This is a genomic window from Marinobacter antarcticus (genome assembly GCF_900142385.1).
GTDB lineage: Bacteria > Pseudomonadota > Gammaproteobacteria > Pseudomonadales > Oleiphilaceae > Marinobacter > Marinobacter antarcticus.
In genome coordinates this window covers 2,003,757-2,119,099 of record NZ_FRAQ01000001.1, presented here as the reverse complement: position 1 = coordinate 2,119,099, position 115,343 = coordinate 2,003,757, and the positions used below count along the sequence as shown (strand labels likewise).

Below are 115,343 nucleotides of genomic sequence, written 5' to 3'. Positions count from 1 at the left end.
ACCAGTTCCGGTCTGGGCCTGGCCAATCAGGTCTTCACACGCCAGTGTCCAGGGCAGAGTTTCTGCCTGTATCGGGGTGCAGTATTCAAAACCAATGGCAGCAATGGCGTCCAAAAGGCGCTTGTCCAGATTCAGATCACTGAATCTCAGATCGCCGGTGTGCTTTGGGTCAGATGTCATGGAGTCTCAGTTTGCCTCATAATGTTCTTTTGCGGAATATAGCGGAACCACACGCCCGACATCATCTTGCCAGGCTGCTCTGAAGGTATCTCCGGTTCCATAAAACGATTTCAGCGTATCAAAAAAGGACTGTGCCCGCTGCGGTAGACCTCTGGCCAGGTAGTCTTCTGCCTGATCCAGCATCCTGCACCGGAAGCTACCGTCGTCAGACGCGCCTTCTCCGGACAGGTTATCCACGCTTACGTGAAAGCGCGAGCCGGCGGCTACTGAAAACAGCCATTCGATAGCCTGTGGCTTTACTTCAACCTGCTCAAACGCTCGCTGTTGAGCAGGTGTCCGGCCGTCCGGGCAGTACCAGTAACCATAATCGTGAAGTGTGCGCCTGTGCTCACCTGCAACGCACCAGTGACTTATTTCGTGCAAAGCACTGGCATAATAGCCATGGGCAAAAACAATCTGCGCCAGTTCTCTGGTGCTGCCTGCAGGCAGGTATTCAGGTTCTTCGCTGCCTCTGACCAGAGTCGTCCGGAAAGCTTCCCGGAAAAGGTCATTAAACAGCATGATAAGATCGTTTGTACTGTGATTCATTGGGAAGCTATTGTGCGACTTTAAGGCGCCCAATGCCAGAGGGAACTTTCGCTGGGCCACTGTGTCCACTGGTTCCCTGAACATTACCGGACAGGCTGCTCGTCCGACATCGCCGCCTGTCCTCTTTAACATGACATAAACCGGGAAACTACGCATTCCATGAGAGCTCTATCCACTACATCCGGCAGCACCCGCCGCCTCACGAGGCCATTCAGCCTTTTTTTCGTGTTGACATTGCTGCTGGCAGTAGCAAATGCATCCTGGGCGCTCGGCAGTAGCAACTCCCTTTTCGGGGGCCAAGGCAGTCAGTTTCTACCGGTGGATGAAGCACTTCCGTTCAGCCATAGCACTGAGGGCAATGCGGTTGTGCTCTTCTGGGACATAACACCCGGGCATTACCTGTATCGGGACCGTATCAGCGTAAAAGCTCTGGATGAGGGCGTAAGCGCTGGCGCCCCTGAGTTCTCAAGTTCAGGGACCGAAACCGAGGATGATTATTTTGGCAAGACCACGGTTTTCTTCGATCCTGTAGAGGCCAGAATCCCGGTAACTCTGCCCGACAATATTCGCGAAGCCCGGTTTGAAGTAACGTATCAGGGCTGCGCAAAAGCCGGTCTTTGCTACCCGCCCCAGACCCGCGAGGTGCTCTTTTACCAGAGCCAGGATTCTGGCTCTGGTTCACAGAAAAGCAGTCAGGGCGAAGCCGGCCAAAGCGGCAACCCCCCCCGGGCGGATACCAGCTCTGCAACCGGGCTTGCCGGCTTCCTCTCAGAACAGTCAACTCTGGTGATTGCCGGTGTTTTTCTCCTGCTCGGTCTGGGCCTGACCTTTACACCTTGCGTGCTGCCGATGATTCCAATCATTTCTTCCCTGGTGTCCGGGCAGAACACACGCACAACCGGGCACGCCCTGCTGCTTTCAGGCAGCTATGTATTGGGAATGGCACTTACGTATGCGGGAGCAGGCGTTCTTACGGGGCTTCTCGGGGCAAGTTTCAACCTGCAGGCACAGCTTCAGTCACCGTGGGTGCTCGGCGTTTTCGCACTGATGTTTGTCGTGTTTGCTCTTTCCATGTTTGACCTGTTCGAAATTCAGCTCCCCCGCTTCGTCAGCGAGCCGCTGAATGACGCAAGCCAGCGGCTCACCGGTGGACGGGTTGTCAGCATTTTTGGCATCGGCGCCCTCTCCGCTCTGATTGTATCGCCCTGTGTATCTGCCCCGCTTGCGGGCAGCCTGCTTTATATATCCACTACACAGGACGCGGTGATCGGCGGAATTGCCCTTTTCGCTCTTGGGTTGGGCATGGGCATCCCGCTTATTCTTGTGGCCGTTGGTGGGCGAACGCTTCTGCCAACGACCGGGCACTGGATGACCACCGTCAAACACTTTTATGGCGTTATGCTGATAGCGGTCGCCATCTGGCTGATTGAGCGCCTGGTTCCAGGTTGGCTTGGCCTGACGCTCTGGGGCATTCTGATTGCCATAACCGGCGTGCAATTGGGGGCGTTTGATACAGCCAAAGCTGGTTGGGAGCGCACCCGGAAAGGCCTGGGGCTGATCTTTTTCGCCTACGGCCTGGCACTGCTCGCAGGAGCAGTTGCCGGCGCCAACGACCCGCTCGCCCCACTGGACCCGTTCGTCGCCAAATCCATCCCTGCCGGGTCATCAGGCAACGTCGCCGCCTCTGACACACGCCATGCAGATTTCACGCGGGTGGAGAATCCGTCCGAAATTGAGTCCATGTTGCTGCAGGCCAGGCAACAGGGCCGACCGATTGTGCTGGATTTCTACGCAGACTGGTGCATTTCCTGCAAAGTCATGGAGCGCAACGTATTCAGTGATGCCGGAGTGGTTCGTGCACTCAGTCCCTTCACGCTGCTGCAGCTCGATCTGACAGACAACACGCCGGCCCAACAGGCGATGTTGGACAGCCTGGGATTGTTCGGACCACCCGCCATTCTGTTCTATGACACCAACGGTGAAGAGATGGTAAGCCAGCGGGTTCTGGGCGAGATGGACCGGGACCAGTTCATGAACCACATCAACGGTCTGAGCCCTGCTATCTGAACACCTGCAAAGCATTAAACCCAGGGGAAGACCGGTTCAGACGCCGCGGCGTATGAGGTAAATGTAACGGTCGCCCTGCTCTGTATGGCTGACCAGCTCATGCCCCAGAAACTGGCAGAACCTGGGCACATCGCGAGTTGTTGAGGGATCTGTTGCAGTAACCCTGAGGACTTTTCCCGGGTCTACATCCTTGATGCGGTTGTGAAGCAACATGACAGGCTCCGGACAGAACAGTCCGCATGCATCCAGCTCGGCATCGTATTCGACAGCGGTCATAAAGCGTCTCCTTCTATTCGATCTGATTTTTCAGAAATACGTGCTAAATTACTGTTTATACCATTAAAACATCTGGAGGTTTGCATGATCCGGGTTCTGATTGAACGCCATATAGCCGAAACACTTGAAACTGCTTATGAGGAACGCTCTCGCAGGGTTCTGCAACGGGCAGTGGCAGCTCCGGGATTTATTTCCGGGGAAACGCTGGTAGACAGTCACGACCCCAATCACCGGATTACCCTTGCCAATTGGCGCTCCGAAGCCGACTGGAACCGTTGGCACCAGTCCGACGACCGTCGCAGCCTGATGGCCGAACTGGTTCCGATGATGGACAAGGATGAAACCATAACAGTACTTGAACAGAGCGGTGTTTGACCGCAACACGTTCAACCTGTGACGACTCGCATAATTTCAAACTGTTTAACAGCACAGTTTGTATACCTTCGCTACACTCCCAGACTTTAATGTCTGTGGAAGCGTCTGATGTCATTTTTCGCACGGCTTTTTTTTCTCCTGGCCTGCTACTTTGTTGCCGCACCAACATTCGTGAACGCAGCAGTGCCTGGCACGGAATGCCCGGTGCTCGACGCGACCGACGCCTTGGCGCGCAAGTCAATCATGCACTATGTGTGTTTCCACCAGGCATCACCAGGCTACCCGGGCCACGACGCAGCCTACCCTGGTGAACTGCCGGAAGACTTCAAATGGACGCCATCCCTCGGGCACGAACTGGCCTTCAGCCAAACCCGCTCGGTTTACTGGATCCGCCTGAACCTCAGCAACAATGAACGTGAGCGCAGGCTCTGGTATCTGAGCCTCAATTACCCCCTCCTCGATGAAGTCACATTCTGGCAGGGCGACGACCCCGGCGACACGCTTGTAACTGGTGACAAACAACCATTTAGTTCGAGGGCGGTAGACTACCGGTATTTCCTGCTACCGCTGGCACTCGCCAGTGGCGAAACCCTTTCGGTCACAATACGCATACGCAGTAGCGGCGCCCTGAATATTCCACTGCGACTGGAAACACCCTCGGAGCTGATTGCCGGGAGCAATCACCTGACCCTTACACACGGCCTGTTCTACGGCACAGTACTGGTGCTTGCCATTTTTAACCTCTTTTTGTTCTTCAGCTCCAGAACAGCCTATTACCTGCACAACGCCTTTTATATGGGGGCCTTGGGGATTTTCCTGTTTGCCATGGGCGGCTTTGCAAACCAGTATTTATGGCCCTCCAGCCCCGAACTTGCAAACACCGCCATTCCGTTTTCGCTATTGCTGTGCACTCTCGCAATGATCCTGTTCGGGCGTTCATTTCTTGAGGTAACGAAGCACACCCTTGCGGACAAAACTCTGAGAGTCATGATCTGGCTCTGCGCCGGCGTTACCGGCTTGACTCTGATACTTCCATACAGTCAGGCGATCCTTTTCAATACAGCGCTTGGGCTAACCACAATATTCATCCTTTCGATCATCGCCATAAGCCGGTGGCGTCAAGGCTACCAACCGGCAAAATGGTATGTTCTGGCCTGGATGGTCATGGCTGCCGGAGCGCTGATTTATGCTTCAGCGGCGTTCGGGTATTTGAGTGACTTCCTGGCCCGGGAATCGCTCATGCAAGTGGTGGTCGGCGGCCAGGTCATCCTGCTCAACTACGCAATGGTTCAACGTTGGCGACTCCTGAACAACAAACTGCTTGAAGCAGAGCAAGCCGCCCGAAGCGAACTGGAGTACCGGGTGCACGAACGTACCGCTCAGTTACGCTCCACCATGCGGGAGCTGGAGAACGCCAATCGCAAGCTTGCGACCCTAAGCCTTAACGATCAGCTTACCGGACTGTACAACCGGCGCCATATGGATAACGTTCTGCCCGAGCTTTGCGCAGAAGCTCGCAGAACCGGCCAGCCCCTCACAATTGCCTTGGTAGACGCCGATCACTTCAAGATTATCAATGACACCTGGGGGCACAGTTTTGGCGATACCTGCCTGCAACTGATTGCAGACATTCTGACTCGTCATGTGAAACGCCCAAGGGATATCACGATACGTTTTGGCGGTGAAGAGTTTGCTTTGCTGCTTCCCGGCACAGACACTGCCGGCGCGCAAAAAGTATGCAAAGCTCTGTTAAAGGACTTGCACACCACGGCTGTGACCGCCCCGGACGGCGCGAGGGCGGGCATTACCTTGAGCGCGGGCATTGCCTCGCTGCTGCCCGGCGAAGATCAACAGGAGCTTTTCGAGCGTGCAGACAGCGCGCTCTACGAAGCAAAGGCCCGAGGGCGCAATCAAACCGTTATTGCCGGAACATAGTGCAATTACTTTCGACTCAACGCCGCGTTTTTTTTGTTCTGGATTAATTTTGCCAAGTTCAACTTGAACAACTCTGGGGCTATCATAGAAACTCAGCTTGCAAAGCGCTTCGAAAGGACGCCATGCTGCTGATTCGGGCGCATTTGATGGATATCAGGAATTGATCCGTGTCATTGCAAACCGCTAATGGTTTGTCCATACTTGCGCCCGCATAATTCCCCACTCTGAACCCATTGGTAAGGCTATGAGCACACAAAATCCGAACCTGACATATAACTACAAGGTGGTGAGACAGTTCGCCATCATGACAGTGGTATGGGGTATTGTTGGCATGGCACTGGGCGTGTTGATTGCAGCACAACTGGTTTGGCCATCCCTCAACCTCGATCTGCCGTTCACCCATTTTGGTCGCCTCCGACCATTGCATACCAACGCCGTTATATTCGGTTTTGGTGGTAGTGCCCTGTTTGCGACATCATATTATGTGGTTCAGCGAACCTGCCAGACACGCCTGATTTCTGACAAACTTGCGGCTTTTACCTTTTGGGGCTGGACAGCGATTATTGTTTCAGCAGCAATTACCCTGCCGATGGGTTTGACCAGCACCAAGGAATACGCAGAACTGGAGTGGCCAATTGATATCGCCATTGCTGTAGTCTGGGTTACTTACGCTCTGGTGTTCTTTGGCACCATTACCAAGCGCAGCACTCCACACATCTACGTTGCCAACTGGTTCTACGGCGCCTTCATTCTTACCATCGCCGTACTGCATATCGGGAATAACCTGGCACTGCCGGTCAGTGCTTTCAAGTCCTACTCGGCTTATGCCGGCGTTACTGACGCGATGATGCAGTGGTGGTACGGCCATAACGCCGTAGGCTTCTTCCTCACTGCCGGCTTCCTTGGCATGATGTACTACTTCGTTCCCAAACAAGCCGAGCGCCCGGTTTATTCCTATCGTCTGTCCATCGTGCACTTCTGGGCACTGATCGCTACCTACGTATGGGCCGGTGGCCACCACCTGCACTACTCGGCTCTGCCAGACTGGGCCCAGACTGCCAGTATGGTCATGTCTCTGATCCTTCTTGCTCCGTCCTGGGGTGGCATGATCAACGGTATGATGACCCTGTCCGGCGCATGGCACAAACTGCGCACCGACCCCATCCTCCGCTTTCTGGTGGTTTCCCTGTCGTTCTACGGCATGTCTACCTTTGAAGGCCCGATGATGTCTATCAAGACAGTGAACGCTCTGTCCCACAACACAGACTGGACCATAGGGCACGTGCACTCCGGCGCTCTGGGCTGGGTTGCGATGATCAGTATCGGTGCGATTTACCACCTGATTCCCAAACTCTGGGGTCTCAAGGACATGTACAGCACCAGCCTGATCAACGTGCACTTCTGGCTGGCGACAGTCGGTACCGTACTGTACATCGTTGCAATGTGGGTCAACGGCATCATGCAGGGCCTGATGTGGCGAGCCATTAACGAAGACGGCACCCTTACCTACAGCTTTGTGGAAGCTCTTGAGGCATCCTACCCGGGCTATTTTGTGCGCTTCCTCGGCGGCGTTATCTTCCTCACCGGCATGCTGATTATGGCCTATAACTTCTATATGACCGTGCGCCAGAAAGAAGCGGCTGCCCAAGACCACGCAGCAGTTCAGGCAGCTTAACGGAGAGACCAGATGAAACACGAAATAGTTGAAAAGAACATTGGTCTGATGATCGTGCTGATCATCCTGACCATCAGTGGTGGTTTTCTGGCCGAAGTGGTTCCACTGTTCTTCCTGAAGAGCGTCAACGAACCCATTGACGGTCTTGAGCCTCTGTCAGCGCTGGAACTGGAAGGCCGTGACATCTACATTCGCGAAGGCTGTCATGTCTGCCACACCCAGCAGATCCGTCCGTTCCGCGCAGAAACCGAGCGCTACGGCCACTATTCCGTCGCGGGCGAATTCGTATACGATCGCCCGTTCCTGTGGGGTTCCAAGCGCACGGGGCCGGACTTGGCCCGTGTTGGCGGCCGCTATTCAGATGCCTGGCAACGCCAGCACCTGTATAACCCGCGCAGCGTGGTTCCTGAGTCCAACATGCCTGCTTTCCCATGGCTGTTCGAAGATGTGGTAGATCATAACGGTACCGCAGCCAAGCTGTCCGCCATGCAGACGCTGGGTGTGCCCTACACTGACGAGCAGATCGCCGGTGCAGCTGATCAACTGGAAGGCAAGTTTGAAATCGAGGCCCTGCTCGCCTATCTGCAGCAGCTGGGTACCGTACTTTCAGACAAACGGTGATTTGATGGATATTAACGAGTTACGCGGCATTCATACCCTTTTAGTGATGGCGGTTTTTATCGGCATCATCTGGTGGGCTTTCAGCGCTCATCGTAAAAAGGCAAACGAAGAAGCTGCCCACCTTCCGTTCGACGATGACGAGGTGGATAAGCGTACTCTTGCACAGGAAAAAACGGAGAAAAAACAATGAGTACCTTCTGGAGCATCTGGATCAGTGTGATCGTGCTCGGTACCGTCTTCGGCTGCTGGTGGCTGCTGTTTGCCACTCGTAAAAGCCAGACCACCGATTCAGAAACCGACCGCACTATGGGTCATTCCTTCGATGGCATCGAAGAGTATGATAATCCATTGCCTAAGTGGTGGTTTTATCTGTTTGCAGCTACCTGCATCTTTGCCCTCGGCTACCTGGCACTCTACCCGGGCCTGGGCAACTACAAGGGGTTGCTTGGCTGGACATCGACCAATCAGTGGGAGGCAGAAATTGCCGCAGCTGACGAGAAGTACGGTCCAATCTTTGCGCAATACGGTCAGACACCGGTAATAGAGCTGTCAAAGAACGGAGATGCGCTCAAGATTGGCCAACGTCTGTTCGCCAACAACTGCTCTGTTTGTCACGGCTCTGCTGCTCGCGGCCAGGTTGGTTTCCCCAATCTGACCGATGACGACTGGCTGTGGGGTGGCAAACCCGAGGCTATCCTGGAAACCCTGCACAACGGTCGAATGGGCAATATGCCAGCGAAAGGTGTAATGCCGAACATGACCAACGAACAGGTCGACCAAGTGGTCAACTACGTTCTGAGTTTCAGTGGTCGAGAAAAAGACGCTGCTGCGGCCGAAGCCGGCCAAGCCGTATTCGCCCAGGCCTGCGTAGCCTGCCACGGCCCCGAAGGCAAGGGCATGCAAGCACTTGGCGCTCCCAACCTGACAGACAACATCTGGCTGTATGGCTCCAACTACGAGTGGATCAAACAGACGGTTCTGCACGGTCGCCAGAACCAGATGCCCGCTCAGGGTGGTCGCCTATCCGGCGATCAGATCCAGATCCTGGCTGCATACGTTTACAGCCTGTCTAACTGACTTTCCGGCCGGGCTTCAAGCCCGGCATGGTCTGCTCAACCCTGTGTCTGCGTGCGGGCACAGGCTTGAGAAGATCAGCACCACCAGCCTGCAACGGCGCCCGCACCCGCTTTAAGACTCCACCTGGAGGTACCCATGAGTAATGAGATTCCGGTCAAACAGGTCGACCCCTCCTCGGAGCCCTCGGGCAAAAAGAAGAAAGACGAATCCGTAGAGTTATACGCCAGCCGCAAGAAAATTTACGTCAAGGAAGTGAAAGGCCTGTTCCAGCGTATCCGGACGGTCAGCCTGCTGCTGCTCATGAGCATGTACTTCCTGTTTGTCTGGCTGACACTGGATGGGGATCCGCTGATACACTTCGATCTGCCTGCCCGGGAATTCCACCTTTATGGCGCCACTTTCTTTCCCAAGGATTTTTTCCTGCTCTCGGGCATGCTGATTATCTGCGCCTTCGGCCTGTTCTTCATCACCACACTGTTTGGTCGTGTCTGGTGTGGTTACACCTGCCCTCAGACAGTATGGACGTTCATCTTCATGTGGGTTGAAGAGCGTATTGAAGGCAGCCGCAACAAACGCATGAAACTGGACAAAACGCCCAATTCCAAAGAAAAAATGATCAAGAAATCAGCCAAGCATGCTATCTGGTTGTTTATTGCCTTTATGACCGGGCTTACGTTTGTCGGATATTTTTACCCTATTCGCGAACTGATTGCCGACATCTTCACTTTCCAGGCCAACGGCTGGGCTTACTTCTGGGTTGCGTTTTTCACCGTAGCCACGTATCTGAATGCTGGCTGGATGCGCGAGCAAGTGTGCTTGTACATGTGCCCGTACGCCCGCTTCCAGTCGGTCATGTTTGACCCGAATACACGTATAGTTTCCTACGACCCCAACCGTGGCGAGCCTCGCGGTGGCCGCAGAAAAGATGTGAAGCCGGAAGAAGCCGGCCTTGGCGACTGTATTGATTGCGGGCAGTGCGTGCACGTGTGCCCTACTGGCATTGATATTCGTGATGGCCTTCAGTATGAGTGCATCGGTTGTGCACTGTGCATCGACGCTTGTGACGACATCATGGACAAGATGGACTACCCTCGCGGGCTGATTCGTTACACCACTGAAAATGAGCTTGAAGGCAAACCGTCGAAATTGCTGCGGCCTCGTACCTTTGGTTATGGTGCGGTTCTGACAGCCATGGTCGGCGCGATTATTTTCGTGATCGCAACCCGTGTGCCGGCCCAAATGGACGTGCTGAGAGATCGTGGTACGCTGTTCAGCTTCAATGGTGAGGGGCGCATTGAAAACTCCTACACCCTGAAAATAGCCAACATGTCAGAAATCCCACAGACCTTCACCCTTTCCGTAAAAGGTCTGGATGGCATCCGTATTCTGACTCAGACTCAGGTAAGCGTAGACAGCGGCGAAAACCGTTCGCTGCCAACCGTTGTAGATGTACCGCCTGAGTCCATTCCACAATCGAACAATGAAATAATCTTCCATGCACAGTCTGAAACGGATGCTTCACTGAAGCTGGAAACCGAAAGCCGATTTGTCGGTCCAACGCAGTGATCCTTCGGGGTCACTGTTGGTAACCTGTAAAAGACGAGACTGAGCATTATGAATCAAGAAGTACCCGTAGCACCCTGGTATCGACAGCCCTGGTTCTGGTTTCTGACCATAGCGCCGCTGTCTGCAATTACCTTCTGCATGGTCATGCTGGTCGTAGCCTCGAACATGAAAGATACGATGGTTACCGACGATTATTCGAAAGAAGGCCGTGGCATCAACCTTGAGATAGCCCGAGACCAGGCTGCCAAAGAGATGGGCCTGAGCGCTGACATGGCGTTCGAGGACCGCAGCATTATGCTGAATGTTAACACTCAGCAGGGTCCGGCAGATTTCCCCTATCTGGTGCTTAACCTGTTTCACCCGACGCTGGCCCAGAGGGATCGAACCATTCAGTTCCGGAGTGACGGCAACGGCCATTATACTGGAACCATGATGCACGATATCGACGGGCGCTGGTATTACGACCTCCGTGGACCGGATAATCAATGGCGCCTTAAGGGTGAAGCCTTGTTGCCCGCAAAAGGCAAGCTTCATATGGGTCCGGACGGCTCCGCGCAAGGGTGACCCCCCTGGATTGCTTCCACTGCGGCGAACCGGCTGACGGTGAGCCGCCGATTACACTTCAGCTCGATGGGCAAACCCGATTTTTCTGCTGCCAGGGTTGCAAGGCCGTCTGTGAAACGATTCACAGCGAAGGTCTTACCGGCTTTTATCAGCTCCGCACAGAAACGGCCATCACACCCCGGCAGCTGACAGACTCCGAGCTCGACCGGCTCAGAGAGCTGGATCATCCTCTTGTACAGCAAGCTTTCGTTTCTCCTGTTAAGGGCGGCCAGGAAGCTCAGCTTTTGATTGGTGGTATTACCTGCGCTGCGTGTATCTGGTTGCTGGAAAACCACATGAAAAAGCAACCGGGCGTGCTCTCCTTCTCCGTTAACCACACAACCCAAAGGGCGCGGCTCGTCTGGGCTCAGGACAAAGCTGCCCTGAGTGATTTACTGATCGCTATTCATGAACTCGGATACACCGCCCGCCCCTATCAGTCAGACGCCGTTGAGGATCAACTGAAAGCGGAACACCGCTCCATGCTGATTCGTCTGGCCGTCGCCGGCATTGGCAGCTTCCAGAGCATGATGCTGGCTTTTCCGCTCTATTTTGAGTTCGTCAGTGGCCTTTCGCCGGAGTTTGTGTCGTTTTTCCGCTGGTTCAGCCTGCTGGTAGCCACTCCGGTTGTGCTATACAGCGCAGGGCCATTTTTCCGCAACGCACAGCGCGACATCAGAACCCGCCATCTGACCATGGATGTACCCGTTGCCATTGCGATCGGGCTTGCTTATCTGGCCAGCGCCTGGGTCACCGTCATGGGTGGTGAAGAGGTGTATTTTGAATCCGTTTGCATGTTCACGTTTTTCCTGTTGCTTGGCCGCTACATTGAAGTTCAGGCCAGATACCGTGCAGGGCTTACAGGCAACGCTCTGGCAGGCTTTCATCCAACAGTCGCAACCCGAGTACGCGGAGAGCTAACGGAAATCATACCGGCTCACGAGGTGAAATCCGGTGATGTAGTTCGGATCAGGCCCGGTGAAACCCTGCCCATTGACGGCGTGATTCTGCGGGGTCAGTCCACTCTCAACGAATCTGCACTTACCGGCGAGTACCTGCCGGAAACCCGGGTGCCTGGAGATACCGTCCATGCCGGAAGTATCAACGGCGAAAACCCGTTGGATGTTCAGGTGGAGAAATCCGGCGCCCAAACGCGCCTTTCCGGTATTCTGCGGATACTGGATCGCGTTCAGTCAGAAAAGCCACCGGTGGCTCGCATGGCAGATCGCATTGCCGGCAAGTTTGTCGGGCGAGTTCTCATTCTCGCACCCGTAGTCTGGGTAGGGTGGTGGCTGGCAGGCGCAGACAATGCCTTCGATATTACGCTTTCGGTTCTTGTAGTAACTTGCCCTTGCGCCCTGTCGCTTGCGACACCTACCGCTATTACCTCGGCCACCGTCAAACTGCGGCGCCACGGCTTTCTTCCCACCCGGGGCCATGCGCTAGAGTCCATGAACTCCATCGATACGGTAGTCTTCGATAAAACCGGCACCCTGACCCGGGGCGAACTGAGCCTGATCAATACCCATGTTGTCGGCAGTAAAGACGAAGACACGTGCCTGCGGCTTGCGGCTGGCCTGGAGCGATATTCGGAGCACCCGATCGCCCGGGTCTTCCATAATCGCCCCGCAGCAACCGTTGACCATGTGAACAACCATCTGGGCGGAGGACTTTCTGGGCAATTCGGTGATCAGGCCTTTTTTATTGGCCACAAAGCCTTTGTTGCGCAACACATTAGCGCATCAGAACCTGAGTCAGAACTGCACTCGGGCATGGAAATCTGGCTGGCGTCAGAAAATGAGTGGCTGGCCTGCTTCCGGCTTGATGATCAGCCCCGGGAAGATGCCGCACAAGCGGTCAAAGCTCTACAGGATGCGGGTATCCGTACACTGTTGCTGAGCGGCGACCGTTCCGGCCACGTCCGCCAGATTGCTGATATGCTGGGCATCGACGAAGCGATTGGCCAAGCCTCACCGGAGGAGAAACTGGACGTTCTGAATAAGCTGAAGTCGGAAGGACGCCAGGTAATGATGGTCGGAGACGGTCTCAACGACCTCCCGTCTATGGCAGGCGCCGGCATATCGGTGGCGATGGGCAGTGCGGCCGATCTCACTCAGCTCAAGGCAGATGCGGTATTGCTCAATGGGCAGTTGATGCAACTGGTAGAAGCGCTGGACACCAGCCGCCGTACGCGTAAAGTCATTCGCCAGAACATGGCATGGGCTCTTGTCTACAATGTCTGCGCCCTGCCCCTTGCAGCCGCCGGTCTGGTTCCACCTTGGCTTGCAGCAATCGGTATGTCACTAAGCTCGCTGATTGTTGTACTCAACGCCTTGCGCCTTGGCACCGAAACCCGCCCCGTAGATCGTGGCTAAGTGCCGGGGAAAGTACCGGAATTTGGCGCGCAAGCCACGCGCTGATACCGTAAACACTAGGCTTTAACTATGAGGTTTATTCCGTGCAAATCGTAATGTTCCTGGTGCCGGTCATGCTAATCCTGGTGGTGATGGGCCTTTTGCTATTTTCCTGGGCCGTTAAAAATGGCCAGTATGACGACCTGGAAGGGCCGGCACACCGCATTCTGTATGACGATGACAAAGATATGATCCCGGACGAGGCACGCACGGACAAACCGCAAAAGACCGAGGATCCGTCCGGTGGAACGGCCGATGATCAGGACGATAGTCCTGAGGACGAACCTGACCGCCCATGAATCCCGAACTGTATCTAAGCTATCCCAGTGCGTTCCTTATTGGCCTTCTCGGCAGCACCCATTGCCTTAGCATGTGCGGAGGGATAAGCGCGTCTCTTTCCATGGCGCTGCCGGTTGGAAAGGGATTTCGTCTACGCCAGTCACTGCTGCTGATTGCCTTCAATTCCGGGCGAATCGGAAGTTATGCATTAATAGCAACGCTGGTTGCGATATTAAGCACATCGGCTGCGAATCAATGGGCTGAACTGGGCATTATTCTACGCTCGATCGCGGGTATACTTCTGATTTTCATGGGTTTATCTATGGGGCAATGGTGGCAGGGCATCCGCTATGTGGAGCGTATCGGTGCGCCGCTCTGGAAACGGCTGTCGCCCTTTACGCGCCGGCTCCTTCCAGTCAATCACGCAGGCCAGGCGCTTGCACTTGGAGCCCTCTGGGGATGGTTGCCGTGCGGGCTCGTCTACAGCACGCTGGGCTGGGCGGCTTTGCAACCGACTGTTGGCTCAGCTGCACTCACCATGATGTTTTTTGGTCTTGGCACCCTGCCATCCATGCTTGCGACCGGTTACGCAGCCAGCTGGATCAGCGGATTAAAAAGCAATCAGATGTTCCGGAAATTCACTGGCGCCCTGCTGATTCTTTTCGGGCTGTGGACGCTGCCGCTTATGGCGGTGGTCGGCCATTGAGCCAGCTCTGATTCATAGCCGGACTCTCAGCCAAACTCTCAGATATTCAGAACATCCAAGCGGCCAAAGTTCTCCTCTGGCTCTTGCGCCGGCATGGAGGTCTGAACCGCCTGGCGCTTACCACCCATGCGCTTGCCCTCGCGAAAATCATAGAGATTGGTGTCAGCAAGATGGGATGGTTCAACATTGCACAAGGCCTTGAACATGCTTTCAAGCCGCCCAGGGTGCTGCTTGTCCCACTGCTGGAACATCTCTTTGATAACCTGACGTTGCAGGTTTTCCTGAGAGCCACATAGATTACACGGAATGATAGGGAACTGCCTCAGCGCGGCGTAACGCGCGATATCTTTCTCCCGGCTGTATGCCAGCGGGCGAATAACCGTATTACGACCATCATCACTGTGCAGCACTGGCGGCATGGTTTTAAGCTTGCCGCCGTAAAACATATTCAGAAACAGGGTTTCCAGCAGATCGTCACGATGGTGCCCCAGTGCAATTTTGGTAACGCCGTGCTCTTCGGCAAAGTTGTAGAGAATACCGCGACGCAGCCGCGAGCATAGCCCACAGGTGGTTTTGCCCTCCGGCACCTTGTCCATGACGATGCTGTAGGTATCTTTCTCGATGATATGATATTCGATGCCAAGATCAGCCAGATAGCGCGGCAGAATCTCTTCCGGGAAACCCGGCTGTTTCTGATCCAGATTGACAGCAATCAGCTCAAACGAAACAGGTGCGCTTTTCTGCAGATTGAGCAGAATGTCCAGCATGGCATAAGAGTCCTTTCCACCGGACAAACAACACATTACCTTGTCGCCTGCTTCAATCATCGAGAAATCTGCAATTGCCTGGCCGGTTTCCCGGCGCAGACGCTTCTGCAATTTATTCTGCTCGACTTTCTGGGAACGTGCGTATTCGGCACTAGAGGTTTTTTTTTCGCTGCCTGTTATCGCTTCGGACATATCAACTGTGTTCATTGGGAAAATGGTCATAGGATTATACGCATCCCATCATTTCAGGAACAGGACACCGACATGGATATGTTGAGTTCAAAAAAAAGATCATCGGCAAACTGAAGTTGAAATGGCGACCTGCTTTTCAACGGCTCAGTTTATTGGCGGACTTTCCCGGCTCGCAGCTCTTCCCTGTCGGCGACCACTGCCTTAACATTAAAGCTATGTCTAATTTTAGTACTGTGACCAAAATCTGTAATGGGAAGAGCAACCCTATCTCCCCGGATCACTCACGGCCAGCACGATCAATTGAGCCTGATACGATACTGGAACAGCAAGTCCAGCACCTGTTCGTGGCTGTAGAGCACGAACTTCGCAATTCGCCGGACGGCTTGGACGAGCTCAACCTGATCAAGAGACTGCAAAGACCGCCCTGGAAGCTGATTGGAGATCTTGAGTTTCACGACCCGCAAAAGCTCTACCCTGTGCACTTTCTGCTTTTTCATACACTGTATCGTCTGAGAGATGCACTGGCTGAGGCCGGTGAAAACCTGTTTATCTCGCCCTTGCGCATTGGTATTGAGCGCCAGAACACGATCGCCGGAAACGGCTTTCCTGGTGCCGTGGACAGTCTTCGCAGTTTCTATCTGGACCTGTCCCAGTACGAACTTCCGGAGGATGCCATTCAGCAGATGATGGACAGGTTCTGGGCAGGCCACCAAAACTCAGGGCCCACCAGGCCTGAAGCTCTCGCAGCTGCAAACATGCTCGGGTTCGATGCGATTCCAGAAAGTTTCCTCACAGCAAAACAGGCATTTCGTCGCGCCGTGATGCAAGCTCACCCGGATCGGGGTGGTAATACGGAGCAAATCCAGGCACTCAACGAGGCTTTTGACGTACTAAAAGCGCATTTCAGTCAGATGATGGAGCAGACATGAGAGCACAAAAACTCTGTATATCAGCGGCCTTGTTTTCAATCTTTCTGGTAAGCTTCTCTGCAAGAGCCGACCTCGTAGTTCTTCAGTACCATCACATCAGCGATGCCACGCCACCTTCCACCAGTACCTCTGTATCCCTGTTCCGGGCCCAGCTCGACATGATCAGGAAGCTGGGCATGGATGTTGTTGAACTGCCCGACGCAACGAAAAATGTGTTTTCCGGCGATCCATCAGCCGGCCAGCGCATCGCCATCACCTTCGATGATGCCTATGAATCGGTTTACAGTGAAGCAGCAGGCATTCTCCGTGAGCACTCCCTGCCCTATACCATTTTCGTGGATACTGCGGCTGTCGGCAGCGACGGCTATATGACCTGGCAACAGTTACGGGAACTGTCTGAGCGCGATGGCGTCACCATAGCCAACCACACAGCCGGGCATGAGCACCTCGCGAAAAAACCTGATGAGACAGAGACGGACTGGGAGCAGCGGGTAACACGTAGCCTGGATTCTGCGCAGGCTACGCTTAAAAAGCGCCTTGGAGCCAGCCTTCCTCTGTTCGCTTATCCGTATGGGGAGTTTGATGGCGCATTGGAGGCAGAGGTAGCTGAGCGCGGCTGGTTCGGCTTTGGACAGCAATCCGGGGCTATAGGTCCGCTTTCGGGAAAAACCCGCTTGCCCAGATTCCCCATGGCCAATGCCTATGGGCGGCTTAACGGCCTCGAAGACAAGCTCAACAGCAAGGCGTTTCCCATAGACACCAACCAGCTGCCCGATGGCATCATAACGGACAACCCTCCAACACTTACTTTTCCACCTTCGGAAGCGATTGATCCCGCAAGGTTGACCTGTTTCGCCTCTGGCATGGGTCGCATAGATCTTGAGGCCACTGAGGCGGGAACCTCCGTCAAGGCACCAAAACCTTTCAACAGTCGTCGGTTCCGCTACAACTGCACGCACCCGGCCGGTGATGGCAACTTTTACTGGTTCTCGCAGCAGTGGCTGGACCTGAGCAAAAAGGAAGACTAAACCGGTTACTGTGCCGCCATCATGATCAGCCCGAACTCGCCTGTGCTGACATGAGGTATCTTATGCGGGCCACGACGGGTTTTAATAACCGTCTGGCCTTCGAGGTCTTGGGCGCGAGTAAAGACCAGCATCCAGCGCTCTTCCTTAGCGGCGAAAACCGGAATCCGGGCTTCCAGATAGCCACGGCGATGCCAGTTCTCCGGCTCAAAAGCCGAAACCAGGTCCGTTACCAGGCGAATGGGGCTGAGCTCGCTGTCCAGAAACACGACTGAAGGTACAAAAACGCCTTTACTGGCACAGGAACGCAAGCATACAACCCATTCGCCTGGCCCGTCGTCATGGGGTAAGGCGATCACGAATGGTTCTGAGCATAACAAAGTGCTTGAAGCCCGCATGATGGATAGGAACGATGGCGGGGTGATCGAGATCAATCAGGTCGTCGATCGTCGCGCGGAAGCCTCCCGATGGGTAGCCCAACGCAGTAACGAGGCGCTTCATATCGAGCATGGGAAAAGCCCGGCGCGAAACGATGCGTTCACTTTCGCCGTAATGCAGCAGTGGGGAGCGCGAGCGTTGTTAATACACGAGTGCGGGCGCAGGGTATCATGCGCCCGCACGGTGATCAGATAGTGAAAATCAGGTCCAGAAACAGGTAACACAGCAGAGTAACCACAACAATACCGGCAATATTCAGCGCGAACCCGGCGCGGATCATGTCGCCTATCTTCATGTGCCCACTGGAGAACACAATGGCGTTGGGCGGTGTCGCAACGGGCATCATGAATGCACAACTGGCGGCAATAGCAGCCGGAACGGTCAGGAGCAGCGGCGACGCGCCCTGAGAAAGTGCCAGTGCCCCGAGGAGTGGCAGAAAAGCCGCTGCAGTTGCAGTGTTACTGGTCACTTCCGTGAGAAAAATAATCACCGCGACAACCAGCACGATCATAACGACAACAGGCAGTGCGCTCGCCACACCCATACTCGCTGCAATCCAGTCTGCCAATCCCGAACTGCTGATAACCCCGGCCATGGCAAGGCCACCACCAAACAACAACAGAACGCCCCAGGGAATCCCTTTCGCGGTATCCCAGTCAAGCAAAAAGATTTGCCGGCGTGTGTCTACGGGAATAATAAACATGGCAATAGCCGCCGATATAGCAATACCTGTATCGGTCAACCAGGGCGCAATGCTCGCCAAAATCAGGGGCCGGAACACCCAGGCGCTGGCCGTCAGTACGAACACCAAAGCTACCAGTTTTTCGCCACGACCCATTGGGCCCAGGGCCGAGAGTTCGTCACGTATGGCCTGGCCGGCGCCTTCTTGTGCGATGAGCCCAAAATCCTTGCGCGTTAGCCACCACCAGATCAGGCCCAGCATAACCAATGCTACCGGAACACCCAGGAGCATCCACTGAGCAAACCCGACCGAAATCCCCTGGGTCTCATTCAGATAGGCTGCCAGCAGCGCATTAGGCGGCGTCCCTATCAGCGTCGCAATGCCGCCAATACTGGCAGAGTATGCAATGGCTAGCAGAAGTGCCGTGGCATAACGCTGAACATTTTCCGACTGACCATTGCCCATCATTCCAATAACCGACAAGCCTATGGGCAGCATCATGATTGCCGTTGCGGTATTGCTGACCCACATACTCAAAAAAGCTGTCGCCAGCATAAAACCTGCAATCTGCCGTTTAGGCTCATTGCCAACCGCCTTGAGTGTCATCAGGGCAATACGCCGGTGGAGGTTCCAGCGCTGCATCGCCAGACCCAGAGTAAAACCACCTAAAAAAAGAAAGATGATCGGGTGCGCGTAAGGCGAGGAAGCCTGAGAAATGCTCCCAAGGCCAAGCCCAGGCACCAGCACAACCGGCAACAGAGCTGTGGCGGGAATCGGAATGGCCTCGGTTGACCACCAGGTTGCCATGAGCAACATAAGGCCCAGTGCCGACCAGGCCTCTAACGACATGGACGCCGGCGGCGACAAAAACACGGTCATCAGAAGAAACCCGGCGCCGAGAAACAAACCCATCAGCCGGCTTTTGGAATACCCTCCCGCGTTTTCCGTAACCTGTCGTTGTTCAGACATGCAAACACTCCCCTCCACTTCGGAACATTCGGGGCAGAATAATGCCTGAACTCAGCTACCAGAGCGATATCCTGCAGGCAAAAAACAGCCAAACCCGGTGCGTTTGCCCAGATCTGGCTCAAGATTACCGTCCGTCACTGCCGGGCGGCCATTAATAAGTACGTGCTTTACGCATCCAGGCACCCGATTAACCATTCTCTCAAGGCCAAAATTTTCCATTTCGGCCCATTCAACGCTCTCCAGATTCTGGCTCAGGCCTTTCGGATCCAGAACGGTAATGTCCGCCCGGTCACCCACCCGGATATGTCCCGCTTCTATACCGAACCAGTCGGCCTGCTCGCCAGTGAGACGATGCACCGCCCTTTCAAGGGACATCACCGGCTCGCCCTGTTCGTGACTTTCGAGAACCAACTTGAGAAAACGCAGGGGCAAGTTGTAGAAAGCCATATTGCGAATGTGGGCTCCGGCATCCGAAAACGTTATCAGAGCATCAGGATGGGCAACCATTTTTTTGAGCCGATCTTTGCGGTGATTGCCCACGACGGTGTACCAGCGCAGTTCACGGCCGTGGGCTACGACCATATCGAGGAAGAAGTCCACTACATGGATGCCGCGCTCTAAAGCCAGCTCAGCGAAGTTCTGCCCAATAACAGACTTATCGGGACAATCAAGAATGATGGCGTCACCAAAATCCCGCTGCCAGACCCTAGGCGAAAGTTTTTCCCGGTAGAACCGACGGAATTTGCGGCGGTATTCCTCATCTTTCAGCAGTTCGTTGCGCTCAAGCTGGTCACGAAGGTCCAGCGCCATCTCGCCGGCACCAAACTCTTCAAACAACACAATATCCATGCCATCGGCGTATACCGTGAAAGGCGTTGGCAGCAGCTGCCAACGAAAATCTCCGCCGAAGCCGTTTGCGATCCGGCTCACCAGACTGGCCATGGGCCTGACCGTAGGGTTGCCCTTAAGGTCAATCATGGCAATGAGGGTTGTTTTCAGCGGTTTGCGCAACCAACCCAGGGTTTCCCGAAGATACTGGGTCACCTGCAGAGGATTAGCGGCATTCGGCGCACCCTGGTGTACTCGATCATACCGGCGCAGCAGACGATTGAGCCGGCTGACTTCATGCCAGCGTGCGTAGGTGCTGGGCAGGCTCTTGGACCACTCCCGGTCACCATCCACCTTGTCCCACTTCAGACACATGGTCGATAAACCCAGAAAACCTTCCTGCAGGGCTTCTTCGAGCAGGTTTTCCATCTCCTGCTGTTCCCGGGCCGTGGGTTTTACCTTCCGGTCGGTTGCCCTGTGCAGGCCCATCACCGCCGTCCGGAGATCGCTGTGGCCGAGGAAGCTTATAACATTGGGCCCCAGGGGATGATCCCGAATAAAATCGACCCATTGCCTGGGAGTGCTCCAACTCTTGTGAGCCTGCAGGATTGGCAGCACCTTCTCCCGTGGCACCGTTTCTACCCGGGTAAAGATATCAGAGGCATCTTCCGCCTCCGAACACACCATGCTGAGAGAGCAACTGCCAATCAGCACCGTTGTTACTCCGTGCCGCACAGATTCCGATAGCGCGGGGGACACCAGTAACTCGGCGTCATAGTGGGTATGGGTATCCAGAAACCCCGGCGTTACCCAGCAGCCACTGGCATCAATTACCTTGCTTGCCAGAGCAAGGTCCGGCATCTCCTCAAATACCTGCGCGACCCTGCCCTCATGAACGGCGACGTGTGCGATACGGGACGCGGTGCCTGTGCCGTCGAAATAGCGGCCTCCGATAATCAGCGTGTCGAACTGGCTCACGGCACCAGACTCCTTTTTTGATTTTTATACTGGCAAATCAGTTTAGCCTTCGGCGCAGTCAACGCAAACCGTAGTGTATGGCAGCACCTGAAGCCTCCTGGGATCAATTGCTTCGCCACAGACTTCACATTCATCACCCACGCCGTGCTCAATGCGATCGAGAGCTGTCTTTATCTGGCCCAGCTCGACCCGGGTTTCTTCTTCCAGCGAATCAACGACTTCATCGTTCTGAGTCTGTTGAGCCTGTTCCTCAGAATCTTTGTCCAGAGCGCCGTCTTTACGCTGCTGATGTGCCTCAAAACGTTCCAGCCGCGCAGTAAGATCGGCTCTCAGGGCTTCAAGTTCAGTTTTGCGATTGCTCATATAACGTCTCCTGGTTTTTTCACACCGGTTATGGGTTCTCTATAGACCACATTAGCGCCTAAGCCCTAAGCCGAATTGATGTTCGTCACAATTGTGTCAATGTACATGAGGGAGAATAGTACCTTTACCCGCCATCTGAACAAAGGAGCTGCATATGCTGGGTCTGGACAAGTTTGGAAAAACCGCTAATCGGTTGGTCAGTACATTTGAAACGAAAGTACGCGAAGGTCAGCAACACTTGGAAAAGTTGCTTGGAGATACTGGCGTTATGGACCACGCCAAGATCTCCACAGTGTCAGAAATGTCAGATGCCTACCGCACCATGGCGAAAGATCTGCTACTGCACCCATGGCGTTTTATGGAAGCGGAGTTAGACCTGGCCCGCAAACACGCGGCTCTGGGTTCTTACACTCTTTTCCGGCTGACCGGGATCGACAAAGAGCCAGTTGCGCAGGCGGATAGCGATGATCGGCGTTTCAAGGCGGAAGAGTGGCATCGGCATCTGCCGTTTGATGTATTGCATCAGGCCTATCTGATCAACTCCCGCGCCTTTCTGGATTGGGTAGAAAGCATGGAAGGCATGCCCCCTGGAGGCCGTGAACAAATGCTGTTTTACGCTCGGCAGCTCACCAGTGCACTCGCCCCCTCCAACTTCCTGGCGACAAACCCCGAGGCTCTGAAAATAACCTGGGAACGCAAAGGCATGAATCTGGTCGATGGCGGGCGACAGTTTATTGATGATTTCCGCCAGAACCCGAAGTTATTCAACGTCGGCATGACCGATCGCTCCGCATTCGAGGTAGGCCGCAATCTGGCGACAACGCCCGGAAAAGTAGTGTTTCAGAATGAGTTAATGCAGCTCATTCAGTACACGCCTTCCACGGAGACCGTCTGCAAGCGGCCGCTGCTTATCGTGCCGCCCTGGATCAACAAGTATTACATTCTTGATCTGAGCACCAAGAATTCCTTTATCCAGTGGCTGGTAAACCAGGGCCAGACGGTTTTCATCATATCCTGGCGCAACCCGGGGCCTGCGTTGAGAGACAAAAGCTGGGACGACTACATGCTGGAAGGGCCATTAGCGGCCATGGACGCTGTAACCGCGGCTACCGGCGAAGAGCAGATGAATCTCATCGGTTATTGCATCGGCGGAACGCTTTTAGGCTCAGCCCTGGCCTGGATGAAGAAGAAAGGCAAAGACCCTGTTGTCAGCGCTACATACCTTGCCAGTCTGCTGGATTTCTCTGATCCCGGCGGCATTGGTGTGTTCATCAATGAGCACTCAATCCGTGGTATTGAACGCATGCTGGACAAAAAGGGCTATCTGGACGGCCGCGCCATGGCATTTACGTTCAATCTACTGAGAGAAAACGAGCTGTTCTGGTCGTTCTGGACCAACAGCTACCTCAAAGGCCAGAAGCCAGCGGCGTTTGATCTGCTGTACTGGAATACCGACGGCACCAACCTGCCCGCAAAAATGCACAGCTTTTACCTGCGGGAGATGTATCTCAATAATCGCCTGGTAGAGCCCGACTCTCTTACTGTCGCCGGAGAGACAATCAATCTGGGTGAAATAGAGGTGCCGTCGTTCTTTCTTTCAGCACGGCAAGATCACATCGCCAAATGGAAAGCCACTTACAAGGGTGCGTTGGTCCATGGGGGCAATGTTCATTTCGTGCTTTCCGGTTCTGGCCACATTGCGGGCGTCATAAACCCTCCTTACAAGGAAAAGTATTGCTACTGGACGAATGACCCCATGAAGCCCGATGCCGATGAATGGCTCGAAAGCGCAGAAGAGCATCCCGGTTCCTGGTGGCCACACTGGCTGGAGTGGATTCAGCAATATGCCGGTGAGCAGGTTGCCGCAAGATTGCCCGGAGACGGCAAGCTTGCCGTACTTGAGGACGCTCCGGGCAGTTATGTTCGGGTGAAGGCGGCAGAAGCCGCCAAATAAATTGCAGGTGAAAACAGGCGCTGTCCGGCGCCAGCGGTATCGAGAGCCATCAGCCGTGTAATGGGCTTCAGCCGGACAGCAGTTCAATCGGGTAGCGAATTGTCGTCTGGTCGACTCCCGGCCGAGGGCCAAAGTCCACGAGCAGCAGGCGATTACAGATCTTGTTCTCCAGACCAGGCTCGCCAAGTGTTGACTCAACTACAGAGCATCGGGACACAGCGCCATTCGGCTCGATCACCAATTCGGGCGTAATACTGCCCTGAAGCGACGGTTTTCGGCGAAGTTCACGGTTGTAGATGCTGTAAATGGCCGATTTATTGGCATCCATCGTACGACGCAATTCTTCCTTGCTGCGTGTCCGGGAAGCGGTTTCCTGCTTTTCGCGCCGGACAACTTCTTTAACTTCGGCAACGCGCTCAACTTCCGCCACTTCAGCCCTTTCACGCTCCGCCAGGGCAACCTGACGGCTTTCACGCTCAAGTGCTGCATCATTCACACCTGAACTGCGAACATTAGCCGTGGCACGGGCAGCCAGTGTGTCTCCCGCTTTGCGTGCAATCGGTTTGGCTGTGCGGGTCACCGGTGCATCAAGCTTGACAGAACTGGCCAGCGCACTGAGCTTTGAAAGCTCGTTACCCATCGCCAGAATGCCACTGCTCTTGGCTTTTTCTCGGGCCTTGGCTACTGCTTCGGGCTTGGGCTTTGCCTTCACCTCGGGCTTTGGTGGCTCAGGTTCTGGTTTCGGCTCCGGTTTAGGTTCTGGCTTCTGCTCTGGTTTAGGTTCGGGTTTAGCCTGCTCAACCGGTTTCTCTTCTGGCTTCTTCTCTGGTTCTGGTTCCGGCTCCGGCACAACCTGCTTCGGCGGCTCTTTCTTTTCGATAACCAGCTTAGCCAACTGCGGCGGCAACGCCTCACGTTCCTGTCGATCACGCTCCGGTAACTCAATCCAGCTTACATAACCGGCAAAAATCACGAACAGGGGCGCGATCACCAGCGCCACGGACAGCAAACGCCTGCGCTCACCCCGCTCCTGACTCCAGGGTAAGCCGTACCGGTACTCTGTCATGCCCCGGGTCATGCTCCGGCTCCCTCTTTTGCGCTTTGGTTAACCGCCAGAGATATGCTGGCGTATCCCGCATCCACACAGGTAGACATAATTTTTTTGAGCAAATCGTAGGGCAGCTCCCGGTCGGCCAGAATAGTGATCGCCCGCCCTGCCTCTGGTACAGGCTGCCCGGACCGGCTAGCCTGGTAATCCAGCTCCTGTTTCAAACCCGGCTCTATCTGTCCGTCCAGAGCCTGCAGCACCTCTCGTTTGATCACCACGCGCCCGTTTACGAGGATATCCTTCTCGGTTACGGTCAGCGCGAGCACATCACCGGGTGGCTGCACGGCTGACGAATCCGGCAGTTTGATGGTGCTGCTCTGGTTGAGTACCTGCACATCAGACGAAGAATTAACCATCAGGAAGAACACAAGAATCGTAAAGATGTCCATCAGCGACACCAGGTTCATCTTGCTCTGGCCCTTGTTTCGTCTGTGATGACGCTTCAGGCGGCGGGCTTTGGCAGACTCTTTCATGATTGCCCCCCTTCTTTCAACACTTCTTCCGCATCCACTAACGGCGCGTCACCCAAAGAAATTTCAGGAAAGAGTTCTGCCTCCACAAGGTTTCCAGCGACCACCGCATCATAGGACCGGACCGTATCCATGACCGTTACAAGCGCCTGATAGGAGGTGTCCCGGGAGGGCATGATAATCACGTCTTTCTTATCAGGAACGCGGCTTTTGATCTCTTTCATGACATCTTTAAGCACAGCGAAATCGTACTCGCCCTCGCTCTGGGCAATGGCCTTGATAACCCCGCCCTGGTTATCCGCAACCACCAGACGGTCTGCATGGATAACAACCTGTATCTGAAGTTCTTCAACCTGATCCGGGGTAAGGCTTTCGCCGGTCGGGAAGTTGAGTTCCAGAACGCTGGTGTGGGCAAACACCATATTTAAAAGCAGCACCGGCACAAGCACGATCATGAGATTCATGAACGGTGTAATGTCGAGATCCGGCTCGCTCTGTAATCGACGATGTTTCCGTCTCATAGCCTGAAATCCTTCAGCTTGTTATCAGGCCGGGGTGCGGGCGGGAGTGCTGGCAGGCGCTGCCGCCGACGCAGAAGATGATGCAGCTTGCCCTGTGGGCGCAGCACCGGAGCGGGAGCCGGAACCATCGCTGAGCAGATTGAGCACCTTAATGCCCGCCATTTCAAAACTGTCGACAATTTCATTGGTTTTGGTTTGCAGAACAGAATGAATCAAAAGGATGGGGATAGCCGACATAAGGCCGAACGCCGTGGTGTTCATGGCCACTGAAATACTCTGTGAAAGCAGGCTGGCTTTTTGCGCAGGATCGGCTGCAGCAACAGCGGTAAATGCTGCGATCAGGCCGATGATGGTGCCCAGCAAGCCCAACAGTGTTGCAATGTTCGCAAGCGTTGCGAGGTACTGAGTGCGCTTTTCTAGGCGCGGCATGACATCCAGCAGCCCTTCTTCCATGGCGTATTCGATGTCTTCACGGCCCTGGCGTCGAGCCAGTCGCTGCAGGCCAAAACCGATCATCTCGGACATGGCACTGCCAGATTCCTGAGCGTAATTGAGCGCTCCTTTGAAATCACGCTTCGCAATCATCGGGTGCAGGCGGTTGAAGTCTCTGCGATTGATGATTTTCTGAGCAGACAGGTATACGTATCGCTCAATGGCTACAATGAGTCCGACAATCAGCACAATGGCTATCGGAAACATAAAAAAGCCACCTTCCTGAAAGAAGCGAACGGCGGTATCAATCATTTTCTGGGCACTCCATGGTCCGGGTTTTGAATCAGTCTAAGCGTTGCTCTGCCCCAAAGGGGTTAAGTTAGCGGAAGTCTTTGTTGCGGTTTGTTGTAGTTTGCACTCGTGCACAGCAATACTGTGACACACGTCCCACTAATTACCCGGTTTCACTGTCGCCGGTTCGTTGCTGAACGCATCATGATAGCGGACAAGCCTTTGAAATTCGTAGCGCTCCAGAGGCGCAAACGTCTGCTCAACCATCAATTGCTCATCCGGCGCCCGAAGCTCATCTACTTCCGGCGGCTGCCAGGGCACCAGATACATCACCGTAGGCACCTCCTGATCACCCTGAATGCGTGTGCCCTCAATAGTTACCACTCCTGAATCCACTCGCGAATCCTGGGCATGAACGACCTGAAGGCCAACCAATGGAATAGCCACTAGCAGCCCCAATTTGCCCAACTGCCTCATAGCCAGCCCCTCATATCAGATTCTGTTTTTCGCATCGAATATCCAGTCTTCCAGTTTCGGGTCGGGCTCGGTGGCAAGCGCCTTGTACTGTTCGTACAATGGCAGAGCCTGCCCGGGCTCACCCAGATAAATATCCAGCAGGAACGCCAGATTGAGCAGTGCCGGCAAGTATTCCGGATTCGCAGCAAGGGCTTCACGGTAACGCTGCTCAGCGGTTGGAAAGTCGCCAGCATTGCGAGCGATAACACCAAGATGGTTAAGCGCAACCGGATGCTCCGGGTTCAGGGCAAGCACCTCCTTGAACCGGGCCTGGGCGAGCTCGGTTTCACCCGTCTGAAACGCCAGTACGCCCAGATTGACCAAGGGGCCTGTGCGTTGCGGATGCTGCAAGGCCATCTGTTCAAAGCGGCGCCTGGCCTCATCTGTGTCGCCGTTTTCCATTAACACAACCGCTTCGGCAAAGGCCTCCTGCAGAAGCACTTCCGATTCCCCGGTGGCTGTAGCCGTCTCATCGGGTGCAGCCGCGCGTTCAGGCCCCAGCGCGCAACCGGACAAAAGCAAAAGTCCCAGAACCACTGCATTGAGTTTTTTATCCCAGATCATGAACCGCTCCGGCTGTGACTTCGGGTTTGTTGTAGCGGCCGGGTAGCAAACGTCGCAACGACTCATAACTGCGCTTTACCCACTCATCGAAGATGCCTTCGCGGGCACGACGGATATTCTGTTCGTGGATATCAATGGCGCTGTCTTCGAATGGATAAGCCTGTTCTTCCAACAGCAACTCATACTGGGACAGTTCCAGTTGACTGAGCCCCTCCGGACGCTCGGAGTCCATCAGGTCGGCACCAAGGCGGCTGTAGATATGGGCAATCTGATAGCCTGCTTCTGTGGAAAACGACGATAGCCCGTATCCCGCCGTTGTCTGGTAGGCCTGCACAGCATCTTCAAGTGCGTTTGTTTTAGCGACCATGCTCTCATTCAGCGGCAACGTCAGGCGGATACTGTCGTAGTAAGCCAGCGCCTCGCGAGCAAGGGTGGCAGAGGCAGACGCAGCCAGATAGCGCATGCGTTCATCTGCAGCTTCCGGGTTCTGATCCACCTTCTCCATCTGCCTGTTAAGCCAGAAATCACGACGCTCACGGTCGCCACGGGATTCGTAAAGCTCCGCCAGCCGGTTAGCGGCTTCCATATAATTGGCGGCAGGCTCTGGATGGCTATTGGCGTATTGACGCCAGGCATCAATCGCCTTGTCATCGTTTCCGGCCTGGTCGTAGAGTTCAGCTGCAATCTGCAGGTTCTCCCGGCGCTCTTCTGGCGTGGTCGCCATAGCAACCATGAGGTTCAGCTCATCACCGGCTTTCTCCCACTGCCCGGTTTCCCGATAGGCGAATGCAAGCTTTGCCGGCACGGTATTAACCAGTTCATGCTCCGGGAAACGAGAGCGGTAGCCATTCAGCACATCAATGGCCTCGTCCCATCGCGCTGCGTTTACAAGCAGGGATGCTGCGTCATATTGCGCGTTAGCGTGCAGCGTGGATGCAGGCGCCACCGCCCCTACCCGCAAATACTCGCTGACTGCCGCATCAACATTGCCAGCCTCTGCCAGCTGCTCCGCCTGGCGGAATACAGACGCAGCCATGTTTTCCTGTATGCCGGGCCGTCGCTCGTCTTCCTGGGACATCATAGCAAGCGCATCACCATAGGATTGCTCGGCTTCGCCATAACGCGCAAGCTCGAACAGACTATGCCCTGCCATCAGCAGCGCCTCGGTAACCAGAGCGGGGTCTGCAGCCGGCTGCCAGGCGGCCAGGCGAGCGGCCATGGGAATGACTTCTTCAAGGTTCTGCTGATCAAATTCCCGCTGCAGAGCGATGTAATACACACCCGGAGCGCGGAAATCTTGCGGGAAGGCATTCACGAATCTCAGGCGATTGAGCTGTTGCATTTCCTGCAAGGCGAACAGATCGGTGTTTGTTTCATTCATCCAGGTTCGCGAGTACTCACGGAATGCCAGAACAGAGGCATACCCTGCTTCTGCCGCGCGTTCCTGTACCTTGCCGGCAGCCGGAAAGTCATAAGCAACGCGCTCAAATGCCTGAATGGCGTCCGGCCACTCCTGCAGCTCCAGATAGGTTTCCGCCAGCAGGAACAAGCGCTCTGGCGTGCGGGGATGATCCGGGAAGGTGGCTGCAAATTCGGCATAATAAGCGGCGGCCTGGCGATAGTGCTCGTCCGCTCCGGGACTTTGCACGCGGCTGTCAGGCTGTCGATCTGAGGCACGCTGTCTCTGCTTTTTGGCTTCGCCAGCCAGTAAATAATGACGGTCGGCCAGCTCTGGTAGCAGGATTTCGAGCTGGTTTTCGATGTACGCCAGAGTTTCGGGATCGGTCTCAGGCCAGTAGTCACTGTAGATGCCGTAACGTTTGATGAACTCGGCCTTGCGATCGGGAATGGCTTTATTAAAGCCAGCCAGTTCCAGCGTATCGATTATCCGCATGTGATAACGCGGCGCCCAGGGGCTTTCCGGATGCTCGTCAATATACGCCTCGAACACATCGACAGCGTCGCTGTAGCGTTCACGCTCAATCAGTAATTTACTGTAGCGATCGTAAACGAGAATTTCATAGGGCCGGCTGCCCGTCTGCCGGAACAGGGCTTGCAGGGTCTCAGCGCCATCAAGGTAGGACAGCGAAAGACCGACAACCCTGAACAGATCTTCAGTAAGCGTCTGATAACGCTGGTCCGGCGCTTCTGTAGCCTGCTCACCCGGCATAATCAGATCCAGCACTTCGACGTAGCTGAGCAGAGCCTGCTGGTAACTTCCCTGCTTGAACTGGCTCCAGCCCTTCATGTAGTGGGCGTTCATCAAGAAGGATGGATCGCCGCTTTGTTCGCTACTTGCAAGGGTAACCTCATCAAACGCCTGTTCCGCTTCAGAATAGCGGCCGTTGATGAACAGGATATCCGCGCGTCGGAACTGGGCTTCTACCCAGTAATCTGAATCGGGATAGGTTGTTACCAGTGTGTCCAGGGATTCCAGCTGCTTGCCGGTCATGCCGCGCAGGCCCCAGGCTCGGGCCAGCTGATAGTAAATCTGATCGTTGCCTGTACGCTCAGGATATTCTGCCAACAGGTTGGTATAAGCGGCAATTGCTCCGGACAGATCGTCTTCTGCGGTGTCTGTCATTATACGTTCGGCCCGCGCGAACTCGAGATCCGCGAGCCTGTGCCGGATGGTGACCTGCTTGACGGGGTCATCTACCAGCGGCAGTAAATCCCGATAACTGCGCATCACTGACTCAAGAGAAACGGTGTCCTCTGCGGTTTCAACACGCTTGTTCTCCACCACGGCAAGATCTGCCGCGCGTGACGTGCTTACAGGGCTTAAAGACGCCAGGGTTCCGGGACGGGCCGCCGGCATTTCGTCGTCGCCCGGCCCCCACCACAACGTCTGGCACCCAGTGACCAGCAACGCAGAAACCACCGGCACAAGTGCTCTCGCTATGCGCAAAGCAGAACGCCGCCCCTGAGGGAGTCTTTCAAGAGGCCATTTATTCATTGTCAGCCTCCGCATTCCGATCTGCCCGAAACAGCTGATCCGCCAGCCGCGCCTGGGCATGGCGGGATGCCAACAGGTACCGCCGTAGCTCTCTGTTTTGTTGTTGGAGGGCCTGATCCAGCCGGCCCATGAGAATGCGTCGTGCCTGGCCTAATGCACCTTGTACCTGAATTTTCAGCTCCTGAAGCTCCGCGGCGTTGCGGGCAAGCCGTCCGGCCAGCACGCTATGCTCACTGTCCCCTGCCATCAGGGTTTCCATGGCTGCTCTTTGACTCCGGAACTGTTCCATTTCCCTGTCCAACTCGCGCAACTGCTTCTGGGCGGCCCAGCGGTTAACGCCATAGTCGTTCGCCACTGTCCAGTCGAAGTAAGCTCTCATTCGCTGATAGTTTTCCCGCTGGCTGGCAGTACTCTTATCATCGGGGAGCTGTGCGAGCTTGGCCGCAATGTTATCTAGCCGCGTTTTCAGGGCTTTCTGCTCAGTCGTCATGAAGAATTCGGCATTTTCTCTGGCAAGGGCCGCTTCAATCTCCATACGAAACGATTTGTGTACTTCCGCCCACTCGTCCGCCTGCTGCTGTTCAAGCTCAAAGCGGGCCTCGCGGCTTCGTTGCTCCCGCTGTATGCGTCGTGTTTCCAGCATGGTTTCAAAAGTGCTGAGCTGTTCTTCCCTCTGCATCAGCAAAGCCTGCATCCGGTAGAGTTCGTGCAGTTCCCCCAGGGCTTGCTGGAAGGGTTCCGTTGCCAGCACGTCTGAAAGCCCGAAATCTGTGGGCGTCACCCGGAGGCGGCCGTAGGCATCGGTGACAATGTCATCGCTGTCGCGGAGAAAGTTCAACCGCGCCATCAAATTCTCTTCGGTGAGTGCCTGCCGTGCTGTGATCAGCTCCTCACCCCGGGTTTCGTAATGTTCGGCAGCCTGGGTAAACGCGTCTAGCGCCCTGCGGGGTTGATTCATCTGCTCGAGCACATAACCCCGGGCATAGGGAACCTGCTCTCTCCAGGCTAAAAACAGGGTACGCTGAGACAGGGCATCAAGCGCATCCAGAGCCCGTTGCATCTGGCCCTCGCCAGCCGCCGCGACAGCATAGTCAAATAGCGCTCGATCGGAAAACACACCGTCCAGGGGCATGGCACCCAGCAGTGTTAATGCATCATCAAACCGGGCGTCTCTCAGATATAACCGGGCGAGGGATAACCGGCTTTTATCCAGCAACGCACGGTGCTCGGAAATCCGGTTTTCCTTTGGCGTCTCGTCTTCCATATCGGCAATGAGCGCACGCAAGCTTTGCTGCGCGCCCGTGAAATCTCCTGCGGCGATCTCGGCCATGGCCATGTTGTAGCTCAGGTAATATGCCCACGGGCCAGATTGCCTCAGCCATTTACGCAGGCTTTCAGTCAGAGCTTCATCACCCGCTTTGCCACCAAAGGCGTCGGATGTCATGGCCAGCTGGGCCCTCAGATAAAGCCATTCCGCGTAAAGCCCTGAATCACTCTCTTCCAGCACATCTGCGTTAACCCGCTGAAGGTTTTCATAGGCCAGACCGTAATCACCCTCGAGATAAAACACCTTACCCAGATAAAACCAGGCTTGACTGCGTACTTCCGGCGACAGTTTTATGCGCGGGCTTTTGCTATCTGAGTCATCGCTATCGCTGGCGTTCGTCTCTTCGAGCAATCGCGTGAACAGATCACGGGCTTCGCGGGTCATGCCGTAGGAGAGCATAAGCCCGCCTTCGACCAGCTCCGGATAGGCACCGTGCCCGCTGATGCCGCCACGCTCACGGGCCACATCGAGCAATGTCAGTGCATCAAAGGACTCGCCCAGGTAGTAGTTGTATAGTACCCAGCCATACACGGGATCCTTGGCCCTCTCCGGTGCTTCGTCAGCGACCACTGCCGGCGAACCGAGCAAGAGCACAGCTACAGCTGCCAAACGCGCCGTCAACCCGGAATGAAATACCCTTGAGATGAATGCCACAGGTCGTGTCACTCCCACTCCACAATGGAGACCATGGGCTGATAATCCGAGGAGCGATCCTGAATGCGGATTTCCAGGGCAGCCGTCTCCGTGCCTTTCTCAAAAGCCAGGGTTGCTGCCTGCTTGTAGGCGCGGTTGTCCGGGCCGATACCTTCTACAAAAGCCGTTACCTCGTGAGTACCGGTTTTCAGATTGCCGATAAACAATCGCTGCATGCCGCCGCGCTCAAGGGCCGTGACCTGACGATCCGTATAAAGATGAGATGCAACAATATCGCCGTCAACCTTCAGCTTCACCGCATCCACCTTAAGGAATTCACCCGAATCGACGCTGAGGAAAACCGCAAATTGCGTGCTGGCAGGGAACAGCAAATCTTCTTCCAGAATGAAGAGATCCCGGTTAAGGCGGATGACTTTCTTCTTCAGATCCTCAACGCGCTCCGCAACGGCTTTACTGTCCTGTGCAGCTTCCTGCGCCGCGTCCGGCTCTGCGAGCACCGCAGCGCTCATAAACAGGATCAGTGCTGCAAGTGCCCCAGCCAACAGGGTTTTTAATGAATCCGTCATAGTCAGGTTTCCTGCAAACTCAGTATTCGAGAATCACTGATGCCCTGGTAACCAGCGCATCGAATGAATAAAGCGGCTCTTCGCCCGGCAGATAGCTGCCCGAAGCCGTAACATCCCGGAAGTTGTCATAATCAAAGTTCAGCCAGTCCAGCAAAAGGCTGAATTGCACTCGTTTGATGCCGGGCAAGGAGGTCTGCTTCCACTCATAGACTGCGCCAGTCCCGAGAGTCGTGCCCGAAAGGGAGCTCATTTCCTTGTCTCTTGCCAGATGCGTCTGTGAGTTTTCATAGGGGAAAAGGTCGCTGTAGAAATCCGCCTCACTCTGACGGTAATAGCGAACGGAGCCTTCGAGCGTCCAACGCTCATTCAGAGCGTGCACATAGCCCAGCTCTACGGTTTGTGCGTTAATGCCCCAGGTGTCACTGAAATGCCGGTATTCACCGCGAATGGAGGCGCGGTATGGCAGGTGATAAATAGCCCGGGCAGCCACTGACGTGCTGGTTCGGGTTTCCGGATAGCGCTCCGGCTGATAGAGAAACGAAGTCGCATCGTCAGGATCCAGATAACGGTTCTGGCGATATGGATTCTGCAGAAAGCCCTCATCCGTAACCACTTCCAGATCAAGCCCGACGAGCATATTGCGGGTAAGCACCTGACTAAGGCCCAACTGAAAGTTACGGCGGTCGGCGTCTTCACTGAAGTTGTCATTGCCAATCTTGCCGACCTCATCCCAACCACCCGCATAACCGAGGGTGACCGTGGACATACCACCAAAGAAATCCTGGCTGACGGTGAAGTACACGGTATTGGCTTCGTAGTCGTTTTCAGAGCTGTTGGTGAAACCCAGGCTCATAATCGCGCGCTCATAGAGATAATCGACACCAACCGTGTATTCGGTGCGCTCTTCGGTATAGGCACTTGCGGTTGCCAATACGTCTACAGAAGCTGCCGAGACCATATCCACGTAATACTGCCCCGAAACCGATACCTGGGGCCCGACGCTCTTACGCGCCAGCACTACAGGGCCGTCGATCACCATGCCGCCACCATCGTAACGATGATAAAGTACATCCACGCTATCAACCGGCAGGGTTGCAGCCTGGGCGAACGAGCACGAAACCATCATTGTGAGAAAAGCCCACAGCATCCGGGCTAGCCGGCGGCGATCAGTTACATCCACAACCACCTCCCGCGCCGCCTTCCGCTCCACGGGCGGATTCCCGGGATTGATAAACGTGGTGCATGTACGAATCTGCCTTGCCGTGGCGGCTAAGGCTCATGATCGGATCAGCCAGACGATCCCGCTCATAAGGTTTTACCCAGGGTTTTACAGAGCTGCAGCCGGCAGTTGCCGACACCAGCAGCGCCAGGAACAAAGGCATGGTAATGGTTAATTTGTGCATAACGCTTGCCTGCCCCGTAATCACTCTCGCACCAGCTCTCTGATCTGGGTTTCATATTCGGTTTCGTAGCCGGGCTTGTAGCCATAATGAATGTAACGAGCATTGCCATCGCGATCGATCATCACTGTTGTCGGCATGGCCGGCACTTCGTAAAGCTCGCTCACCGAGCTTTCAGGGTCGTACAGAACCGGATAGCTCACCGGCACCTTGTCCAGGAAACGCAAAGCCTCGTCACGATTCTCGTCGACATTCACTGCAAGAATGGTAAAGCCCAGATCCTGATAACGACTGTAGATATCGTCCATCAGGGGCATTTCCTGCCGACACGGCCCGCACCATGACGCCCAGAAGTTCAGCATGACCACTTCGCCGCGATGATCTTCAAGCCGGATGTTGTCTCCGGAACGACTTTCCAGAGTGAAATCCGGAGCCGCAACGTTAATGGCTTCCGCCTGTACCGTGAGCGCAGCGCCGGAAAAAGCGATCGCTAATGCCATGGTGGTAACCGGGTTTTTCATTTCAAAAGCTCCTGTGTTCAGAAAAAGACCGACAGTCCGGAACTGATTTCGGTGTTCATTGACGTCTTCTCCGCACCTACTACATCAATGCGGTAGTAGTGCTGGCGCACACCCAGATGTATCGCAAGGCTGTCTGTCAGTAGAATCTGATAGCCAGCTCCGGCGTTGAGGGTGAAACGGGTATCGCCGCCAAAGTCCGTGGCACCGGCTCCGGCAATCAGATAGAAGTTGGTGTTGAATGCGTAGTTCTCGGTAAGAAACGCCTGACCGGGCAGAACGTTATAGCCCAGGTTGATGTTGTAATAGCGATACTCACGCTCACTGTCGGTCAGCACTTGCACGTTGCCCGCCAGATTTTCAAAACTGGTTTCGCCACCCTCCGCAAAGCCTATTCCGGCCTCGAAAAAGAACGACTCGCTCAGGTGGTATGTGAGCTTGCCGCCGTACACAAGTGACGACTCAAAGTCTTCAATATTGAGCACACCCACAAAGGCTCCGACCTCGAAGTTCTCTGTATCAATCAGCGCTTCATCAACCGGCACCGGCTTCACATCCGGTTCGATCAGAGGCCGGTCGTCGCGCTCAGCTTCTTCAGCCGCGAACACCTGGGGCGTAAAAGCCATTACTTGTGCCAGGCAGAACCCGGTCAGAAAAAGATACTTAGTCCGATTTTCCATTCTGTCGCTTCTTCGTTGGTTGCTCGGCTGGTAAAGACTTTGTAGTCCTTGAACTCGGCCCGGATAAAATAGCGATCGGTAATATAAACACGAAGCCCTAACCCGGCATGGCCGATAGGGTTATCACGTTCCTCTGGCTGCGCCAGCGTTGTTTTCGGATTCACCCATATATGGCCTACCCCAAGGGTGAAAAAAGGTGAAACCCGCCAGTGAGGAAACGGCTGATGCACAATATTGGCGTTCACCATGAGTATTTCCGAGGCGCTGCCCAGCACTTGCGAGCCCCACAGTTCCGCTGCCAGGTTGGGCGTAAACCAGTAACCTCCGTAGCCTGAGGTTACTGGGGCACCTTCGAACTCACCCATCATGATCCCGACTTCAACATTCCTGTCGCTGAACGATTCCAGATCCGGCACGCTGAGATTGACAACTTCACCCGTTGCATCCCGGGTTTGTGCAATGGCAGCCACCGCCACCCAGCCTTCGCGGCCTTTCTCATCCCGGACCTTCATCCAGCCGGTCTTGCGCTGCAGAAGCGTCAGCCATTCACCTTTTTCGCTAGTGTGAAAAACCGGATATCCCACCGCCGGGCCGGTTCGCCAGACAACAAAAGGCTCAACAACCTGAACCATAGGCTCGGGTTCGTCCTCACCCCACAACCAGCCTGCCCAGGCAGTAACAGGTAAACAGAGCATCAGTATCAGAATGGCAATGGGCATGGTTCTGGTGTCGGTTCCTGATCAGTTATTCCGGAGCGGCGAAGGGATTGTTGTAGTACTGCGCGCCTATGTCCAGCCACTCGGCTATAAGGCGAAGTTCAGCGGCGGACAAAAAATCTTCATGGGTTCCGCCCAAACTAAATACACTCTGGAATCGGGTGCTGGCCAAGGCGCCATTCACAGACATACTTTCTCTGACCGGAACCGGCGCAAGAATGGGCGTTGGTAGACCGGTTACTTCATCCAGTATCGGGTCTCCATTTTCATCTCTAAGAACATCACCCGTATCAACCATAGTGTCTACCAATACACCACCCGAATTGAGCTCCTGTTCGTTATCCGGAAACAACAACTCTCGATAAGCCTTGAAGTGCAATGGCTCGGCATCTGAAGGACCGTCCGTGAGATCCAGTTGTGCAGCGGCAACTGATGGCGCTCCAGCGGCGTCGCTGTTGGTATGGCAGCCAGTGCACATGTAATCATCAATCACCTGATCGTTAACATCCAGAACTTCACGGCTTAAAGCCCAAAGCGGATGAATGTTCGACTCATAGTTGATAACCGTGCGGCAGTTGGCGGCCCAGTCATTTTCACACACACCGGAAATCGGCTTCGGAGTATCCAGGTTTTCGTACGCCAGAGACAAATCCGCAACACTGTTGGCGAAATCGATCCATTCATCTGCAAAGTAAACCGGATCGGGCGACGGCTCGCGGATGCCCTTTATCCGGGCATAGACTTCGGCCATCGTCTCGCCCATATCAGCGAACAGTGTTGAATCTGTGTTCGGGAAGGGTGCGCCCGTTGTGCTCGCACCCGACCATACCGCTGCAGGGCTGGCGTCGGGCCGGCCGTGGGATGCCGGCGAGCCGGGTTCGTGGCAACCCTGGCATTCAAGGGTTTCACCGGGCTTAACCGACAACCAATTCTGATGGCGAGCGGTGGTTCTGCGCCCTTGAGAGTCCACCACACTAACCGCAAAGGCCACATTAGCCGGCACAGCCACTTTAACCGAACCGTCGGGCTCTACGGGCACGTAGCCCAGAATCTCCCGCATAAGCTGACCACGACTGCGACCAAAGGCACTGTTATCAAAATCCCGAACAGTCTCACCGGGCATGGACACAGGCTTTTCAAGACGCAAAAATCTCGCCGGCCGATCAGCGGCTGTGGTCAACGAGGGATCTGCAGTTGCTGCGATACCATTCGGGGCGATATCCACACCGTCCATGTCATAAACACTACGAATATGCAGAATACCGTAGCCTTTATCGGCCAGCTGAGCTGCTTTGCCCGTAATCTGAGCCTCCGGAATAAAACCCTCCAGCGGGCGTTCACGCATCAGCATGGCTTCATCAAACTGCTCACCCTCGGAAGGCTCCACCACGGGCCTCTGAGTGCCGCCTGCGACGTCCAGAAGCCAAAGGCCATAAACCGGTGGCGCGGGAACATAGGCGTCTGACTCCAAGCGATCCTCGGTGCAGTTCACAATCCGGCTGGATGCAGCTTCTTTGAGCCGACATGGCGTCCAGCTCACAATGTATCTGCCGGTACCATCCATCAAGGGTGAGATAGAGCCATAGCGGCCCTGCAGTGACAACTCGCCGTTGAGCGTAATGCCGGAGATCAATGGGCGCTGACCCGTTCCGGCGCTTCCATCAATGCGCAATTCGGCTTCCACATAGTTATCGATATCAACCTCTGCCGGAGCCGAGGCGTAATCGTCGCTTTCAAAGGGCCGCAACTGAACCAACAGGGCTCCAGAGTCTGTTTTCCGGGACTTCAGGTACTGAACATTGCGTGCTCCGACGACAGAGTCGTGGGAATTGCGGCCATAAAGATAAGTAAGCCCGGTTCCGTCGGGATTCACGCTGTAGAGATTTACCCCGTTGTTACGGGTCTGGCCTGCATTATCCCACCGGCTGAATACGATGGCTCCCTCATCAGTGACCAGCGGATCAAGATCGTGGCTCTGGTTAAACGTAATCTGCTGAATATTTTCGCCATCGTCATCCATGGTATGCAGCACAAATGCGGGCACATCCCGGTTCTCATCAAGACCGGCATACTGGCCCTTGCCTTCGTCCAGCAAAACCGCTTTGGAGATGCGCTGCCGCGTGGATGAAAACACAATCCGGCCATCCGGAAGATACGCTGGCGCAACATCCTGACCGGCTTTAGCTGTTACATCCGACGTTATGATCCTGCGTAACAGATCCGTTGAGCGATCGTATTCCCAGATATTCCAGGTGGGCTGATCTTCCTCATCCGCATCTTCAATTTCCGGCGCCCGCATGGCAAACAGAACGCGATCACCATCGTGGGAAACGTGCAGGTCTTTTACGTCATAGCGAAGCCGGCCGGCATCATCCAGAAACTCCGGGCCGGAAAATGCCCGGGACGAGATATCAATTGCGCGCGCATCAATTGACGCGCTGGCTTTCAGAAACAGGCGCGCTCCCGGGCGAAACCCCGATGGATCGGCGAGATTATCTTCAATCAGGGCCCCGCTGTTGTCGTCGAACAACAATGGCCGCTTCACATAAACAACCGGGTTCTCAACCACCACGGGGTCAGCTTGCTGGCTATCGCCACCGGATAAACAGCCGGAAAGTACGACGGTCAGGACAAGACAGAGTGCTGACCTGATAATGTCGTTCGGTTTGTGAGACACGCGCCTTGGCTCCACTGAAAAACCCTGTGTAAATGCTCTGCGGCAGTTGGAATTCATGACATAAATTAAGTCTGTGGTGCCTTCAAGCTCTATGGGTTTTACGTAAGTAAATGTAATTACGTGGCACACCCCACAAATTGGATGTTAATAACAAGTATAAACTATTAACAATTGTCAAATTGGCCTATTGTGCTCAAGCCAAAACCATCGAGGACAGCGACATGAAAGCCCCAGAAAGAATGCGACCTAGCGCATTCAAGGCATGCAGTATGTCACTCCTGATTCTGCTTACCGTTGCTTACGCAGGTAATGCCAGCGCCGGAGCGCGGGAGCAGGCCAAGCGGATTCACGACAGGATTGCTGGTGTGCCTCCGTCTGCCGCGGTACTGGATGATATGGAGCAGGATATTTCAGCGGGCAACGATCTCGATGCTGCTTTTACCGCCATGGAAGATCCGGCTTTTTATAATGTCACGCTGAAAAACTTCGCTGCCCCCTGGACCAATGAGGCGATGACGCCTTTTGTGCCGCTGAACGATTACACCGCCACCGTTATTGGCCTGGTGCGAGATGATGCAGATTTTCGCAGGGTGCTTTATGACGACGTTCTATATATCGGTCTTTGGAACAATTTGCCGCCCTATTCCAACACGGGCAACGCTCATTACGAGAAGATCGACGAACTCGGGTACGACCTCTCCGACAAACAAAACTTCCAAGGCGTAAGCCAGGCGGCATATAGCGGCTTGCCCTCTTCTGCCACCGCCGGTGTGATCACCTCGCGTGCATCGGCCCGAGCCTTCTTCAGCGCCGGAACCAACCGCGCCATGTTCCGCTTTACCCTCATCAACCACATGTGCAGCGATCTCGAGCAGGTTGCGGACACCTCCCTGCCCCCGGACAGGATTCGCCAGGATGTTTCCCGCAGCCCCGGCGGAGACAGCCGGGTGTTTCTGAACAACTGCGTGGGTTGCCATACGGGTATGGATCCGATGACTCAGGCCTTTGCCTATTACGATTATGAGTACAACCCGGACAGCGATCCGGATGGTGCGCTTGGCAGGCTTGTTTACAACACAGTCAACGATCCGGACACCCAGTCAAGGGTTCAGGGCAAGTATCTCATCAACTCCAGCACCTTCGAATCGGGCTATGTGACGCCTGATGACCAGTGGGACAACTACTGGCGGGAGGGCGTAAATCGCCGTCTTGGCTGGAATTGGAGTGACAACTCGCCCGGCTACGGCAATGGCGCAAAAACTCTGGGCAAGGAATTGGCCTTCTCAAAGACTTTCGCGGAATGTCAGGTAAAAAAAGTGTTCAAAAACGTGTGTCTCCGGCCACCTTCTGACAGTGATGACTACGCAAAAGTGGATGCTATGGTGAGCAGCTTTCGGTCTCAAAATTTCAACCTGAAGCAGGTATTCGCCGAGTCTGCCGTTTACTGTGCCGGGGAGTAAGAGCGCAATGACAACAATGATCCGTAAGCAAAGAAAATGTCTGCGTTCAGCGGCGACTATCGCAACGTTGATCATGACCACATTACTGCTCAGCGCCTGCGGCGGTGAGTCTACCGAGGTATTGCCAAATACAGCCTCTAATTCCGGATCCGTGAGCTACAGCGGGCCCACGCCGGCTGGCGAGGACGTGCAGAACTTCAAGCTCAGTGTCTGGGACAATCTTGTACAAGACAATCGATGTGGCTCCTGTCACGGCGCCGGAGGGCAGTCGCCTACATTCGTCGACAGCCAGAACATCAACACCGCCTATGCCCAAGCCAATACGATCGTAAGTCTATCCGACCCTTCCCAGTCGCTGATGGTTACCAAGGTTGCCGGCGGCCACAATTGCTGGACGACCAGTGATTCAGTCTGCGCAGACATCCTTACCACATATATTTCCAACTGGGCCGGTGGTTCAGCAAGTTCAGTCAAGACCATTGAGCTTCGTGCACCTGCCATCAAAGACCCCGGGAATACGGTTAGCCTGCCCAGCGACTCCACTGACTTCAGCAATACTGTCTACCCGGTACTCACGGATTTCTGCAGTGACTGCCATACCGACAGCGGCCAGACACCGTATATAGCCAGCAGCAATATTGAAACTGCGTATGAGCAGTCGAAGAGCCGGATTAACCTGACCACGCCCAAGAATTCCCGCCTTGTCGAACGGCTGGAATTCGACTTTCACAATTGCTGGACAACTGACTGCAAAAGTGACGCAGCTTACATGGAAACAAAGATCCTTGAGCTGTCCGCACTGCAGGAACTCCAACCGGTCGACCCGGACCTGGTCACCAGCAAAGCACTGGTGCTGAACGGCGATGGTCTGTTGGCCAACTCCGGCGGACGTTTTGAAGACAACATCATCGCCCTCTACGAGTTCAAGGCTGGCGAAGGCCAGACTGCGTTCGATACCAGCGGTGTATCCCCTGCCCTGAACCTGACTCTCAGCGGAAACGTGGACTGGGTTGGTGGCTGGGGCGTAGACATGCGCCCGGCTGTGCAAACAGACCAAAGCGGCATGGTACCGGCGGGCAAGGCCCAGGGCTCCACCGCTGACAGCCGCAAACTGCATACCCTGCTGACAGGTTCCGGGGAATACGCAATTGAAGCCTGGGTCGCCCCCGGCAACATCACCCAGGAAGACGCGCGGATCGTCACCTATTCCGGCTCTGCCACCACTCGGAATATGACTTTGAGCCAGTCTCTGCAACGCTATGAAGTGTTGCATCGCAGCACCACCAGCGATGAAAACACCCCGTTCGCGACGCAAGATGGCGACAAACTTCTGCAGGCCACCCTGCAACACGTTGTCGTGAACTATTCCCCAGGTTCAGGGCGACAGATCTTCGTAAATGGCCAATACTCCGGCGACATGGATCCGGATGATGCTGGCCTGCTCTCAGAGTGGGACGACAGTTTTGCGCTGGTTCTGGGCAACGAAACCGACGGTAATTCCGCTTGGCAGGGCGCCATCCGCATGGTCGCCATTCATAATCGGGCGCTGACGCCGGAACAGGTACAAGCTAATTTTGAAGTCGGTGTTGGCCAGAAGTTTTTTCTGCTGTTCGGCGTGTCTGATCTGGTTGGCCTGAACGAGAGCTTTATCGTTTTCGAGGTCAGCCAGTTCGACAGTTTCAGCTATAGGTTCACCAGCCCGTTCTTTATCAGCCTTGATGAAACTGTCGAGCCTTCAAACATCCCGCTCCAGGGTATGCGCCTGGGTATTAACGGCAAAGAGGCCAAAGTAGGCCAAGCCTGGGCAAACCTCGATGTGGTTCTGGATAGCGACACCTACGAACCCGGAACGGGCCAGCCATTATCACGCTTAGGCACCATCATCGCGCTGGAAAACGGCCCGGAGAATGACGAGTTCTTCCTGACTTTTGATCGGCTGGGCAGTACCACCTACTCCCGTTCGGAGCCGGATATTGCCGGGCCTGCACCACTCCCAGACCTGCCAGATTCGTCCGACATCGGCCTGAAAACCTTTGACGAGATCAACGAGTCCATGGCACACATGACCGGCATTGCCAAGACTCAACAAGATGTTGTCAGAACCTTTACCACTGTTAAGCAGCAGCTACCTACCGTCGAGAATATTGAAGGCTTCCTGTCCTCTCATCAGATGGCGATTACTCAGGTAGCAATTCAGTATTGCGACGCGCTGGTCTCAGACATCCCGAAAAGACAGGCTTTCTTCCCTGGTTTTGAGTTCTCCGACCCTGCGGAAACGGCTTTTGATAGTGTCGGGAAGCGCCGTCAGATTACCGCCCCCCTATTACAGCGTTTCGTGGGCGAAAGCTTGGCGACCCAGCCCAATGCACAGGAGATCGAAGGAGAATTGGATATCCTGATTGACGAACTGCTTTTCTGTGGTGGAGAGACCTGCCCCTCCGGCCGCACCGAACAAATTGTCAAAGCAAGTTGTGCCGCTGTTCTTGGCAGCGCCACCACCCTGGTTCAGTAGAGGACAACGCTCATGTTTATACGCAAACCCCTTAAGCGGCCTCTGGCCAATGGCGAGCCTCTTCTTCACGATAATCACTCGCGGCCACGGACTCGCAGAGAATTCATTGCTCAAGGTCTAAGGGCCGGCACCGCGACGGTTGTCGGCGCCTCAATGTTCAGCTTGTTCGCCAATCCCAGAATGGCGGCGGCGGAGTTGTCACAGCAACTGAAAGACGAATGTAAAATCGGAAGACCCGGCGCGGGGAAAATCCCGTTCATCTGCTTTGACCTGGCTGGTGGCGCCAACATTGCCGGCTCCAACGTGCTGATGGGTAAATCCGGCGGCCAGATGGATTTCCTGAGCACCGCCGGCTACAACAAACTGGGGCTGCCCGGCGATATGCTGCCCAACGACCCGGCCTTTGTGAACACCGAGTTGGGGCTAGCATTTCACTCTGATAGCGGTTTTTTACGGGGAATCAAGCAAAGCACCCGGACCCTCACCCGCGCCGGGACCAATGGCGCGATCATCGCGGCGCGCTCGGAAAACGACACCGGCAACAACCCACATAATCCCATGTACGGAATACATAAAGCCGGTGCCGACGGCTCTCTACTGTCCCTGATAGGCTCTCAAAGTACGCAATCAGGCGGCAACTCCATGGCTCCAATGAGCCTGATCGATCCGAAAGTGCGCCCTACCAAAATAGATCGTCCATCGGATGCGAAAGGGTTAGTGGACGTAGGCGATCTCACTGCGATCCTGAACCAGGAAGATGCAGTTTCGGTGATGGAGGCGGTTCAACGCATCAGCGATGCAAAAATGAATCGAGTTAGCACTGGTCTCGACTCCGGCGCAGAAACGGAAATCAAAAAACTGGTTCGGTGTGGATATGCCAAGAGTGCAGATTTGATTGATCAGTATGGTGACCCGGCAATTCTTGACCCGGATAAAGATGACCAGATTGTTGGCGATACAGGCATTTTTTCCCAGGAAGAGTTCAATAATAACCGTGAATTTCAAAAAACCGCCTCTGTCATGAAGCTGGTTGTAAACGGCTATGCGGGCGCTGGCACTGTTACGATGGGTGGCTATGATTATCATACCGGCGAGCGTGCGACTGGGGAGCGCAGGGATGAACTCGCTGGCCGCTGCATGGGCGCTTGCCTCGAATATGCAGCAAGAATGAATACGCCACTGATGCTGTATGTATTCAGTGACGGCTCAGTGTCCAGCAATGGCACCCTGGATGACTCTGAGGATGGCAGGGGTAAAGGCGTGTGGACAGGTGACAACCAACAGACGGCTGCCTCATTTTTCCTCGTTTACAACCCTAACGGTCGCCCTACCCCTATTCGCAACCAGATCGGCTTCATGCGTGCAGATGCATCCGTAGAAACAGCCTCAAGTCCTGCAGCGAATAACGTAAATCAGTTGGTACAAACTGTTTTGCTGAACTACATGGCGCTACACGGTGAACAGGGTGACTTCGCTTCAAAGTTCCTCGGCCATGGCCTGGGCAATACGGCCAGCCAGGACCGGTTGATTGCATTCCCCAATATCGTCTAAGGGGCTTAGCTCCACCAAAATCCTGAACTACTGTTCTCGCAATTCAGCCCTCGGAACCAGCCTCACGATTCCGGGGGCGCCAATCCCTCTGAAAAGTGCATCATCCGCTGATCATCGATAATAATCGCATCGATACCCGGCAGTCTTTCGATCATCTCCAGGCCCTTTTCGGGGCCAAGCACAAAGACCGCCGTAGAAAGCCCGTCGGTTGTCAGTGCATTGCTTCCTATAATAGTAACGCTCTGCACGCCGCGCACAGATTTGCCGGTACCCGGCGACAGGATGTGATGAACGCGTTCCCCCTGGTCATTGATAAAGAAGCGCTCGTAATCGCCAGAGGTGGATATGGCAACATCGGCCAATGGCAGCACAACCGCATTGCGTTCCCCGGAACGTGGGTCCCGGACACCGACAAGCCAGGGGCTCCCGCGCTTATCGCCCAACAAGCGCAGATCGCCACCGGCACTGAGTCGTGCGTGCCGCACCCCCGCCAGCATAAGGCGCTCAATACCCAGGTCTACTGCGTAGCCCTTGGCAATTCCCCCCAGATCAACCAACAGGCCTTTCTGGCGATAAAAAACCGTGTGCTCCGCCTCGTCCAGGGCAATGTCCTGATAATTGATATGGCTAAGCCTGGACCGGATATCTTCTTCTGATGGCTGTTGGTGTGCCCGATAATCATAAAGGTAACCAACAGATCCGAAGCTCACATCGAAGGCGCCGCCGCTGAGTTCGGCCACTTCACCCGCTTTTTTCAGCACCTGAAAAAGACCGGAACTTACCTGTACCGGTTTGTCTGCTGCATGTCGATTAACGCCGGAGAGCTCGGAGTCTTCACGGTATCGGCTCATGTTCCGGTCTACCTGATGAAACACCGCCAGAACGTCTTCTGCGATCGCATCGGCAGCACTCTGGTCACTGAACCAGAATTCCAGCTGCACCGGTGTTGTCATCGCAGTATCGGTGTACTTGTACCATTGTGCCTGAGCCACAGGCGGCAGCACGGCAAGTAACAGAACCCATACAAAAGGTCGCAAACAGACACGGCGACGGCCTGCAAAGAAGTTCTTGAATTTGATTTTTGCCATTAGCGCTCAGACAACCCTTGCTCGTGACTCAATACCGCCTGCTTGCGTTTGATACCCCAGCGATACCCGGACAGACTGCCGTCACGATGGAGTACCCGATGGCATGGCACGACCACCGCCAAGGGGTTGGCCGCACATGCTCCCGCTACAGCTCGTGATGCTGTCGGCATCCCCATGCGGCGTGCTATCTCGCCATAGCTGGCCGAGCAGCCAGACGGGATCTCCTGCAGCGCGCGCCAGACCCTGCACTGGAAGTCTGTACCACGAAGATCAAGTTGCACTGAAAGCGGCTTACGACTGTCTATCAGATAACTCATAACATCGGCAAACCAGTCCGCCCGGGAATTATTTGCATGCTCGAGTATGGCATCCGGGAATCGACGGGCCAGTTCCGTAACCAGCTCTTCCGGCGACTCGCCCGGTAGCACGGCGCAAACGCCGTTGAGCGCGCGCGCGACCAGAATTTCACCGAGGTAACAGTGGCCTGTCTGCCAGGTGATCGTTTCGTCCTGCACTTCATTACCGGTCATGGAAGACTCCTCGGCCTGGGTTCTTCAGTTTTTTCAGTCGCTCTCTGTGCGCAGACGCAGTATGACTTATGCCAGCAAGGGTGCAAACGTACAATTCTTTACCTGAATTCCCACCTTAGTCTGATTGCCGAATGCATTACCGGAAAAGAAACTAACCCTCTTCCCGAATAATAAACAATCAATAACGTTCAGAGTACTGACTTGAGTGCCAACCACTTAGCTGTGCCCTGTAGCAGGAGTCTTCATGAAACCCGGAAAAGCACTCTTTACTGCCTGTCTGCTCTTGCTTGCCGCAAGCACAGTTACCGCAGAAACACTCAAAATCGGCCTGAACTATCCGCAGACCGGCCGCTACAAAGATCAGGGCCTGCAGCAAAGGCTAGGTGCTTTTCTGGCAGTTGATGAAATCAACAAGGCCGGAGGTGTTATGGGGCAGCCACTGGAACTGGTTATCCGTAATACTCGGGGAGACCCCGCCAAGGGAGCAGAAAACACCGCAGAAATGATCGACAAGGAAGGTGTTCAAATGGTGTTCGGTGGTGTGTCCAGCTCCGTCGCCATCGCCTCTGGCAAAGCCGCCAGAGACCGCAACCGGATCTATTTCGGTACCCTCACCTACTCCAACGCGACCACCGGAAGCGAGGCGCACAGTCACATGTTCCGGGAACCCTATAATGCATGGATGACAGCCAAGATTCTCAGCCAGTACCTGAAACGCAACCACGCCGATGAAGACTATTTCTACATTACTGCAGACTACACATGGGGCTGGTCGGTTGAGGAGTCGGTACGCAAATTCTCCGGCACCGAAGACACAAAACTCCACCCCGGTGTAAAAACACCCTTTCCCCGTGCGCTGGTGAACGACTTTCAGGACGCTCTGGTCCAAGCCGAAGCAAGCGGCGCAAAAGTGCTGATGCTGGTTCTGTTTGGTGATGACATGGTTCGTGCCCTTAACGTGGCTTACGAAATGGGCCTGACCAAAAAAATGCAGGTAGTTGTTCCCAATCTGACCCTGGGCATGGCCCGGCAGGTTGGCCCAACTATTATGGAGGGTATTGTCGGCGGTAGCCCCTGGGTGTGGAATGTGCCCTATGAACTGAACTATCCGCGCGGTAAAGAGTTCGTTGAAGCCTTCTCAAAACGTTATGAAATGCGGCCATCCACGGCTGCGGCGTCTGCCTATAGCATAATTTACCAATACAAGAGTGCCGTGGAGCGCGCCGGAACCACCAATACCCGGGCGGTGATTCGCACACTCGAGGGGCACAGGTACACCTTCCTGAAGGATGAGCAGTACTGGCGTGATTTTGACCACCAGAATATCCAGTCTGTTTATGTGGTTAAAATCAAACCCCGGGAAACTATCATGGCCGATCAGTATGGCTCGGATTACTTCAGTATCGTCGAGTCAATGTCTGGCGATAACGCGGCCCAGACCCGGGAAGAGTGGGAAGCTCGTCGCAGAGAGGCAGGTAAACCTCTGAGTTTGTGACGACATTGCCTGAATTTCAGGCACAATGGCTGCTGTAAAAACTCTATGGTGGAGATTCTTCTTTGCAGCAGCAATCGTTCGACCTTGTCGTTATCGGTGGTGGCGTTAATGGCACCGGAATTGCCATGGACGCCGCAGGGCGGGGGCTGAAAGTCCTGCTCTGCGAAATGAATGACCTGGCCTCGGCGACCTCGTCCAACAGCAGCAAGCTTATCCATGGTGGCTTGCGCTATCTGGAACATTATGAGTTCCGGCTGGTTCGGGAAGCTCTTAAAGAGCGGGAAGCTCTGTTGCGGAATTCACCTCATATCATGTGGCCCATGCGTTTTCGCCTGCCCCACCAGCCCCATCTGCGCCCAGGCTGGATGATCCGCACAGGTCTTTTCCTTTACGACCACCTTGCCCGGCGAGAGCTGCTGCCGGGCTCACTATCCATCACGTTTGGCAGTGACAGCCCTCTGAAGCCCGAAATCACTAAAGGTTTCGAGTATTCTGATGGCTGGGTAGATGACGCCCGTCTCGTTGTACTCATGGCGCGCAAAGCGGAACAGATGGGCGCTTCAATCCAGCCCAGGACCCGCTGCACCAATGCTGTCCGCGAGAAAAAAACCTGGACGATAACACTACAGGACAGTGTTACAGGGGTTGAAAACAAAATCTCAGCAAAAGTGCTGGTCAACGCAGCGGGCCCCTGGGCCAGTAAACTTTTTGCCGGAACCATTGCCGCACCCGCACCAAAACAGATTCGCCTGGTAAAGGGCAGTCATCTTGTAGTTCCCCGCCTGAATAACAGCGATGAAGCCTACATTCTGCAGAATGAAGATGAACGCATCGTCTTTGTGATCCCGTATGAAGAAACGTTTTCCCTGATAGGCACAACCGATGTGGACTACGATGGCGACCCGTCTCTTGCCCGCATTTCGCAGGAGGAAACCGACTACCTGCTGAAGATTGTAAACACCTATTTCCGGCGCCAGATGACCGCCGAAGACGTCGTCTGGTCCTATTCCGGGGTACGGCCGCTCATCGATGGTGAGGAAAATGCACAGAAAGCCTCGCGGGATTACTCCTATGAACTGGATGACGACGGCGGCCTGGCGCCACTGATGTCAATCTTCGGCGGAAAAATAACCACATACCGAAAGCTTGCAGAGGTGGCTACAGACAAACTTTGTGAGTTTTTCCCTACCGCTGGCGCTCCCTGGACCCATAACGCGGTACTGCCAGGCGGAAACTTCAACAGCAAGGCATCGCTTCAGGTCGAGCTGAAAAAAGAATTTCCATGGCTGCCACCGGAGCTTGGGCAGCGTTATGTAAGAACTTATGGCACGGCATGCAGGAACATTCTTGACGGCACCACTTCCGTTGAGGATATGGGCACTCTTTTTACCGGCAATCTATACCAGAAGGAGGTGGAATATCTCGTGTCACGGGAATGGGCAATGACAGCAGAGGACATACTCTGGCGTCGCACCAAGCAGGGGCTTTACGCATCCGAAACACAGACTCTGGCACTGGAAAACTACCTGTCATTCTCTGCAGCCAAAAGCCTGGCAACCCGCGCCTGAAGTTCTGGAATCACCTCAGCTTCAAACCAGGGATTCCTGCGCAACCACAGATTATTGCGCGGGCTGGGATGGGGCATAGGCAGTAATTCTGGCCAATAATGGCGCCAGTTCCTGACATTCTCAGTAACGGATTTCTTACCGTCCGGAAGGTGCCAGGCATGTGCATACTGGCCTATCACCAGAGTAAGCCCAATATTGGGCAAGCGGTCCAATAAAGCGTTGCGCCAAGCGGGTGCACATTCCGGCCTCGGCGGCAAATCACCGGATTTTCCCGTACCGGGGTAACAGAACCCCATGGGAAGAATGGCCAGCTTGCGGTCGTCGTAAAACGTATCCCGCGTTATGCCCATCCACTGCCGGAGACGGTCGCCACTGGGGTCATTGAATGGTAGCCCCGTTTCATGCACCCGCCTTCCCGGAGCCTGACCCACCACAAGAATACGCGACGCCTGTGACAGCTGCACAATCGGCCGTGGTCCATAGGGCAAGGCCTCAGCGCAAATTGTGCAGGCGCGTACCTGGCGAACCAGTTCGTCAAAAGGCAGCTGGGCAAGAGAATCCTTCATTGTCTCAACGTCATCCGGGCAATTGCATAAAAAGCGTTTTCCCGTAACCATATAGTTCAAAAAACAATGCGGCAAGCCATCATCATGCTCCCGCACCGCGACATAACCAGGGATTAATCATGAACGCAAAAGCAGCCCCCCTTTCTCTGCCGGAGATTGATGTTGAAGAATTCCGCAAGGTTGTTCGCAGCCGCCGTTCTGTAAGGCGTTTCACCGACGAGCCCATTCCAGACGCTGTGCTGGAGGACTGCCTGGAGCTCGCCACACTGGCACCAAACTCCAGCAATCTGCAGCCCTGGGAGTTTTTTGTGGTCAGAACACCAGAGCTGCGGGGCAAGCTTGCACAAGCCTGCCTGGGCCAGAACGCGGCCACCACGGCCCCGGTACTGATCGCAATTGTTGCCCGCCCGGATACCTGGCGCAAGCACGCTCGCCTTGCACTGGAGAACTGGCCAAAAGAGGAAAAGCTGCCTTCTATCGTTGAGAAGTACTACAAGAAGATCGCGCCCATTCATTACAATCAGGGGCCGCTTGGACTTCTGGGCGTGGCCAAAAAGACAGCGGGGCTAGTCGTGGGTTTGTCCCGCCCGGTACCCCGGGGACCCTACTCGGTTAATGAAATGAAGGTCTGGGCCACAAAATCTACGGCACTGGCGGCAGAAAACCTTATGCTGGCACTGCGCGCCCACGGTTACGATTCCTGCCCGATGGAGGGGTTTGATGAGTGCCGGGTGAGGAAGCTCTTGAACCTGCCCCGCAAAGGGCTTGTAACCATGGTTCTTGCGGCCGGCCGGCGAGCAGAAAACGGCGTGTATAACCGCCAGTACAGGTTCGACCAGGAAACCCTGATTCACTACCTGTGAGTGCTCCGCGAACCACCGCTAAACTTCGGGATTGCCCAAAGCTTCGGCCGCCCCCAGCAGGCCTGCGTAAGGCTCGGTTACGACGTACACCGGTGTAGATTCCAGCAAGGGGCGCATGCGGCCCTTGTCCTCGAAGCCGTTCCGGAAAGGACTTTCCAGAAAGAAGTCCAGAAATCGGGGTAACATACCACCGCACAAATACACGCCCCCTGTACTTCCAAGCGTCAGAACCGCATTGCCAGCCGTCCTGCCGAGCAGTTCACAAAAATGATTCAGGGTATGGCGCGCTAATAGATCGTTCTGCTCCAGCGCGGCTTTCGTTATTGCCTCCGGCGTATTTAGCAATGCGGCCACACACTGAATCTCACAATGTGCCTGGTAAAGGTTCAGCAATCCCTGACCACACAGAATCCGTTCCACGGACACACGCCCAAATCGAGCCTTGAGAATTCTCAGAATCGCCACCTCTGAATCATTCACTGGCGCAAAATCTACATGTCCACCCTCGGTCACCAACGGCACCCAGCCGTTTCTGACTGGCACCAGACCGGAGAGACCGAGACCGGTACCCGGCCCCATTACAAGCCGCGGACGACGGTGATCACCCGGGCCACCGCAGACATGTACCAGATTTTTTTTCGAAACATGGGGAACACCCAAAGCCATAGCCGTGAAGTCATTAATCACCTTAAATGCCTTCCAGCCAAACTGGCTTCGGATACATTCACTATCAAAGTGCCAATGATTATTGGTCATTTTCACGACGCCATCACGCACCGGAGAAGCAACTGCCAGGCAAGCTCCGAGAACTTCCGTGATCCCGACCTTTTTCAGATAATGCTTTATGGCGTCATCCAGATTGGCATAGTCCCGGCACGACAAAGCCTCGATCGCCCGGGGCTGAACACCACCCTGCTCTACGAGAGCAAAACGAGCGTTGGTTCCACCTATGTCCCCTACCAGGGAATAATCCGCTGCACTCATGCCTCATGATTCCAGAAAATGCTGGCTCCTTCCTCAGCTGTGCTCGCCGAGCGCCGCATCCAGCCAAACAGTTCTCTGCCATAACCCTGATGATAACCGGACAGATCAAGCCTGGCCGGCTCACGCTTCGCGAATTCCGCCTCATCCACAACAATCGATAAGGCACCCTTATCCGCATCCAGGCATATCAGATCGCCATCCCGAACCCTTGCAAGAGCCCCCCCATCGAGAGCTTCCGGATAAACATGAATCGCCGCAGGGACCTTACCAGACGCGCCAGACATCCTGCCGTCAGTGACCAAGCCAACCCGAAAACCTCGATCCTGCAGCACACCAAGATAGGGAGTCAGCTTGTGTAGTTCGGGCATACCATTGGATCTTGGCCCCTGAAAACGAACAATAACGACACAGTCCTTATCAAGCTCACCAGCATCGAAAGCCGCCTTCAGCTCGTTCTGGTCATTGAAAACCACGGCGGGTGCTTCGATCTTGTGATGTTCGGGGGCAACCGAAGAAACCTTGATCACGCCCCGGCCGAGGTTTCCATCCAGCACCTTGAGGCCGCCATCGGGCGCAAAAGGCTCGGCGGCGCTGCTCAATACATCCGGGCGCAAGCTTTTCCCGGGAGCAGGCTGCCAAACGAGTTTGCCATCATTGAGTGTCGGCATTTGCGCGTAGCGCTCAAGTCCGTGCCCGACAACCGTCTCCACATCACCGTGCAGGTAGCCGCCCTCAAGCAGTTCTCGAATCAGGAATGGCGTGCCTCCAGCTTCGTGAAAAGCATTCACATCGTCCTCGCCATTGGGATAGATGCGAGTCATCGATGGCACTACGGATGAGAGCTCAGCGTAGTCATTCCAGTCGATGAGAATGCCCGCTGCCCGGGCAATCGCAACCCAGTGCAGCGTGTGGTTGGTGGAGCCTCCGGTTACCAGAAGCGCCACTAGCGCGTTGACGATGCTTTTCTCGTCAATCATGTCACCCAGTCCAAGCTCACCACCCTGGGGCCTGGATAAACGAATAACCTGTTCAGTTGCAGCGCGCGTCAGCTGATCCCGCAACGGCGTATTCGGGTTTACAAACGCAGCGCCCGGTAAATGCAGCCCCATGACTTCAACCAGAAGCTGATTGCTGTTGGCCGTGCCATAGAAGGTGCAGGTGCCCGGGCTATGATAGGACTTGATCTCAGCCTCCAGCAGCTCGTCTTTTCCGATCTTTCCCTCTGCATACAGCTGACGTATACGCTGTTTTTCCTTGTTCGGAAGGCCCGACGGCATAGGGCCCGCAGGTAACAGAATGGTGGGCAGGTATCCGAAGCTCAGCGCACCGATCAACAACCCCGGAACAATCTTGTCGCAAATGCCCAACAGCAGCGTGGCATCAAACATGTTGTGGCTCAGGGCTACCGCCGTGCTCATGGCAATGGTGTCCCGTGAAAACAGGCTGAGCTCCATGCCCGGCTGGCCTTGAGTTACCCCGTCACACATGGCGGGCGTACCACCGGCAAACTGGGCTACAGAACCCATGCCATGAGCAGCCTCGCGGATGATATCGGGAAAGCCAGCATAGGGCTGATGCGCCGAAAGCATGTCGTTGTATGCCGAAATCATGGCCACATTGGCTTTGTTCATCAGCTTCAGGGTGTCTTTGTCATCCTGATTGCAGGCAGCAAAGCCGTGAGCAAGATTACCGCAGGACAGTGAATTCCGGTGTGGCGAGCGGGTTTTCAGCTCATTCATGCGGCCAAGATAATCCTGTCGCGGCGCACGACTGCGGTCGATAATTCGCTGGGTAACTTTGTCTACGATTGCATGCATGCAAGGTTCCTTTGCACAGAGCAGATTTTATAGTCTATAGACGTAATTTTACGTTCTTTTTTTGGTATCATCACGTCATTGTCATAATTAATTCATGATTTATTGATACATTTACTACCAATTTATCTTCAAAGGATAACAATATGCTCAGGCGTACCAAGATTGTCGCCACCCTCGGCCCCGCCACGGACTCCCCTGAATCTCTGGCTGCTATTATAGCCGCAGGTGTTGATGTTGCCCGGCTCAACTTTTCCCATGGCAGCGCTGATGAGCACATCAAGCGGGCACAGCGAGTTCGTGCGGCGGCCGCAGCTCAAGGCCGTTTCGTTGCTTTACTGGCGGATCTTCAGGGCCCGAAACTCCGTATCGCCCGGTTTGCTGAAAACAAGGTCATCCTGAAAGCAGGACAAACCTTTGTTCTGGATGCCGCAATGGACAAGGAAGCCGGCACGGAAGAGCGTGTGGGCATCGATTATGAGCAGCTGATTGATGACGTAAAGCCCGGCGACATCCTTGTTCTGGACGATGGTCGCATCGAAATGGAGGTGCAATCTGTTGCCGATCGCAGCATCACATCTTCAGTTCTGATTGGTGGCCCGCTCTCAAACAACAAGGGACTTAACAAACGTGGCGGCGGGCTTTCGGCCGATGCGCTGACCGAAAAAGACAAGCAGGATATCGTAACAGCTGCACGCCTTGGGGCCGACTACGTAGCGGTGTCCTTTGTCCGCACTGCCGAAGATATGCACACGGCTCGTCGGCTTCTTAAAGAAGCCGGCTCCGACGCCGGTCTTGTTGCAAAAATCGAGCGCGCGGAACTGGCCCACGACATGGCAGCACTGGATTCGGTTATCGAGGCATCCGACGTAGTCATGGTGGCTCGCGGTGATCTCGCGGTAGAGATTGGTGATGCGGAGCTTGTGGGTGTGCAGAAACACATCATTGCGCGCGCACGAGTGCTGGATCGCGCTGTCATTACAGCAACCCAGATGATGGAGTCCATGATCACCAGCCCTATGCCGACCCGCGCTGAGGTGTCTGATGTGGCGAACGCTGTTATGGACTACACCGATGCGGTTATGTTGTCTGCAGAAACGGCAGTGGGCGATTATCCGGTAGAAGCTGTAGAAGCAATGGTGCGTATATGTGTAGGTGCAGAAAAGCATCCCACGATGCACCAGTCGAATCACCGGATTCACGAAAGCATGGAGCATGTAGATGAAGCAATTGCTCTGTCCGCTATGTATGCGGCGAATCATCTCAATGGCGTGACCGCTATCATCTGTATGACGGAAACGGGCGCAACGCCCCGGCTGATGTCCCGCATCAAGTCCAGCCTGCCGATTTTTGCGTATTCCCGGCATCATTCCACGCAGCATCGGGTTGTGATGTACCGTGGCGTTCAGACGGTCCCGTTTGATTCTGCAAAGATTCCGAATGAGCGAACCAATGCGCTGGCCATATCGGAGCTGGTTAACAGGAAGGTGGTGAGTAAGGGCGATCTGGTGGTCATCACCAAGGGCGATTATGTGAACGCCCAGGGTGGCACCAACACCATGAAAATTGTGCGGGTTGGCGCTGATATCAGCTGATATCAGCTGATATCAGAAAGACTACCACGGGCGATTTTGGTGATCTGCGCCCAATCTCTCTTCGCAACAACATCGGTTGGCGTCAGCCAGCTACCGCCAACCGTCTGCACATTGCTCAAGGCCAGATAGTCCTTGGCAGTGTCGCGGCGGATCCCACCGGTTGGGCAGAAAGCTGCATCCGGGAATGGCCCATTGAGGGCTTTTAGTGCGGGGATTCCGCCCGCGACTTCCGCCGGGAAAAACTTGAACTCACGATAACCCAGGCCGTACCCCAGCATCAGTTCGGAGGCTGTTGAAACACCCGGCAAAAGGGGTGCTTCAGAGGTTAGAGCGAATTCGAGAAGCGCTTCGGTAACGCCGGGGGTGACGATGAACTGGGCGCCTGCGGCTTCGGCCTGACGATATTGGGAAAGGCTGGTCACCGTTCCAGCCCCAACCCAGGCTTCCGGCAGAGCTTCGCGCACACTTTTGATCGCTTTGAGCCCATGTTCCGTGCGTAAGGTTATTTCCATCACGCGAACCCCACCATCAAAGAGGGCCTGACAGAGCGGTACCGCCTCGTCCGGATGCTTTATAGTAATAACGGGCATCAAGGGTGAAGCCCCCAGAACTGACCTGATGCGATCGCGGTGATAGCCGGATAGTTGGCTCATGATTTTCTCCAAATAGTTCAGGGGCTCCAGAAGACCTGCAAGCCGGGTTTCAGGAAGCCGCGAACAGGCATCGCGAGCAGTTCATTCGGCTGACTCAGTGCTAGCCTGAGCGTATCGAGCTTGTCGTGGCCCTTGAGGTGCAGAACGATAAATTTGGCCTCATGCATCAACGGGTAAGTTAGCGTAATGCGCGGATGCGCTTGGGAGGGCGGAGTCATCGCAGCCACCCTCTCCTTGCCGTCTGCATTCATGGCCGACGAGATCTCCGGGGCGTCGGGGAAAAGAGACGCGGTGTGACCGTCATTGCCCATGCCCAGTATCAGTACGTCCAACGGGAGAGTCAGGCTCGCAAGCTCGGATTTGACTGCATCCAGCCCCTCTTCGGGAGTGTCACCTTCCTGTTTCAACGAGAAATACCTCGCGGCCGCTGCGTTGTTCCGGAGCAGATTCTCTTTTATGAGCCTGGTATTACTGGCTGCATCGGTTTCATCCACCCAGCGCTCATCCGCCAGTAAAACATCTACCCGGCCCCATTCCATTTCTTTCAGGGATAGAGCCTGAAAAAATGGTATCGGCGTCGAACCGCCAGAAACTGCAAGGCTTACCCGCTCAGCTTTCATAAGCCTGCCCTTGAGAAACTCTGCAACGGCGTTGGCTAACTCCTGAGCAGTCTGCTCTGGAGTTTCACCAAAGCGCGCTTCAACGCCGCGCGGAAGTATGATCTCAGGCGTCTTCATACCAACTCCTTCCATCACGGGTGATCATGGCAATGGAAGCCACAGGTCCCCAGGTGCCTGCAGCGTATCGCTTCGGCGGATCACCACCGTCATTCCAGTTCTGAATAATCCGGTCAACCCAACGCCATGCATATTCCACTTCGTCACGACGCACGAACAGGTACTGGTTACCTTTCATGATTTCCCACAGGAGACGCTCATAAGCATCGGGGATCCGCTCGGCTTCGAAGGTCTCCGAAAACGTCAGCTCAAGTGGCCCCTGTCGCAGCCGCATACCTTTATGCAGGCCCTGGTCTTTGGTGAGGATTTTAAGTGACATGCCTTCATCCGGCTGCAAACGGATGATCAGCTTGTTGTTCGCCAAGTGCTTCTGGTCCGGATCAAAAATGTAGTGGGGAGCTGGCTTGAAGTGAATGATAATCTGGGACAGTTTTTCCGGAAGGCGCTTGCCAGTACGGATATAAAACGGCACCCCAGACCAGCGCCAGTTGTCGATTTCAACCTTCAGAGCTACAAAGGTTTCTGTTTCACTCCTCTTGTTGGCGCCCTCCTCTTCCAGATAACCCGGAACCGGTTTTCCGGTGCTGGTTCCGGCCGTGTACTGGCCTCGCACCACGTAACTTTCCATCATGTCCGGCGTTATCGTGCGCAGGGTTTTGAGCACTTTCACCTTTTCATCACGGATACTATCGGCAGACAAATCAGAGGGAGGGTCCATCGCAATGAGGCACAACAATTGAAGAAGATGATTCTGAACCATGTCCCGGATCTGGCCGGCTTTATCAAAGTAGCCCCACCGGCCTTCAATTCCCACGCTCTCGGCGACGGATATTTCCACATGAGAAATATGGTTCTGATCCCATTGGGATGCAAACAGATTATTTGCGAAGCGCAATGCAATCAGGTTCTGAACGGTCTCTTTACCAAGATAGTGATCGATTCGAAAAAGCTGGCTCTCTTTATAAACCGCCCCAAGTTCATCATTTATCACCCGGGAAGATTCCAGATCGTGACCAATAGGCTTCTCCACAACGACTCGCGTGTTCTCGGTGCAGCAACTGGATGATCGGAGATTACGGGCAATAACTCCGTACATCGCCGGCGGGCTTGCCATGTAAACGATCAGCTCATTGTTGTGCTCGTCGCGCCAATCGTTGAGGACACCGAAGCCTTCCTGATCATGAAAATCGAGCGCCTGGTACTCAATCCTCTGCACAAAAGTCTCAGCTAAAGAACGATCGAACTCTTCGGGCTTTACATACTGCTCAAGCTTGTCCAGCAACTGTTTGCGCACGGCCGTGGTATCCAGATCCCGCCGGGCGATCGCCAATATCCTGCTGCCACCGGCCAGTAAACCGGCTCGCTCCAGCTGGTAAAAAGCCGGGAACAGCTTACGTAGAGCCAAATCTCCCAACGCACCAAACAGCATAATGTCGCAACGGGTACTATTCCTGCTGATCATCGGATTCGTCTCTCAGATAAAGTCAGGCCATAAAAACGGCCAGCATTCACGATGGAATGTAGTAATTTTATCCAAATAATGACATTGGACGTGCATTAATCCAAGGGTTACATCGATATATTGATACGTTTACTACCCAAAATGCGTTAAAATCCCGGTATAATCAGTCTGTATTGATTAACCGTCCCACCAAGGATTCAGGGAGTAGCTTTGATGGCTGTAAACCAGGCGCATCGTGACGAGAATCTACTGGAAGATATCCAGTCCCGGCTGGACACGTTGAACAAGTCGGAGCGCAAGGTAGCAGAGGCTATCCTGCGGGATCCGAGCGCAGCCACCCGTTACAGTATTGCGGCCTTGGCCCGGGCCTCAAACGTCAGCGAGCCTACCGTTAACCGGTTTTGCCGAGGGTTCTCGGCCACAGGTTTTCCGGATTTCAAAATTCGTCTGGCACAAAGTATCGCCACGGGTACACCCTATATCGGCCAGAACATAGAGCCCGACGATACGGTTGCAGAGTTTGCCGACAAGATCATGATGAGCACCATTGCCAACCTCGACAAGGCTCGCCAGGCGCTGGACCCTCGTGTACTGGCAACCGCCATTGACTATCTTATCCAGGCCAGACAGATCAACTTTTTTGGTATGGGAGGCTCTGCGTCTGTAGCACTTGACGCACAACACAAGTTTTTCCGCTTTAACATTCCGGTCATGTCTTATGATGACGCTCTGATGCAGCGCATGGTAGCCGCTGGCGCGAGTGTCGGGGATGTCATCGTACTGATTTCCTATACCGGACGTACCAGGGAAACCGTCGATATCGCCCGCATTGCCCGGGACAACGGCGCAACCGTTATTGGTATCACAACACCGGACTCACCGCTGGCAGAAGTCTGCACCGTTGCTCTGGAAGTTACCGCACCAGAAGACATAGAGGTGTACATGCCGATGTCTTCCCGGATCATCCATCTGACCGTCATCGATATTCTGGCCACCGGCGTCACGCTCAAGCGCGGGACTGACTTTCTGGTACATCTCAAGAAAATCAAAGACAGCCTGAAACCTACCCGCTTTCCTTCAAGCCCTGACTGAGGGCAGCCGCGACAAGAGGCAATAAAAAACCCGGACAACATACGTTGCCCGGGTTTTTTATTACCGCAGCGCCTTACTTATGGCCGGGATACTTCAGCTTTGTTTCTCAGGAACTGCTGATACGCTGCGTATTCACGCTGGCCCTCAAGGGAAGCCAAGAATTTGCGCAATTGATCCAGATCTGCACTGTTCTCATCTGCACCACCCTCGTTTACAGCATCCAGCGCGATAACCGCAACACCGCTTCGTGTCATCGCCGTGCCGTAACTCGCACGCCCTTCATTGGGCCGGGCCAGAGAGAAAACAGCCTGGATCACCTGTGGATCTGCACCCGCTGCATTCCGGGCCTGATCTTCAAACTGCTCCCAGTCGCCCGCATTCAGGGCTTCCAGAGACTCCCCCGCCTCTAGGCTGGCAACAATAGTCTCAGCACGCTCATTCAGCATTTCCCGGATTTTACGAGCCTCCAGGCTGCTGCGAATGCTGTCCTGCACATCCTCAAGAGCAAGTTGCTGGGCTTCGCGGTGCTCGCGGACACGGGCAACAACGGAAACATTATCGCCAACGTCGATCAGCTCGGTGTTATACCCACCCGCAAGAACATCTTCCGAGAAAAGTTGACGAACCAGTCCTGCGTGGTCGAACGGAGCCTGACCACCCTCTTTGGTAACACCCTTGGCCTCACGAATTTCCAGACCAAGTTCTTTGGCAGGGCCTACCAGGTCATCTGCGGCGTAGGCTGAATCGGCCAACTCTGCTCTCACTTCTGCATACTTTTCCTGAGCACGCTCGCGGGCGAGTTCAGTGCGCAGTTGCTGCTCAATCTCTTCCAGCGCAGGAACCTCAGATCGACGAACGTCATCAAGACGAATCAGATGCACACCAAAGCTGGTCTTCACCGGACCGGAAATCTTACCCTCTTCCAGTGCAAACAGAGCTTTTTCAAAAGCTTCGTCATAAACGCCACGGCCAGCATAGCCCAGGTCGCCGCCCTCTTTTGCAGATACGGTATCAACAGAGAACTCTTTCGCCAGATCTTCAAAGCTCTCACCGGCTTCGAGACGCTCCTGAATGGCCGCTATGGTCTGCTCTACGTCAGGGCCATCCTCAATCAGAATATGGGACGCACGGCGCTCCTCACGGGCCAGATCGCCAGCGCGCTGCTTGTAGTAAGCTTCAAGATCCTCTTGGCTGATTTCGATCTTCTCTGCCAAGGCACCCAGCGATAAAGTTATGTAAGCTGCGTCCACTTGCTCCGGCTGCCTGAATGCATTTTTGTTTTCCTGGTAGAAGGCCTCAATGTCGGCATCTGTGATCTCAAGCCCACCTGAAACCGCACTTGCGGGAATCTGAACAACGCGGAAGTTCCGGGTCTGGTTCTGGATTCGCAGAAGTTGTTTGGCATTCACGTCTGCAACAAGGCCGCTCTGCATAATGCCGCCGCGGATCTGGTTGACCACATACTGCTTGCGCATGGCTTCACGGAACTCACCCACACCCATCCCAAGGTTGCGTACCGAAGCTACGAAGCGATCACGGTTAAATTGTCCATCAACCTGAAACTGCGGCATCTGGGTGATCAACGCATCGATATCCGCGTCATTGAGCGCAAGCCCTTGGCCTCTGGCATCCTGAATAAGAACCTGCTCCTGAACCAGCGAGTCAAGTACGTCTTTGCGGATCTGATCCTCGTTCAGCATGGCCGGATCAGGGCGTTCCATACCGGCAAGACGGCGCTGGCTCTCCATCTGGACAACCCGCAGGAATTCCCGCTCAGTAATGTCCTCACCATTGACTGTTGCCACCTCCGGCTCGCCGGAGAAGCCACCAATAATGGCATCCATTCCCCAGATTGAGAGGGACACGATCAACAGACCGATAATGATCTTGGCAATAGTGCCTTGGGAATTTTCCCGAATATCTTGAAGCATGTTTGTCCCGAACCCCTTTGCCGGTGCACTTAACGTAAAAAGGCGCACCCTGTCGGAATGCGCCTTGAATTCTTCTTGGCGGCTCCCTTTGACAAGAGCCGCCGGAGAAAGAACCGTTACTTAACGGCGTCTTTCAGGGCCTTGCCTGCCTTAAACCCAGGCACTTTGGAGGCCGCAATCTTGATCTCGGCACCCGTTTGCGGGTTACGACCCGTGCGCGCAGCACGATCTTTCACTGAGAAGGTACCAAAACCGATCAGAGTAACCTGATCGCCTTTTTTGAGGGCACCGGTAATAGAGTTGGTCATTGCGTCCAGAGCACGGCCAGCGGCGGCTTTGGAAATATCTGCAGATTCTGCAATTGCATCGATTAGTTCGGACTTGTTCACACTAAACCCCTTCGCTTTCAGTTTGAAGATGCTATAGGTCGGATTATTTTTTCTCGGACGTTCTCGACTATCGCATAAGCGGTCAGAGAATTCCATTCTTCGATTTTCTTATTCCTTTCGGCATTTAACCGGTGTTCGGAATAGGCATATACTGCGCGGGAGCCCTTGGTATTGGCTGCTTCACGGCGAAACAGTTATACCAATGGGCTCTCCGGCATGTCAACAACTCATCGAAGCTTTAATGTGTATTTATGCGTTCTGCACTGTCACTTTCATCGTCATGCGGCTTGCCTGACCCCGCCTCGGACGATTTTTTAGCCGTGTTCGGCTCCGGTGCGTAAGCCAGCGCAATATCCAGCACTTCGTCAATCCATTTGACCGGAAGAATCTCCAGTGACTCCTTGATATTATCCGGTATCTCTTTGAGATCCCTGACATTTTCATCAGGAATAATAATAGTTTTGATACCACCCCGATGAGCCGCAAGGAGCTTTTCTTTCAGCCCGCCAATGGCCAGAACCCGACCACGGAGCGTAATTTCACCCGTCATCGCGACGTCTGCACGAACCGGGATTTTGGTAAGCGCAGAAACCAGCGCTGTACACATACCAATACCGGCACTGGGGCCATCTTTGGGTGTCGCACCTTCGGGTACGTGAACGTGCAAATCGTGCTTTTCGTGGAAATCGTCCGCAATACCCAGGCCCGGAGCGCGGCTTCTGACAACCGTAAGCGCGGTCTGAATAGACTCCTGCATCACATCACCAAGGGACCCGGTTTTAACAACCCTGCCTTTACCCGGTGTGAGGGCGCATTCAATCGTCAGAAGCTCGCCGCCCACCTGCGTCCAGGCCAGACCGGTTACCTGACCGATCTGATTGGTTTCTTCCGCCAGCCCGTAATTGAACTTGCGCACGCCTGAGTAGTTTTCCAGCAAATCCGGCCCAAGGACTATGGTCGCCTTATCATTGGCCTCCGCGTGCTCACGCACCACCTTCCGACAGAGCTTCGCAATTTCCCGCTCAAGACCACGCACACCGGCCTCTCGGGTGTAATAGCGCACGATATCCCGCAGGGTTTCTTCTGGCAGCGTCAACTCATCCTTGCGCAGTCCGTTCGCCTTGATCTGTTTAGGCACCAGATAACGCAACGCGATATTCACTTTCTCGGCTTCGGTGTAACCTGGAATCCGGATAATTTCCATGCGATCCAACAATGCTGCCGGGATGTCCATGGAGTTGGATGTACACACGAACATGACATCGGAGAGGTCGTAGTCCACTTCCAGGTAATGATCATTGAACGTGTGATTCTGCTCAGGATCCAGAACTTCCAGCAAAGCAGACGCGGGATCACCACGGTGATCCATGCCCATCTTGTCGATTTCATCGAACAGGAACAGTGGGTTTTTTACGCCCACTTTAGACAGCTTCTGCAACAGCTTACCGGGCAGCGCGCCAATATAGGTTTTACGGTGACCCCGAATCTCAGCCTCATCGCGCACACCACCCAGGGCCATCCGGGTGTACTTGCGGTTTGTGGCTCGGGCGATGGACTGTCCGAGGGAGGTTTTACCGACACCAGGAGGCCCCACCAGACACAGCACAGGGCCTTTTACCTTTTTCACACGGCTTTGTACGGCAAGGTATTCGAGAATGCGTTTCTTAACCTCGTCAAGGCCGTAGTGATCCTGATCGAGAATCTTCCGGGCTTTTTCAATATCGTGACGCACACGACTGCGCTTTTTCCAGGGCACGGCCAACATCCAGTCGATGTAACCACGGACAACCGTGGCCTCGGCAGACATCGGCGACATCATCTTCAGCTTGTTCAGCTCCGACTCCGTCTTTTTACGAGCCTCTTCGGGCAGGCCGGCTTCCTCGAGCTTCTGCTCCAACTCTTCGAAATCGTTATTACCCTCACCCAGGTTACCCATTTCTTTCTGGATAGCCTTCATCTGCTCATTCAGGTAATACTCACGCTGACTGCGTTCCATCTGTTTCTTTACGCGGCCACGAATGCGCTTTTCAACCTCGATCAGGTCGATTTCCCCATCCAGCTTACCCAGCAGGAGCTCCACGCGGCGATTAACGTCAAGCGCTTCCAGCAACTCCTGCTTTTCCGGAATGCGCATCTCAAGATGGGCCGCCATGGTGTCTGCGAGGCGTTCCAGCTCTTCGATTCCAGCCAAGGCACTAGAGACCTCCGAAGGTACCTTCCTGGACACCTTCACATACTTTTCAAACTCACCCATCAGGGTTTTCAGGAGCACTCCTTCTTCGCGCTCAGGCAAACCTTCTTCGTCCATCAGCGAAGCGCTAGCGGACAGGTAATCGGCTTCTGAAATATTACTGATCGCAGCCCGGGCATTGCCCTCAACCAATACTTTCACGGTGCCATCAGGGAGCCGTAGCATCTGTAGCACTGTAGCCAGCGTGCCCATTTCAAACACATCATCGGGGCCGGGATCATCCGTGGAGGCGTCGCGCTGGGCCACCAGGAGGATTTCCTTGCTTCCTTCCATCGCGGCTTCCAGAGCCTGAATGGATTTCTCGCGGCCCACAAAAAGTGGGACCACCATGTGCGGGAAAACCACCACGTCACGGAGCGGAAGCAGCGGGTATTCTTGCACGATATCTTCGGGTATCCGGGTCATAAGGAATCCTCTGACGGGGTTTCATTCAGCATATCACCCTTCATTGGGGCGGCTGCTGGAATTGCAATATTTTTACCAAACAACACAGCGTATGGCCCTGCTGATACAAACCAACAAAAAAGGGGCGTTCCCGCCCCTTTTTTGTTTATCCTACAGCAGTGACAGACCAATCAGTCGTCCGGCACAGCTTTGGCGTGATCGGTGTTCGCGTATATCTTGAACGGTTCTGAATCGCCCTTAATGACGCTCTCATCAATCACAACCTTGGAAATATCATGCTCCGACGGAATCTGGTACATGGTGTCGAGCAAGGTAGCTTCCATGATCGAGCGCAGACCACGGGCGCCGGTTTTACGCTCCAGAGCCTTGCTGGCAACGGCACGCAACGCCTCGTCCCGGAAATCAAGTTCTACACCTTCCATGTCGAACAATTTCTGATACTGCTTGGTCAGAGAGTTTTTCGGTTCCGTGAGAATCTGCACAAGTGCATCTTCATCAAGCTCATTGAGTGTCGCAATTACCGGCAGACGGCCAACAAATTCGGGGATCAGGCCATACTTGACCAAATCTTCCGTCTCCACGTTCTTGATGACATCTCCAGTATTTTTAGAGTCGTCCCGGCTGGTAACAGCGGCTGAAAAACCGATACTGCTCTTTTCAGTGCGATCGCGGATCACTTTGTCCAGGCCCGCGAACGCCCCACCGCAGATGAACAGCATGTTGCCGGTATCAACCTGCAAAAATTCCTGCTGCGGATGCTTACGTCCACCTTGGGGAGGTACTGAGGCCACCGTACCCTCGATCAACTTCAGCAGAGCCTGCTGAACACCCTCACCCGACACATCGCGAGTAATTGACGGGTTGTCCGACTTACGTGAAATCTTGTCGATCTCATCAATATAAACAATGCCCCGCTGGGCTTTATCTACATCGTAGTCACACTTCTGAAGCAGTTTCTGGATGATGTTCTCAACATCTTCACCCACGTAGCCTGCTTCGGTGAGCGTTGTGGCGTCGGCGATGGTAAAGGGCACGTTGAGCATTCTGGCCAGAGTCTCTGCAAGCAAGGTCTTACCACTGCCCGTCGGGCCGATCAGCAGAATATTACTCTTGCCAAGCTCAACATCGGCCTTCCCTTCACCGTACCGGAGGCGCTTATAATGATTGTAAACCGCTACCGCAAGTACAACCTTGGCGCGATCCTGACCGATGACATACTCATCAAGCGTATTGCGGATTTCAGCCGGCGTCGGAAGACGATCACTCGGCTCCTCCTGTGCGTTCTCCTGAATCTCTTCACGGATAATATCGTTGCACAGGTCGACGCACTCGTCGCAGATGAACACCGAAGGCCCTGCAATGAGCTTACGGACTTCATGCTGGCTCTTTCCACAAAACGAGCAGTAGAGCAACTTGCCGTTATCGTCGCCTCTGCCGTTTCTTTCATCTGCCATTGAAATACCTCTGATCTCGTTTTGCCGGCGCTTCAGATACCCATACGCCGGCCAGGGTGATGCAATTATTACCAGTATTATTTATTCGGTACGCGCTTATCAAGTATCGAGTCAATCAGCCCGTACTCTTTTGCCTGAGTCGGATCCATGAAATTGTCACGATCCGTGTCCTTGGAGATAGTTTTCAGGTCCTGACCAGTGTGGTAGGCCAGAATAGAGTTCAGAGTATGGCGGATCTTGAGGATTTCGCGGGTATGGATCTCAATATCCGTCGCCTGGCCCCGATAACCACCCAGAGGCTGGTGAATCATTACGCGCGAATTGGGCAGGCAGGCCCTCTTCCCAGCAGCGCCGCCGGCCAGCAGGAACGCGCCCATACTGGCAGCCTGTCCCACACACAAGGTTGAGACATCGGGCTTGATAAACTGCATGGTGTCGTAAATGGACATGCCCGCTGACACAGAGCCACCAGGGCTATTGATATACAAATGAATGTCTTTATCCGGGTTTTCAGATTCCAGGAACAGAAGCTGCGCCACGATCAGGTTAGCCATGTGATCTTCTACCTGCCCAACCATGAAGATCACCCGCTCTTTGAGCAAACGGGAATAAATATCGAACGAGCGCTCCCCGCGAGCAGTCTGCTCGATAACCATCGGCACCAGGGCGGACCTGGTATCCACTGCGGAACCATCGATTGGTTTCTGCGTCATGATGCGCCTGAACTCCTTATGGACAAATGGGGCGTGGCTTTAAACCACGGCATCTTCAGTATTCTTGCACCCTATACTTTGCCAGCCACAAGCAAAGATGAAAACAGCCGGACACGCCGGCTGTTAAAACTGTTCGGCAAGCATGGCCGGAAGCTGATCCGCCCCCGGCCTTGCCACGCTGTCAATATCAGCGCTGAGGTTGCCCTGCCTGAATGGCTTCTTCGTACTTGACCTTCTTTTCCGTGACCGTAGCCTGAGACAGCACATAGTCAACAACCTGATCTTCCAGCACAGAAGACTCGATCTGGCTCTTCTGCTCCGCGTTACCGCTGAAGTGCGCAATAACTTCGTCTGGCTGTTCATACGTTGACGCGATCTCCTGGATCTTTTCGTCAACCTTGGCCGGATCTACTTTCAGGTCATTAACCTTAACGACTTCCTGAAACAGCAGGCCGGTTTTCACACGACGCTCAGCCTGTTCCTGGAAGATTTCCTTCGGCAACTGCTGGAAATCCACCTGACCGCCGAAGCGCTCAACAGCTTCCTTGCGCAGACGATCGATTTCCTGGTCAGACAGAGTTGCTGGAATGTCGACTTCAGTCGTTTCCAGAAGACCGTCTACAACGTCGTTCTTGACCTTGTTAGACACAGCCTGCTTGAGCTCGCGCTCCATATTTTTCTTCACTTCTTCACGGAAGGCGGCTTCGTCTTCAGCTTCAATACCGAACTTGCTGAAGAATTCGGCATTCAGCTCAGGCAGCTGCGGCTCTTCAACTTCGTGAATCGTGATATCAAACTTTGCAGGCTTACCTTTGAGGTCTTCGTTGTGATAGTCCTCGGGGAAAGTCACTTCAATATCAAGCTCTTCGCCGGCCTTGCCGCCAACGATGGCCTTTTCGAAGCCGGGAATCATCTGATCAGAACCCAGGGTAAGTTTGTGGCCTTCAGCGGAGCCGCCCTCAAACTCTTCGCCGTCGATAGAGCCCTTGAAGTCGATGGTCAACACGTCCTTGTTCTTGGACTTGCGCTTGACGGACTTCATGGTGGCCTGCTGACGACGCAGGTTATCGATCATGGTGTCGATATCCTTGTCGGTGATCTCGGAGCTCAGCTTTTCGATGGAGATCTTGCTCAGATCACCCAATACAATTTCGGGAAGAACTTCAAAGATGGCAACGAATTCGAGATCCTTGCCTTCTTCCATTGTCTTGGGCTCAAGCTTGGGCCAGCCCGCAGGGTTAATATCCTGTTCCTGCAGTGCCTTGATGTAGTTGTCGCGCATGATCTCGCCTACGATTTCCTGGCGCACGCTGTCACCGAAACGACGCTTGACCACGCTCATGGGCACCTTCCCGGGGCGGAAACCATTAAGGCGCACAGTACGCGCGGTTTCCTGCAGGCGTTTCTGAACCGCCTGATCAATTTCCTGGGCGGGCACACCAATCGTCATGCGACGCTCGATGTTGGAGGTCGTTTCTACAGACACTTGCATGGAAGATCCTCAAATTTCGGGTTCGGTATATGAATGAAATTAAAACCAAAAGTCCATTCCTGAGCAGTTTCCTCGGAAAAGACCCAAAATTAAAAGCCGATAGTTTATCACGGTTTGCTATGACGAGAGAATCATCTGCCACGGGTAGTTTCAGAGTTTGTGATTACAACGACGACTTAAGGAAGGAGTTGGGGGCAAAAAGAAAAAAACAAAGGGGGTCGTTAAAGGCGTTTACTAGCACCCTGCCTGCTCCCAAATAAAAAAGGCCGTTAGAAAGTATCTAAGGGCCTTTAAAGTGGTACTCCGGGAGGGACTTGAACCCCCACACCTTGCGGCAACAGGACCTAAACCTATCGTGTCTACCAATTCCACCACCGGAGCTAAAAACCTGATAAAACAGAGCGTCAACCGCAACAGTCATGACACCTGGAAAATGCGGAAAACACTTTAAAAATTGGGGTGGACGAAGGGGATCGAACCCTCGACCGCAGGAGTCACAATCCTGAGCTCTACCAACTGAGCTACGCCCACCACATCGGGATATACCTTGCGGCACATTCGACAAAAACTGACCTTCGACTTTGCTGTCTGCGATCCCGATCAAGCCGGCGGCTTTAATGGCGCGCCCGGCAGGACTCGAACCTGCGACCCTCGGCTTAGAAGGCCGATGCTCTATCCAGCTGAGCTACGGGCGCTTGACCGTTCGCCTAGCTGAACATTCAGAAAATGGTCGGGGTAGAGAGATTCGAACTCCCGACATCCTGCTCCCAAAGCAGGCGCGCTACCAGGCTGCGCTATACCCCGTCTGAACTGAACAATATGTTGCATCAGCAAAGTGGCGCGCATATTAACGCCGACAAATGGTTCCGTCAACAGGGAAAATCAATTTCTCTCACAAATCAGCTGCTTCAATCCAATATCCCCACAGATCGCATACCTTTAAACAGCCGTTCGCCAATTGGAGTTGAGCCGCAAGCGTGAGACAATCTACTCTCTCTTATTTTACCAATGCCCAACCGACAAGACGAATCATGAGCGCCAAACTGATCAATGGAAAAGAAATTGCCGCCGCAGTCAGACAACAGGTCGCATCCGGCGTAGAAGCCCGCACCAGAAAGGGGCTGCGAGCGCCGGGCCTGGCCGTGGTACTGGTGGGAAAGGATCCCGCCTCTGAAGTATATGTGGGTAACAAGCGCAAAGCCTGCGACGCCGCAGGTATTCTCTCGCTCTCCTACGACCTGCCTGCAGATACATCCCAGCAAGCTCTGGAAGCACTGGTTGATGAGCTGAACGAAAACCCCCTGGTAGATGGAATACTGGTACAACTGCCACTACCCAGCCATCTGGACGCAGACCCCATTCTTTTGAAAATCCGCCCTGATAAGGATGTGGATGGCTTTCACCCGTATAACATCGGTCGCCTGGTACAGCGTCAGCCCGCTCTCAGACCCTGTACTCCCGCAGGTGTGATAACCCTGCTGGACAGCATCAACACCCCTTATAAAGGCCAGCACGCAGTGGTTGTGGGCGCGTCCAACATCGTAGGCCGCCCCATGATCATGGAACTGTTGCTCAAAGGCGCAACCACCACCGTATGTCATCGTTTTACACCGGATCTGGAAAGATATGTTCGTGACGCCGACATCCTGATTGCCGCTGTGGGTAAACCTGGTCTGATCAAGGGTGAATGGGTTAAGCCTGGCGCCACAGTAATTGATGTGGGCATCAATCGCATGGAGAACGGCAAGCTGCAGGGCGACGTTGATTTTGAAGCCGCTTCAGAGCGGGCTGCATACATTACGCCCGTGCCGGGTGGTGTTGGCCCAATGACCATTGCAACACTCCTGCAAAACACCCTGTATGCGGCGAATGAACTACACAGTGAGTGATTAAACCGCACTTCAGATAATAGAGCAGCCATAAAAAACCCGCCGAAGCGGGTTTTTTATTTGCGGTCGATATTACTGATGGAACTTCTCTTTCGCCTTCAGGCGATAAGCATGCAGCAGCGGCTCGGTGTAGCCATTCGGCTGCTCGCGGCCTTTCAGAACCAGATCCATGGCTGCCTGGAACGCAATGCTGTCAGCAAAGTTCGGCGCCATAGCCCGGTAGGTCGGATCATTGGCGTTCTGCTTATCAACAACCCGCGCCATACGCTTCATGGTTTCTTCAACCTGCGCCTTCGTGCAAATACCGTGATACAGCCAGTTCGCAAGATGCTGCGATGAGATACGCAGGGTAGCTCGATCTTCCATAAGGCCGACATCGTTAATGTCCGGAACCTTGGAACAACCAACACCACTGTCTATCCAGCGCACCACATAACCAAGAATACCCTGAGCATTGTTATCCAGCTCCTGCTGGATATCCGTCTCGGTCAGCTTGGACGGATCTTCCATAACCGGCACGGTAAGGATGTCATCCAGGTTAGCGCGGGCACGACTCTCCAGATTCTTCTGGATCTCTGCCACAGACACCTGGTGATAATGGGTAGCGTGCAGGGTTGCAGCCGTGGGCGAAGGCACCCATGCCGTGTTAGCACCCGCTTTCGGATGACCGATTTTCTGCACCAGCATGTCTGCCATCAAATCTGGCATGGCCCACATGCCCTTACCTATCTGGGCAACGCCACGGAAACCCGTCTCCAGGCCAATATCGACGTTCCACTGCTCGTAAGCACCAATCCATGCAGCCTGCTTCATCTCGCCCTTGCGAATGAACGGCCCAAGCTCCATGGAAGTGTGCATTTCATCGCCGGTGCGATCCAGAAAGCCGGTGTTGATGAACACGGCACGATCCTTGGCAGCATGAATGCAGGCTTTCAGGTTCACCGTGGTACGGCGCTCCTCGTCCATAATGCCGACTTTCAGAGTGAAACGCGGCAGACCAAGAGCATCTTCAACACGACCGAAGAACTCATTGGTAAACGCAACTTCTTCAGGGCCGTGCATCTTCGGCTTTACGATATACACAGAGCCCGTAGTGCTGTTCTGGAGGCGGCCGCCACCTTTGAGGTCGTGAATGGCAATCAGCCCGGTAAAGATGCCGTCCATCAGGCCTTCAGGAACCTCAGAGCCATCCTTCAGCAGAATGGCCGGGTTGGTCATCAGGTGACCAACGTTACGGATAAACATCAGGCTGCGGCCTTTCAGCTTCAGCTGGCTGCCGTCTGGCGCTGTGTATTCGCGATCCGGGTTCATTTTACGGGTCAGGCGTTCGCCGCCTTTTTCGAAAGTCTCTTGCAGATCGCCCTTCATCAGCCCCAGCCAGTTGCTATAGGCCAGGGTTTTATCGTCGGCGTCCACTGCGGCAACCGAATCTTCGCAGTCCATGATGGTTGTCAGCGCAGACTCCATCAACACGTCTTTTACGTGTGCTCCATCGTCCTTGCCAATCGGATGGCCAGCATCGATCTGAATCTCGAAGTGCATGCCGTTCTTGACCAGAAGAATACCGTTGGGCGCATCAGCCGCACCGGTGTAGCCAACGAAACCTGACTCATCTCTCAGACCGGTAACGTCGCCGTTCTGAAGTTTTACGACCAGCTTGCCGCCGGCAACCTGATACAAGGCCGCATCTTTGTGACTGCCAGAAGCCAACGGAGCAGAGCTATCCAGCAGATTGCGCGCAAACTCAATAACCTTGGCGCCACGCACGGGGTTGTAACCACGGCCTTTTTCCGCACCGTTGTCTTCAGAAATGGCGTCGGTACCATACAGTGCATCGTACAGACTACCCCAGCGCGCATTGGCTGCGTTCAGTGCAAAGCGGGCATTCATGATCGGCACCACAAGCTGCGGACCAGCCATGGTAGCGACTTCGGGATCAACATTGGCGGTAGAAATCTGGAAATCCGCCGGTTCTTCTTCCAGGTAACCGATATCCTTCAGGAAGGATTTATAGGCTGCCATGTCCAGTTTCTGACCCTTGTGGTCGCGGTTCCAGCTGTCCATTTTTTCCTGGATAGCATCGCGCTTGGCCAGCAACTCCCGGTTCCGTGGCGCCAGGTCATTAACGATCTTGTCGAATTCCGCCCAGAATTTTTCTGCATTCACTCCGGTACCCGGAATTGCCTCGTTGTTCACGAAGTCATACAAGTTCTTTGCGACCTGAATGCCGCCGAGTTGTACGCGCTCTGTCATCGTTCTTCGCCTCAGTGGGTTAGCCCTGTCCCGAAAGCCGCTCAGCGGTCGGGCTCGGTAAAATCGAGGGCCGTATTGTACGGGAAATTCCCTACAAGGTCATTTCCCAAAGCACAACACGACTTTGGTAATAGCGTCAGCTACGCCGCCAGTTTGTTCCCTCACGGGAATCATCCAGAATAATACCCTGCTCTGCCAGCTCATCACGAATGCGGTCGGCGCCGGCAAAGTCCTTGGCCTTACGGGCACCGGCTCGAGCCTGGATTTTCGCTTCGATGTCCGCTGCACTCAATTCGCCGCCGGAATCCGCCTGGAAGAACACGTCCGGATCCTGCTGCAACAGGCCAAGAATTGCGCCAAGCCTGATCATTACGGTCGCCGCTTCTTTTGCCTCGCCATCACGGCCTTCACGGCGGTGCTGATTGATGTCGTTGGCCAATGCGTGCAGAACTGAAATCGCGCCGGCGCAGTTGAAGTCATCGCTCATCAACTCCACAAAGCGCCGGTCGTGGTCTGTCTCAGGCACATCGCCGGAGTTCGCTGGCACAATGCCACGCAAAGCATGATAAAGCCTGGCAAGAGATCGCCCCGCCTCAGCAAGGTTATCTTCAGAATAATCGACCTGGCTGCGGTAGTGGCTGGAAACCAGGAAGAAGCGTACCACTTCGGGCGGATAGCGCTCCAGAATCTCCCTTATAGTGAAGAAGTTGCCCAAAGACTTGGACATTTTCTCCTTGTTCACACGGATCGCACCCGCATGCATCCAGGTATTTACAAAGGTGTGGCCTGTCGCGCATTCGGACTGGGCAATTTCGTTTTCGTGGTGGGGAAACAGCAAGTCCGGCCCGCCACCATGAATGTCGAAGGTATCGCCCAGGCAGCGATTCGACATGGCCGAACATTCAATATGCCACCCAGGGCGACCATTGCCCCAGGGCGACGGCCAGCTTACCTCGCCTTCGCCGGCTGCTTTCCAGAGTGCAAAATCAGCCGGACTGCGCTTGGCTTCGTGTACATCGATGCGCGCTCCGGCAAGAAGATCCTCAAGCTTTTTCTTACTGAGCTTTCCGTAGCCTTCGAACGACTCAACGGAAAAATACACGTCACCGTTATCGGTGGCGTAGGCATGATCAGATTCAATAAGCGTGTTGATCATGGCGATGATCTCAGCGATGTAGTCCGTCGCCCGCGGCTCTGCACTGGGCGAAAGCACACCAAGCCTGGCTTCATCCTCATGCATCGCGGCAATCATGCGCTCAGTGAGATCGGTAAACGGCTCCCCGTTCTCCTCAGCACGCCGGAGAATCTTGTCGTCGATATCGGTTATGTTGCGCACATAAGTCACATCGTACCCACGATTGCGCAGATAACGGGTTACCACATCAAAAGCCACCAACACCCTGGCATGGCCCAGGTGGCAGTAGTCATAAACCGTCATTCCACACACATACATCCGAACCTTCCCCGGCTCGATGGGGGTGAAGATTTCTTTTTGCTGGGTGAGCGTGTTGTATATCCTGATCACTTCTGGTCTCCCAAATGCTTACCCCTTATTTACCCCAGGAATCCCGCAAGGTAACGGTGCGATTGAATACCGGCTTGCCGGCTTTGGCGGTCAACTCCTGGTCACAAAAGAAATAGCCTTCCCGCTCAAACTGGTATGGCAGATCAGTGCGAGGGGTCGCCAGACTGCGTTCTACCCGCGCGCCCTCAAGCACCACAAGCGATTGCGGATTAATGTGATCAACCATGTCGCCTTCTTTGTCGCTGTCGGGTGACTCATGGTTGAACAGACGGTCGTAAAGATTGATATCACACCCTACGCTGTCGCTCTCAGAGACCCAGTGGACAACGCCGTTGGGCTTGTAGCCCTCGGGGTTAACGCCCAGCGTGGACGGATCGTATTCGCAACGGAGTTCGACAATCTCGCCATTGGCATCCCGCACCACTTCCTTGCAGGTCATTACATAGCCACCGCGTAGACGAACTGCCTGATCAGGCGCCAGGCGCTTCCACTTGCGCGGCACTTCTTCAATAAAATCTTCCCGATCGATATACAGAGTCTGGCTCCAGGTAACTTCACGCTGCCCCATGTCAGGGTTCTGCGGATGCACCGGCAACACCAGGGTCTCGGTTTTGTCGGCCGGGTAGTTGGTGAGCGTCACCTTCAGCGGGCGCATCACACACATGGCGCGGGGCGCACGGGTATTGAGGTCTTCCCGGATAGCGAATTCCAGCATGCCCATGTCCACGGTACCACCGGCTTTGTTTACGCCGATCATATCGCAGAAGGTTCGCAGCGATTCCGGTGTGTAGCCCCGGCGACGCATGCCTGAGATGGTGGGCATGCGTGGGTCGTCCCAGCTGTCTACCAGGTGCTCATCCACCAGGCGCCTGAGCTTACGCTTGCTGGTGATAGTGTAGTTCAGGTTGAGACGGGCAAACTCAATCTGCCGCGGCTGACACGGGGCAGTGATATTATCCAGCACCCAGTCGTAAAGCGGGCGGTGGTCTTCAAACTCCAGCGTACACAGGGAGTGAGTAACTCCCTCCATGGCATCCGAGATGGGGTGGGTGAAGTCGTACATCGGATAGATGCACCATTTATCACCCGTCTGGTGATGCTCTGCGTAACGAATGCGGTAAAGGATGGGGTCGCGCATGTTCATGTTGGGAGAAGCCATATCGATCTTCGCCCGCAACACCAGTTCGCCGTTTTCATATTTCCCGTCACGCATGTCACGAAAAAGTTTCAGACTTTCCTCTGCAGGGCGTTCGCGGTGCGGACTGTTTCTGCCGGGCTCTTTCAGGCTTCCACGGTATTCCGCCATTTCGTCCGCAGATAGCGCACACACATAGGCCTTGCCTTTCTCAATCAACTCTTCTGCAAAATAATATATGGCATCAAAGTAGTCAGAGGCATAACGCGCATCTCCAGCCCAGGTGTAACCCAGCCATTCAACATCCTTTTTGATGGCGTCGATGTACTCCTGGCTCTCCTTCTCCGGATTTGTGTCATCAAATCGCAGATTGCACTCGCCGGCAAATGTCTCAGCAATGCCAAAGTTAAGGCAGATCGATTTGGCGTGGCCGACGTGCAGGTAACCATTAGGCTCAGGCGGGAAACGTGTCACCACCTGACCGGTATGCTCGCCGTTGGCGACGGCGTCTTCAATCAGGCTCTGAATAAAGTTATGGGCTTTCTTTGACTCGGCGCTCATACAATCTCTGTTAAAAGAAGTGGGTCATAAACCCGCTATTATACTCATAAATCAGCGCCGGACTCATGCATCGCCGGAAACTCTTGAGTACAATACCTGCTTTAACCGATTCAAACTCAACGAACAGGAAACCCTGATGATTCTGCTAACAACCAATCACGGTGATATCAAGCTCGAACTGGATTATGAAAAAGCCCCTGAAACCGCAAAGAACTTTGAACAATATGTTCGCGACGGCTTCTACGACGGTCTGATTTTTCACCGGGTAATCAGCAACTTTATGGTCCAGGGTGGTGGCTTTGAACCCGGCATGACCGCCCGCAAAACCCGCGAGCCGATCAAGAACGAGGCCGATAACGGCCTGAGTAATATGCAGGGCACCGTCGCCATGGCCCGCACCATGGATCCACATTCCGCCTCTGCCCAGTTCTTCATCAACGTGGAAAACAATGGCTTCCTCGACCACAGCGCCAAAAATGCCGAAGGCTGGGGCTACTGCGTGTTCGGCAAGGTTGTGGAAGGCATGGATACGGTTAACGCCATCCGCGCTGTGCGCACAACCATGGGCGCAGGCCACCAGGACGTACCTTCCGAGGACGTGGTTATCGAGAAAGCCCGCGTTGTAGAGGACGGAGGCGCAGCGTGACCACGCTGTTTATTTCCGATCTTCACCTGGAAGAGTCACGCCCCGACATTACCGGGGCGTTTCTCGGCTTTCTGAAAGAAGAAGCGCCCGGCGCAGAGAAGCTGTACATCCTTGGTGATTTTTTTGAGGCATGGATCGGTGACGATGAGCGCACGCCTCTGCAAGAGCAGGTCGCAGCAGCGCTCCGCGCGCTGAGCGAAAACGGCACCAGGATCTTCCTGATGCACGGGAACCGGGACTTTTTGTTGGGTGAGGATTTCTGTGACCGGGCCGGCGCTACGTTGCTGGACGACCCCACGCTTATCGACCTTCAGGGCACCCCCACCCTGCTGATGCACGGTGACAGCCTTTGCACAGCCGATGTCGAATACCAGAAATTTCGCGCCAACATGCGCAACCCGCAAACGCAGAAGCTCATTCTTGCACGCCCTCTCAAAGATCGTCAGCGAATGGCCCGGCAACTCCGGGAGTTGAGCATGGCTACAAACCGCGGCAAAGCAGAGGATATTATGGATGTCACTCCAGACGAAGTAGTGCGAGTGATGGAAAACCATAATGTGTCGCAACTTATCCATGGCCATACTCATCGGCCCGCGGAACACGAGTTGGAAGTAAACGGCGAGGCCGCAAAACGAATTGTTCTTGGCGACTGGGACGAAAACGTATGGTGGCTGGACTCAAGGCCGGGACAGAAGCCAGAGCTGAAAAAAACGCCGCTCTGACGCACCTGAAAGCAATCGTTACCGAGAATAAAAGACGCAAGCAGGGCCGCCAACGCGAGGATCGCAAACACATGAAGCAACGCCCTACCCGTTATGCATTCCTTACAACATGGATGGCCGGGGTTCTTCTGCTCTGCTTTTCAACATTACCTGCACTCGCCCAGGAAGCAGAAGCCCCCCTCCAACCAACGAAAGAGGCGTCTCAGCAAACCGATAAAAAACCCCTGGAGCAAGAGGAATCCAGGCCAGCCGTACAACCGGAACTCGAGGCAAGTACAGATGCGCCTCCGGAAATTGAACTGCCGGATGCGGTCAATACCGGCATACAGGAACAGGTTCGTGCGCTGCAAGTCTCGCTCGACCAGCGCCAGACTGCTGTAGCGGCAAGTCGGGACAGGCTTAAATACGCCGAATCCATTCTTACCCGCCTGCAGGATGAGTACAAGAGTTTCGAGCTTAGGCTTGAGAAAGCCGGGCTTAACCTGACCTCCAATTATGCTGACCTTTTAAAACAGAGGCTTGAACGTCTGCAACGGCAGAGTATTGCCAGCGACCTGATTGAGGGGATCGAGAACAATCTCTCTACAGCAAGGGAAGAGCAACTGCGGCTGGAGGAATTTGAGGCCATTGCAGGGCCAGGTAAAGATGCTCGCGGCCAACTGCGTAGCCGACGCTCTGATCTGCTTCGGGAGCTCCACAGCGCCGTCACAGAGCACATTGAAGTTCTCAATGAATACTACAGCACGGTGAGCGCACTTCATGACCAGGTGCAGGACTACCAAAAGCTCTTGCAGCAACGATTGTTCTGGCTTCCCAGCGCAACGATTGTAAATTCAGAAACTGTCGGAGAGCTTTACGAATCCGGCAAGTGGTTTATTTCCCAACTGCGCTTTGAGGCACTGAGCGAAGCCATTAACCAATCGGTGAACAAGCGCGGAGGTCGCATAGCGCTGATGGCGCTGCTGCTTATCGTGCTACTCATAAAACGGAAGGCGATCATAAACGACATTGTGGCTCACAGTCGCCATATCGGAAATGTTGGTCATGATCGAACGACTTTTACACTGCGGGCGCTGATCGACAGTGCTCTGCTCGCATTACCGGGTATTTTTGTATTTTCTCTGGCTGCCCTGTTGCTAATGGAAGGCAATGCATTTTTCTCTGCGCTTTCCAAAGGGTTTACTGCAGCTGCTTTCATCGTGTTTTTGCTCTCTTTTATCCGCAACGTTGCCCGTGAACAAGGGCTTGGAGAAATCCATTTTCACTGGAATGCCAATTCCTTGCAGGTTATCCGTCGGGAATTGCCAGTACTGATGGCATTTGTTATTCCGGTCGCTGTTATAACCACGTCGACGAGCTCAACACCTGAGGGCGCTCAATTCGATGACAGCCTCGGTCGCCTGCTATTCATCCTTGTTTCCATCGTACTGGCCGTGTTCGCACAACGCATCATGAAGGCCGTGAGAGCTTACAAATCAGAAAGAAGCTCCCTGCTTTTTTTGCATTTTATTGCCGTGACAGCTCCTCTTGTACTGGCCGCAGCGTCCATCATTGGTTACCACTACACGGCCCTGCAGCTTGAACGCAACCTGTTCATTACCATCTGCTGGCTGGCATTCAATTCACTGTTGTACTATCTGGGCCTCAGGGTTATTTCAGTGCGTGAGCGCCGGCTCACCCTGGAGCGTCTAAGAGAGCAGCGAGCTGCCGAACGCAAGATGGCAGAAGCCAGAGAAGCGGCAGACTCTTCCGGTGAAGGCGTTCTTTCAACTCTGGACATGCCGGAAATGAACCTTAAAGATATCAGCCAGCAGAGCTCCTCACTGCTAAGGATTATGGTTTCTGCCCTGGCCGTGGCCGGTCTGGTGTTTCTTTGGGCCGATGTTATACCCGCACTTCAACTATTTAACGACATCACCCTTTGGACCATTGCCACTGACCTGCAGGGGGGCGACCCACTACCTATCACGCTAGCCGATGCACTACTCGCTCTTCTGGTAGCTGCAGGTACTGTTCTTGCTGCGAAAAATCTCCCGGGAACCCTGGAAGTAATGGTATTGAGCAGGATGAATCTCGAACCCGGGTCCGGCTACGCCGTCACAACAATCACTACCTACATTCTCGTGATCATGGGCGTGGTGATCTGCCTTGGGGTGATTGGTGTTCAGTGGTCTAAATTGCAGTGGTTGGTCGCAGCGCTCGGAGTAGGTCTTGGCTTCGGACTGCAAGAGATCGTCGCCAACTTTGTATCTGGCATCATTCTCTTGTTCGAACGACCGATCCGGGTGGGTGATACAGTAACCATTGATGGCATCACCGGCACGGTTGCACGCATACGTATTCGTGCAACCACGCTGGTCGACTGGGACCGAAAAGAACAGATTATTCCTAACAAAACCTTCGTAACCCAGGATCTGACTAACTGGACACTATCGGATCCGATTACTCGCGTTATCCTTCGAGTGGGTGTTGCCTACGGGGCCGATGTGGACAAAGTTCAGAAAATACTCATCGAGGTCGCACATAATAATGAACGTGTAGTGGATGAGCCTGCACCCGCAGTTTTCTGCGTCGGGCTCGGAGACAGCAGCATGAATTTCGAGGTTCGGGTTTTTGTCAAAGACCTGCTGGACATCATGCCGCTGTCCCACGAAATACACGCATCCATCACAAGAGCTCTGACCGAGGCAGGTATAAACATTCCCTTCCCGCAACGGGATATTCATGTTCGTACCCTACCGGAGGCACGGTAGGGTGGGTGCTTCTTGCGAGGGCGCTTATTCGTTAATGCTGCAAAATCTGCTGCAGGAACTGCTGGGTGCGTGGTTCCCTGGGGTTGCTGAAAAATTCGTTGGGCGGCGCCTCTTCAACAATTTCGCCTCCGTCCATAAAGATCACCCGGTCCGCTACGGTCTTGGCAAAGCCCATTTCATGGGTCACGCAGATCATGGTCATGCCGCTTCCGGCAAGCTCGACCATGACATCCAGGACTTCCTTGATCATTTCCGGATCGAGCGCCGACGTGGGCTCATCAAACAACATGATTTTGGGCTTCATGCACAATGCCCTGGCGATGGCCACGCGCTGCTGCTGACCACCTGATAACTGCCCCGGGTACTTGGTGGCCTGGTCTGGAATTTTTACCCGCTCAAGATACTCCATAGCGGCTGCCTCAGCCTCCCGACGGGGTATCTTGCGCACCCATATGGGCGATAAGCAGCAGTTTTCTAGCACCGTGAGGTGGGGAAACAGATTAAAGTGCTGAAACACCATGCCCACTTCCCGGCGCACGCTGTCGATGTGACGAACATCATCGGTAAGCTCAACGTCATCAACAATGATCCTGCCCTGCTGATGCTCTTCAAGGCGATTGATACACCGGATAAACGTAGATTTCCCTGAGCCGGAAGGGCCACAAATTACAATGCGCTCGCCCTGATCGACTGCCAGATTCAGATCCTTGAGAACGTGGAAGTCGCCGTACCATTTGTGCATACCTTCCACACGGATAATACCCTGCTTATTCTCAGCCTGTGTTTCTGTAGATTCGGGATGTTGTGTCATAGTTTTACCATCAGGTTTTGTGGCCAGTATCGAGTTTGCGTTCAAGGTTCTGGCTGTAGCGGGAAATCCCGAAACAGAAGACCCAGAAACAGAAAGCCACGAAGACGTAGCCCTCGATCGCAACGTTCTGCCAAGCTGGGTCCGCTATCGTTGACTGGACCGCTCCGAGAATGTCGAACAGGCCAATAATCAGCACCAGGGTGGTGTCCTTGAACAGTGATATGAACGTATTCACGATGCCGGGAATAACCAGTTTCAATGCCTGGGGCAGAATAACCAGCCCCATCTTGCGCCAATAACCAAGGCCCAAGGCGCCAGCAGCCTCATACTGCCCCCGTGGAATAGCCTGAAGCCCGCCCCTTATCACCTCAGCCATATAGGCCGATTGCCACAAAGTGATGCCGATCAGTGCCCGCACCAACTTCTCGAAGCTCACCCCGTCCGGAAGGAACAGAGGCAACATCACTGAGGCCATGAACAACACCGTAATCAACGGCACGGCCCGCCAGACTTCAATAAACACCACGCAGAGGCCCCGGATAATCGGCATCTCCGATCGGCGCCCAATCGCAAGCAGAACTCCGATAGGCAGAGACGCCAGGATTCCAATATAAGCCAGGATCAGTGTGAGCATGAGGCCGCCCCATTTCGAGCTTTCCACCGCTTCCAGCCCCAGAATCCCCCCCGGAATCAGCACGTAACCGATTATCGGCAGGCCCGTCATACCGAAGATTCCAAGCCATTTACGACCGGGAAACCCCTCGATAAACTGAGGCACGAACGCAACCGCCAACAGTGCGAACATGATATCGACCCGCCATTGCAGCTCGCCCGGGTAGAAACCATAGATAAAGAAATTCAGGCGCTGATTTACAAACAGCCAGCAAGCGCCCTCACCCACACAGTCCCCTGGACCAGAACCCTGGAAGGTGGCGTCCAATAGCACCCAGTTCAACAGAGGTCCGACACTGGTGACCAGCAGGTAGCCAACCACCAACGTCAGCAAGGTGTTGTACCAACTGGAAAACAGATGCGTGCGCATCCATTTGACCGGCCCGAGGTTCTTTTTGGGTGGTTTTAATTTCGATTCGGTCATCATCGCTCCTTGATCGCCGCGGCCCGGTTGTAAATGTTCATGAGCATTGAAATCAGCAGACTGATCGTGAGGTATACGGCCATCGTGATGGCAACAACCTCCACCGCCTGGCCTGTCTGATTCAGGGTGGTACCCATAAATACAGAAACCAGGTCCGGGTAACCGATGGCGGTTGCCAATGACGAGTTTTTAACGAGGTTCAGATACTGGCTGGTGAGCGGCGGAATAATTACCCGCATCGCCTGGGGAATAACAATCAGCCTCAGAGTCAACCCGCTCGGCAGACCCAGGGCTTTGGACGCTTCAGTCTGCCCCTGGCTGACGGACAAAATGCCCGAGCGCACGATCTCTGCTATAAAGCTTGCCGTGTAGAGCGAAAGCGCGATCCACAGGGCAGCCAGTTCGGGGATCAGTGAAATCCCTCCGCCAAAATTGAACCCCGTCAGCGCCGGCAACTCCCATTCCAGCGGCCGTCCTGCGATGAAAAACGCCATGAGCGGCAGCAGGATCAGAAGCGCGGTGCTCACCTTGACCGTCGGAAAGATCTTCCCGGTCGCCTGCTGACGCCTTTTTGCCCACATCCGGACGCCCACAACCGCCACAATGGCCACCAGAATCGCCGCCCAGACCAGCCCGAAGCCTTCCTGAGTTATCGGCCCGGGCAGATACAGACCGCGGTTATTCAGAAACAACGCACCGCCAACCTCGACGCTTTGTCGTGGCGACGGCAGGCTGGCTAGCACCGCGAAGTACCAGAAGAATATCTGCAGCAAAAGCGGGATGTTGCGAATGATTTCGATATACACCAGTGCAACTTTAGCCACCAGCCAGTTACTGGACAGGCGCGCAACGCCAACCAGGAACCCAATAATGGTTGCCGCCACGACGCCCATGGCAGATACCAGCAGTGTATTGGTCAGACCTACCCAGAAAGTGCGCCCATAAGACATGGTGGCGTCGTAAGGCACCAGATGCATGATGATGCCGAAGCCGGCGGTCTCGTCAAGGAACCCGAAACCGGTACTGATACCCCGACTCTCCATATTGGAGAGCGTATTATCGATCAGAACCCAGCCGGCCCAGAACACCACGGCCAGTGAAACAACCTGGAAAAACAGAGCTCGAACCCGCGGGTCATACAAGGGCCTCGCCCCGGAGGGTCTGGAATCAACGGTTTGTTTTTTCATGCCTTGCCCCGAAAAGCTTCCCTGTATTACACAGCGTCAGAGTAAACACCGGGGGCCTCGTGAGGGCGCCCCCGGCTAAGCCTTTCAGGTATTAACGTACTGGCGGTGCATAGAGGATACCGCCGTTTGTCCAAAGGGCGTTGATGCCACGCTCAAGACCAAGCGCCGTATCAGGGCCCACGTTGCGGTCGTACATTTCGCCGTAGTTGCCAACCTGCTTCACGATGGCATGACCAAAGTCATCCGGTAGCCCCAGTTTGGCACCCATATCACCATCCGTTCCCAACAGGCGCTGGACGTTCGGGTTATCCGACTTCAGCATCTCGTCCACATTGGCCATGGTAACACCCAGCTCCTCGGCGTTGATCTGGAGAAACAATACCCACTTGACGATGTTGAACCACTGATCGTCACCCTGGCGCACAACCGGGCCCAGAGGCTCTTTTGAAATAGTGTTCGGCAGAATCTTTGCGGTATTCGGGTCAGCGAGCTTGGATCGCAAAGCTGCGAGCTGGGAACGATCGGATGTCAGCACATCACAGCGTCCTGCAGCAAAACCCTGGACAGTCTGTTCGGACGTATCAAAAACGATCGGTTTGAATTTCATGCCCTTGGCCCGAAAATAATCCGAGAGATTCAACTCGGTGGTAGTGCCCGCCTGAATACACACGGTGGCGCCGTCAAGCTGCGTCGCATCGTCTACGCCAATGTTCTTGTTAACAAGGAATCCCTGCCCGTCGTAATAGTTCACGCCCGCGAAGTTAAGCCCCAACGACGTATCCCGGGTAAGAGTCCAGGTGGTGTTTCTGGACAACATGTCAATTTCGCCCGACTGCAACGCAGTAAAGCGCTCCTTGGCGGTCAAGGGCGTAAATTCAACGGCCTTGGCATCTCCAAAGATAGCTGCGGCTACTGCCCGGCAGGTGTCAACATCAATTCCCGTCCAGTTGCCTTTCTCATCGGGCTGGGAAAACCCGGGAAGACCACTGGTCACACCACACTGAAGGTTGCCTTTTTCCTTTACGCTTTCCAGGGTTGTTGCTGCAAAAGCGCTTGTCGTCGTGAGTGCACCTGTTACAAGCGCCATACCAAGAGCTACCGATATCATTTTTTTCATTGTCGTCTCTCCGAACATTTGTGGGCTACTTCGCAATAACTGCCAGGAACTACCCCAGCAAATTACGAGCCATGCGGGGCAAATTATTGTTTATAAGTCTTTCTTTTTACTTTCCCGGCTCTAACCACCATTCCGGCGCTCCTGAGACAATAATCCGGCCCCAAAAAGGCACAATCGCACAATACAACGCGCCATTTTGAGGCGGCAGCATAGAACCTTGTCATTACAAGGTAGAACAAAGTTTGGAAGTACAACTAGTTTTTAGCGGATTTTTCTGCAGAACTGGTTACATCGTCCGGTTGCTTGTAGGTTTCCAGGCGTTTCAGCCAACCTTTCAGCCAGCGGGTTTTCTCGATCGGATTGCCTGCGTTGTCAGCCCTTCTGGTGAGAACCCTTGCAGCCGCTTCCCGGAACCGTTCCAGTGTTGCGGCTCCCGGATTGGATTCCATGGCCAGCAGTACTTGCCGGAGCCCCCAACCCTCATCGTTGTAGCGCTCTGCGTCTGAAAGGCCCTCTCCCTTGAAGTTGACATAATCCATCAAGGCATAGATCCCACCCGGGGTAGAGCTCAGGGCATCCAGATCGGTTTTCAATTGTGCTCTCCGGTCTTCGGGCACAGACTCGGCGATCTTCGTAAGTGAGGATTTGGCGCGTCGGAAGATAAACTCCGCCTGTATTCCCTGGGTCCCCGCCAAAAATTCCCGAAGCTCGGCGACTTTGACTGAATTTTCGACAGACTCAAAAGATGCCTTGTCTGCCCAGGGCGCGTCAAATGGCTCAAGCTCCCTCAACCATGCGGGGATGTTGAGTTGGCGCTGCTTCATGTATTCAACAAGAACAGGAAAGCTTTCCACAAAACGCTCGTTAATCCCTTCCGGATACCAGATGAAATGGCCGATACCCAGCGAAGGAAACGCCTCCGATTCATTCCAGTGAACAAGGCACTGAAACTGGCCGGCGCATTCATTCTGGAATATTTTCTGACCTACCCAATCCAGCTGGCCAGGTTCAAGGACAATAGAAATATCAGTGGCAATGTCTTCCGGGGCCACAGACATTTCTTTCAGATCGCCGGCTTCTGATCCATTCTCTCCGGAATTACAGCCAGAAAGCAGGAACATGCACGCCAACACGACCATCCTTGTTACGTTGCTAACCAATTCATTACCTCATCAACAGCATCGTTTGTGGTTACTCATGACGCAGAGCATCAATAGGATTGAGTCTTGCCGCTTTGCGGGCCGGGAAATAACCAAAGATTATGCCAATCGCAACGGAAAAGAAAAAACCCAACAGCATAACGCCGGGCGCGAGCACAAATGGCATATCCAGACGGGACGTTAGCAGCCAGGTGCCACCGATACCCAGTATCAGCCCGATAATGCCGCCGAGAGTCGACAAAGCGATAGATTCAACCAGAAACTGTGTCAGCACGTCGCGGGTTCTGGCACCGATGGCAAGGCGAATTCCTATTTCCCGGGTTCGTTCGGTGACAGACACCAGCATGATATTCATGATCCCTATGCCCCCCACCAACAAACTAACCGCGGCAATGGCGCCCAGCAGAATGGTCATGGTATTGGTAGTACTGGCCAGAGCCTTTGCGATGTCCTGGGTATCCCGGACATAGAAATCGTCATCTTTCGGGAAAGCAATATGTCGGCGTTGACGAAGCAGCGACTCGATATCTTTCTGTACCCGGCCCGTACTACCGTCGATAAGCGCGGAGACAAAAATTGTCTGCACATCAAGACTTCCCAGCAGCCTGCGCTGCGCTGCTTTAATGGGCATAAGAATCGTTTTGTCCCGGTCCTGCCCCATGGACTGTCCTTTCTCTTCAAGAACACCGATCACCCGGCAAGCGGTGCGCCCTACTCGAAGAGTGGTACCAAGGGGTTCCTGACCAAGATACATCTCATCAATCACCGTAGTGCCGATAATACACACGGCGGATCCGGCACTCAGTTCGTCCTGGTCAAAAGCCCGCCCGTACGCAATCCCATGGTTGCGCACGGCAAAGTAATTGTTGTCTGTTCCAATAACCGCAATTGTTTCGTTGGCATTGCCTATGACCACTGTCGGGTTAACAGTGATTGCCGGTGCAACTAGGATTTCCGGCACCTCCTGTGCCATTGCCTCAACATCTTCAAGATCAAATGGCTCGGCAGAGGTGCGCACACCTCCAGGGCCACGCTGAGCGGTTCCCGGCATAACAAACAGGAGATTGGAACCGATACTGGCAATCTCATCGGTGACGCTGCGGGTGGCAGACTGACCAAGGTGAACCATGGCAACCACACTGCCAACCCCAATGATAATGCCAAGCGTGGTCAGAAAAGAGCGCAGTTTATTCCTGACAATCGCCTGAAAGGCCATGACAAAAATGTCCAGCCACCTCATGACAACACCTCGCCCGGAGCGCCATCCTTCAACAGTTTCCCATCGGTAAAGTACAGAACCCTCTCGGCATAGCGAGCAATATCCGGTTCATGGGTCACCATAATAATCGTGATGCCCCGTTCGGCACGGATCTGATCCAGCTGCGCCATGATGCCATCCGCCATTGCGGTATCGAGATTGCCGGTAGGTTCGTCCGCCAGCAACACAGGTGGTTCTGTCACCAGTGCCCGTGCTATGGCCACCCGCTGCTGCTGCCCTCCGGAAAGCTGGCTGGGAGTAGCGGATTCGCGACCAGCCAGGCCCACCAATCGCAAGGCTTCCTTTGCTCGGTCTCGACGCACTGAGCGCTTAACCCCTTCGTAAATCAAAGGCAGCTCAACGTTAGCGAGGGCGCCGACCCGCGGCAAAAGATTGAAGCTCTGAAAAATAAATCCCATGAAATGGCGGCGCAGCAAAGCGAGCTCGTCACGGTCGAGCCCACCAATATTCACCCCACGGAACAGGTATTCACCCGATGAAGGCACGTCAAGGCAACCGATCATATTCATGCAGGTGGATTTACCGGAGCCACTAGGCCCCATAATAGCCACGAATTCGCCGTCACGAATCGTGAGATCAACACCGTCAAGCGCCCTTACCTCAGTGGACCCGCTACCGTAAATCTTGTAAATGTTCCGCATACGGATAATGGCTGGAGGCAGGCCTGACGCCTCCGTGTTTTCAGCCGCATGCTGGCTGCCGCTACTCAACAGAACCTCTCATGGCACCCGTAAGTATTTCGTCACCCTCTGCCAGCTCGTCGCTGAGAAGCTCGGTGTATCGGCCATCGGTGTAGCCCGTGCGCACGATCACTCTCCGTGGTTCGTCATTTTCAAGCACCCATAGGGTATTTCCAGACGCCGGAGAGTCGCCTTTCGTGCGGCTTGCTGGATGGCTTAGCATGCCGCCACCCTCTGATTCAGTCGCTGGAGGCGTGAAGCGAAAGGCCATATTCGGAACCCTCAGAGCCTTATCACGCCGGCCCGTAGTGATCGTTGCCGTCGCAGTCATTCCAGGTTGAAGAAGGTGCTCCGAGTTATCAACAGACAATACCGTGGTATAGGTGACGACATTGTTTTCGACCGTCGGATAGAGAAAAACCTTCAAAACCTTCGCGCCAAACTCACGTCCAGACCAGGCATCCACGGTGAAGGTTGCATTCTGTCCGGCTTTCACCAGCCCAACATCAGCCTCATCCATGGAGACATGAAGCTCCATCTGCCTCAGGTCCTCGGCCAGCAAAAAAAGCACAGGTGTCTGAAAGTTGGCGGCGACCGTTGCCCCAGGCTCGATGCTGCGCTGGAGAACAACACCGTCAATGGGCGAAGTGATGACAGCCTTTTCCAGCCGGGTGCGAGCCTGGGAGACGGTAGCCTCGGCTTGGCGAACCGTTGCCCTGGCATAGGCAGTCTTCGCCTCAGCACGTTTTCGTGTGGCAACGGCTTTATCAAGTGTTGCCTGGGGCGATGTACCCCGCTGAACCAGTGATTCGGTTCTGCGCTCGTCTACTGCAGCCTCTTCCAGTGTGGCACGCGCTTCTGCAAGTGAAGCACGCGAAAGTTCCAGGCCGGCAGTTGCCTGCAGCAGCGCAACGTCGAGCTCTTCGGTATCAAATCGTGCAAGAACCTGGCCCCGAAGAATTTCATCGTTCTCTGAAACCAGCACCTCACTGACAAGTCCGGAAATTTCAGCACCCACTGAAACTTCGCTCTTAGGTTGAAGATTCCCGGTCGCCATAGCCGTAAGTACCATATCGGCCCTGTCCAGCTTATGGGTCTGCCATTGCACGCTGGTGTCCGCTGGCCAGAACCACCACAACAAGGCCGCTACGACGGCTATTGCGAGTGCTAACCACCCAAGAAAGCTGAAGCGACCACGGTTTTTTTCCGCGCGGATGACAGAGTTCACTTCATCCGCCATGCTCTCAAGAGAGCTATCATTGTCAGTTGCCATCTATGTGTTCCAAGCCTGTCTGGAAAGAAGCTGGTCGGAAACCGGAAACTGACGTTCACTCGACCAGATGTTCTGCTAATTTTTTGCGTATTTCCTCTGAAATAGGCACCGCCTTTTCTGTCTCGTAATCAAAATTAATTAACACGGCCTTGCCGCGCGCAATCTGCTTTCCATCCTGCCAGGCTTCCTGAACAGCATGAAAGGAGCTGTTTCCTATCTTTCCGACTCCGGTGCGAATTTCAACCGGCAGGTGCCAGTAACTCTGGGCGACAAAATCTATTTCCACGCGAGCAATAATAAGTGGCCAGGTTTTCACATCCAGCGTGGGATGAAAAATTCTGAACAACGGCGTTCTGGCTTGCTCAAACCATACTGGTAATGTTGTATTGCTGATATGACCCAGCGCATCCGTATCGTTGAATCGGGGCTGAAGCTCAAAATAAAACATGCCGTCCTACCTGCTGGTTAAAACCGGATACTATACACTCAGTACCAGACTTCATAAAAAAAACCCGAAGCTTTCGCTCCGGGTTTCGGATGTCTCATGATTCGAACTGGCGGGCAGGTTATTTACTGCTCCACAAAAGCCCGTTCGATCACATAATGCCCCATATTACCACCGCGAGCTTCCTTGAAGCCCATGCCATTCAGGATGGCACAGGTATCCTTGAGCATGCTCGGGCTGCCACAGATCATGAACCGGTCATTTTCCGGGTCGAATTCCGGCAGACCCATATCGCTGGTTATCTTGCCGCTTTCCATGGCGGCCGTCAGCCTGCCTTCATTGCGGAAGGGCTCGCGGGTTACCGTGGGATAGTACTCAAGTTTGCCCTTGACCATCTCACCGAAGAATTCGTTTTCAGGCAGCTCTTCAATCTCGCGCTGATAGGCCAATTCAGAGATATAGCGCACCCCGTGGGTCAGGATGACTTTATCGAAGGCGTCGTAAACCTCCGGATCTTTAATGATGCTCATAAACGGTGCGAGGCCGGTGCCGGTGCTGATCAGCCACAGATTCTTGCCGGGTAGGAGGTTATCCAGAATCAGAGTGCCGGTAGGCTTGCGACTGACCAGGATCTCATCCCCCACCTGAATTTTCTGCAAGCGTGAAGTAAGCGGGCCGTCTTGTACCTTGATAGAGAAGAACTCCAGCTCCTCTTCATAGTTCGCACTGGCAATACTGTACGCGCGCATTAACGGCTTGCCTTCAGTTTCCAGACCAATCATCACAAAGTGACCGTTCTTGAACCGGAACCCAGGGTCGCGGCTGGTCTTGAAGCTGAACAGGGTGTCGTTCCAGTGATGTACGCTGGTTACAGTTTCTTTTATCAGGTTGCTCATTTAAACCTCTTGCCTGTCCGGATCGCTATCGGCGGCGAATGTTGCAAATATGAATTGTCTAAAGTCTATCGCATCACTAACCTATCGATGAAATGGGTTATTCCCATAACCTTATTCGAGCACATCGATTTAGAGCTTTTTGTTATGAAATACAGTTTCAGACAACTCGAAGTCTTTCTGGCGGCCGCACACTTCCAAAACATTACCCGTGCTGCGGAATCACTGGCCATGTCTCAATCTGCTGCCAGCAGCGCGCTCAAGGAACTGGAAAACCAGTTCGATATCCAGTTATTCGACCGTGTTGGCAAACGCCTGCAACTGAATGAACTCGGGCGACTATACCGGCCCAAGGTGGAAGCTGTTCTTGCTCAGGCAACGGAACTCGAACACGCGTTCAGCAAACATTCCGAAGTAGGCGAGCTGAAAGTCGGAGCCACCTTAACTATAGGTAACTATCTAGCCGTTGGCGTTATGGCCCAATACATGAATACCCCTACCCGGCCCCGGGTCTCGCTGGAAGTGGCCAATACCAGCACCATCGCACGCCGGGTCAAAGATTTCGAACTCGATATCGGCCTTATTGAAGGTGAACTGCAATCTTCAGAGCTTGAGGTTATTCCCTGGCGCGGAGATCAGCTGGTGATATTCTGCTCGCCTACGCACCCACTGGCTGCCAAGAAGAAAATTTCAGATGAAGATCTTCGGAATGCCACCTGGATCCTCAGAGAACAGGGTTCCGGGACACGTCAGAGTTTCGAACGGGGCATGCACGGCCTGCTTCCGAATTTGAACGTACTTCTGGAACTGGAACATACCGAAGCGATAAAACGGGCCGTAGAAGCTGACTTGGGTATAGGGTGCCTGTCAGAAGTCGTTCTTGCCGATGCCTTTAAACGTGGCAGCCTTGTACCTCTGGAAACGCCGGAAAACCGGAACTTTAAGCGGCAGTTCTATTTCATTCTGCACAAGCAGAAGTACCGGAGTGCCGGCATTGATGCCTGGATTGGTCTGTGCCGTGCGCTCACCTGATGTTCAGGTAACTGGCCCGCTGTGAAACCGGAACTCGCTATCGGGCTCCAGAATCAGCTGTTTTTCGATAGCCATAAACTCCCCCACTCTGGCATCAACAGACCCGCCATTAGCCTGTTCGGCCAGAGCGAGATAATCGCGGTAATGACGGGCTTCAGATTTAAGCAGGCTATTATAGAAATCCGCCAATTCCTCATCCAGAAACGGAACCAATGCAGCAAACCGTTCACATGAGCGCGCTTCTATGATGGCACCCACCACCATAACATCCACCAGGCGGCCTGGATCTTCAGTGCGCACTTCAGCACGCAAACCTGCCGCATAACGCGCGGGCGTAAGGTGACAATATTCCACTTCGCGTTTAGTGATAATAGACAGCACCTGTTCGAAGTGACGCAGTTCCTCGCGGGCCAGACGGGACATTTTGTTAAGCAGATTGGTGTTATCTACATAGCGGTACATCAGGCTGAGCGCGGTAGACGCCGCTTTTTTCTCGCAATGGGCGTGGTCTATCAACATCAGATCCTGATTGGCCAGCGCGTTATCAATCCACTGCTGTGGCGTAGCGCAAGGCAGAAAGTCGTGAATCTCTTGCAAGGCCTGAGCCGTGGTGCCTGTTTTGTTGTTCATGGTGAGCCGCTATGTCAATTAATTAGGTACGCGATTATAACGCAGCTAACAGACTTCTCCGACCTCTGTCCAACTTAACTTTACAAGGGGGTTCCTATAGAATGCAGCGCCAACTAAAGGTCTTTCCGCCAAAAAACTCCCGCCAGGCGTATTGCCAGTGCGCGGGACATACCAACTGATGAGGGTCCATATCGTGTTAGAAGCCTACCGTGAACACGTTGCAGAACGTGCGGCTCTGAGTATTCCACCCAAGCCGCTGAATGCTGAACAGACTGCCGCTCTGGTTGAGCTGCTGAAGAACCCGCCAGCCGGTGAAGAAGAAACTCTGGTTGAGCTGCTGGAAAATCGTATTCCGCCGGGCGTGGATGAAGCCGCCTACGTGAAAGCTGCGTTCCTGACCGCTATCGTTAAAGATGAAGCAAAATCGCCGCTGCTAAGCAAGCAAAAAGCCGTACAGCTGCTGGGTATGATGCAGGGCGGCTACAACATCGAAACTCTGGTTGACCTGCTGGATGACAGCGAACTGGCGGAGCTGGCCGGCGAGCAGCTCAAGCGCACCCTGCTGATGTTCGATGCCTTCAACGACGTGAAAGACAAAATGGACGCTGGCAACGCCACCGCCAAATCCGTTGTTGAATCCTGGGCCAACGGTGAGTGGTTCACCAAAAAGAAAAAGGTTCCCGAGAGCACCAAGATGGTTGTGTTCAAGGTAACCGGCGAAACCAACACCGACGACCTGTCTCCGGCACCCGATGCCTGGTCCCGTCCGGACATCCCGCTGCACGCCCGCGCTGCCTATAAAATGGAACGCGACGGCCTGAAGCCTGAAGAACAGGGCGTAACCGGCCCCATGAGCCAGATTGACGAAATCAAAGCCAAGGGTCTGCCGGTTGTTTTCGTAGGTGAAGTGGTAGGTACAGGCTCCTCCCGTAAGTCTGCCACCAACTCGGTGTTGTGGTTCTTCGGTGACGACATTCCTGGCGTGCCAAACAAGCGTGCCGGCGGTGTGTGCATCGGTAACAAGGTTGCCCCGATCTTCTTCAACACCATGGAAGACGCCGGCGCCCTGGTATTCGAAGCACCCGTCGATGACATGAACATGGGCGACGTGATTGAAATCCGCCCTTACGACGGCAAGATTCTGAACGAAGCCGGTGAAACCATCTCCGAGTTCGGCTTCAAGTCTGACGTGATCCTGGACGAAGTTCAGGCCGGCGGCCGTATCCCTCTGATCATCGGTCGTGGCCTGACCGCCAAAGCACGCGCTGCGCTGGGCATGGGTGCCACGGATATGTTCCGTCTGCCGAACGACCCGGAAGCCGGCACCAAGGGCTTCACCCTGGGCCAGAAAATGGTCGGCAAGGCCTGTGGCCTGGAAGAAGGCCAAGGCGTTCGCCCGGGCACATACTGCGAACCGCACATGACCACCGTCGGTTCCCAGGATACCACTGGCCCGATGACTCGGGACGAACTGAAAGACCTGGCTTGCCTGGGTTTCCAGGCTGATCTGGTCATGCAGTCGTTCTGTCACACTGCGGCTTACCCAAAGCCGATTGACGTTGAAATGCAGCACACCATGCCGGACTTCATCCGGACGCGTGGCGGTGTAGCTCTGCGTCCTGGCGACGGCATCATCCACTCCTGGCTGAACCGTATGCTGCTACCAGATACTGTCGGTACCGGTGGTGACTCTCACACCCGCTTCCCGATGGGCATCTCCTTCCCGGCGGGCTCTGGCTTGGTTGCTTTCGCAGCCGCCACAGGCGTTATGCCACTGGACATGCCAGAGTCTGTACTGGTCCGCTTCAAAGGCGAAATGCAGCCGGGCATCACTCTGCGGGATCTGGTGCATGCCATCCCTCTTTACGGCATCAAACAGGGCATGCTGACCGTTGAAAAGAAAGGCAAAATCAACGAGTTCTCCGGCCGCATTCTGGAGATCGAAGGTCTCGAGCACCTGACCGCTGAGCAAGCTTTCGAGCTTTCTGACGCGTCCGCTGAGCGTTCTGCAGCAGGCTGTACTATCAACCTGTCCGAAGAATCCGTGGCCGAGTACCTGCGCTCCAATATCACCATGCTGCGCTGGATGATTGCCGAAGGTTACGGCGACCCGCGCACTCTGGAGCGTCGAGCCAAGCAAATGGAAGAATGGATTGCCAATCCGAAGCTGATGCGAGCTGATAAAGACGCCGAGTATTCTCACGTTGTAGAGATCGATCTGGCCGACATCAAAGAGCCCATCGTGTGCTGCCCGAACGATCCAGACGATGCTCGCTTCCTGTCTGAAGTGGCTGGCGACAAGGTAGACGAGGTATTCATCGGCTCCTGCATGACCAACATCGGCCACTTCCGTGCTGCTGGTAAACTGCTTGAGCAGAACAAAGCGCCTCTGAAAACTCGCCTGTGGATGTCTCCGCCGACGAAGATGGATCAGGCCCAGCTGATGGAAGAAGGCTACTTCAACATCTATGGGACTGCCGGTGTACGCACCGAAATGCCGGGCTGTTCACTGTGTATGGGTAACCAGGCAAGAGTGGCGGCCAAGAGCACAGTGCTGTCCACCTCTACCCGGAACTTTCCGAACCGCCTGGGCGATGGTGCCAACGTGTACCTGACGTCTGCGGAACTTGCAGCTGTAGGCGCGATACTGGGCAAACTCCCGTCTCCACAGGAGTACATGGAGTACGCCAAAGATCTGAACAGCATGTCGAAAGAGATCTACAAGTATCTGAACTTCGACCAGATGGAGAACTACACCAAGAAGGCGGCTGAAGCGAACGTTGCTTAAGCACTGATCTTTAAGGCTCAGCTCCACGAAAAACGCCAGCCTCCGGGCTGGCGTTTTTTAATGCTGTTTTGCCCGTGAGCAACTAATAAACCATAAGCCGGATCAGTATCGCGCCTGCCATAACAAGGGTAATCCACTTCACCCAATGCGCGCCCTTGTCGCTCAGGTTCACTCTGACAGCAACAAACGCCCCCGTGATATTTCCGAGAGCAAGAATCAGGCCCATACCCCAGCGAACCTGCCCGTTAACGGCAAAAATCAGCAACGCGGGCACGGTGTACAACAGAATGATCGACACCTTGAATACATTGACCTGACGCAGATCGATGCGCAGCATCCGGTACAAGACCACCAGAAACAGGGCGCCTACGCCTACCTGAATAAAGCCGCCGTATACGCCGATCAGAAACATGGCGGTATAAATCACCGGCCCAAGCCGTTCTGAAGTCAGCGGATTGGTATCCAGCTTGGGCTGAGGCAGCAGCATGAACACGGAAGCTCCGATCATGGCGATGATCAATACCAGCTCGAATATCGCGTCAGACACCCAGGTCGCTATCCAGGCGCCCAGCAGCGATCCCAAAACCGCCGGCACCGCAAGGTGAAGGCTTACCCGAAGGTTGCCGTGTCCCAGGCGCCGGAAACCGGCTACAGCGGTTGTGCTCTGCAGAATTATCGCAACCCGGTTGGTACCATTCGCAACCTGTGGCGGCAACCCAAGAAACATCAGAAGCGGCAGCGTCAGCATCGACCCGCCTGCGGAAAGCACATTAATGAACCCGGCAATGCCGCCCAGCGCAAGCAGCGCTACTACCTCAATCGCGGTCATGCAGCGCTCGACATTCCTGCCTTGTTACCCGTATGGCCGCCATCAAAACGCTTTCCACAACGACTGCTCCAGACCAGAACAATGAGAAAAGCCACCAACCCGGCCCCATCTAACAGTAACTGCCCATGAGGCCAGAGCATCAGCGCACCAATCGGGAACATGAGCAGCCGTACCAGAAGATTGAGTTTATGCTCAAGGTAACCTTCGAGCCCGGCAATGATTGCGTAAATACCAAACAGAGCAAAGCAGAATACACGGATCATCTCGGTAAAGTCACCGGTAATAAGGGGCGAATAGGCAAACAGCAGCGGCACTATATACAGGCCCTTGGCGAGCTTCCAGGCCGTAAAACCGGTACGCATCTGAGGTGTACCCGCGATCGCAGCGGCGGCGAAGGCGGTCAGGCAGACCGGAGGCGTAACGTTCGAATCCTGGGACAGCCAGAAGATGACCATATGGGCGGCCACCAGCAGCATGGACAGAGCCGCCGGTGATAACGCCTGCTCCAGGAGTTGACTACTGAAGGTATCCGGCACCAGAGAGAGCAACTGCTGAGCAGTTGCGGCATCCATGGGCGCGTCCAGCAACGAGAGCCTGTCCGGCGCGGCCAGCATAAAAATGGTTTTGGCCTGCTCTGGAAGGTTGCCGTTTACCATCAACTCCACCAGCTGACTCTGAGCAATCAGGTTGTATATCGCCGGTGCCGAAAGCGTGGCCAACACGATGTAAGCTGCCGTTACTGGCAGCCCCATCCCCAGAATCAAAGAAGCCAGAGCAACCAGAAAGATCGTTAACAACAGGCTTCCACCCGCCCAGTCGGTAATCATCAGAGAGAAGGTATTGCCGATACCCGTGGTAGATACAACCATTACAATCAGGCCGACCGTGATCAAAAGGATCGCTGTGGTGGTTATGTTTCGTGTACCCATCGCAAGAGCGTCGAGAATATCGCGAAACCCCATCGGATACTTTGAAAGCCAGGACGCTACAACGACAGACAGGATAGCAATGCCCGCCGCATAGGTCGGCGTGAATCCGTACACAAGCATTGCCACCAGAACGACCAAAGGCAACAGGAAGTGCCAGCCGCCTTTAAGAACTTCCTTGAGCGAGGGAGCCGCATCGTCTTCCGGCTTGACTGCATGGCTACGTTTGGCCTCGATACGCACAAACATCCCCACTGAGATGAAGTAAAGCAGAGCCGGCAGGGCCGCAACACCAATAATGGTGAGGTAGGAAACCTGAGTATAGGAGGCCATGATAAATGCTCCCGCCCCCATCACCGGCGGCATTAACTGGCCACCGGTGGATGCTGCCGCTTCAACGCCTGCAGCAAAACGTGCCGGAAAGCCGGCTTTCCGCATCAGCGGGATAGTAATAACACCGGTAGAGACAGTATTTGCCACGCTGGAGCCTGAGACTGACCCCATAAGACCCGAGGCAAAGACCGCCACAAACCCGGGACCACCCACAAACCGCCCTGCGGCACAGCGTGCCAGTTCGATAATAAAATCCCCTGCTCCGGACTTTACCAGGAAGGCACCGAACAGGATAAACATGAACACATAGGTCCAGGAAATCCGGGCAATGGACCCCAGCATCCCCTGCCCCCCGATATATGAACGATAAAGAACCGTTTCCCAGGACAGACCGGGGAAATTGAAAAGACCCTCAACATACTGACCCCACCAAGCCACATAGGTCAGTGCAATGACACAAAGTACGGGGATAAACCAGCCAACCGTGCGGCGGGCCAGTTCCAGTATCAGCGTCACTGATACGATGGAGACAATCCAGTCGCCCGTATCGAAGTTAAATCCACGCTGATACAGATCATTTTCAAAGATAATCAGATAGAAAGCGCAAGCCAGCGCGGTAAGCCCCAACATCACATCAACACCCAGCACGATCCGCTGACCTGCGGCCGAGCGGGCCTTGAGCATGGGTGTGGTTAGCGTGCAGATCAGACCGAAAAGGCCGAAGTGCAGAGCAGAACTCCACAACTCCGACAATGTAGAAATGGTATTGAAGTAGAGATGAACGATTGCTGTACCGATGGCAAGCCAAAAGACCACCGGCCCGATCAGCCGGTGCTCCAGGCGCTCTCTCGCCGCGCTGACACTCTCGTCGCGAACCTCCACAGGAGGCTCGCCCTGATCCCTTTCAGTCACGATTACTTTGCAATCAGCCGATCAGGAATGGTCAGCCCCTGCTCCTTATAAAATCGGACAGCACCCGGATGCAGCGGCATAGGCAACCCGGCAATGGCCTTATCCAACGCCATCGCTTTGGTAGCAGGATGGATGTTATTCAGGAACGGCAGGTTGGCGTAGATGGTTTTCGTGATCTGGTACACATCCTCTTCGGAAACGTCCGCACGCACGGCCAGGATATTGGGCTGGGCAATCGTTTCGATCGCCTTGTCCTGGTTGGGGTAGGTGCCCGCCGGGATGGTATAGAGTGTCCACAACTCGAAATCACTGTTTACCTGGGCCAATTGTTCGGCGGTGAAATTCAGGGTGGTAATGTCGCCACCCATGTTGGCATAGGCCCGGGTAACGGCTGATGCCGGAACCCCGGCCGGGATGTTCATACCATCGATATTGCCGTTCTGCAGTGCATCTGCACTGGGGCCGTAGCCCATATAGGCCAGATCGATCTTGTCCAGGTCAATCCCCACCTTACCCAGGATAAAGCGCCCGGAGCCCTCAGTGCCGGAGTTCCGGGCGCCGATGGAGAAGCTTTCACCGTAAAGATTGCTCATATCAGCGATAGTGCCGGTTTCCGCCAACTCTTCGGACACCACGAAGTGCTCAACGTTTTGCCAGAGCATGGATACAGAGCGGAAGTTCTTGTAGGCCTTGGGAACCGGGCCTGTGCCATTCCAGGCATAAGCGCCGTAAAGCCCCTGGAGAATACCGAACTGAATCTGATCCTCGTCCATCAGCTTGAGGTTCTCGCCGGAGCCGGCGGAGCTGATGGCAGAAACGGAAATATTGGTCTTGGGTTCCAGCTTGACCTTGATCAGTGTTGAAATGGCAACACCCACAGGGTAATAGGTCCCCCCGGTCGTCGCGGTGCCCATCATGTAATTCCCTTCAGCCTGCACCCCGGAAGAAATGGAAAGGATGGCGGCTGAAAGCACGCCCACAGTGGATTTCAGAAACCGGTTGTTGGTCATAACCCTTTTTCCTCTTGTCGTTATTATGGTCCGCAACTGAGATGTAACCTTATAAAGGTAGCGGCTTGAACAGGGATCTACCAGTTCATGTAACAAACTCCAGATCTTGGTATGACTCTCAATCTGCTCCGATAGAGATTCGAAGCTCCAAATGCAAAAAACCCCCGCCGTTAGGCGAGGGTTTTTTGCAATAACAGGGCTCCTCCCGGAGCCGTGCTATTTGCTTCTGGCGCTACGCGCTCTTTATTTACCGATGGATGTGCTGATACTCACCAGCATCGGCAGTAACACTGCTCACCACCAGAATTGCGATCAAGGAAGCGATGAAGCCAGGAATGATCTCGTATACACCCGGACCACCCATGAACTCTCCGTTCCATCCCAGTGAAATCCAGATTATAACGGTGGCGGCACCCACAACCATGCCCGCGATGGCACCAGCGCCGTTGGTGCGCGACCACATCAGCGACAGGATAATCAGCGGGCCAAACGCAGCACCGAAGCCTGCCCAGGCGTTACTGACCAATGCCAGTACCTGAGAGTTCGGATCAGATGCGATAACCGCAGCAACCAGGCCAACCAGTACCACACAAACCCGACCAACATTCACGCACTCGCGGTCACCCGCTTCTTTGCGCAGGAACAGACGATAGAAATCTTCCGTAAGCGAGGACGAGGACACCAGAAGCTGACTGGAGATGGTACTCATGACCGCAGCCAAGAGCGCGGCATAGAGGAAACCGGTGATCAGCGGATGGAACAACAGGTCCGACAGGATGATAAAAATAGTTTCCGGATCCGCAATGTCCATACCGTTGCGCACCGCATAGGCCCGGCCAAAGATACCCAGAGAAATGGCACCAATCAGCGAAATAGCCATCCAACCCATGCCGATGTTACGGGCGATCGGTACGTCTTTCAAAGTGCGGATCGCCATGAAACGCACGATGATGTGAGGCTGACCGAAATAGCCTAGCCCCCAGGTAACCGCGGAAAGCCATCCGATAAAGGTCAGCCCATCTGTCCAGGACAAAAGTGTGGGATCGACGTCATTCAAGGTCTGCGCCGCCTGCGCATAACCGCCGCCGCCTTCGCCCCAGAGCACAACCGCCGGCATAAGGACAAGCGCCAGCATCATGATGACACCCTGGACAAAGTCGGTCATGCTCACCGCCAGGAACCCACCCACAACCGTATACGCCAGTACAACGCCCAGTGTAATGACGATACCTACGGCGTAGTCGCTCAGGCCACCGAAGTTGAAAATTCCGGAAAACGCACTTTCGAACAGCTTGCCACCAGCAACCAAACCGGACGCAGTATAGACGGCAAAGAAGATGACGATGACGACCGCAGCCACTGTACGCAATGATAGCGCCTGGGTCGGGAACCGGTTCGCCAGGAAAGACGGAATAGTAATGGCATTACCATAGTGAACCGTCTGTTCACGAAGCCGGGGCGCAACAAAAGTCCAGTTAAAGAACGCACCCACAAACAGGCCAATACCGATCCAGGCTGAGGCCAGACCAGTTACATAGAGCGCACCCGGAAGACCCAGAAGCAACCATCCGCTCATGTCTGAAGCACCAGCCGAAAGGGCCGCCACTTTTGGACTGAGCGATCGCCCGCCCAACATGTAATCTTCGGATGAAGACGTAGATGTGCGCATCGCATAAATGCCGATGGCAATCATGAGACCAAAATAACCAATTAGACTGATCCAAACACCAATAGCCATGGAACTCCTCCGGTTTAATGAGTCGGATTATATCCGCTCTCAAAACACACAACTGACACGAGTGCCAGCCTGCTGTGTCATTCTTCTTTTTACTTGAAATCCTTCCAGACCTGAGCAAGGTAACGTGTCGCACACTCGACCTTAACTATAGTTAAGAATCGCGGATTTGCGACCGCAAAAATCATCAGACCGGCAGGATGAGCATTGACCCAACTAGCCTAGTATCACTACGTATACCCGGCTTACAAAATCCTCCGATTCTTTTGCAGAATGCTACGAGAGTGGACTTGTGTCAGGCCAGATCAGGCAACGTTATCGCGAGCCTGCAATCTGGCGGGGGTAGTACCCTTGTGTTTGCGCAATGCATTGGTCAGCGCGCTCTGCGAGGAGAAACCAACCCGGTAACTGATTTCCGATACCGAAAGGGGCGTTGAGGCCAGAAGGTTGATGGCCTGATTGAGACGAGCCTGCAAAAGAAACTGGTGAGGTGTAGTTCCAACTACCTCTCGGAAGACCTCATGAAATCGGCTGACACTCAGGCACGCTTCACTGGCCAGATCCTGTACTGTAATCTTCCGGTGAAGATTAGCCCTGATATATTGCTGTATCGCGGCGGGGTTGAGACTGTGCCGGTGCGGTGTATACATCTTCCGGTCAACAATTCGATCAGCCATACAGTAGAGAATACTGGCTGCGAGATGACTATGCATAACAAGGTTGCCGGGCGACCGGTCAAACTCGCCAGCAGCAAACTGAACCAGCCCCTGTAAGCGGTTGTCCATATGGATCGTGCGCGGCCTTTCGAACACCCGCACCATTCGCTCATAGTCGGCGTGGGCTGGAGTAGAAATCGCAGGGCTTGAGGGATCAAGGTTGATGACCATCACATGATTCTGATGATCACCACAATAGTCATGCCTAGCCTCTGTCGGAACGAGGCAGGCCTTCCAGGTGTCCAGGTGAGAACCGGCTCCGTCAACGCTCAAGTCTGCTTCGCCGTGAACACCAACCACTATCTGGTGATGCTCATGACGATGCTGGTGAGATGCAGTTGGAAGTTTGAGTAGTCGGGCATCCAGCATAGACGCGACCGGAACCTTTAATTGAGAATATAACTCAATTAAAGCAGATCTGATCGGAACTTGCACATAAGTTCGCCGACCCGGGCGCTTACTTGCTCCAACGGAGCAGCTGCGTCCACGATATTGTAGCGAGTGGGCGCGGCGGCTGCGCGAGCCAGATAAGTGTCACGAATACGTTGAAAAAAAGACACAGCTTCCTGTTCAAAACGATCCAGCTGGCCCCGATGCCTTGCCCGCGTCATACCCGTTTCGACTGGCGCGTCCAGTAAAACCACGTGGTCGGGGCGCACTTCGCCCTGCACCAGATTTTCAAGCAACGCGATCCGCTCGCCTGGAACGCCGCGCCCTCCCCCCTGATAGGCAAATGTCGCATCGGTAAAACGATCACAAAGCACCCACTGCCCCTTCTCAAGCGCTGGAAGAATAAGCGTGTACAGGTGTTGCGCACGGGCTGCAAACATCAGGAGGAGTTCGGTGAGATCGTTCACCGGCTCATCCCGTGGGGCCAGAAGCAGCTCCCGGATCGCCTCAGCCATGGGTGTGCCGCCAGGCTCACGAGTAACTATGCAATCGACACCGAGTTCTCTCAGGGTTTCAGCAGCATTGGCTATCTGGGTGGATTTACCCACCCCTTCGGTTCCCTCAAAGGTAATAAACCGGCCACGAACGATCACTCTTCGTCATCCTTGGCAGCAGGCGAGGACCGATAATCCGACCGCCGATTCAGCTGAAAAGCCCTGACTGCCTTTTGGTGCTCCGCCAACGTATTGGAAAACTTATGAGTGCCGTCGCCGCGAGCAACAAAATAAAGAGTCTTGCCAGAATCCGGGTGCAGAGATGCATGAATGGCCTCACGACCGGGCAAAGCAATAGGCGTAGGAGGCAACCCGTTAATACGGTAAGTGTTGTAAGGCGTGTGAGTGCGCAGATCCCGGCTGCCTATGCGGCCTTTGTACTTGTCTCCCATGCCATAAATTACAGTTGGGTCTGTCTGTAAGCGCATGCCTTTTTGCAGACGCCGCACAAACACGCCTGCCACCTGCCCGCGCTCATGGGGGGCTCCGGTTTCCCGTTCAACAATGGATGCCATAATCAGCGCTTCATAAGCGTTATCGTATGGCAGGCCTTCTTCCCGACCCTCCCACTCTTCAGAGAGAACACTTTCCATGCGCCGGAACGAGCGCCGGAGCAGGTCAAGATCCGACTCGCTACTGGTAAACAGATACGTGTCAGGGAAGAAGCGCCCCTCCGGATGCTCACCCTCTGCACCAACGGCCTCCATGATTTGCGCATCCGACCACTCTGAGGTGAGTTTCTCAAGGCGCTCTGTGGATGCAAGCGCAGCGCGCATGTCGCTGAACATCCAGCCTTCAATAAACTGCACAGACCAATGTTTGATGTCACCTGAAACCATCATGTCGAGCATGGCTTCAGCGGTCATTCCGTCGGTGAATTCATATTCTCCGGCTTTGATTCTTGCCTGATCAGGAAACAAGCGGCCGTAAACGCGTACCCACAGGCTTTTTTCAATCAGGCCACGAGTCTCCAGCTGTCTGGCGACCTCACTGAAAGCGGAACCGCCAGGCACATTGAACAACACCGGCTCGGCCATAACGACCGGCTTTGAGAGTGAGCCCAGCCCTTGCCAAACCCATAAACCTGTGCCCGCGCCAAACAGTACGGCAGCACAAATACACGCAATCAGAAGTTTCTTGAACAAACGAATTATTCCAGCAGCTCGAGAGGATTGAAGATTGTCGCAAGTCCATCATCTGCAGGCAAATCCTGCCCGGCAAGACGACGCACAGGCACAACACCTATAACGCTGTTCAGAAGATAGAGCCCCTGGCAGCGGGAACCCATTACATCCCCGATACTCACCGCACGCTCTGCGACCACTTCTCCCCTCGCCCTGAGCCTTTCCAGCACCCATTGGCGCAGCACGCCGGAAACCGCAAGGCTTTTGGCCGGCGGTGTTGCCCAGCCTTCGGGCACTTTGAGAAGCAAATTGGTACGAGTACCCTCGACCAGATTACCGGCGCTGTCTGACATGATGACTTCAAACAATTCGCCCTCAATCTCTCTGGCGGCCATAACCTGCTCCAGCCGATTGAGTGATTTGATACCCGCAAGCAACGGATTTACCGTAAGAGGGACACGGGAGAAATCAGCGGCAACACCAGAGGCGATCGGTGCGTCAGGCATCGGACCAGCAGACACCATCAGGTTTGGCCTGATTCCCGGACTTGGCCGATACCCGCGGCCACCTTCTCCTCGGGTGAGCGTCAATTTGAGCACCCAGCCGCGATCCGCCTGCTGATTCGTATAACGGCCGGAGTAACGGCTGGTCGCTGCGGTACAGGCTTTTCGAAGCTCTGTCAGAGAAACCGGAATACCCAACCGGCCTGCATCACGAACCATCCGGTCGAGGTGGCGGGACAGGAGTACACCACGGTCGCCATGCATCCTTATGGTCTCGAACAGGCCGTCGCCATAAGCAGCGCCCCGATCATTGGCCGGGAAGCCACCTTCATCAGCCCAGCGCAGGTTGAACATAGTTCCTCAGCCTTCGTAACGACGGACAATCAAGGTGCCGTTGGTTCCACCAAAGCCAAATGAGTTGGATAGGGCTACGCGGACATCGGCGCTGCGGCAGACATTGGGAACGAGATCGAGATCACAGCCTTCAGCGGGGTTATCGAGGTTGATGGTTGGAGGCAACACGCCGTCACGTATGGCAAGCAGAGAAAAGATCGCCTCCACTGCGCCCGCCGCACCAAGCAGGTGGCCGGTCATGGATTTCGTACTGCTCATGGCAACCTGACTCGCGTGATCACCAAACACATGCTTGACCGCCGCAATTTCCGCAACATCACCCACCAAAGTTGAGGTTCCATGGGCATTAATGTAATCAACGTCTTCGGGTTTCAGGCCGGCATCCCGCAGTGCATTGTTCATGGCGCGTGCGGCGCCCTCTCCGTCTTCAGGCGGCGCAGTTATATGGTGGGCATCGTCACTCATGCCAAAGCCGACCAACTCACCGTATATGGTTGCACCGCGTTTTTTGGCGTGCTCCAACTCTTCCAGCACCACTACCCCGGCCCCGTCACTGAGCACAAACCCGTCCCTATCCCTGTCCCATGGGCGGCTGGCTTTTTCAGGTTCATCATTACGGGTTGACAAGGCACGGGCGGACGAAAATGCCGCAAGACCTGTGCGCGTGGTCGCCATTTCAGAGCCACCGGCAAGCATCACATCCGCATCGCCATAAGCAATCGTGCGGGCCGCGTACCCTATATTATGGGTGCCAGTAGTGCAGGCAGTAACAATCGCAATATTTGGTCCCCGGTAACCAAACCGAATCGCGGCATTACCGGAGATCATGTTAATCACAGACGCTGGAACAAAAAACGGCGACACTTTGCGCGGGCCGGACTTCTCCATCGTCAGCACGCTCTTCTCGATATACTCCAGCCCACCTATACCGGATCCGATTGCTATACCAGCGCGGTCGCGATCCAGCTCGTCGTAGTCTGCAAGGCCACTGTCATCGACCGCCTGCTGAGCTGCGATCAGACCGTAGTGAATAAACGCGTCCAGCTTTCTGGCCTCTTTGGAAGAAAGATAAGGCTCCAGCTCCAGATCCCTGATCGCACCACCAATGCGGGTGTTGTACTCGGAAGCATCGAAGCGATCGATTTTACCGATTCCGCTTCGACCAGCCCGGATACCCTCCCAGGAAGACGCTACGTCGTTCCCCAAAGGAGACAACATTCCCATGCCAGTGATAACAACCCGTCGTTTACTCATAAACCCGTTTACCTGATCTGTCATCTGTCGATGTTAATGAATGAACCCGAAGTACGGGTAATTCCTCAGGCAATAAAAAAGCCGTCCCTCGTTTAATGACAAGGACGGCTTTTGCCTAACTTACTTAAATGCAGAGTATCAGGTATGCGCGACGATGTAGTCGATCGCGTCCTGAACACTGGCAAGCTTCTCGGCTTCTTCATCAGGAATTTCGGTTTCAAATTCCTCTTCCAGTGCCATGACCAGCTCAACGGTGTCCAGTGAGTCAGCGCCAAGATCCTCTACAAAAGAAGATGAGTTCTGAACTTCGGACTCTTTAACGCCCAACTGCTCACAAACGATCTTCTTCACGCGCTCTTCAACTGTACTCATAATGTCCTCACTTTGTGTATCAACCAAGCAACTCAAGTGCTGCCAGTTTAGTGTAAACCCTACCTGCAAACAAGCAGGGATCCGGTTAAACATGTTGTGCGACAAGGGGTTGCGCACGAGCCCCGAACCGGAGCTTATCCCATGTACATTCCGCCGTTTACATGAATGGTTTCCCCAGTCACATAACCGGCAACATCCGACGCCAGAAAAGCTACCAGCGCTGCCACTTCTTCCGGCTGCCCCAGACGACCCGCAGGTATAATTTCCAGCATAGCTTCACGCTGCCTGTCGTCCAGTTTTTTCGTCATATCTGTGTCAATGAACCCGGGCGCAACACAGTTCGCAGTGATGCCCCGATTCGACATTTCCTTTGCCAGACTGCGGGTAAAGCCTTCTACACCCGCCTTGGCAGCGCAATAGTTGGCCTGCCCTGGATTGCCCATACTGGCGACCACGGAGCTGACATTGATAACTCGCCCCCAGCGTGCCTTTGCCATGCCTCGCAATACAGCTTTGCTGGTACGGTACACGCTTGAGAGATTGGTTTCGAGCACCGATGCCCAGTCGTCATCTTTCAGTCGCATGAGCAGGTTATCACGGGTTATGCCAGCGTTATTGACCAGAATCAGAGGTGCACCGGATTTACCGGTTATTTCTTTCAGGCCCGCTTCAATGCTTTCGGGATCGGCAACGTTCATCACAATACCGTAGCCATTTACGCCCGCGGCCTGAAGGTTATCCGTGATGGTTGCTGCGCCCTCTTCGCTGGTGGCGGTACCCACCACCTCTGCACCCTGTTTTGCAAGCGCCAGAGCGATAGCTTTTCCGATTCCCCGAGTAGCACCGGTTACCAATGCTGTTTTGCCTTCCAGAGACATGCTCAACTCCCTTTCTTCAAGACGATTCAAATGCCGCGAGTGCAGCGGCCAGAGCCTCAGGATCCTCAATCCCGTGAACGGCAAGCCCACGGTCAATTCGCTTGGCCAGCCCTGCAAGCACTTTGCCCGTGCCACACTCGATGGCGACGGTAACATCGCTACTCACCAGAGTGCGAACCGAGTCGGCCCATAACACCGGAGAATAAAGTTGCTTGAGAAGATTGGCTTTCAGTGTAGCCGAATCTGTCACGGCTGCAGCGTTAACATTCTGTATAACCGGAGTGATCGCATCGCTAAAGCGAACTTCATCCAGTGCCTGAGCCAGCTCCTCAGCAGCACCTTTCATCAGAGCGCAATGGGAGGGGACACTGACTGGCAGGAGCATGGCTTTACGCGCGCCCTTTGTCTTACAGACCTCGATAGCCCGCTCAACGGCAGCAGCGACGCCTGCAATCACTACCTGGCCAGGAGCATTGAAATTCACTGCTGCTACAACGTCACCATCGGCAGCTTCTTCACAAGCTGCGACAACAGCGGCATCTTCAAGACCAAGAATAGCGGCCATTTTCCCCTCGCCAGAAGGCACAGCTTCCTGCATCAGCTCACCACGCAGGCGAACCAGCTTTACGGCTTCCACGAAATCGAGGCTTTCTGCGGCCACCAGCGCGCTGTACTCACCCAGACTGTGCCCAGCCAGAAAATCGGGCTTCGATCCACCTGTTACCAACCACTGTCGCCATAAAGCGATGCTGGCAGTCAGCATGGCCGGCTGGGTAACCATTGTTTGATTAAGCTCTTCTACCGGCCCTTTCTGACACAAGTGCCAGAGGTCATAGCCAAGCACATTGGAAGCTTCGGCGAAGGTTTTGTTGATCATGGGCCAAGACTCAGCAGCAACGGAAAGCATGCCAACTGACTGGGAACCCTGTCCGGGAAATATAAAGGCTGATTTCATAAGCGGGATCTTATCGTCATTGGAGGTTTTATAAGATTAGCCAATAGTACAAGCTGGACGAATTTTGCGCGAGTAAGCCCTGAAAACAGAAGCGACTATAGTCTGAGGCAGTCAAAGCATCAGGTCGTCAAGCCGCTCATTGATGCGCCGAGGCACTTCCAGCTCAACTTCACGTACAGCTTGGCGGATGGCGGACAGCATGGCGCGCTCATTAGCATTTCCATGGCTTTTTATGACCACACCCTTTAGCCCGAGCAAGCTGGCGCCGTTATGACGGGAGGGATCCATCAGGCGAAGGAGTCGCCCGATGATAGGGCGAGCAAGAAGGCCCACAAAGCGACCATAAAGCGTGCGAGTGAACGCCTGTTCCATGAGTTCAATCAACAGCCCCGCGACCCCTTCGCCGGTTTTGAGAGCAATATTGCCCACAAAACCATCGCACACCACCACGTCGGCGACGTCCCGGAACAGGTCACTGCCTTCCACGTATCCGATGTAGTTAATAAAATCACATTGGGCGAGCATGTGGGAAGCAAGGCGAACCTGCTCATTGCCTTTTATCTCTTCCTCGCCAACATTCAGCAAAGCAACTCGCGGCTCACCCTGGCTGCATATTGCCGAGGCCATAAGTGACCCCATCAGAGCATATTGATAAAGATTTTCCGCGCTCGAGTCTACATTGGCGCCAAGATCCAGAACATGGCACCGCCCCCGAAGGGAGGGAATCAGCTTCGCAATTGCCGGACGCTCTATGCCAGGGTACATACGGATAATGGACCGGCCGAAAGCCATCAGGGCCCCGGTGTTTCCCGCACTGACACAACCCTGAGCTTCGCCATCCCGAACAAGAGCCAAGGCGATGGCCATGGAGGAGTTTTTCTTGTGACGCAGAGCATATGAGGGACGTTCGTTCATGCGGACAACGTCCGCCGCTTCCACAACACTGATTCGAGGATGCCCATCACGCAAAAAAGCCTCAAGTTCGCTCCGGATTCCCACCAGAATGAAACTCAAGGCTTTATTTTCGCGCACCGCTTCGAGGGCCGCAGCAACTACCACTGCAGGCCCCCGATCGCCACTCATGGCGTCGATCGCTATAGTGACCAGCTTCACCGCTCTTCCATTTGATTGAGGTTGGTGCGGCTATGCAACAAAATTACTCGTCGCTGGCTTCAATTACCTGCTTACCACGGTAGAATCCGTCCGGAGACACGTGGTGGCGGCGATGAACTTCACCTGTTGTTGAATCTGTGCTCAGAGCTACAGGGCTCAAAGCATCGTGAGCACGGCGCATGCCACGCTTGGAACGGGTCTTACGGTTCTTCTGTACAGCCATGGTTATACTCCTGACCTGTTAACGTAAACTTTGCTTGAATATCGCTACAAGTGACGTGTGTTCGTTTGATTGCGCCGGCTTCCGTAAGGACGCCCACGCCCGCATTAATGCTTTGTTTTCTTGAGCCCCGCCAGCACGCTGAACGGGTTATCGCCCGACTTCTCCTCCGGCAGTGCCGAAGAACTGCCTGGCTCGTAGGCTTCCAGATCTTCTTTTGCCGGACATTCATTCCGGTCGTGAAGCGGATATGGAGGCAACACCAGCAACAACTCATCCTCCGCCATGGACCAGAGATCCGCACTGAAATCGTCGGTCAGAAACGGCTCGAGATCCTTTGGCAACCGCTGCGCCTGCTCATCACTTGTGACCAGACCGAGCACGAACCGGGAAACCAGCACAGAATCCATGGATCCCATGCAACGCTGACACTCCAGCCTGACCGGAGCCTCCAGCTCGCCAGAAACAATGCGGCGGCGCTCGCCATCCATATAAAAGGACAGCTTAACACGACATACGGCATCTTCCTCGAACCCCAGAACAGCGTCGCGGAAACGAGACAGCGCACTGATAGGAATGTCTCCCTCCAGCACACTGTTCTGCTCCGCCAACCGGTATGGGTCGACTATTTTTGGTAATTCTGCACTAGACGCGTTTGACATAGGCGCGCAATTCTAGGGGCCAAACTCGCTGCTGTCAAAGACTTCGTCGGGTTTTGGCCGGGGGTTCCGGTTTCCGTAGGTGTATTCTACGATACGCACACTGAAAAGTGGCGTTCAAATCCCGAAAGGAACAACCTCATGCTCCGAAAACCCCTGTTACTGGCCTCCTCATCACCGTATCGCCACGAGCTGCTGGCAAGGCTTGAACTACCATTCTCCAGCGCCAGCCCGAACATCGATGAAGCCCCCGTTGCAGAAGAGGCTCCGGAAGATCTCGCTATACGTTTGGCCGAGTCGAAAGCCAGAGCTCTGGCGCCCACTCACCCGGAGCACTGGATTATCGGGTCTGACCAGGTGGCCGCCTTGCCAGATGGGACCCTGCTAAGCAAACCCGGGAACTACCAAACGGCCTACAAACAACTCGCCCGAAGCAGCGGGCAGAGCGTTAACTTCCTGACAGGGCTTGCCCTGCTCGACGCTGATTCCGGAAAGCTGCAAACCTGCTGTGAACAGTTCACCGTCCACTTCCGGGACCTGACCGCCGAGGAAATCGACGCGTATCTCCGCAAAGAGGAGCCTTACGACTGCGCCGGCAGCTTCAAAATGGAAGGCCTGGGCATCACGTTATTCCGGGAACTTCAGGGCCGGGACCCGAACAGCCTGATCGGCCTGCCCCTGATCGCCCTGACCGACATGTTGACGGCCTGGGGCAGAAACCCGCTTCTGGAGCCTTAACGGCTCCACTGATCTCTACTCTCTCAACTCTCTCAACTCTCTCAACTCTGCAGGCTTATCGCAGCTCCAAACGAGACTCAACCAGCTGCCCGACAAGACCCTGGCCAAAAGACACTCCAAGCTGATCAACAATATCACGCAGCGGCCCTTTGCGATGACTGTAGTCAACAAGATCTTCCTGGCCGACTATCTGCTTGGCGACATAGGAGGTGCTGCCAAGCCCGTCAATAAGGCCCAACTCCAACGCCTGCTCGCCACTCCACACCAAGCCGCTGAATAACCGCTCGTCGTCCGCCAGGCGATCGCCACGACCTTCCTTTACCGCTGCGATGAACTGCTGATGAGTGTTCTCCAACACATCCTGCCAGAACGCCACTTCCTGCTCCTGCTGGGGTGAGAACGGATCCAGAAAGGCCTTGTTTTCACCGGCGGTATAAAGCCTGCGCTCAACACCCAGCTTGTCCATGGCACCGGTAAATCCAAAACCACCGGCCACAACACCGATAGACCCCACAAGGCTGGCCCGGTTTGCATAGATCTCATCAGCTGCCGCAGCAATGTAGTAGGCGCCGGATGCTCCGACATCCGAGATCACCGCATAGACTTTCTTTTCCGGATACTCATCTCGCAATCGTTTTATCTCGTCGTAGACATAACCGGACTGAACCGGACTCCCGCCAGGACTGTTGATGCGCAGGATAACCGCCACTGCATCCTCTTGCTCGAACGCTGAGCGCAGAGAACCCACAATATTGTCCGCGCTGGCGAGCTCATCCGCAGCGATCGGGCCGTTTATTTCAACCACCGCAGTGTGTTTGCCGGTTGCTGCATCCAGACTGCCGCCAAACGGCGACCAGACGATGGCCAGCAACGCAAACAGATACGCAAATGTGAGCAACTTGAAAAAGATCCCCCACCGGCGACTCCGGCGCTGCTCGGACTGCAGAGACATAACCAACTTTTCAATCAACCGCCAGTCACGTCCCGATTCAGGCGGCAAACGCGGTTGGTTTCGCCCTGAACGAGGCTCTGCAGATTTATCACCCCACTCTGGCGTCTTGTCGGAATCCCAGTCACTCATGCAATTGTCCTGTCAGAAAGAGAATCAAAAAAATGTACTTACAAGCCGAGCACACTACGAAGATCCGGCACAGAATCAACGATAGCGTGGGGAGCGTAACCCCCAAGCACATCGCGCTTGTGCACACCCCATTCAACACCGATAGAGGGCATACCAATACGCTGGGCCATATCCAGATCATAGCGGGTGTCGCCGATCATAACGGCCTCTGAAGGCTCAATTCCGTAAAAAAGAAGGATCTCTTCGAGCATACGAGGATCCGGCTTGGAGCGGGTTTCGTCGGCACAACGAGTAATATCAAAATGCGGCCCCAGCCCGCTGGAAACCAGCGCCGATTCGAGACCTTTGCGACTTTTGCCTGTGGCGACAGAGCACCTGCGGCCAGCGCTCCGGAGATCTGTTACAACGTCTGCCATACCTTCGAATATATTTTGGGGTGTCGTAACCTTCCGGAAGAAATAATTCCCGTAACCCTCTCGGATGGTCGTCATTTCCTCGCGACTGATACCCGGATAGAGTCTTTCCAGAGCCTCAACCATACCCAGACCAATAATGTCACGATAGGCCTCCCTCTCCAACGCCGGATACCCCAGCTCGGTGGCAGCCTGATGCAGGCTGTCCGCAATATGGTCTACGGAATCCACAAGAGTTCCGTCCCAATCAAAAATTACAACTTTCACGTCCATTAACCTGCTCCCGTTGCACGCACTTCGAGCCTGCTCAGCACGTGACTGAATACATCATCATAAGGGGCCTCGAACCGAACTGCCTCCCCTGTAACAGGCAGCACAAGCTCAAGAGCCCGAGCGTGCAGCATAAGGCGCTGGCCACCAACAGACCGGAATGCTTTCAGACTTACATCATCCATATACTTGTCATCCCCCGCTATCGGATGACCGGCGCATGCACTGTGAACACGAATCTGATGGGTACGACCGGTGACCGGTGATGCCTCCACCAGACTGTAACCGTTATAACGCGCAAGACAGCGAAACATTGTAAGCGAGGCTTTACCGGCTTCATCTACCCTTACTCTGCGCTCGCCGTTAGGCATTTCATAACGCAGCAACGGCTCATCAACACGGCCAATTTTATCGGGCCAACTCCCCGCCACCAGAGCATGATACTGCTTACGAATCCGTCTCTGCCGCAGTTCATCCTGAAGGTAACGCAACGCTGACCGTTTTTTGGCGATCATCACAAGTCCTGAGGTATCTCTGTCCAGACGGTGCACCAGCTCAAGAAAACGCGCCTCCGGGCGGGCCGCACGCAACACTTCAATCAAGCCGAAACTGAGACCACTGCCGCCATGCACCGCAATGCCGGAGGGCTTGTTCACCACCAACATCTGGTCGTTTTCAAAGACGACAGCCGCTTCCACCACATTCTGAACCCGGCTACCAGGCGCAGCCTGAGGGGCCTTCTCCTTCCGGGTCACCGGTGGAATGCGCACTTGGTCACCTGTCGCAAGACGGGTGTCGGGCTTCACTCTACCCTTGTTAACTCGCACCTCACCCTTCCGGACTATGCGGTAAATAACACTCCTGGGCACACCACGAAGCTGTGCCAGCAGAAAATTATCCAACCGCTGCCCGTGGTTGTCTTCCTCAACGGTTACCCACACAACCGCCTGTTGAACCGCTTCCCGCTCAACGCCTCCCGGTCTGACATCGGCACCACTGCCCGGGCGTGGCACCGGCTTTCTGACCCTGGATTTGGCCGGCTTTCCGGCAGCAGATTTGCGGGACATAAGGTTCCTTTAACTGGTGGTGTAGCTGGTGATACGAGCGGGATTGAACGGCTCCCCGAATACTGTTATATTCCGGCGTGATCTGTCGTTTGTCTACGGCCTGACCAATTCGAGTCAGAAGCCGGAGCGGCAGAAGTATACCGACACTATTCAAGAGTTTGAACGCCGAACGCCCAATCACTATCGGGCACGGCGCAAGAAACGCTTCCGTCGTGCCAGGGAAGACCCGCTAAAAAAGCGGCGAACTGGCACCGGAAAAACTAAAACCGTGCGGAGAACCGCCGGGCGATATCGCGAAGAATCACTGCCACGCAAGGCCGGGCCGTCCAGCTTACGAATACGACGTGAGACCCAGGCACTTGTGTGAACCTGAAAACGGATTATATGCGCCAACAGACACGAACCCTACACGACACCTCCTTGCCAGCAGGCAGGCGGGACGTCGGCGGTGGTCTCAGATCAACAGGATCATACCCCGACGGGGCATGATTCGTCTGTCCGCCGCTCTGCCCCTGATTTAACGGGGCCCGCGGCACGCACATCCTGCTTCGCAGATGCGACGCCCATTGGTTTTCTGTCAAAATCAAACGACAGGAAAATCCTCTTTCCATGAAAAGAATGCTTATTAATGCAACTCACCCAGAAGAGTTGCGCGTCGCCCTGGTTGACGGCCAGCGTCTGTTTGACCTCGATATCGAATCCAGCTCCCGCGAGCAGAAAAAATCTAACATCTACAAAGGGCGCATTACCCGCGTAGAGCCGAGTCTGGAAGCCGCCTTTGTTGATTTCGGCGCCGATCGCCACGGCTTTCTTCCTCTGAAGGAAATCTCCAGGGACTACTTCAAAAAGTCTCCGGGCCAGATTGAAGGCAAGGTCAACATCAAGGAAGTGATTTCTGAAGGCCAGGAAGTCATCGTTCAGGTCGACAAAGAAGAGCGCGGCAACAAAGGCGCGGCCCTGACAACGTTTATTTCCCTTGCCGGTCGCTACCTCGTTTTGATGCCCAACAATCCCCGTGCAGGTGGTATTTCACGCCGCATTGAAGGTGACGAGCGGGCCCAGCTAAAAGAAGCCATGAACAGCGTACAAGTGCCCAAATCCATGGGTATTATCGTGCGCACTGCAGGCATTGGCCGTACCTCCGAAGAACTTCAGTGGGATCTCGACTACCTGGTACAGTTCTGGGAAGCAATCACCCAGGCTGCAGGCGAGCGCAAGGCTCCTTTCCTCATTCACCAGGAAAGCAACGTTATCATTCGCGCTGTTCGTGACTATCTCCGCCAGGATATCGGAGAGGTACTGATTGACTCGGAAAGCGTCTACGAAGACGTGCTGAATTTTGTCCGTGCTGTAATGCCCACGTTTGAGAACAAGATCAAGCTGTACAAGGACGAGATCCCCCTGTTCAGCCGCTACCAGATTGAAGGTCAGATCGAAACTGCGTTCCAGCGGGAAGTACGACTCCCCTCTGGTGGTTCTATCGTTATCGATCCTACTGAGGCACTGGTATCTATAGACATCAACTCATCCCGTGCCACCAAGGGCCAGGATATTGAGGAAACTGCGTTCCAGACCAACCTGGAAGCGGCAGAGGAAATCGCACGCCAGCTCCGCCTGCGGGATATGGGCGGCCTGATTGTGATCGACTTTATCGACATGACACCCGCCAGACACCAGCGCGAAGTCGAGCAGAAAATGCGCGAAGCTCTGGAAATCGACCGGGCGCGGGTTCAGGTTGGCAAGATCTCACGTTTCGGCTTGCTCGAAATGTCCCGTCAGCGGCTGAGACCTTCTCTGGGTGAAACCCGTAGCGAAGTCTGCCCGCGCTGTGAAGGCCAAGGCACTATCCGTGGAATCGAATCCCTGGCGCTAAGTATCATGCGCCTGATCTACGAAGAGTCATCCAAGGAAAAGACCGGCGAAGTTCGGGCCATAGTGCCTGTGTCAGTAGCCACTTTCCTGCTGAACGAAAAGCGCAAGCAACTGGCAGATATTGAAGCACGCCAGGAAGTCAGCGTTGTCATTGTTCCGGTTCCCCACATGGAAACGCCGCACTTCGAAATCCTGCGTATGCGCGACGATGAAACTACGCCCGAACACATCTCAAGCCATCAGGTAGCGCAGGAATACAGCGAGCGTGAAGAAGAGGTGTTTGAAGCGCCGACAGCTGAAAAGCCGGCTCGTGAGCAAGCAGCAGTCAGAGCTGTTCGGCCAAGCACTTCTGCGCCAACTGCAAAAACTGCTTCTACCCCAACTGCAAAAGCTGCGGAAACCAAAGCATCTGCAGAGCAGGACGACGGTCTGCTTCGTCGGATTGGTCGCAAGATTGCGTGCTTCTTCAACAATGAAGAAGAGCAGCCGACCAAGACCCGCGATAAATCAAACGCAGGCGCCAGCCGCGAAGAACAGCGCAACCAGGCACGTCAGGATCGCCGCAAAACCCGCGTCGCTCGCGACGGCCAAAACTCCGGTAGCAACAACCGCACTGGCAATGAACGCCGTCAGGGCAATAACCAGCCAAACCGCAGCGACGAAAACCGTTCGCGGGGCCGCAACCGCAATGACGACCAGAATCGCCCCAACCAGAACCGTCAGGCTGCCGACAAAGGCGCCGAGAACAAGGGTTCTGAGAGCAAAGGCACCGACAATCGCAGCGACGACAGCCGCCGGGAAAATCGCAAAGATAGCCAGAGCCGCGGCCAAAGCCGTAACCGGCCTCAGCGCGACGTCAAAAACAACGGCGAGCAGAAAGACGCGAATCAGCAGGAAACGTCACAAAAGGCACCTGCTGCTGAAAAGTCCGGCTCTGATGACAACAGCCGTCGCAAGCCGCGCCGCCCACGTAACCGGGACGGCTCGTCTTCCGAGGCCCCTGCTTCCAATCCCGCAGCTCGCAAGAGCGCCCGTAATGAGAAGCATCAGAAAGATACTCAACCAGAAGCAGGCAACGATAACGCTGACGTGAAAGCAGCAGTGTCGGCTGACAAGAGTGGAGATCAGGCCACTACCAAGGCTCTTGTGGCACAGCAAAGCGAGCAGAAACGGCCGGAACAGCCGGAGCAGAAGGCAGCCTCTGAAGTCAGAGCTGCTCAAAAGCCGGACACCGCTTCTGACAACGCATCTGCGGATACCAAAGCGGAGAAAGCTCCTGCTGCGACTTCGGTAAAAGAACCCTCAGTCTCGAAAGAGAAAGAGCCAGCAGCTGACAAGACTGAAGATACCTCGACGCCAGCGTTGGAAGAGAAAAAAGCTCCCCAGGCTCAAAAGCCCAAAGCCCCTGCTACAGATGAGACAGCTGCAAAGGCTGAAGAGCCAGTAGCCAAGCCGAAAACGGCAGCACCTGAAGCGACGTCAGAGACTGACACGGCACCGCCTGCTCCGAAGGATAAAGAGCCTTCAGCGGAAGCCGATCAGAAGCCGACGGCCAAGGCAGAGAAGGATCCTTCAGCGGAGAGCCGTAAAGAACCCTCGGCCACAGAAGGCAAGAAGCCTTCAACCAGCGAAGGGGAAGAGCCTTCCGCTAAAGAAGACGAAAAGCCGTCTGCAAGCGCAGAGACAAGCTCCGCTGAAGATG

101 protein-coding genes, 4 tRNA genes and 1 pseudogene (2 of these 106 cut by a window edge) are annotated in these 115,343 nt (G+C 54.6%); 32 read left to right on the top strand and 74 right to left on the bottom strand.

Annotation, left to right across the window (positions count from 1 at the left end; all coding sequences use genetic code 11):
- On the bottom strand, positions 1-180 hold the 5' portion of the coding sequence (locus BUA49_RS09935) for a DEAD/DEAH box helicase (protein ID WP_072796979.1). 1,107 nt of this gene lie to the left of the window's left edge; the window shows 180 of its 1,287 coding nt (coding positions 1-180); its start codon is at positions 178-180; its stop codon lies off the left edge, out of view.
- Positions 181-186: 6 nt separating this feature from the next.
- Positions 187-741 carry an elongation factor P hydroxylase gene (locus tag BUA49_RS09930; RefSeq protein ID WP_407656674.1) on the bottom strand — a complete coding sequence of 185 codons (555 nt, stop codon included), beginning with the start codon at positions 739-741 and terminating at the stop codon, positions 187-189.
- Positions 742-927: 186 nt separating this feature from the next.
- Between BUA49_RS09930 and dsbD the strand changes: the two genes are divergently transcribed.
- The gene (dsbD, locus tag BUA49_RS09925; RefSeq protein ID WP_072796978.1) at positions 928-2,835 is read left to right on the top strand and encodes a protein-disulfide reductase DsbD; all 1,908 of its coding nucleotides are present in this window, start codon (positions 928-930) and stop codon (positions 2,833-2,835) included.
- Between the two features lie 36 nt (positions 2,836-2,871).
- Here dsbD and tusA read toward each other — a convergent pair whose 3' ends face one another.
- Positions 2,872-3,111 carry a sulfurtransferase TusA gene (tusA, locus tag BUA49_RS09920; RefSeq protein WP_072796977.1) on the bottom strand — a complete coding sequence of 80 codons (240 nt, stop codon included), beginning with the start codon at positions 3,109-3,111 and terminating at the stop codon, positions 2,872-2,874.
- 84 nt (positions 3,112-3,195) lie between these two features.
- Between tusA and BUA49_RS09915 the strand changes: the two genes are divergently transcribed.
- The 11 genes from BUA49_RS09915 to BUA49_RS09865 all read left to right on the top strand — a co-directional run bounded on the left by BUA49_RS09915 (position 3,196) and on the right by BUA49_RS09865 (position 14,362).
- Entirely contained in the window at positions 3,196-3,486 is a 291-nt protein-coding gene (locus BUA49_RS09915; protein ID WP_072796976.1) for an antibiotic biosynthesis monooxygenase family protein, read from the top strand.
- A gap of 108 nt (positions 3,487-3,594) precedes the next feature.
- Positions 3,595-5,421, top strand: coding sequence for a sensor domain-containing diguanylate cyclase (locus BUA49_RS09910; protein ID WP_072796975.1), 1,827 nt, complete (start codon positions 3,595-3,597; stop codon positions 5,419-5,421).
- A gap of 244 nt (positions 5,422-5,665) precedes the next feature.
- Complete coding sequence (gene ccoN, locus BUA49_RS09905) at positions 5,666-7,096, top strand: cytochrome-c oxidase, cbb3-type subunit I (RefSeq protein WP_072796974.1); 1,431 nt, start codon at positions 5,666-5,668, stop codon at positions 7,094-7,096.
- Positions 7,097-7,108: 12 nt separating this feature from the next.
- A complete protein-coding gene (ccoO, locus tag BUA49_RS09900; protein ID WP_072796973.1) occupies positions 7,109-7,717 on the top strand; it encodes a cytochrome-c oxidase, cbb3-type subunit II in 609 nt (202 codons plus the stop codon).
- 4 nt (positions 7,718-7,721) lie between these two features.
- Positions 7,722-7,907, top strand: a complete 186-nt coding sequence (locus tag BUA49_RS09895; protein ID WP_072796972.1) for a CcoQ/FixQ family Cbb3-type cytochrome c oxidase assembly chaperone — start codon at positions 7,722-7,724, stop codon at positions 7,905-7,907.
- Positions 7,904-8,794, top strand: a complete 891-nt coding sequence (gene ccoP / locus BUA49_RS09890) for a cytochrome-c oxidase, cbb3-type subunit III (protein ID WP_072796971.1) — start codon at positions 7,904-7,906, stop codon at positions 8,792-8,794. The genes BUA49_RS09895 and ccoP overlap by 4 nt, the downstream gene beginning before the upstream one ends.
- A 135-nt stretch (positions 8,795-8,929) precedes the next feature.
- Positions 8,930-10,360, top strand: coding sequence for a cytochrome c oxidase accessory protein CcoG (gene ccoG, locus BUA49_RS09885; protein WP_072796970.1), 1,431 nt, complete (start codon positions 8,930-8,932; stop codon positions 10,358-10,360).
- A 48-nt stretch (positions 10,361-10,408) separates the two neighbouring features.
- A complete protein-coding gene (locus BUA49_RS09880) occupies positions 10,409-10,924 on the top strand; it encodes a FixH family protein (protein WP_072796969.1) in 516 nt (171 codons plus the stop codon).
- Positions 10,921-13,338, top strand: a complete 2,418-nt coding sequence (locus BUA49_RS09875) for a heavy metal translocating P-type ATPase (RefSeq protein ID WP_072796968.1) — start codon at positions 10,921-10,923, stop codon at positions 13,336-13,338. Before BUA49_RS09880 ends, BUA49_RS09875 begins: the two co-directional genes overlap by 4 nt.
- Before the next feature lie 95 nt (positions 13,339-13,433).
- Entirely contained in the window at positions 13,434-13,676 is a 243-nt protein-coding gene (ccoS, locus tag BUA49_RS09870; RefSeq protein ID WP_139248779.1) for a cbb3-type cytochrome oxidase assembly protein CcoS, read from the top strand.
- Positions 13,673-14,362, top strand: coding sequence for a sulfite exporter TauE/SafE family protein (locus BUA49_RS09865; protein WP_072796966.1), 690 nt, complete (start codon positions 13,673-13,675; stop codon positions 14,360-14,362). The genes ccoS and BUA49_RS09865 overlap by 4 nt, the downstream gene beginning before the upstream one ends.
- 38 nt (positions 14,363-14,400) lie before the next feature.
- Here BUA49_RS09865 and ttcA read toward each other — a convergent pair whose 3' ends face one another.
- The gene (gene ttcA, locus BUA49_RS09860) at positions 14,401-15,321 is read right to left on the bottom strand and encodes a tRNA 2-thiocytidine(32) synthetase TtcA (protein WP_072796965.1); all 921 of its coding nucleotides are present in this window, start codon (positions 15,319-15,321) and stop codon (positions 14,401-14,403) included.
- Positions 15,322-15,536: 215 nt separating this feature from the next.
- Between ttcA and BUA49_RS09855 the strand changes: the two genes are divergently transcribed.
- Together BUA49_RS09855 and BUA49_RS09850 are read left to right on the top strand one after the other, a co-directional pair.
- The gene (locus tag BUA49_RS09855; RefSeq protein ID WP_072797820.1) at positions 15,537-16,250 is read left to right on the top strand and encodes a DNA-J related domain-containing protein; all 714 of its coding nucleotides are present in this window, start codon (positions 15,537-15,539) and stop codon (positions 16,248-16,250) included.
- Positions 16,247-17,278, top strand: coding sequence for a polysaccharide deacetylase family protein (locus tag BUA49_RS09850; RefSeq protein ID WP_072796964.1), 1,032 nt, complete (start codon positions 16,247-16,249; stop codon positions 17,276-17,278). The genes BUA49_RS09855 and BUA49_RS09850 overlap by 4 nt, the downstream gene beginning before the upstream one ends.
- 5 nt (positions 17,279-17,283) lie before the next feature.
- Here BUA49_RS09850 and BUA49_RS09845 read toward each other — a convergent pair whose 3' ends face one another.
- The 5 genes and pseudogenes from BUA49_RS09845 to BUA49_RS09825 all read right to left on the bottom strand — a co-directional run bounded on the left by BUA49_RS09845 (position 17,284) and on the right by BUA49_RS09825 (position 21,533).
- A complete protein-coding gene (locus tag BUA49_RS09845) occupies positions 17,284-17,634 on the bottom strand; it encodes a MalM family protein (RefSeq protein WP_072796963.1) in 351 nt (116 codons plus the stop codon).
- Position 17,635: 1 nt separating this feature from the next.
- Positions 17,636-17,836, bottom strand: a pseudogene (locus BUA49_RS09840) (C39 family peptidase); the annotation flags it as partial.
- A 64-nt stretch (positions 17,837-17,900) separates the two neighbouring features.
- Entirely contained in the window at positions 17,901-19,364 is a 1,464-nt protein-coding gene (locus BUA49_RS09835; protein WP_072796962.1) for an SLC13 family permease, read from the bottom strand.
- 51 nt (positions 19,365-19,415) lie between these two features.
- A complete protein-coding gene (locus BUA49_RS09830; RefSeq protein ID WP_072796961.1) occupies positions 19,416-21,170 on the bottom strand; it encodes an N-acyl-D-amino-acid deacylase family protein in 1,755 nt (584 codons plus the stop codon).
- A 42-nt stretch (positions 21,171-21,212) separates the two neighbouring features.
- Entirely contained in the window at positions 21,213-21,533 is a 321-nt protein-coding gene (locus tag BUA49_RS09825; protein ID WP_072796960.1) for a TraR/DksA family transcriptional regulator, read from the bottom strand.
- Between the two features lie 154 nt (positions 21,534-21,687).
- On the opposite strand from BUA49_RS09825, the gene BUA49_RS09820 reads away from it, so the two are divergent.
- Positions 21,688-23,487: a PHA/PHB synthase family protein gene (locus BUA49_RS09820; protein ID WP_072796959.1), complete on the top strand. Its 1,800-nt coding sequence runs from the start codon at positions 21,688-21,690 to the stop codon at positions 23,485-23,487.
- Positions 23,488-23,554: 67 nt separating this feature from the next.
- On the opposite strand, the gene BUA49_RS09815 is transcribed toward BUA49_RS09820, so the two are convergent.
- From BUA49_RS09815 to BUA49_RS09745, 15 genes are all read right to left on the bottom strand, one after another.
- Positions 23,555-24,565 carry an AgmX/PglI C-terminal domain-containing protein gene (locus BUA49_RS09815; RefSeq protein WP_228704446.1) on the bottom strand — a complete coding sequence of 337 codons (1,011 nt, stop codon included), beginning with the start codon at positions 24,563-24,565 and terminating at the stop codon, positions 23,555-23,557.
- A complete protein-coding gene (locus BUA49_RS09810; protein WP_072796958.1) occupies positions 24,562-25,068 on the bottom strand; it encodes an ExbD/TolR family protein in 507 nt (168 codons plus the stop codon). Before BUA49_RS09810 ends, BUA49_RS09815 begins: the two co-directional genes overlap by 4 nt.
- On the bottom strand, positions 25,065-25,586 hold the full coding sequence (locus tag BUA49_RS09805) for an ExbD/TolR family protein (protein WP_072796957.1): 522 nt from the start codon (positions 25,584-25,586) through the stop codon (positions 25,065-25,067). The genes BUA49_RS09810 and BUA49_RS09805 overlap by 4 nt, the downstream gene beginning before the upstream one ends.
- A gap of 24 nt (positions 25,587-25,610) precedes the next feature.
- Positions 25,611-26,330 carry a MotA/TolQ/ExbB proton channel family protein gene (locus BUA49_RS09800; RefSeq protein ID WP_072796956.1) on the bottom strand — a complete coding sequence of 240 codons (720 nt, stop codon included), beginning with the start codon at positions 26,328-26,330 and terminating at the stop codon, positions 25,611-25,613.
- Between the two features lie 138 nt (positions 26,331-26,468).
- Positions 26,469-26,786 (bottom strand): hypothetical protein, encoded by a 318-nt coding sequence (locus BUA49_RS09795; protein WP_072796955.1) that lies wholly within the window; start codon positions 26,784-26,786, stop codon positions 26,469-26,471.
- Between the two features lie 15 nt (positions 26,787-26,801).
- The gene (locus tag BUA49_RS09790) at positions 26,802-27,389 is read right to left on the bottom strand and encodes a tetratricopeptide repeat protein (RefSeq protein ID WP_084063528.1); all 588 of its coding nucleotides are present in this window, start codon (positions 27,387-27,389) and stop codon (positions 26,802-26,804) included.
- Positions 27,376-30,345 carry a tetratricopeptide repeat protein gene (locus BUA49_RS09785; protein ID WP_139248757.1) on the bottom strand — a complete coding sequence of 990 codons (2,970 nt, stop codon included), beginning with the start codon at positions 30,343-30,345 and terminating at the stop codon, positions 27,376-27,378. The genes BUA49_RS09790 and BUA49_RS09785 overlap by 14 nt, the downstream gene beginning before the upstream one ends.
- Positions 30,338-32,338, bottom strand: a complete 2,001-nt coding sequence (locus BUA49_RS09780; RefSeq protein WP_228704445.1) for a coiled-coil domain-containing protein — start codon at positions 32,336-32,338, stop codon at positions 30,338-30,340. The genes BUA49_RS09785 and BUA49_RS09780 overlap by 8 nt, the downstream gene beginning before the upstream one ends.
- On the bottom strand, positions 32,335-32,892 hold the full coding sequence (locus BUA49_RS09775; protein WP_072796953.1) for an AraC family transcriptional regulator: 558 nt from the start codon (positions 32,890-32,892) through the stop codon (positions 32,335-32,337). The genes BUA49_RS09780 and BUA49_RS09775 overlap by 4 nt, the downstream gene beginning before the upstream one ends.
- Before the next feature lie 19 nt (positions 32,893-32,911).
- Positions 32,912-34,072, bottom strand: a complete 1,161-nt coding sequence (locus BUA49_RS09770) for a DUF3570 domain-containing protein (protein WP_407656673.1) — start codon at positions 34,070-34,072, stop codon at positions 32,912-32,914.
- Entirely contained in the window at positions 34,059-34,295 is a 237-nt protein-coding gene (locus tag BUA49_RS09765; protein ID WP_072796952.1) for a DUF4266 domain-containing protein, read from the bottom strand. The genes BUA49_RS09770 and BUA49_RS09765 overlap by 14 nt, the downstream gene beginning before the upstream one ends.
- Before the next feature lie 20 nt (positions 34,296-34,315).
- Entirely contained in the window at positions 34,316-34,792 is a 477-nt protein-coding gene (locus BUA49_RS09760; protein WP_407656692.1) for a TlpA disulfide reductase family protein, read from the bottom strand.
- 38 nt (positions 34,793-34,830) lie between these two features.
- Positions 34,831-35,490 carry an outer membrane beta-barrel domain-containing protein gene (locus BUA49_RS09755; protein WP_072796950.1) on the bottom strand — a complete coding sequence of 220 codons (660 nt, stop codon included), beginning with the start codon at positions 35,488-35,490 and terminating at the stop codon, positions 34,831-34,833.
- Complete coding sequence (locus BUA49_RS09750) at positions 35,460-36,209, bottom strand: SH3 domain-containing protein (RefSeq protein WP_072797812.1); 750 nt, start codon at positions 36,207-36,209, stop codon at positions 35,460-35,462. The genes BUA49_RS09755 and BUA49_RS09750 overlap by 31 nt, the downstream gene beginning before the upstream one ends.
- A 25-nt stretch (positions 36,210-36,234) precedes the next feature.
- A complete protein-coding gene (locus BUA49_RS09745) occupies positions 36,235-38,883 on the bottom strand; it encodes an HzsA-related protein (protein ID WP_072797810.1) in 2,649 nt (882 codons plus the stop codon).
- A gap of 269 nt (positions 38,884-39,152) precedes the next feature.
- On the opposite strand from BUA49_RS09745, the gene BUA49_RS09740 reads away from it, so the two are divergent.
- The 3 genes from BUA49_RS09740 to BUA49_RS09730 are packed head-to-tail and all read left to right on the top strand — an operon-like array spanning position 39,153 to position 44,406.
- Positions 39,153-40,343, top strand: coding sequence for a hypothetical protein (locus BUA49_RS09740; protein WP_228704444.1), 1,191 nt, complete (start codon positions 39,153-39,155; stop codon positions 40,341-40,343).
- Positions 40,344-40,350: 7 nt separating this feature from the next.
- On the top strand, positions 40,351-42,855 hold the full coding sequence (locus tag BUA49_RS09735; protein WP_228704443.1) for a LamG domain-containing protein: 2,505 nt from the start codon (positions 40,351-40,353) through the stop codon (positions 42,853-42,855).
- Positions 42,856-42,867: 12 nt separating this feature from the next.
- Positions 42,868-44,406: a general secretion pathway protein GspF gene (locus tag BUA49_RS09730; protein ID WP_072796948.1), complete on the top strand. Its 1,539-nt coding sequence runs from the start codon at positions 42,868-42,870 to the stop codon at positions 44,404-44,406.
- 62 nt (positions 44,407-44,468) lie between these two features.
- Here the strand turns inward: BUA49_RS09730 and BUA49_RS09725 are convergent, their stop codons facing one another.
- Together BUA49_RS09725 and BUA49_RS09720 are read right to left on the bottom strand one after the other, a co-directional pair.
- Positions 44,469-45,494 carry an FAD:protein FMN transferase gene (locus BUA49_RS09725; protein ID WP_228704442.1) on the bottom strand — a complete coding sequence of 342 codons (1,026 nt, stop codon included), beginning with the start codon at positions 45,492-45,494 and terminating at the stop codon, positions 44,469-44,471.
- Positions 45,494-46,024, bottom strand: coding sequence for a methylated-DNA--[protein]-cysteine S-methyltransferase (locus BUA49_RS09720; RefSeq protein ID WP_072796947.1), 531 nt, complete (start codon positions 46,022-46,024; stop codon positions 45,494-45,496). Before BUA49_RS09720 ends, BUA49_RS09725 begins: the two co-directional genes overlap by 1 nt.
- A 244-nt stretch (positions 46,025-46,268) precedes the next feature.
- Here BUA49_RS09720 and BUA49_RS09715 point away from each other — a divergent pair, with 244 nt between their 5' ends.
- Both BUA49_RS09715 and glpD read left to right on the top strand, forming a co-directional pair.
- On the top strand, positions 46,269-47,519 hold the full coding sequence (locus tag BUA49_RS09715) for a substrate-binding protein (RefSeq protein WP_072796946.1): 1,251 nt from the start codon (positions 46,269-46,271) through the stop codon (positions 47,517-47,519).
- Positions 47,520-47,581: 62 nt separating this feature from the next.
- Complete coding sequence (glpD, locus tag BUA49_RS09710) at positions 47,582-49,087, top strand: glycerol-3-phosphate dehydrogenase (protein WP_072796945.1); 1,506 nt, start codon at positions 47,582-47,584, stop codon at positions 49,085-49,087.
- Here glpD and BUA49_RS09705 read toward each other — a convergent pair.
- Positions 49,042-49,653, bottom strand: coding sequence for a uracil-DNA glycosylase family protein (locus BUA49_RS09705; protein WP_072796944.1), 612 nt, complete (start codon positions 49,651-49,653; stop codon positions 49,042-49,044). The two genes, glpD and BUA49_RS09705, sit on opposite strands and share 46 nt — an antisense overlap.
- Positions 49,654-49,772: 119 nt before the next feature.
- Here BUA49_RS09705 and BUA49_RS09700 point away from each other — a divergent pair, with 119 nt between their 5' ends.
- Positions 49,773-50,516 (top strand): nitroreductase family protein, encoded by a 744-nt coding sequence (locus tag BUA49_RS09700; protein WP_072796943.1) that lies wholly within the window; start codon positions 49,773-49,775, stop codon positions 50,514-50,516.
- Between the two features lie 18 nt (positions 50,517-50,534).
- Here BUA49_RS09700 and glk read toward each other — a convergent pair whose 3' ends face one another.
- Positions 50,535-51,500 (bottom strand): glucokinase, encoded by a 966-nt coding sequence (glk, locus tag BUA49_RS09695; protein WP_072796942.1) that lies wholly within the window; start codon positions 51,498-51,500, stop codon positions 50,535-50,537.
- On the bottom strand, positions 51,497-53,317 hold the full coding sequence (edd, locus tag BUA49_RS09690; protein WP_072796941.1) for a phosphogluconate dehydratase: 1,821 nt from the start codon (positions 53,315-53,317) through the stop codon (positions 51,497-51,499). Before edd ends, glk begins: the two co-directional genes overlap by 4 nt.
- 143 nt (positions 53,318-53,460) lie before the next feature.
- On the opposite strand from edd, the gene pyk reads away from it, so the two are divergent.
- Positions 53,461-54,909: a pyruvate kinase gene (gene pyk, locus BUA49_RS09685; protein ID WP_072796940.1), complete on the top strand. Its 1,449-nt coding sequence runs from the start codon at positions 53,461-53,463 to the stop codon at positions 54,907-54,909.
- Positions 54,910-54,911: 2 nt separating this feature from the next.
- Here the strand turns inward: pyk and BUA49_RS09680 are convergent, their stop codons facing one another.
- From BUA49_RS09680 to zwf, 3 genes are read right to left on the bottom strand one after another with little or no spacing between them, the layout of a single operon-like run.
- Positions 54,912-55,562 (bottom strand): bifunctional 4-hydroxy-2-oxoglutarate aldolase/2-dehydro-3-deoxy-phosphogluconate aldolase, encoded by a 651-nt coding sequence (locus BUA49_RS09680; protein WP_072796939.1) that lies wholly within the window; start codon positions 55,560-55,562, stop codon positions 54,912-54,914.
- A 17-nt stretch (positions 55,563-55,579) separates the two neighbouring features.
- A complete protein-coding gene (pgl, locus tag BUA49_RS09675; RefSeq protein WP_072796938.1) occupies positions 55,580-56,299 on the bottom strand; it encodes a 6-phosphogluconolactonase in 720 nt (239 codons plus the stop codon).
- Positions 56,286-57,761, bottom strand: a complete 1,476-nt coding sequence (zwf, locus tag BUA49_RS09670; protein ID WP_072796937.1) for a glucose-6-phosphate dehydrogenase — start codon at positions 57,759-57,761, stop codon at positions 56,286-56,288. Before zwf ends, pgl begins: the two co-directional genes overlap by 14 nt.
- A gap of 213 nt (positions 57,762-57,974) precedes the next feature.
- Here zwf and BUA49_RS09665 point away from each other — a divergent pair, with 213 nt between their 5' ends.
- Positions 57,975-58,853, top strand: coding sequence for a MurR/RpiR family transcriptional regulator (locus BUA49_RS09665; protein WP_072796936.1), 879 nt, complete (start codon positions 57,975-57,977; stop codon positions 58,851-58,853).
- A 77-nt stretch (positions 58,854-58,930) separates the two neighbouring features.
- Here the strand turns inward: BUA49_RS09665 and BUA49_RS09660 are convergent, their stop codons facing one another.
- From BUA49_RS09660 to BUA49_RS09610, 10 genes are all read right to left on the bottom strand, one after another.
- Positions 58,931-60,784, bottom strand: a complete 1,854-nt coding sequence (locus BUA49_RS09660; protein WP_072796935.1) for a SurA N-terminal domain-containing protein — start codon at positions 60,782-60,784, stop codon at positions 58,931-58,933.
- A gap of 116 nt (positions 60,785-60,900) precedes the next feature.
- Positions 60,901-61,173: an HU family DNA-binding protein gene (locus tag BUA49_RS09655; protein WP_044386154.1), complete on the bottom strand. Its 273-nt coding sequence runs from the start codon at positions 61,171-61,173 to the stop codon at positions 60,901-60,903.
- Positions 61,174-61,411: 238 nt separating this feature from the next.
- Positions 61,412-63,829 (bottom strand): endopeptidase La, encoded by a 2,418-nt coding sequence (lon, locus tag BUA49_RS09650; protein WP_072796934.1) that lies wholly within the window; start codon positions 63,827-63,829, stop codon positions 61,412-61,414.
- A 170-nt stretch (positions 63,830-63,999) separates the two neighbouring features.
- Complete coding sequence (gene clpX, locus BUA49_RS09645; protein ID WP_072796933.1) at positions 64,000-65,283, bottom strand: ATP-dependent Clp protease ATP-binding subunit ClpX; 1,284 nt, start codon at positions 65,281-65,283, stop codon at positions 64,000-64,002.
- A 77-nt stretch (positions 65,284-65,360) separates the two neighbouring features.
- Positions 65,361-65,996 (bottom strand): ATP-dependent Clp endopeptidase proteolytic subunit ClpP, encoded by a 636-nt coding sequence (gene clpP, locus BUA49_RS09640; protein ID WP_072796932.1) that lies wholly within the window; start codon positions 65,994-65,996, stop codon positions 65,361-65,363.
- 187 nt (positions 65,997-66,183) lie between these two features.
- The gene (gene tig, locus BUA49_RS09630; RefSeq protein WP_072796930.1) at positions 66,184-67,488 is read right to left on the bottom strand and encodes a trigger factor; all 1,305 of its coding nucleotides are present in this window, start codon (positions 67,486-67,488) and stop codon (positions 66,184-66,186) included.
- Positions 67,489-67,784: 296 nt separating this feature from the next.
- Positions 67,785-67,869, bottom strand: a tRNA-Leu gene (locus tag BUA49_RS09625).
- Between the two features lie 74 nt (positions 67,870-67,943).
- Positions 67,944-68,019, bottom strand: a tRNA-His gene (locus BUA49_RS09620).
- Positions 68,020-68,106: 87 nt separating this feature from the next.
- Positions 68,107-68,183 (bottom strand) — tRNA-Arg (locus tag BUA49_RS09615).
- A 32-nt stretch (positions 68,184-68,215) separates the two neighbouring features.
- A tRNA-Pro gene (locus tag BUA49_RS09610) sits at positions 68,216-68,292 on the bottom strand.
- 227 nt (positions 68,293-68,519) lie between these two features.
- On the opposite strand from BUA49_RS09610, the gene folD reads away from it, so the two are divergent.
- A complete protein-coding gene (gene folD, locus BUA49_RS09605; RefSeq protein WP_072796929.1) occupies positions 68,520-69,377 on the top strand; it encodes a bifunctional methylenetetrahydrofolate dehydrogenase/methenyltetrahydrofolate cyclohydrolase FolD in 858 nt (285 codons plus the stop codon).
- Positions 69,378-69,449: 72 nt separating this feature from the next.
- On the opposite strand, the gene BUA49_RS09600 is transcribed toward folD, so the two are convergent.
- The 3 genes from BUA49_RS09600 to BUA49_RS09590 all read right to left on the bottom strand — a co-directional run bounded on the left by BUA49_RS09600 (position 69,450) and on the right by BUA49_RS09590 (position 74,851).
- Entirely contained in the window at positions 69,450-71,630 is a 2,181-nt protein-coding gene (locus BUA49_RS09600; protein WP_072796928.1) for a malate synthase G, read from the bottom strand.
- Positions 71,631-71,766: 136 nt separating this feature from the next.
- The gene (gene cysS / locus BUA49_RS09595) at positions 71,767-73,155 is read right to left on the bottom strand and encodes a cysteine--tRNA ligase (protein WP_072796927.1); all 1,389 of its coding nucleotides are present in this window, start codon (positions 73,153-73,155) and stop codon (positions 71,767-71,769) included.
- 25 nt (positions 73,156-73,180) lie between these two features.
- Entirely contained in the window at positions 73,181-74,851 is a 1,671-nt protein-coding gene (locus BUA49_RS09590) for a glutamine--tRNA ligase/YqeY domain fusion protein (protein ID WP_072796926.1), read from the bottom strand.
- 136 nt (positions 74,852-74,987) lie between these two features.
- Here BUA49_RS09590 and BUA49_RS09585 point away from each other — a divergent pair, with 136 nt between their 5' ends.
- The 3 genes from BUA49_RS09585 (at position 74,988) to BUA49_RS09575 (ending at position 78,972) form a co-directional block, all read left to right on the top strand.
- A complete protein-coding gene (locus tag BUA49_RS09585; RefSeq protein WP_072796925.1) occupies positions 74,988-75,497 on the top strand; it encodes a peptidylprolyl isomerase in 510 nt (169 codons plus the stop codon).
- Positions 75,494-76,219 (top strand): UDP-2,3-diacylglucosamine diphosphatase, encoded by a 726-nt coding sequence (locus tag BUA49_RS09580; protein ID WP_072796924.1) that lies wholly within the window; start codon positions 75,494-75,496, stop codon positions 76,217-76,219. The genes BUA49_RS09585 and BUA49_RS09580 overlap by 4 nt, the downstream gene beginning before the upstream one ends.
- 71 nt (positions 76,220-76,290) lie before the next feature.
- Positions 76,291-78,972, top strand: a complete 2,682-nt coding sequence (locus BUA49_RS09575) for a mechanosensitive ion channel domain-containing protein (protein ID WP_072797805.1) — start codon at positions 76,291-76,293, stop codon at positions 78,970-78,972.
- Positions 78,973-79,003: 31 nt separating this feature from the next.
- On the opposite strand, the gene BUA49_RS09570 is transcribed toward BUA49_RS09575, so the two are convergent.
- The 10 genes from BUA49_RS09570 to BUA49_RS09525 form a co-directional block, all read right to left on the bottom strand.
- Positions 79,004-79,714, bottom strand: coding sequence for an amino acid ABC transporter ATP-binding protein (locus tag BUA49_RS09570; RefSeq protein WP_407656691.1), 711 nt, complete (start codon positions 79,712-79,714; stop codon positions 79,004-79,006).
- 79 nt (positions 79,715-79,793) lie between these two features.
- Entirely contained in the window at positions 79,794-80,879 is a 1,086-nt protein-coding gene (locus BUA49_RS09565; protein WP_084063527.1) for an amino acid ABC transporter permease, read from the bottom strand.
- Positions 80,879-82,066 carry an amino acid ABC transporter permease gene (locus tag BUA49_RS09560; RefSeq protein WP_072796921.1) on the bottom strand — a complete coding sequence of 396 codons (1,188 nt, stop codon included), beginning with the start codon at positions 82,064-82,066 and terminating at the stop codon, positions 80,879-80,881. Before BUA49_RS09560 ends, BUA49_RS09565 begins: the two co-directional genes overlap by 1 nt.
- 91 nt (positions 82,067-82,157) lie before the next feature.
- Complete coding sequence (locus BUA49_RS09555) at positions 82,158-83,183, bottom strand: amino acid ABC transporter substrate-binding protein (RefSeq protein ID WP_072796920.1); 1,026 nt, start codon at positions 83,181-83,183, stop codon at positions 82,158-82,160.
- Between the two features lie 254 nt (positions 83,184-83,437).
- The gene (locus tag BUA49_RS09550) at positions 83,438-84,343 is read right to left on the bottom strand and encodes a hypothetical protein (protein WP_228704441.1); all 906 of its coding nucleotides are present in this window, start codon (positions 84,341-84,343) and stop codon (positions 83,438-83,440) included.
- Positions 84,344-84,374: 31 nt separating this feature from the next.
- Positions 84,375-85,583 (bottom strand): ABC transporter permease, encoded by a 1,209-nt coding sequence (locus BUA49_RS09545; protein WP_072796918.1) that lies wholly within the window; start codon positions 85,581-85,583, stop codon positions 84,375-84,377.
- The gene (locus BUA49_RS09540; RefSeq protein ID WP_228704440.1) at positions 85,580-86,332 is read right to left on the bottom strand and encodes an ABC transporter ATP-binding protein; all 753 of its coding nucleotides are present in this window, start codon (positions 86,330-86,332) and stop codon (positions 85,580-85,582) included. The genes BUA49_RS09545 and BUA49_RS09540 overlap by 4 nt, the downstream gene beginning before the upstream one ends.
- Positions 86,325-87,575, bottom strand: a complete 1,251-nt coding sequence (locus BUA49_RS09535) for an efflux RND transporter periplasmic adaptor subunit (protein ID WP_084063526.1) — start codon at positions 87,573-87,575, stop codon at positions 86,325-86,327. Before BUA49_RS09535 ends, BUA49_RS09540 begins: the two co-directional genes overlap by 8 nt.
- 55 nt (positions 87,576-87,630) lie before the next feature.
- Positions 87,631-88,023 carry an acyl-CoA thioesterase gene (locus BUA49_RS09530; protein WP_072796917.1) on the bottom strand — a complete coding sequence of 131 codons (393 nt, stop codon included), beginning with the start codon at positions 88,021-88,023 and terminating at the stop codon, positions 87,631-87,633.
- A gap of 122 nt (positions 88,024-88,145) precedes the next feature.
- The gene (locus tag BUA49_RS09525; protein ID WP_072796916.1) at positions 88,146-88,916 is read right to left on the bottom strand and encodes a ferredoxin--NADP reductase; all 771 of its coding nucleotides are present in this window, start codon (positions 88,914-88,916) and stop codon (positions 88,146-88,148) included.
- A gap of 144 nt (positions 88,917-89,060) precedes the next feature.
- On the opposite strand from BUA49_RS09525, the gene BUA49_RS09520 reads away from it, so the two are divergent.
- Positions 89,061-89,945 carry a LysR substrate-binding domain-containing protein gene (locus BUA49_RS09520; protein WP_072797802.1) on the top strand — a complete coding sequence of 295 codons (885 nt, stop codon included), beginning with the start codon at positions 89,061-89,063 and terminating at the stop codon, positions 89,943-89,945.
- 3 nt (positions 89,946-89,948) lie between these two features.
- Here the strand turns inward: BUA49_RS09520 and miaE are convergent, their stop codons facing one another.
- Positions 89,949-90,575: a tRNA-(ms[2]io[6]A)-hydroxylase gene (gene miaE / locus BUA49_RS09515; RefSeq protein WP_072796915.1), complete on the bottom strand. Its 627-nt coding sequence runs from the start codon at positions 90,573-90,575 to the stop codon at positions 89,949-89,951.
- 193 nt (positions 90,576-90,768) lie between these two features.
- Here miaE and BUA49_RS09510 point away from each other — a divergent pair, with 193 nt between their 5' ends.
- A complete protein-coding gene (locus tag BUA49_RS09510; protein ID WP_072797801.1) occupies positions 90,769-93,363 on the top strand; it encodes a bifunctional aconitate hydratase 2/2-methylisocitrate dehydratase in 2,595 nt (864 codons plus the stop codon).
- An 82-nt stretch (positions 93,364-93,445) separates the two neighbouring features.
- On the opposite strand, the gene BUA49_RS09505 is transcribed toward BUA49_RS09510, so the two are convergent.
- The 15 genes from BUA49_RS09505 to BUA49_RS09435 all read right to left on the bottom strand — a co-directional run bounded on the left by BUA49_RS09505 (position 93,446) and on the right by BUA49_RS09435 (position 108,203).
- A complete protein-coding gene (locus BUA49_RS09505; RefSeq protein ID WP_072796914.1) occupies positions 93,446-94,192 on the bottom strand; it encodes a sulfite exporter TauE/SafE family protein in 747 nt (248 codons plus the stop codon).
- Positions 94,189-96,363, bottom strand: a complete 2,175-nt coding sequence (locus BUA49_RS09500) for a TRAP transporter permease (RefSeq protein WP_072796913.1) — start codon at positions 96,361-96,363, stop codon at positions 94,189-94,191. The genes BUA49_RS09505 and BUA49_RS09500 overlap by 4 nt, the downstream gene beginning before the upstream one ends.
- 2 nt (positions 96,364-96,365) lie before the next feature.
- Positions 96,366-97,373, bottom strand: a complete 1,008-nt coding sequence (locus tag BUA49_RS09495) for a TAXI family TRAP transporter solute-binding subunit (protein ID WP_072796912.1) — start codon at positions 97,371-97,373, stop codon at positions 96,366-96,368.
- A gap of 247 nt (positions 97,374-97,620) precedes the next feature.
- Positions 97,621-99,111 carry a sodium/proline symporter PutP gene (gene putP, locus BUA49_RS09490; protein ID WP_072796911.1) on the bottom strand — a complete coding sequence of 497 codons (1,491 nt, stop codon included), beginning with the start codon at positions 99,109-99,111 and terminating at the stop codon, positions 97,621-97,623.
- A 302-nt stretch (positions 99,112-99,413) separates the two neighbouring features.
- A complete protein-coding gene (locus BUA49_RS09485; RefSeq protein WP_072796910.1) occupies positions 99,414-100,193 on the bottom strand; it encodes an AraC family transcriptional regulator in 780 nt (259 codons plus the stop codon).
- Between the two features lie 38 nt (positions 100,194-100,231).
- Positions 100,232-100,867, bottom strand: a complete 636-nt coding sequence (gene tmk, locus BUA49_RS09480; RefSeq protein ID WP_072796909.1) for a dTMP kinase — start codon at positions 100,865-100,867, stop codon at positions 100,232-100,234.
- Positions 100,864-101,913 (bottom strand): endolytic transglycosylase MltG, encoded by a 1,050-nt coding sequence (mltG, locus tag BUA49_RS09475; protein ID WP_072796908.1) that lies wholly within the window; start codon positions 101,911-101,913, stop codon positions 100,864-100,866. Before mltG ends, tmk begins: the two co-directional genes overlap by 4 nt.
- Before the next feature lie 5 nt (positions 101,914-101,918).
- The gene (locus BUA49_RS09470; RefSeq protein ID WP_072796907.1) at positions 101,919-102,749 is read right to left on the bottom strand and encodes an aminotransferase class IV; all 831 of its coding nucleotides are present in this window, start codon (positions 102,747-102,749) and stop codon (positions 101,919-101,921) included.
- Positions 102,750-102,755: 6 nt separating this feature from the next.
- Positions 102,756-104,003, bottom strand: coding sequence for a beta-ketoacyl-ACP synthase II (gene fabF, locus BUA49_RS09465; RefSeq protein WP_072796906.1), 1,248 nt, complete (start codon positions 104,001-104,003; stop codon positions 102,756-102,758).
- Between the two features lie 138 nt (positions 104,004-104,141).
- A complete protein-coding gene (gene acpP, locus BUA49_RS09460; protein WP_012136033.1) occupies positions 104,142-104,375 on the bottom strand; it encodes an acyl carrier protein in 234 nt (77 codons plus the stop codon).
- Between the two features lie 134 nt (positions 104,376-104,509).
- A complete protein-coding gene (gene fabG, locus BUA49_RS09455) occupies positions 104,510-105,253 on the bottom strand; it encodes a 3-oxoacyl-ACP reductase FabG (RefSeq protein ID WP_072796905.1) in 744 nt (247 codons plus the stop codon).
- A gap of 16 nt (positions 105,254-105,269) precedes the next feature.
- On the bottom strand, positions 105,270-106,208 hold the full coding sequence (fabD, locus tag BUA49_RS09450; RefSeq protein ID WP_072796904.1) for an ACP S-malonyltransferase: 939 nt from the start codon (positions 106,206-106,208) through the stop codon (positions 105,270-105,272).
- A 111-nt stretch (positions 106,209-106,319) separates the two neighbouring features.
- Positions 106,320-107,321, bottom strand: coding sequence for a phosphate acyltransferase PlsX (gene plsX, locus BUA49_RS09445; RefSeq protein ID WP_072796903.1), 1,002 nt, complete (start codon positions 107,319-107,321; stop codon positions 106,320-106,322).
- A gap of 43 nt (positions 107,322-107,364) precedes the next feature.
- Positions 107,365-107,544: a 50S ribosomal protein L32 gene (rpmF, locus tag BUA49_RS09440; RefSeq protein ID WP_072796902.1), complete on the bottom strand. Its 180-nt coding sequence runs from the start codon at positions 107,542-107,544 to the stop codon at positions 107,365-107,367.
- 104 nt (positions 107,545-107,648) lie between these two features.
- Positions 107,649-108,203, bottom strand: coding sequence for a YceD family protein (locus BUA49_RS09435; RefSeq protein ID WP_072796901.1), 555 nt, complete (start codon positions 108,201-108,203; stop codon positions 107,649-107,651).
- A gap of 138 nt (positions 108,204-108,341) precedes the next feature.
- Here BUA49_RS09435 and BUA49_RS09430 point away from each other — a divergent pair, with 138 nt between their 5' ends.
- Entirely contained in the window at positions 108,342-108,938 is a 597-nt protein-coding gene (locus BUA49_RS09430) for a Maf family protein (RefSeq protein ID WP_072796900.1), read from the top strand.
- Positions 108,939-108,993: 55 nt separating this feature from the next.
- Here the strand turns inward: BUA49_RS09430 and BUA49_RS09425 are convergent, their stop codons facing one another.
- Genes BUA49_RS09425 through rluC form a run of 3 tightly spaced genes read right to left on the bottom strand, consistent with a single transcriptional unit; the run spans position 108,994 to position 111,769 of the window.
- Positions 108,994-110,019, bottom strand: coding sequence for a S49 family peptidase (locus BUA49_RS09425; RefSeq protein ID WP_072796899.1), 1,026 nt, complete (start codon positions 110,017-110,019; stop codon positions 108,994-108,996).
- A 38-nt stretch (positions 110,020-110,057) separates the two neighbouring features.
- Complete coding sequence (locus tag BUA49_RS09420) at positions 110,058-110,705, bottom strand: HAD family hydrolase (protein ID WP_072796898.1); 648 nt, start codon at positions 110,703-110,705, stop codon at positions 110,058-110,060.
- Positions 110,705-111,769 carry a 23S rRNA pseudouridine(955/2504/2580) synthase RluC gene (gene rluC / locus BUA49_RS09415; RefSeq protein ID WP_072796897.1) on the bottom strand — a complete coding sequence of 355 codons (1,065 nt, stop codon included), beginning with the start codon at positions 111,767-111,769 and terminating at the stop codon, positions 110,705-110,707. The genes BUA49_RS09420 and rluC overlap by 1 nt, the downstream gene beginning before the upstream one ends.
- Before the next feature lie 28 nt (positions 111,770-111,797).
- Here rluC and BUA49_RS17690 point away from each other — a divergent pair, with 28 nt between their 5' ends.
- Together BUA49_RS17690 and rne are read left to right on the top strand one after the other, a co-directional pair.
- Positions 111,798-112,136 (top strand): hypothetical protein, encoded by a 339-nt coding sequence (locus BUA49_RS17690; protein ID WP_175547564.1) that lies wholly within the window; start codon positions 111,798-111,800, stop codon positions 112,134-112,136.
- Positions 112,137-112,378: 242 nt separating this feature from the next.
- On the top strand, positions 112,379-115,343 hold the 5' portion of the coding sequence (gene rne / locus BUA49_RS09410) for a ribonuclease E (protein ID WP_072796896.1). Its footprint extends 263 nt past the window's final position; the window shows 2,965 of its 3,228 coding nt (coding positions 1-2,965); its start codon is at positions 112,379-112,381; its stop codon lies off the right edge, out of view.

Excerpts from the sequence above, each read along its gene's own strand:
- BUA49_RS09495 (WP_072796912.1), bottom strand. The coding sequence starts at position 97,373 with ATGACCAACAACCGGTTTCTGAAATCCACTGTGGGCGTGCTTTCAGCC.
- BUA49_RS09805 (WP_072796957.1), bottom strand. The coding sequence starts at position 25,586 with ATGAGACGGAAACATCGTCGATTACAGAGCGAGCCGGATCTCGACATT.
- miaE (WP_072796915.1), bottom strand. The coding sequence starts at position 90,575 with ATGAACAACAAAACAGGCACCACGGCTCAGGCCTTGCAAGAGATTCAC.
- dsbD (WP_072796978.1), top strand. The coding sequence starts at position 928 with ATGAGAGCTCTATCCACTACATCCGGCAGCACCCGCCGCCTCACGAGG.
- pyk (WP_072796940.1), top strand. The coding sequence starts at position 53,461 with ATGCTCAGGCGTACCAAGATTGTCGCCACCCTCGGCCCCGCCACGGAC.
- fabD (WP_072796904.1), bottom strand. The coding sequence starts at position 106,208 with ATGAAATCAGCCTTTATATTTCCCGGACAGGGTTCCCAGTCAGTTGGC.
- BUA49_RS09915 (WP_072796976.1), top strand. The coding sequence starts at position 3,196 with ATGATCCGGGTTCTGATTGAACGCCATATAGCCGAAACACTTGAAACT.
- BUA49_RS09715 (WP_072796946.1), top strand. The coding sequence starts at position 46,269 with ATGAAACCCGGAAAAGCACTCTTTACTGCCTGTCTGCTCTTGCTTGCC.
- BUA49_RS09425 (WP_072796899.1), bottom strand. The coding sequence starts at position 110,019 with ATGAGTGACTGGGATTCCGACAAGACGCCAGAGTGGGGTGATAAATCT.
- BUA49_RS09820 (WP_072796959.1), top strand. The coding sequence starts at position 21,688 with ATGCTGGGTCTGGACAAGTTTGGAAAAACCGCTAATCGGTTGGTCAGT.
- BUA49_RS09895 (WP_072796972.1), top strand. The coding sequence starts at position 7,722 with ATGGATATTAACGAGTTACGCGGCATTCATACCCTTTTAGTGATGGCG.
- BUA49_RS09835 (WP_072796962.1), bottom strand. The coding sequence starts at position 19,364 with ATGTCTGAACAACGACAGGTTACGGAAAACGCGGGAGGGTATTCCAAA.
- ccoP (WP_072796971.1), top strand. The coding sequence starts at position 7,904 with ATGAGTACCTTCTGGAGCATCTGGATCAGTGTGATCGTGCTCGGTACC.
- BUA49_RS09520 (WP_072797802.1), top strand. The coding sequence starts at position 89,061 with ATGAAATACAGTTTCAGACAACTCGAAGTCTTTCTGGCGGCCGCACAC.
- BUA49_RS09910 (WP_072796975.1), top strand. The coding sequence starts at position 3,595 with ATGTCATTTTTCGCACGGCTTTTTTTTCTCCTGGCCTGCTACTTTGTT.
- pgl (WP_072796938.1), bottom strand. The coding sequence starts at position 56,299 with ATGAAGACGCCTGAGATCATACTTCCGCGCGGCGTTGAAGCGCGCTTT.
- clpP (WP_072796932.1), bottom strand. The coding sequence starts at position 65,996 with ATGACGCAGAAACCAATCGATGGTTCCGCAGTGGATACCAGGTCCGCC.
- BUA49_RS09505 (WP_072796914.1), bottom strand. The coding sequence starts at position 94,192 with ATGACCGCGATTGAGGTAGTAGCGCTGCTTGCGCTGGGCGGCATTGCC.
- BUA49_RS09700 (WP_072796943.1), top strand. The coding sequence starts at position 49,773 with ATGAACGCAAAAGCAGCCCCCCTTTCTCTGCCGGAGATTGATGTTGAA.
- BUA49_RS09765 (WP_072796952.1), bottom strand. The coding sequence starts at position 34,295 with ATGCACAAATTAACCATTACCATGCCTTTGTTCCTGGCGCTGCTGGTG.
- BUA49_RS09790 (WP_084063528.1), bottom strand. The coding sequence starts at position 27,389 with ATGATCTGGGATAAAAAACTCAATGCAGTGGTTCTGGGACTTTTGCTT.
- BUA49_RS09815 (WP_228704446.1), bottom strand. The coding sequence starts at position 24,565 with ATGACCCGGGGCATGACAGAGTACCGGTACGGCTTACCCTGGAGTCAG.
- ccoN (WP_072796974.1), top strand. The coding sequence starts at position 5,666 with ATGAGCACACAAAATCCGAACCTGACATATAACTACAAGGTGGTGAGA.
- BUA49_RS09865 (WP_072796966.1), top strand. The coding sequence starts at position 13,673 with ATGAATCCCGAACTGTATCTAAGCTATCCCAGTGCGTTCCTTATTGGC.
- lon (WP_072796934.1), bottom strand. The coding sequence starts at position 63,829 with ATGACCCGGATACCCGAAGATATCGTGCAAGAATACCCGCTGCTTCCG.
- BUA49_RS09750 (WP_072797812.1), bottom strand. The coding sequence starts at position 36,209 with ATGCCCATTGCCATTCTGATACTGATGCTCTGTTTACCTGTTACTGCC.
- glk (WP_072796942.1), bottom strand. The coding sequence starts at position 51,500 with ATGAGTGCAGCGGATTATTCCCTGGTAGGGGACATAGGTGGAACCAAC.
- BUA49_RS09755 (WP_072796950.1), bottom strand. The coding sequence starts at position 35,490 with ATGGAAAATCGGACTAAGTATCTTTTTCTGACCGGGTTCTGCCTGGCA.
- ccoG (WP_072796970.1), top strand. The coding sequence starts at position 8,930 with ATGAGTAATGAGATTCCGGTCAAACAGGTCGACCCCTCCTCGGAGCCC.
- BUA49_RS09930 (WP_407656674.1), bottom strand. The coding sequence starts at position 741 with ATGCTGTTTAATGACCTTTTCCGGGAAGCTTTCCGGACGACTCTGGTC.
- BUA49_RS09775 (WP_072796953.1), bottom strand. The coding sequence starts at position 32,892 with ATGACGGATTCATTAAAAACCCTGTTGGCTGGGGCACTTGCAGCACTG.
- tig (WP_072796930.1), bottom strand. The coding sequence starts at position 67,488 with ATGCAAGTGTCTGTAGAAACGACCTCCAACATCGAGCGTCGCATGACG.
- BUA49_RS09470 (WP_072796907.1), bottom strand. The coding sequence starts at position 102,749 with ATGTTCAACCTGCGCTGGGCTGATGAAGGTGGCTTCCCGGCCAATGAT.
- BUA49_RS09725 (WP_228704442.1), bottom strand. The coding sequence starts at position 45,494 with ATGGCAAAAATCAAATTCAAGAACTTCTTTGCAGGCCGTCGCCGTGTC.
- ttcA (WP_072796965.1), bottom strand. The coding sequence starts at position 15,321 with ATGTCCGAAGCGATAACAGGCAGCGAAAAAAAAACCTCTAGTGCCGAA.
- zwf (WP_072796937.1), bottom strand. The coding sequence starts at position 57,761 with ATGATCAGCAGGAATAGTACCCGTTGCGACATTATGCTGTTTGGTGCG.
- BUA49_RS09740 (WP_228704444.1), top strand. The coding sequence starts at position 39,153 with ATGTCACTCCTGATTCTGCTTACCGTTGCTTACGCAGGTAATGCCAGC.
- BUA49_RS09795 (WP_072796955.1), bottom strand. The coding sequence starts at position 26,786 with ATGAGGCAGTTGGGCAAATTGGGGCTGCTAGTGGCTATTCCATTGGTT.
- BUA49_RS09430 (WP_072796900.1), top strand. The coding sequence starts at position 108,342 with ATGCTCCGAAAACCCCTGTTACTGGCCTCCTCATCACCGTATCGCCAC.
- rpmF (WP_072796902.1), bottom strand. The coding sequence starts at position 107,544 with ATGGCTGTACAGAAGAACCGTAAGACCCGTTCCAAGCGTGGCATGCGC.
- rluC (WP_072796897.1), bottom strand. The coding sequence starts at position 111,769 with ATGTCCCGCAAATCTGCTGCCGGAAAGCCGGCCAAATCCAGGGTCAGA.
- ccoO (WP_072796973.1), top strand. The coding sequence starts at position 7,109 with ATGAAACACGAAATAGTTGAAAAGAACATTGGTCTGATGATCGTGCTG.
- BUA49_RS09575 (WP_072797805.1), top strand. The coding sequence starts at position 76,291 with ATGAAGCAACGCCCTACCCGTTATGCATTCCTTACAACATGGATGGCC.
- BUA49_RS09705 (WP_072796944.1), bottom strand. The coding sequence starts at position 49,653 with ATGAAGGATTCTCTTGCCCAGCTGCCTTTTGACGAACTGGTTCGCCAG.
- fabG (WP_072796905.1), bottom strand. The coding sequence starts at position 105,253 with ATGTCTCTGGAAGGCAAAACAGCATTGGTAACCGGTGCTACTCGGGGA.
- BUA49_RS09665 (WP_072796936.1), top strand. The coding sequence starts at position 57,975 with ATGGCTGTAAACCAGGCGCATCGTGACGAGAATCTACTGGAAGATATC.
- BUA49_RS09880 (WP_072796969.1), top strand. The coding sequence starts at position 10,409 with ATGAATCAAGAAGTACCCGTAGCACCCTGGTATCGACAGCCCTGGTTC.
- BUA49_RS09660 (WP_072796935.1), bottom strand. The coding sequence starts at position 60,784 with ATGCTTCAAGATATTCGGGAAAATTCCCAAGGCACTATTGCCAAGATC.
- BUA49_RS09785 (WP_139248757.1), bottom strand. The coding sequence starts at position 30,345 with ATGAATAAATGGCCTCTTGAAAGACTCCCTCAGGGGCGGCGTTCTGCT.
- BUA49_RS09800 (WP_072796956.1), bottom strand. The coding sequence starts at position 26,330 with ATGATTGATACCGCCGTTCGCTTCTTTCAGGAAGGTGGCTTTTTTATG.
- BUA49_RS09760 (WP_407656692.1), bottom strand. The coding sequence starts at position 34,792 with ATGGCATTAGCGATCGCTTTTTCCGGCGCTGCGCTCACGGTACAGGCG.
- BUA49_RS09420 (WP_072796898.1), bottom strand. The coding sequence starts at position 110,705 with ATGGACGTGAAAGTTGTAATTTTTGATTGGGACGGAACTCTTGTGGAT.
- BUA49_RS09570 (WP_407656691.1), bottom strand. The coding sequence starts at position 79,714 with ATGCACAAATGGTACGGCGACTTCCACGTTCTCAAGGATCTGAATCTG.
- BUA49_RS09585 (WP_072796925.1), top strand. The coding sequence starts at position 74,988 with ATGATTCTGCTAACAACCAATCACGGTGATATCAAGCTCGAACTGGAT.
- acpP (WP_012136033.1), bottom strand. The coding sequence starts at position 104,375 with ATGAGTACAGTTGAAGAGCGCGTGAAGAAGATCGTTTGTGAGCAGTTG.
- BUA49_RS09435 (WP_072796901.1), bottom strand. The coding sequence starts at position 108,203 with ATGTCAAACGCGTCTAGTGCAGAATTACCAAAAATAGTCGACCCATAC.
- tusA (WP_072796977.1), bottom strand. The coding sequence starts at position 3,111 with ATGACCGCTGTCGAATACGATGCCGAGCTGGATGCATGCGGACTGTTC.
- BUA49_RS09560 (WP_072796921.1), bottom strand. The coding sequence starts at position 82,066 with ATGAAAAAACAAACCGTTGATTCCAGACCCTCCGGGGCGAGGCCCTTG.
- BUA49_RS09535 (WP_084063526.1), bottom strand. The coding sequence starts at position 87,575 with ATGGCAACTGACAATGATAGCTCTCTTGAGAGCATGGCGGATGAAGTG.
- edd (WP_072796941.1), bottom strand. The coding sequence starts at position 53,317 with ATGCATGCAATCGTAGACAAAGTTACCCAGCGAATTATCGACCGCAGT.
- BUA49_RS09590 (WP_072796926.1), bottom strand. The coding sequence starts at position 74,851 with ATGAGCGCCGAGTCAAAGAAAGCCCATAACTTTATTCAGAGCCTGATT.
- BUA49_RS09525 (WP_072796916.1), bottom strand. The coding sequence starts at position 88,916 with ATGAGCAACCTGATAAAAGAAACTGTAACCAGCGTACATCACTGGAAC.
- clpX (WP_072796933.1), bottom strand. The coding sequence starts at position 65,283 with ATGGCAGATGAAAGAAACGGCAGAGGCGACGATAACGGCAAGTTGCTC.
- BUA49_RS09825 (WP_072796960.1), bottom strand. The coding sequence starts at position 21,533 with ATGAGCAATCGCAAAACTGAACTTGAAGCCCTGAGAGCCGATCTTACT.
- folD (WP_072796929.1), top strand. The coding sequence starts at position 68,520 with ATGAGCGCCAAACTGATCAATGGAAAAGAAATTGCCGCCGCAGTCAGA.
- BUA49_RS09485 (WP_072796910.1), bottom strand. The coding sequence starts at position 100,193 with ATGCTGGATGCCCGACTACTCAAACTTCCAACTGCATCTCACCAGCAT.
- BUA49_RS09735 (WP_228704443.1), top strand. The coding sequence starts at position 40,351 with ATGACAACAATGATCCGTAAGCAAAGAAAATGTCTGCGTTCAGCGGCG.
- BUA49_RS09720 (WP_072796947.1), bottom strand. The coding sequence starts at position 46,024 with ATGACCGGTAATGAAGTGCAGGACGAAACGATCACCTGGCAGACAGGC.
- BUA49_RS09730 (WP_072796948.1), top strand. The coding sequence starts at position 42,868 with ATGTTTATACGCAAACCCCTTAAGCGGCCTCTGGCCAATGGCGAGCCT.
- BUA49_RS09680 (WP_072796939.1), bottom strand. The coding sequence starts at position 55,562 with ATGAGCCAACTATCCGGCTATCACCGCGATCGCATCAGGTCAGTTCTG.
- BUA49_RS09565 (WP_084063527.1), bottom strand. The coding sequence starts at position 80,879 with ATGACCGAATCGAAATTAAAACCACCCAAAAAGAACCTCGGGCCGGTC.
- ccoS (WP_139248779.1), top strand. The coding sequence starts at position 13,434 with ATGTTCCTGGTGCCGGTCATGCTAATCCTGGTGGTGATGGGCCTTTTG.
- BUA49_RS09545 (WP_072796918.1), bottom strand. The coding sequence starts at position 85,583 with ATGAGGTGGCTGGACATTTTTGTCATGGCCTTTCAGGCGATTGTCAGG.
- BUA49_RS09600 (WP_072796928.1), bottom strand. The coding sequence starts at position 71,630 with ATGACAGAGCGCGTACAACTCGGCGGCATTCAGGTCGCAAAGAACTTG.
- BUA49_RS09855 (WP_072797820.1), top strand. The coding sequence starts at position 15,537 with ATGTCTAATTTTAGTACTGTGACCAAAATCTGTAATGGGAAGAGCAAC.
- BUA49_RS09530 (WP_072796917.1), bottom strand. The coding sequence starts at position 88,023 with ATGTTTTATTTTGAGCTTCAGCCCCGATTCAACGATACGGATGCGCTG.
- fabF (WP_072796906.1), bottom strand. The coding sequence starts at position 104,003 with ATGAGTAAACGACGGGTTGTTATCACTGGCATGGGAATGTTGTCTCCT.
- BUA49_RS09555 (WP_072796920.1), bottom strand. The coding sequence starts at position 83,183 with ATGAAAAAAATGATATCGGTAGCTCTTGGTATGGCGCTTGTAACAGGT.
- BUA49_RS09850 (WP_072796964.1), top strand. The coding sequence starts at position 16,247 with ATGAGAGCACAAAAACTCTGTATATCAGCGGCCTTGTTTTCAATCTTT.
- putP (WP_072796911.1), bottom strand. The coding sequence starts at position 99,111 with ATGGCTATTGGTGTTTGGATCAGTCTAATTGGTTATTTTGGTCTCATG.
- BUA49_RS09810 (WP_072796958.1), bottom strand. The coding sequence starts at position 25,068 with ATGAAAGAGTCTGCCAAAGCCCGCCGCCTGAAGCGTCATCACAGACGA.